Here is a 115,343-nt window from a genome sequence, read left to right as displayed (position 1 = left end):
AAGGCGTGGAACCAGCTGGCCTCCAGCAGCAGGTTGGCGAGTGGCAGGGCGCCGTAATGCACGTGGCCGCTGTCGTGCTCGTCGAGCGCGAAGCTGGCCAGCGACGACCAGCTGATAAAGCCCTTGGCCCGCGCAAAGGGCGCATGGAAAGGGCGCAGCGCGTCCACCGCTTCATCCAGCAGCAGTGGCTGTTGCGCGCGAAACGCCTTGAGTGCCCCGCCGCCGTCCTGCGCGCAGTTGCCGCGCGCAATGCGCAGCAGGAAGATGATGTTCCACGCCGAGCCGCCCCCCACGCCAAAGCGGTCGCAGATCCATTCCGACAAGCCCAGCCAGCGCACGGCCTGGCGCTGCACCTGGCCCGCGGGCCAGGCGCGCCGGGGATCGATCAGTGCGTGGTTCCAGAACAGCCACAGGCAAAGCCCGAGGTTGGCCGCCACGTGCTGCGCGGCATCCACCGAGTCCGCCTCATAGGCTGCCTGCAGGGCGCCGGAGAAGCCTGCCACGGCCGCTTCGGCCGCTTGCCGCGCCGCCTCTGGCTGCGTTGCCATGTCGCGGATCGCCACCGTCTTGTGGATCAGCGCACCGAGGTTGAGGGTCTCGAAACGCACGCGCGGGTTGTAGCGCACCACGGGCTGCAGCGCGGGATCGGCGGCAAGGCCTTCCAGTTCCGCCTGCGCCGCCTCCATCTGGTTGCCCGCATAGCGCTCCCAGGCCCGCACCACGCGCGCCATCGCGGCGAAGGTGGGCACCGCCGTGTCCACGGTGCCGGTGCCCACGATGCGGTCAAAGCGCTGGAGCGCCGCGCGGCTGCGCGCAAGGTCGTCGCCGCGCCGCCAGGCCAGGCTCTCCTTGAGCAGCGCGAAGGCGTGCTGGAAATCGTCGGTGGCGCAGCGCTGTGCGGCGCGCAGGGCTTCCGCTACCCCGTTGCTGGCACCGCCACCCGCAACGCCGGCAACGCCCACACCGTCCTGCATGCCGCGCATGGCTTGCGTGAGATGGCTCCAGTAGCTGATATCGCGCATCACGTAGTCAACCGCGGGGTGGGCCGCGTCCGCTTGGGCGGCGGCGTGCTTCGCGCCGGCAGTGCCCAGCCCCACGAAGCGCGCCAATGCCACATCGCCAGCGCTGCGGCCATTCACGGTGAAGCGCACGCGCTTGCTGTCCGCCGGCTCGATCCAGAACGGCCCGCGGCTGCGGCGCGCCGGGTTGAGGCCCGCGATGCCCTGGCCCCGGTCGGGTCCCCAGCCCACCGGCACACCCCAGCGTGCGAAGTCGGCAAAGGCGCGCGAGACCATCATGCGGATATTGGCGGCATCGGGGAAGCGGGTTTGCAGATGCACCGCCGGCAGGCTGGCCCCGCGGTTGCGCGCGGCCGCGCAGACGGCGGCCAGCAGCCACAGGCTCTGGTAGCGCGCGGGCTCGCCGTTGACGAGATAGGGGGCGGATAGCTCGATGGCAAGGGCGGGCTGGTGCATGTGGGACGGTTGTGTGTGGGGCGTTGAAACGGGATTTTGCGCCGGCACTTTTTAGCGTGGCGTGTGGGAATTGTGCCATCCGCGCATGTGCTGAGGGTCATAAGTTACGCAGGTTACAGCCGGCGGGCTTGGCGTCATGCCGCCGCGCTCCTATGCTCCGTTTCGTGCGCCGGCCTGGCCGGCCAAATCGATCGCGCTCATAATCACGGAGATCATCTTGAAGCCAATCGCCATCTTTGCCGCGCTCTGCGCGGCGCTGTCCCTATCAACCGCCCGTGCGGAGCTGACGTGCACGGTCCTGGTGGATGCCAGTAGCGGCAAGCTGCTTAAGCAAGAGGGCACCTGCGACCAGCGCGTGACCGCGGCATCGACATTCAAGGTCCCGCTCAGCCTGATGGGCTTCGACGCAGGGCTGCTGGCCGATGAGCACGCGCCAGCCATGCCGTATCGCGAGGCGTATCGTGAGAGCAACCCGTCCAAGCGCGTCACCACGGACCCGCAGCGCTGGATGAAGACCTCGGTCGTGTGGTACTCGCAGCAGTTGACGCAACAGCTTGGCCAGGCGCGCTTCGGGCGGTACATCAGTGCGTTCCAGTATGGCAACGGCGATATCTCTGGCGACCCCGGCAAGCACAACGGGCTGACGCGCTCATGGCTTAGCTCGTCGCTGAAGATCTCGCCGCTGGAACAGGTTGCCTTTTTGCAAAAGGTGGTCAATCGCAAATTGCCCGTGACCGCGCATGCCTATGACATGACAAGCCGGATCATGGCGCTCGGCGAGTTGCCGAACGGATGGGCCGTTTACGGCAAGACGGGCACCGGCGCCCCGCGCCAGGCCGATGGCGCCGAGGACTGGAGCCACGGCTATGGATGGTTTGTCGGCTGGGCGGTGAAGGACGGCCGGAACGTCGTCTTTGCGCGCCTGATCCAGGATGAGAAGAAGGAGCCTGTCAGCGCAGGATTGCGCGCGCGCGATGCGTTCATGCAGGCGTTGCCGGGACTGTTGGGATCGCTCTGATGCAACCGCTCAATCACAGGAAAGGACCGATGACACATTGTCCCGCTCGCCGCACGCTGCTGCTCGCCGCCGCGACGGCCCCCTTCGCCGCAGCCTGCACTTCGTGGGCCGGCAGGACCGAAGGGAGCGTCGCGGCGCAAGACCGCCTGGCCGCGCTCGAATCCGCAGCCGGCGGGCGCCTTGGCATCGCCGCGCTGAACACCGCCAATGGCGCGCGGCTGAGTCACCGCGCCAGCGAACGCTTTGCGCTGTGCAGCACATTCAAGGTGATCGCCGCATCCGCCGTCCTGCAGCGCAGCGCAACGCAGGCCGGGCTGCTGCAACGGCGCATTGCCTACAAGAAGGACGAACTGGTCGCGTATTCCCCGATCACGGAGAAGCACCTCGGCGACGGCCTGACGGTCGCCGAGCTGTGCGCGGCCGCCCTTCAGTACAGCGACAACACGGCCGCCAACCTGCTGATGAAGCTGCTCGGCGGCCCTGCCGCCGTGACTGCGTTTGCCCGTGCGATCGGCGACGACCAGTTCCGGCTCGACCGCTGGGAGACCGAGCTCAACACCGCGCTGCCTGGCGACCCGCGCGATACGTCGACCCCGGCGGCCATGGCTGCTAGCCTGCAACGGCTCACGCTGGGCGATGCGCTGGGCGGGGCGCAGCGCGAACAACTGGTGGCATGGATGCGCGGCAATACCACCGGCGCCATGCGGATCCGCGCCGGCGTGCCGGCGGACTGGCAGGTGGCCGACAAGACGGGCTCCGGCGACTACGGCACGGCCAACGACATCGGAGTGGCATGGCCGCCCGGAAAGCCGCCCATTGTGCTGGCCATCTATTTCACGCAACCCGGCAAGGACGCCGCCTATCGCAACGACGTGCTGGCCTCGGCCGCGCGGATCGTGGCCGAGGCGCTAATCTAGGGCTGGCTCGCGGCCGCGAAGGTCAGGCCGAATTTGCCGAGGTACTTGGCCAGCCGGTCGCTGTCGTTGCTGCTGCTCTTGCCCAGCCGCGATACGGCAAACAGCGTGCGCCCGGCCTCGGCCTGGCTCTTGCTCCGGCGGCACACGCCTAGCACGTAGTCGAGCTGCACCAGGTCGAACGGGTCCGTGGCGGCCAGCACGGCGGGATCCAGGATGGCCTGCGCCAGCGCCTGGCCCTGCGCCTCCCCCTGCTGGGCGCCGTCCTGCCACGAGTCGATCAGCCGCGCGATTTCCGCGTCCACTACGCTGGCGTCGATGCGGCCGCTGTCGGCTAGCGTCATCATGCGCGTCACCGACGCGGCAAGGTCGCGGAAGTTGCCGCGCCAGCAGGCCTGCGGCGATACCGCAAAATCCAGCCAGGCCTGGCGCGCTTCCTTGTTGAAGCGCACCTGGCTGCCGAGCTCGCGCGCCTGGCGCACGAGCTCGTAGTCCAGGTTGGGCTCCACGTCCTCCGGGCGCTCGGCCAGTCCCGGCAGCCGGTAGGTCCACAAGTTGATGCGGGCAAACAGGTCCTCGCGAAAACGTCCGGCGCGCACCTCGGCGCGCAGGTCCCGGTTGGTGCCGGCGATCAGCTGGAAATCGCTCTGCACTTCCTTGTCGCCGCCCACCGGAAAGAAGCGCTTCTCCTCGATGGCTTTGAGCAGCATCGCCTGCTCGTCCAGCCCCAGCTCGCCGATCTCATCCAGGAACAGCAAGCCCTGATGGGCCGAGCGCAGCCAGCCCGTGCGCTCGCCCTGCGCGCCGGTGAAGGCCCCCTTGACGTGGCCAAACAGCGCCGACATGGCGCCGTCGCCGCGAATGGTGGCGCAGTTCACTTCCACAAAGCCGCCGCTGAGCTGGTGGCGGCCTTTCTTCAGCTCGAACACGCGCCGCGCCAGGAACGACTTGCCGGCGCCGGTCGGCCCGGTCAGCAGCACCGGCGCGCGCGAGCGCAGCACCACGCGCTCGATCTCGTCGATCATCTGGTTGAAGGCGGCGTTGCGGGTGGCAATGCCGGACTTGAGCAACGACACCGCATCCTGCTGCTCGCGCGAGAAGCGCGCGGCCAGCTGGTCGTAGCGGGACAGGTCGAGATCGATGGTGGCGTAGTGGCCCGGCTGGCCGCTGGCCTGCCGCAAGGGCGGCGAGGTCTGCAGCAGGCAGGCCGGCAGGTAGCGCGCCTCGGTCAGCAGGAACAGGCAGATCTGCGCCACGTGGGTGCCGGTGGTGATGTGCACCCAGTACTGCTCGCGCTCCGTATCGAAGCGGTAGCCGCGCGTGAACTCATGCAGCGAAGCATAGACCTCGCTGAAATCCCAGGGATCCTCCAGCGCCAGCAGGTTCAGCCTGACCTCCGTCTGCGGCGAGACCTTGGCGATGTCGGCCGCGACCTGCTCGGCCAGCGCCCGGTGGCGGCCGGTATAGAGCAGCTCGAAGCGATCCAGCAGCAGGTCTTCGTGCTGGCACAGCGCCACGCCGGGCCGCCATTTTTCCCAGCGCGCGGAGCCTTTGCCCCGGTCGAGTTGTGTGCCGATGAAGCCGATGACGACCTTTTTCATGTTCTCTGTATTTATATATATCTATATAAATATATAGATATTGGGTGTGGCAAACAAGCGGGAGATGGGGGTATTTTATGAAGGAATCCAATAAAAATCGTTATGAATCATTGGGTTATGTATTTTATGCTGCTTACCGGCAGCCCCTGGCACGCCGATTGCGAAATAGAGACCATCGAAGACGACGCAACCTTGTCTCCAGGGGAGAATGCAAATGGCAAATACCAATCTGTTCCAAAGCCTGCGTGGCCGCTTCCTGCCGCCGGCGGACGCGATCAACGAGGCGGGCGGCACTGCCTATGCCCTGGGACGCGAACATTGCCTGGCGCAGTACGCGGCAACGGGCTGCCTGAACGGCACCTTCTACGCCAGCGCCGAAGCGCAGCTCGACACCGTGATGGCGCTGTGCGAGGACGTGGATCCGGCCTTTATCGCCAAGACCGCCGTGTATTGCCGCGAGCGCGGCTATATGAAGGACATGCCGGCCCAGCTGTTGGCCACATTGACCGTGCGGGGCCCGCAGTACCTGCCGGCGGTGTTCGGCCGCGTGATCGACAACGGCAAGATGCTGCGCACCTTTGTGCAGATCCTGCGCAGCGGCGCGGCTGGGCGCAAGTCGCTGGGCACGCGGCCGAAGAAGCTGGTGCAGCAATGGCTCAACACGGCCGATGAGCGTGCGCTGCTGTCGGCATCGGTGGGCACCAGCCCGTCGCTGGCCGATGTGGTGAAGATGGTGCACCCGAAGCCGGCGCAAGCCTGGCGTGCCGCCTTCTTTGCCCGGCTGATCGGCAAGCCGTACGAGGTGTCGGCGCTGCCACCGGTGACGCAGGCCCTGGAGGCCTACAAGCTGGCGCGGGCCGAAGGGCGGCAGGCGCCGGTGCCGGCAGCGCCGTTCCAGATGCTGGCATCGCTGGACCTGGATGCCCAACCAGTCGTGGATGGATGCACGTCATGGCGAAACGGCCACGTTGCGGGAGTGGGAGCGTTTCAGGCAGCGCAATCCCAAGGCGCGGCTGGTGTGCCTGGATATGCAGCCCTACGCGTCCAGCCAGGCGCCGGAGCGCGACGACATCCTGAACATCGGGGGCTTCTCCGACTGGGTGTTCCAGATCGTCGCCGCCTTCGCCGCCGGGCAGTTGCAGGCTGGCCACTGGGTAGGCGAGATCTCGGCCACGGCGTTGTGAGGTTCTGAAATTTTGAAGTTGTGAAGTTCGGCGGTGACTGGCGAATGCCGGGCAGACTACATCCAAGGCTTGTCTGTCCTATCCCTTGTCGCTGGCTACCGCCCCCGAGCCTGCATACCCCAGCCGCCGTGCGTGGCGCCTGCGGTATGCGGACTCGCCACGAATGCTGGCCAGGATTACATCTGGTGATTGCCGGTTCAATTCCGGCCGCTGCGGCATACGCAGCGTAAATCCTGCCGATCCTTGTCGTGGCGATGCCGCATTGCCCTACGATTAGAGCGCCGGTTCCACAACCACTGGTCGCTCACCCTATTTGGTATCTTGCTGGCCAACCCCAGCGCAGTCCCGCCGCAAGGCAAAGAGAGATGAAGACATGAGCAAGGAGAATTACGACGTATTCCAGTCCGGCACCGGCCGCCCGGTCAAGATGTGGACCCACGGTGTGCCCGTCGATGACGGCGCGCGCGCGCAGCTCGCCAACACCGCGCAGATGCCGTTTATCTTCAAGCATCTGGCCGTGATGCCGGACGTACACCTGGGCAAGGGTTCCACCATCGGCTCGGTGATCCCCACACGCGGCGCCATCATCCCGGCGGCGGTGGGCGTGGATATCGGCTGCGGCATGATCGCCGTCAAGACCACGCTGACCGCCAGCGACCTGCCCGACAGCCTCGGCCCGCTGCGCAGCGCCATCGAGAAGGCGGTGCCGCACGGCCGCTCCAACAATCGCAGCGGGCGCGACAAGGGCGCCTGGGGCGACGTGCCGGATGCGGTGGACGCGAGCTGGGCCGCGCTGGCAGGTGACTTCGAGCGCATCACGCAGAAGTACCCGAAGCTGGCGCGCACCAACAACCGCAACCACCTGGGCACGCTGGGCACAGGCAACCACTTTATCGAGGTCTGCCTGGATGAGAGCCAGTCAGTCTGGTTCATGCTGCACTCGGGCTCGCGCGGGGTGGGCAATGCGATCGGCAACACCTTTATCGAGCTGGCGCAAGCGGACATGCGCCGGCACTTCATCAACCTGCCCGACCGCGACCTGGCCTACCTGGTGGAAGGCAGCGAGCACTATGAAGATTACGTGTTCGCGGTGGAGTGGGCGCAGCAGTATGCGCGCCGCAACCGCGAGACGATGATGGCCAACGTGCTGGACGCCGCGCGCGCCGTGATCGGCAAGCCCTTTGCCACGGAGATGGAGGCGGTGAACTGCCACCACAACTATGTGCAGAAGGAGCGCCACTTCGGCGAAGACGTGCTGGTGACCCGCAAGGGCGCAGTCAGCGCCAAGGCCGGTGAGCTTGGCATCATTCCGGGCTCGATGGGCGCGCGCTCCTACATCGTGCGCGGCAAGGGCAATGCGGAATCGTTTTGCTCCTGCAGCCACGGTGCGGGCCGCACGATGAGCCGCTCCGAAGCCAAGCGCCAGTTCTCGGTGGAAGACCAGCGACTGGCCACGCAAGGCGTCGAGTGCCGCAAGGATGCCGAAGTCATTGACGAGATCCCGATGGCATACAAGGACATCGACGCGGTGATGGCGGCGCAGTCCGACCTGGTCGAGATCGTCCACACGCTCAAGCAGGTGGTGTGCGTGAAGGGCTGAGGGCAGCAACCGCCGGCGGGGACGAACCTGTCCCTGGCGGCGCTGGCATGACAACAAGAACAGAAGAGTTTTCCGTGATGATTGAAATCGACGGCTCCTGCGGCGAGGGCGGGGGCCAGATACTGCGCACCGCGCTGTCGCTTGCCATGGTGACCGGCACGCCGGTGCATATCGCCAACGTGCGCGCTCGGCGCAGCAAGCCCGGGCTGATGCGCCAGCACCTGACCGCCGTGGTGGCGGCGCAGGCGATCAGCGGCGCGCGCACCGAAGGCGCGGCGATCGGCTCGACGGCGCTGACGTTCGAGCCGGGGCCCGTGCGCGCCGGCAACTACGACTTTGCCATCGGCTCCGCCGGCAGTTGCACGCTGGTGCTGCAGACCCTGCTGCCGGCGCTGTGGTCCGCCTCGGGGGACGACGGCTTCACGCTCACCCTGTCCGGTGGCACCCACAACCCCATGGCGCCCTCAGCCACCTTCCTGCGCGATGCCTGGCTGCCGCTGATGGCCCGCATGGGCGCGCCCGCCGGGCTCGCGCTGCGCCGCCACGGCTTCTTTCCCGCCGGCGGCGGCGAACTGACAGTGAGCGGACGCTCCGGCGCAGCCTGGCGCCCGCTGGCGCTGGACGCGCGCGGCGCATCCGGCAAGCCCGATGCACGCGTGCTGATCGCCGGCGTTCCGTTCCACGTAGCTCGCCGCGAGCTCGACCTCGTCGGCGAGCAGATGGGATGGGGCGCCAGCCAGTTGCACGTGGGTGGCTTGCGCCACGACGAAGGCCCCGGCAACGCCGTGCTGCTGACGCTGCCGCACGAGCACGTGACCGAGGTCTTCTGCGAGTTCGGCGAGAAGGGCCGCCCAGCGCAAAGCGTGGCCGCCGCCGCCTGCCGCCAGGCCAGCGCCTACCTGGCCGGCAAGGGTGCGGTCGGCCCGCACCTGGCTGACCAACTCCTGCTGCCAATGGCCCTGGCGGGCGGCGGCAGCTTCACCGTGAACGAAGTGACCAATCACGTGCGCAGCAATGCCGAGGTGATTGCCAAGTTCCTGCCGGTGGATATCGGGTTTGAAGCGGTGGCGGGGTGTACGCGGGTGGTGGTTGCGTGAGGGGGCGGGGCTGAAGGGCCGAGGGACTGAGGGCAACGCCCCATTCGCCCGTGGCGTCCCGCGGCCGTGTGCGCTCAGCGCGGCGCCGTGCCCCGCATCTGCCCGGGTGGCAAAAGGTTCCACTCGAGAATGGCGATGAATCCACCAGTGCAGGAGACGACGAAGCGCTCGCCATCGACATGGTCCACCACGCCCGGCGGCAGGTTGTGCGGTTCGCGCCAGGCATGGGCGTCGATGACGTGGACCACATTGCCGTTGATGCGCGCCAGGCATTCATGGCGCCCGAAGGCGCGCAGCATCGCGTTAATGCGCTCGGGCATCAGCGAAAAGTCGAGCGTACGGTCGGCGTCGGACCAGAAGGGGATGTAGGAGCCCGCACCCTGCGGCACGGCGTTTTTCCACAGGGCATCGAGATTGAAGGCCACTTCGTGGGCCAGGCGCGATGTGGCGCGCTGTACCTTCAGATCGAGGCTTTCATGCGTTTCGTCGGGGGCAATGTCGAACTGGCGCTGGGCCAGGATGTCGCCCTGATCGAAGTCCTTGCTGATCTTGTGGCAGCTCACGCCCCAGGTGGCGAGACCGTCCAGGATGGCCCGTGGCAGTGGATAGGGGCCGCGGCCCATCGGCAATGGCGAGGGGTGGAAATTGATGGCCATCGGGATCCGCGAGGCCCAGTCTCCGATGCGCCACGCGTAGCTTGCCACCACCAGCAAGTCACACCCGAGGTCGCGCAGGCCGTCGAGTGACCGGTCATTCATGGGTGAGAGCTGGATGTCGATCTTGCGGGCTTCCGCGCGGCCCAGGATGGCGTCGGTGCGATGCATGCGCCCGTCGACGCGGGCGGTGAACAGCTTCACCGGCTCCCATCCGTGCTGGACGAAGGCATCGAAGACGCCAATATAACGGTCGGACGCGGTGATGGCGAAGCGCTTTGGCGCAGCGGGTACCGCCACGGGTCGCACTGCGGCGGGGCCGAAGCCGGCGCTTGCACCGGTGTCGAGGGAGGGAGAGGGGGTGCTCAACGATCGATTCCTGAATCGTCGGGCGGCCCTGCTTGTAGCAAATGGATGCCGCTTCAGCAGGAAGCGAAGCGAAAGGACCCTGGCTGGAACCGCGGCCGCCGACACATCACTGTACGGCACCGCTGCGCAACGCTGCCAGAATCAATTTGAAACGGATTCTTAAAGCTCGGGGCGGGTCCGCCGAGACTTGGCCCTCACCGCCCAAACTGCCCCAACACCGTCGCCACCGTACTCAACCCGCCCTCGATCAGCCGCGCCATGAAGGTGCTCATCTGCGGCATGATCAGCATCATCATCAGGATGCCGCCGCCCAGCGTGACCGGGAAGCCGACCGCGAAGATCGACAGTTGCGGCGATGCGCGGTTCAGGATGCCCATGGCGAGGTTGAGCGTGAGCAGCGCGGCGATCAGTGGCAGCGCCAGCAGCAGTCCCGAGGAGAACACGGTGGCGCCGGAGGCGGCCACCGCTGCCCAGCCGGCGCCGGTGAGGGGCTGCGCCGCGATGGGCAGGCTTGCGAAGCTATCGGCGATGGTGGCCAGCAGCATCAGGTGGCCGTCCACGGCCAGGAACATCAGCATGGCGACCACATTGAGAAAGCGCGCCAGCACCATGGTCTGGCCGCCGGCGGAGCGGTCGTAGAAGGAGGCGAACGAAAGGCCCATCTGCAGGCCGATGGTTTCGCCGGCGAATTGCACGGCGGAGAACACCAGCCGCATGCTGAATCCCATCGCTAGCCCGATGCCTACCTCGTTGAGGATGATCAGGAAGCCTTCCAGCGAGTACACCGGCACCAGCGGCAGGTGGCCGATGGTGGGCGAGATGATCACCGCCATCAGGGCCGCCAGGCCAACCTTGGCGCGTCTCGGGATGGCCGACTCGCCAAACAGCGGGGCGGTGCCGATCAGGGCCAGCAGGCGGAACAAGGGCCAGAGGAAGGCGGCGATCCAGGCGTAGAGCTGGGCGGAGGTGACGGAGAGCACGGCGGCTTGTTGCGGCGGATACGGCTGTTGCGGCTATTGCGGCTATCGCGGCGTCAGAGGTTGCCCAGCGCAGCCAGGTGCGACGCCAGGCTTGTCCGACGCATCGGACGCATCGGACTCAATGCACCAGGGCGGGAATGCCCTGGAACACTTCGCGCATGTAGTCGACAAAGGTGTTGATCATCCACGGGCCGGCCAGCACCATGGTGGCGAACAGAGCCAGCAGCTTGGGGATGAAGGAAAGCGTCATTTCATTGATCTGCGTGGCGGCCTGGAACAGGCTCACCACCAGGCCGGCCACCAGCGCCACCAGCAGCAGCGGCGCGGACAGCATCAGGGTCATTTTCATCGCCTGGGTGGCGATGCTCATTACGGTTTCCGGCGTCATGGCGAAGGCCTTGGGTGGGGCTGGCGCCCCGTGATCAGTTCAGGAAGCTCTGCGCCAGCGAGCCCAGCAGCAATTGCCAACCGTCCACCAGCACGAACAGCATCAGCTTGAATGGCAGCGCGATGGTGGCCGGCGGCACCATCATCATGCCCATCGCCATCAGCACGCTGGCTACCACCAGGTCGATGATCAGGAAGGGGATAAAGACGGTAAAGCCGATCTGGAACGCGGTCTTGAGCTCGCTGGTGACAAAGGCGGGCACCAGGATGTGCATCTGCACGTCTTCGGGGCCCTGCATCTCGGGCACCTTGGCCATCTGGGCAAACAGCGCCAGGTCCTTCTCGCGGGTCTGCTTGAGCATGAAGGTCTTGAGCGGCGCGGCGGCCTTGGCGGCGGCGTCTTCCAGGCTGAGCTTGTTCTCGGACAGCGGCTTGTAGGCGTCGGTGTAGATGCGGTCGAACACCGGCGACATGACAAAGAAGGTCAGGAACAGCGACAGTCCCACCAGCACCTGGTTGGGCGGGGAACTGGCCGTGCCCAGCGCATTGCGCAGCAGCCCCAGCACGATGATGATGCGGGTGAAGCCCGTCATCATCAGCATGGCCGCGGGCAGGAACGACAGCGAGGTGAGCAGGACCAGCGTCTGCACCGACAGCGACCAGGTCTGGCTGCCGCCCGGGCCGGCTTTGCTGGTCAGGCCGGGCAATGCCTGCGCGTGGGCCATGGCAGGCAACAGCACCAGCGCAAGGCAGGCGCTCACCAGCAATGCCGCGAGCGCAAGCCGGGAGGGTTGGCTGGCGCATTCGCGCACGGACCGGAGATGGCGTTGCAGGTGGTGTTGCAAAGTGCGCCGGGAGGCGTCAGGCAGGAAATTCATGACTTCAGGTTGTCTTGCATGGCGCGCAGCAGCTTTTGTCCAAAGCTGCCGGCCGACCCCGGGGTTACCGTGCTGCCGGAGGGGTGGTCCGGCTTGTGCGCGGCTTGCGCGGGCAAAGTGTGGAGCGTGCGGATCTCGCCGGCGCTCACGCCCAGCACCAGGCAGGTGTCGCCCACTTCCACCATCACCAGGCGCTGGCGGGGCCCGAGCATGGTGCTGCCTACTACCTTCATCTGGCCGCCCTGGCCGTGCCGGACCAGGCCGGCGCGGCGCGCCAGCCAGGCCAGCAGCAGGATCAGGGCGATGACGGCAAACAGGCCGAGGCCGGCTTGCGCCAGCCCCGTTGCGCTGCTGACCGGGACATGGCTGCCGGCCCCGGCGTGGCTGGCGATCGTGCCGGTACCGGTCGGGCTGGCCGCCGCGGCACTGGCTTGCGCGTACGCGCTCGCCGCATGCGCCAGGCCCACGCCGGCGGCAAGCGCAGCGTTGGCGGTCCGGCGCAGGCCGGCTTTCATCGGTTGAGCTTCCGGATGCGTTCGGACGGCGTGATGATGTCGGTCAGGCGGATGCCGAACTTATCGTTCACCACGACGACTTCGCCCTGGGCGATCAGGTAGCCGTTGACCAGCACATCCATCGGCTCGCCGGCCAGGCCGTCGAGCTCCACCACCGAGCCCTGGGCCAGCTGCAGCAGCGTCTTGATCGGCACCTTGGTGCGACCAAGCTCTACCGTGAGCTGGACCGGGATATCGAGAATCATCTCGATATCGTTGTGAAAGCCGCTCGGCGTTTCTTTCTCCAGCGGCTGGAAGACCTTGGAGGCGGCGGGTGTGGCTGTGGCTGGCGTGGCGGCGACAGCCTGGGCAGGCGCGGCGGCAGCGGCGATATCCTCGGCGCTGGTCTGCTCCGCCAGGGCGCTGGCCCAGTCGTCCATCGGGTCGGCCGGCTTGTCGTCTTTGCCGTCAGTCATGGTCGGTTTCCTTGTTGGAATCGATTTCTTGGTGATTGATCATCCGTTCTACCCGCAACGCATACTGGCCGTTCATGGTGCCAAAGCCGGCCTGCAGCACGGGTACGCCATCGACCTTGCCGAAGACCTGCTCGGGCAGCTCGATGGGGAGTACGTCGCCGACGCGCAGCGCCAGCACTTCGGCTACGGTGCTTTCCACGTGGGCAAATTCGGCCACCAGATCTACCTCCGCCGAGCGAATCTGCTGCGACAGCTGGGAGATCCAGCGCTTGTCTACTTCAACCTCGTCCTGCAGCGGGTTCATCAGCAGGTCGCGCACCGGCTCGATCATCGAGTACGGGAAGCAGACGTGCAGCTGGCCACCCACCGCGCCAAGCTCGATATGGAAGGCGGTGGTCACCACCACCTCGCTGAGCATGGCGATGTTGGCAAACTTGGTGTGCATTTCTGAGCGGACATATTCCAGCTCGATCGGATGCACGGCATTCCAGGCCTGGCCGTAGCTGTTGAGCGCAAGGTCCAGCAGGCGCCGGATGATGCGCTGCTCGGTCTGGGTAAAGTCGCGGCCTTCCACGCGGGTGTGGAAGCGCCCGTCGCCACCGAACAGGTTATCGACCACCAGGAACACCAGGTTGGGGTCGAACACGAACAGCGACGTGCCGCGCAGCGGCTTCATGTGCACCAGGTTCAGGTTGGTCGGCACCGGCAGGTTGCGCACGAAGTCGCCGTACTTCTCGATCCTCACCGAGCCAACCGAGATGTCGGCGCCGCGGCGGATGAAGTTGAACAGCTGGGTCCGGAGCTGGCGGGCAAAGCGCTCGTTGATGATTTCGAGCGTGTGCAGCCGGCCGCGCACGATACGCTCTTGCGTGGCCAGGTTGTACGGGCGCACGCCATCCTCGGAGACCGGCGCGGCGACCTCGGGCGTATCGGTCTCGCCTGACACGCCTTTCAGTAATTCGTCTACCTCGTCCTGCGAGAGAAACTTGTCGTAGGCCATCTAGTGTCCTGCCCCTTGAGTGCCGTGATGAATGAAAGCGACCATGTACCGATCAGCCCGCGCGCTGGCGTTGGCGCGCGCGCTGTGAGACAGGCAAGGAAAACAAGGTGGCATTCATATCGGAGTTGCTGGTGGGGCAGGGCAAAGCGCTTACTGCACCACGAAGGAAGTAAATAGGACGTCCAGGATCTGCTGCTTGGGCAGGTTGGGCGCGAACGGCTGGCTGATGACACTCTGGATTTCCTGGGCCAGCTTGCGCTTGCCTTCCACCGTCGCCAGATCGGGCGGTTGCTTGGCCGACAGCAGCAGCAAGATGCGGCTGCGGACTTCCGGCAGGTACTCAGTGATGCGCGCCTGGTCCTTCGCGTCCGCCACCTTGAGCGACAAACCGGTATGCAGGAAGCGGTCACCGTCATCGCTCTTCAGATTGACGGTAAATGCCTCCAAAGGCACAAAAATCGGCGGCGGTACAACCGGAGCGGCAGGCGCGGCCGGTTGGCGGTTACTCAGGATGTTGCCCAGAAAAAAGCCCCCGGCACCCAGCGCCGCGACGAGCACGACGCCGAGCACCAGCAGCAGTCGCCCGCGCTTGCTCGTGTTGCCGTCAGCCTGGGAAGAAGTGAGCGTATTCGCCATGAGATGCCTGTATCGGAATGCCTTGCCATTCTTGAGGGAATGACCGGCAAGCAAAGGGCCGAAAAAAAGGGTGAAACCCGCTCAGCTTGGCCCTTTGAGCCGAACAGGTCTTGTCATCCGAGCTACGCGGATGGTCTTACAGGGGTTAACGAATGACGGACACGGAACTTGAGTGGATGTTTGACTAAAAGCCGCGCTGGGTACCGGATAGCGGGTGACGGACCAAGAAAAGGCGACAATTTGCCGGGTTTGCGAGAGGGGGGCAGGCAGGCGCGGGTGGCCGCCAAGGGCATGGCGTTGGCGCTGGCGATGGCGCCGCCGTTTGTCACGCCGCGTTGCTAAGTCGTTGATTGGTTTGTGGATTTAATCCGCCGGTGGGACGGCGTGGAGAACGGCGTGCCGTTGGGGGCTGGCGCCACGGGGCGCCTGGCGGGCCGTGCGAGCCCGCTGCGGACCGCGAATTCCGCATACCCGGGCCAACCCATTCGCGCGTGGCGCTATCTGTCCGATGTGGCACGGAAATGTGATTTTAAAGACATATTTTTGGGGCGGGTCATACGTTGTGCGCCTCGCCATCCAGGGCCTCGTCCCGAAAACGCCGCTTCCCGCTGTTTCGTGAAGAAAAAACACGAAAATGCGAAGCGTCAGCCCGCCGGGAGGGCGCGAGCCGGCGTTGCCGCGGCTCAGCCGAGGTCGCCGCCGCCTACGGGCAGGACGGTGCCGGTGATGTAAGAGGCCTCGTCGGACGCCAAAAACAGAATCGCGCGCACCTGTTCGTCGATGGTGCCGTAGCGGTGCATCAGGCTGGATGCCATGGTCTGGTCGACGATGCCCTGGTACCACGCGGCTTCCTGCGGGGTCTGCTCCTCCGTGTTGCGGGGCACTTTGCGCGGCGGCGCTTCGGTGCCCCCGGTGGCGACCGCATTGACGCGGATGCCGTCCTGCGCGTGCTCGAAGGCGAGGCTGGCGGTCAGGGCGTTGACGCCGCCCTTGGCGGCTGCGTACGGCACGCGGTAGATGCTGCGCGTGGCGATGGACGAGACGTTGACGATCACGCCCTGCTTGCGCTCGATCATGCCGGGCAGCACGGCGCGGCAACACCACAGGGTGGGAAACAGGGAGCGGCGGATCTCGGCTTCGACCTGCGCCTCCTCGTATTCCTGGTACGGCTTGGCCCAGATGGTGCCGCCCACGTTATTGACGAGGACGTCGATGCGGCCATGGGCCTCCAGCGCCGCGTTGGTCATCAGGCGGGCGCCGGCATAGGTTTCCAGGTCGGCCTCCACCGCGAGTGCCCGGCCGCCGTTGGCGAGGATTTGCGCGGCGACCTCGTGCACCAGTGCCGAGCGGTCGACCAGCACCAGGGTGGCGCCCTCGGCCGCGGCGGCGAGCGCCACACCGCGTCCAATCCCCTGCGCCGCGCCGGTTACCACGGCGATTTTTCCGCTAAAGCGCGCGTTGTTGTTCATGGCGTGTCTTTGATCCGTGGAAGGTGGGTCAGGCAGCGTTGCTGGCCGAGAATTTTTCGTAGTGGAAGCTGGCCGGCGTCACCCCGGCGTCCTGCAGCCAGGCGCGCACCGCATCCACCATGGCAACGGGGCCGCACAGGTAGATGTCGACATCGCCGCCGTTGAGCCAGTCCCGCTCCACGTGCTGCGTGACATAGCCCTTGCGGGTTTCGCCGCTGACCGGATCGAGCACGCAGGTGCGGTACTCGAATCCGGCGAGCTTGTCCTTTGCGCCGTCGAGTTGTGCCAATGCCACCAGGTCGATCTCATGCGTCACGCCGTACACCATGCGGATCGGATGCGGGCTGCCGTTCGCGGCCAGCACGTCCAGCATGGACAGGAAGGGCGCGATGCCGGTGCCGCCCGCCAGGAACAGCACAGGGCGGGCCACTTCGCGCAGGTAGAAGCTGCCATAGGGGCCGGCGAAGGAAATGGGCTGGCCGGGCAGCGCCTCATTGCTCAGGAACGCGCTCATGCGGCCGTTGGGCACGTTGCGCACCACGAACGAGGTGCGGGCGGCGCCGGGGGCGGAGGAAAAGGAGTACGAGCGGGTCAAGCCGGTACCCGGGATTTCCACGTTCACATACTGCCCCGCCAGGAAGGTGGGCGCAGCGGACTCGCCGAGGTCGATCGAGAACCCGATGGTGGAGTCCGACAGCTTGTCCACCGCCGCCAGCCTGCCCTGGTAGCGGGCCACGCCGGTCTTGCAGGCGGCGGACGAGGCCGGCACCTTGATGACGCAATCGGAGCGCGGGCGGGTCTGGCAGGCCAGCACGTAGCCCTTGGCGGCCTCCTCGGGCGTCAGCGCGTCGTCGATATAGCTCGACGCCGGCAGGTCGTACTCGCCGGACTCGCACAAGCCGCGGCAGGTGCCGCAGGCGCCGTCTCGGCAGTCCAGCGGGATATTGATCTGCTGGCGGTAGGCAGCGTCGGACAGGGTTTCGTTGGCGGCGCAGGTGATGAAGCGGGTAACGCCGTCTTCAAACTGCAGTGCGATGTTGTATTCCATGGCGTGGTTCCTCCGGCGCGTCCGCTCAGATGTGATAGATGTCGATGACCTGGTTGATGTAGTCGTTCTTCAGCACGACGTACTTGTCCAGGATCTGCGCTTGCTCGCCGGCGAAGTCGATGACGTAGCGCGACATGCCGAAGTAGCTGTAGTTGGTCTTGTAGCGGTGGCTCAGCGTGTGCCAGTTGAAACGCACCGTGCAGACGCTGCCTTCCTGGCGCTCCAGTTCGACGTTGCTGATGTTGTGGCTGGTGCGCGTGTCCGGCATGGTGGCGCTGGAGCGCTCGGTCTTGATGCGGAACACGCGGTCTTCCAGGCCTTGACGGTTCGGGTAGTAGATCAGCGAGATCTCGCGCTGCGGATCGGTCACCAGGGTGTCGTCATCGTCCCAGGACGGCATCCAGAACGCGGCATCCGGGTGATAGCAGGCCAGCCATTCATCCCATTGTTCGTCGTCAAGCAGGCGGCTTTCCCGGTAAAGGAAGGCCTGGATCCCGGCAAGGCTGATGGGTGCGGTCGTCGGGGTCGTCGGGTTCATTGGGGTCATTGGGGCCGTGCTCATGCTTCGCTCCCGGTGCTGCCGATCTTGCTGGCTTCGGCTCCCGTGGCCTTCTTCATCACGTCCAGCCAGTAGCGGTGCTGCACCGTGTACAGGCCTTCATCCTCGGTCTTGACGCCGCTCATCAGCGGCTTGAGGCCAATCTTGCGCGCGGCCTCGTCGGCGCCTTCCACCCAGTGCGTGGCGCCGCGGCACATGTCGTTCCATGCCACCGCGCTGCCGGCATAGCCTTGCTGGCAGGCGCGGAATTCCTCCAGGTCGTCGGGCGTGGCCATGCCGCTGACGTTGAAGAAGTCCTCGTACTGGCGGATGCGGCGTGCGCGCGCGTCATCGGCTTCGCCCTTGGGCGCGATGCAGTAGATGGTGACTTCGGTCTTGCCCACCGACAGCGGGCGCAGCACGCGGATCTGCGAGCCGAACTGGTCCATCAGGTAGACGTTGGGGTACAGGCACAGGTTGCGCGAGTTCTGGATCATCCAGTCCGCCGTCTCGGCGCCGCAGCGCTCGGCGAATTCCTCGCGCCGGTTGAAGTTCGGCCGGTCTTCCGGGTTGGCCCAGCGCGTCCACAACAGCATGTGGCCGTGATCAAATGCGTAGAAGCCACCGCCTTGCCGGCCCCAGTTGCCCGCATCCATGGCCCGGATCTTGTCCTCGCGGGCGTTTTCCTGCTTGCGGTGGTTGGTGGTGGCGGCGTAGTTCCAGTGCACGGCGGAGACGTGGTAGCCATCGGCGCCGTTCTCGGTTTGCAGCTTCCAGTTGCCCTCGAAGGTATAGGTGGACGCGCCACGCAGCACTTCCAGGCCGTCGGCGGACTGGTCCACGATCATGTCGATGATCTTGGCGGCCTCGCCCAGGAAATCGTTGAGCGGCGCCACATCCGGGTTCAGGCTGCCGAACAGGAAGCCGCGATAGTTCTCGAAGCGCGCCACCTTCTTCAGGTCGTGCGAGGCTTCCTTGTTGAAGCAATCGGGGTAGCCGGCGCCTTCCGGATCCTTGACCTTGAGCAGCTTGCCGCTGTTGTTGAAGGTCCAGCCATGGAACGGGCAGGTGTAGGTCGCCTTGTTGCCGCGCTTGTGGCGGCACAGCATGGCGCCGCGATGGGTGCAGGCGTTGATCAGCGCGTTGAGTTCGCCCTGGCGGTTGCGTGCGATCACGATCGGCTGGCGGCCGATGTAGGTGGTGTAGTAATCGTTGTTGCCGGGGATCTGGCTTTCGTGCGCCAGGTAGATCCAGTTGCCCTCGAAGATGTGCTTCATCTCGAGTTCGAACAGGGCCTCGTCGGTGAAGGCGCTGCGATGCAGGCGGTGGTCGCCGGTCTCGCGGTTTTCCACCAGGTAGTCGTCCAGGCGCGCGAGGGCCGGGCTATGGTCCGGGTAAATGGGGATCATGAGGTGTCTCCTGCATCCGTGGCGGATGCGCCGGGCCGTGAGGGATCCTCAGGGCGGCCCTGATGTTGCTGCGTCGTGGCTGATGCTATGGGAGGCGCCTGGGATGCCTCAGGCGCCGGGGCTTACGCGGCGGCGCGCGCGCGCTCCACTTCCGGTGCCGGCGCTGCCGCGCAATCGGCGTACAGGCGGAAATCGAAATCGATGGAGGCAAACGGCTTGTCCAGGCCGTGCTCGGCCAGTGCCCGCGCAGACTCGACGTGCCTGATCGCCGGCACCAGGCCCTCGCGGCTGGCAAAGGCAAAGTCGTCCCACAGGTATTCGTCGCCGTCGATGTTGATCTGGGTGGTCAGCTTGCGATGGCCGGGCGCGGACACGAAGAAGTGAATGTGCGCGGGGCGCCGGCCATGGCGGCCCAGCAGGTCCAGCAGGCGCTGCGTGGTGCCTTGCGGCGGGCAGCCATAGCCCATCGGCACGATGCTGCGGAACTGGTAGCGGCCCTCGCTATCGGTCGTGATGGTACGGCGCAGGTTGAAGTCGGACTGCGTCTTGTCGAAGAACGAGTAGTTGCCGAGCAGGTTGGCATGCCAGACCTCCACCGCGGCGCCGGGCAGCGGCTTGCCGTTGGTGTCGAACACCGTGCCCTGCATGAACAGGACTTCGCCCTGGCCGTCTTCGCTGCCGTCGTCCAGCCGTGCGAAGCCTTCGCTCGCGGGCGCGCCGGCCACGTACAGCGGGCCTTCGATGGTGCGCGGCGTGCCGCCGGCAAGACCGGCCTTTGCCTCGGCTTCATCCGCGCGGATGTCCAGGAAGCGCTCCAGGCCCAGGCCGGCGGCCAGCAGGCCAAGTTCGGGTCCGGCCTCGGCGAAGTACTCGATGCCCTTCCAGACTTCGCTGGCGCTCAGGTCCAGGTCTTCGATTGCCTTGAAGAGGTCGGTGGTCAGGCGGACCACTACGCTTTGCACACGCGCATCGGCCTTGCCGCTGGCGGTGTCGAGGATGAACGCTTTCACCAGCGCTTCGATTTCCGGGTGCGTCATTTGTCTGCTCCTTGTCTCTGGTTTTCTATGTGGGGTCCGTCTTCACAGTGGCATTCCGCCGGGCAGTGTGATTCGAACTAAAATGCCATAAAGGTATAAAAAGTCGTTGTCACAGCCTGATGCGAAGGATAGGAGTGCCAAAATCGGCGGTCCAACACTGTTTTAGTATTGGCTGAATACTCAAAAGGTATAGTCGTGGACTTGCGTCACTTACGTTACTTTGTTGCCGTCGCGGAGGAACTCAACTTCACCCGCGCGGCCGAACGGCTGCATATCGCCCAGCCGCCGCTGAGCCGGCAGATCCAGCAACTGGAAGAGGGCCTGGGGGTGCAGCTATTCGAGCGCAACGCGCGCCCGCTCAAGCTGACCGAGGCCGGGCGCTTTTTCTACGCGCACGCCCAGCAGTTGCTGGCGCAAGCCGCGGAACTGGAGTCGATGACACGGCGGGTGGGGCAGATCGAGCGGAAGATGTCGCTCGGCTTTGTCGGCTCGACCCTGTACGGCATGCTGCCCAAGATCATCCGGCGCTTTCGCGCCGAGCACCCGCAGATCGAGCTGAGCCTGGTTGAGATGACCACCATGGACCAGATCGCGGCGCTCAAGCAGGGCACCATCGACGTGGGGTTCGGCCGCATCCGGCACGAGGACCCGAACGTGCGCCGGGTCGTGCTGCGCGAGGAGCGGATGATCGTGGCGTTGCCGGTCGGGCACCCGCTCTCGCTGGCCAAGCCCGTGCTGGCCCTGCACGACCTGCTGGGCGAGACCCTGATCATCTTTCCCAAGGCGCCCCGCCCAAGCTATGCCGACCAGGTGCTGGCAGCGTTTCACGACCGGGCCTTGCAGCCCGGGCGCATCCATGAAGCGCGCGAGCTGCAGATCGCGCTGGGGCTGGTGGCGGCCGGGGAGGGGGTCTCGATCGTCCCGAGCAGCGTGCACGGCCTCAAGCGGGACGACATCAGCTACCGGGAGCTCGACGATCCCAACCTGGTTTCGCCCATCATCATGAGCATGCGCAGGCTCGACGAGACCGAGGAGATCAGCGCCATGCTGGACATGATCTACCGGCTGTATGAAGAGGAGAAGCTGGTTTTCCTGCCGCCGAGCTAGGAATGATGGCGGGTGCCCTGATGGCGCTGGGGGAACTCTTGTATGCGGCCTGGCCTTGATTTGATTGGGTTTCTCGTTTTTAACTCTTATATAAGATATAAGACGTTTGACCCACGGGGGCACTTTATTTTACAATCGCGGCACAACTGGTCTTTACAACCCTATCACCCCGCAGGTTCCCATGCTTGAAAACTATCGCGCCCATGTAGCCGAACGCGCCGCGCTTGGCATCCCCCCTCTGCCGCTGACCGCCAAGCAGACTGCGGAGTTGATCGAATTGCTGAAGTCCCCGCCGGCTGGCGAGGAACAAGTCCTGGTTGACCTGATCACGCATCGCGTGCCGGCGGGCGTGGACGACGCCGCCAAGGTCAAGGCCTCGTACCTGGCAGCCGTGGCGCTGGGCAAGGAAGCCTGCACGCTGATCTCGCGTGCCAAGGCTGCCGAGCTGCTGGGCACCATGCTGGGCGGCTACAACATCGCCCCGCTGATCGAGCTGCTGGACGACGCCGAGATCGGTCCCGTTGCGGCCGAAGCGCTCAAGAAGACGCTGCTGATGTTCGACGCCTTCCATGACGTCAAGGAAAAGGCCGACAAGGGCAACGCCATCGCCAAGTCCGTGCTGCAAAGCTGGGCTGACGCCGAGTGGTTCACCAGCCGTCCGGAAGTGCCGCAAAGCCTGACTGTGACCGTGTTCAAGGTCACCGGCGAAACCAACACCGACGACCTCTCGCCGGCGCCGGACGCCACCACCCGCCCCGACATCCCGCTGCACGCGCTGGCCATGCTGAAGAACGCGCGCCCGGGCATCACCCCGGAAGAAGACGGCAAGCGCGGCCCGGTCAAGTTCATCGAATCGCTCAAGGAAAAGGGCAACCTGGTTGCCTACGTGGGCGATGTGGTCGGTACCGGTTCCTCGCGCAAGTCCGCCACCAACTCGGTGCTGTGGTTCACGGGCGAAGACATCCCCTTCGTGCCGAACAAGCGTTTCGGCGGCGTGTGCCTGGGCAGCAAGATTGCCCCGATCTTCTACAACACCATGGAAGACGCCGGCGCACTGCCGATCGAACTGGACGTATCGCAGATGGAAATGGGCGACGTGGTCGAGCTGCGTCCCTATGATGGCAAGGCCCTGAAGAACGGCCAGGTCATCGCCGAGTTCACCGTCAAGTCCGACGTGCTGTTCGACGAAGTGCGCGCCGGCGGCCGTATTCCCCTGATCGTTGGCCGTGGCCTGACCGCCAAGGCTCGCGAGGCGCTCGGCCTGGCTCCGTCCACGCTGTTCCGCCTGCCGCACAACCCGGCTGACACTGGCCGCGGTTTCTCGCTGGCCCAGAAGATGGTTGGCCGCGCCTGCGGCCTGCCGGAAGGCAAGGGCATCCGCCCGGGCACGTACTGCGAACCGAAGATGACCTCGGTGGGCTCGCAAGACACCACCGGCCCGATGACCCGCGACGAGCTGAAGGACCTGGCTTGCCTGGGCTTCTCGGCCGACCTGGTGATGCAGTCGTTCTGCCACACCGCCGCTTATCCGAAGCCGGTCGACGTCAAGACCCATCACACGCTGCCGCAGTTCATCAGCACCCGTGGCGGCATCTCGCTGCGCCCGGGCGATGGCGTGATCCACTCGTGGCTGAACCGCATGCTGCTGCCCGACACCGTTGGCACCGGCGGCGACTCGCACACCCGTTTCCCGATCGGCATCAGCTTCCCGGCAGGTTCGGGCCTGGTGGCGTTCGCCGCTGCCACCGGCGTGATGCCGCTGGACATGCCGGAATCCGTGCTGGTGCGCTTCAAGGGCAAGATGCAGCCCGGCGTCACCCTGCGTGACCTGGTCAACGCCATTCCGCTGTACGCCATCAAGTCGGGCCTGCTGACCGTGGCCAAGCAAGGCAAGAAGAACATCTTCTCGGGCCGCGTCCTGGAAATCGAAGGCCTGCCCGACCTGAAGGTCGAGCAAGCGTTCGAGCTGTCCGACGCTTCCGCCGAGCGTTCGGCCGCCGGTTGCTCGGTGCGCCTGAACAAGGAACCGATCATCGAATACATCAACAGCAACATCACGCTGCTGAAGTGGATGATCGCCGAAGGCTACCAAGACCCGCGCAGCCTGTCGCGCCGTATCCAGGCCATGGAAGCCTGGCTGGCCGACCCCAAGCTGCTGGAGCCGGATGCGGACGCCGAGTACGCCGCCGTGATCGAGATCGACCTGGCCGACGTGCATGAGCCCATCGTGGCCTGCCCGAACGACCCGGACGACGTCAAGACCCTGTCGGAAGTGGCTGGCGCCAAGATCGACGAAGTCTTCATCGGTTCGTGCATGACCAACATCGGCCACTTCCGCGCAGCCTCCAAGCTGCTGGAAGGCAAGCGCGACATCCCCGTCAAGCTGTGGGTTGCCCCGCCGACCAAGATGGACGCCAAGCAACTGACCGAAGAAGGCCACTACGGCGTGTTCGGCACGGCCGGCGCCCGCACCGAAATGCCGGGCTGCTCGCTGTGCATGGGTAACCAGGCACAAGTGCGCGAAGGCGCCACGGTGATGTCGACCAGCACCCGTAACTTCCCGAACCGTCTGGGCAAGAACACCAACGTGTACCTGGGTTCGGCCGAACTGGCCGCGATCTGCTCGCGCCTTGGCCGCATCCCGACCAAGGAAGAGTACATGTCGGACATGGGCGTGCTGGCCACCAACGGCGACGAGATCTACAAGTACCTGAACTTCGACAAGATCGAAGACTTCAAGGGCGTGGCGGATACGGTGACGGTGTAAGCGGTAGAGTTTTTACAGCCATATATTTGAAAGGCCCCATGCGGGGCCTTTCTTTTATGGTTTATTGGCACTACGCATTCCAAAGTGCCAATACCCGAGCAGTATTCAGGGAATAGCGGGGCCGTGGATGCCGCTAGCTCGGTTGCAGATACGGTGGCGGATACAGCCGCCGATGTAGCGAGCGCTGCGGTTGATACTTCCTTGAGTAACCTGGGCCATTTGTATCCAACATGAACCATGCCAATCTGGAACACCAGCTTTCCTTCCTCCGTGAGATTGACCAACTGAAGAGCGTCGTACGGATGTCGCCGCTTATCAATCAGTCGCGTCGAGAGAATAGCGCCGAACATTCCTGGCATCTCGCCATGTATGCCCTCGTCTTGGCGGAGCATGCGGCAGCGCCTATTGACGTGGTGCGAGTTGTGAAGATGCTTCTCATCCACGACATCGTGGAGATTGATGCAGGCGATGTTCCCTTTCACGACCCGTCGGCGCGCGCCGGCCAGGCTGAACTGGAACAACAGGCGGCTGAGCGGATCTTTTCGTTGTTGCCGGACGTACAGGCAGCGGAGTTTCGCAGTCTCTGGTCCGAATTTGAGGCGGCGGAAAGCGACGACGCAAGGTTTGCGAAAGCACTGGACCGCTTTCAGCCGTTGGTCCACAACGCCGCAACAGGAGGCGGCAGCTGGGTGGAGTGTCAGGTCAGTGAAGAACAGGCCCTTGCACGTTATCGACCACCTATCGAGCGCGGTGCACCAGCACTCTGGGAGGAGTCGGCCAGGCTCATCCAAGAATTTTTCCACAAGGCAAAGACTGAATGAGAGGGCGTTGAGGGATGACGCTCACGCGAGTCGCTTCGGTCACTTACAAAACAGTGCGAAAGGTGCGGGCCGAACTGACGTTAACAACCACAGGAACGCACAGTTCCTTGTCAACTTGGGGCAGGTTTCGCATCCTGCGAAGCCTGCCTGTCTTTTGCGAGCTGATTCTGTTCACCGGCGCAACGTAACCGTCCAAGTTTCAAACGGCTGAGTGTCGCTGGAAGGATGTCCAGCGAGGTGTTTTCCTCTTGACTGCTCTCCGAGATGAAACCGAAAGAAAGGCCAACACCTTCACCGCGCCCGCCCCACCACGAAACCATTGACGGGTGATATGTCGTGGTGCTTCGCGCCGGTAACGGCAGATGGCTGAATGGGCAAGGATTCCGCTATCGTGGGCCGTACTACGCATCCCGGAAATTGGCAGCGTCGTGGCCCTTCAAACCGGAACCGGCAGATGCCAGCAGAACTGCGGCCGTACGACGAAACCAGCGCCCTGCGCATCCGCAGGGGGATGTCGTATGGCCCTTGGGTCCAACAACCAACGCCGATCAAAAAAACAGCGACCACCCCCGCAGGACGATGTCGTACGGCCCTTGGCTCCAAAAACCATCGCCGCTCAAATAATCAGCGACAATCACTCACTTAGTTTTCCCCCTTCGCATCATGGCCCGCCTAAATCTCGAATTCCCCGAAGACCAATTCTGCTACTCCACCCACCTGACGGTGCGCGTGACCGATATCAACTCCGCCAACCACCTCGGCAACGACTCGATGATCTCGATGATTTCCGAGGCGCGCGCGCGCTTTCTGTTCGACCTGCGCACGGCAGACGAGCCGGATGCGCAGACCGACCAGGTGGGCATCATCGTGACCGACCTGGCCACCACCTACCGCACCGAGGCCCATGCCCGCGACCAGTTGCTGTTCGAGGTGGGGGTGATGGACTTCAACCGCTATGGCGGCGATATCACCTTCCGCATCACGCGCCCGGCAGATCAGGCGCTGGTGGCCATGGCCAAGTCCGGCTTTGTCTTTTTCAGCTACGAGCGCAAGCAGGTCGTGCCGATGCCGGAGGCGTTCGCGCGCAAGTTCCCCAAGGTCAACTGGGTGGACCGCGGGATGGCCAAGGCCGGCTGAGGTCGGCCCCGGCTCAAAGGCTACAGCCCGTAGTAAGGCCGGTTCGACTGGATGCGCGTGCTTTCGGTGGGCGGGAAACGTTCCTCGGCCAGCAGCTTTTGCAAGGCGGCCTTGCCTTGCGCCAGCGCGCCGATGTAATACGCGCTGACCGTGAGTTCGTCGAGCGCGCGCCAGGCATAGACCGACGCATCGACAAACAGGGTATCGGCCGGGCACGGCATGGCCGCGGCTTGCTGGGCGTAGAGATGCGCCTGCGCAAACTCGCCGCGCAGCCGGTGGTAGCGGGCCAGTTCGCACAGCGGCTCGGCACGCGCGGGGCGCGCCTGGTAGGCGGCAAGGTAGGCGTCTCGCACGGCGCCGGGGGCGTAGGCTGGGTTTGCCGCATGCGCGGCGTCGGCGGCAAGGCGTTCTGTCAGCACGGCGATCTGGTACAGCGCGAACCAGCGCTCTTCCTCCCAGCCGCCCATGGCCACGCGCGCCTGGTATTGCTTCAGGCTGGCTTCCAGCTTGCCGGCGTCGCGGTAGCTCTGCGCCAGGTAGAAGCAGTAGCGCGCGTTGGCCGGTTCCTTGCGCAGGGCGCGCTCCAGCACTTCGATGTCGCGCAGGTAGGTGTGCGGATCGCGGGCGCGGGCGCCATCGCGCGAGACCACGATGGCGGGGCCGGGCAGGTGCTGCCAGGCATGCGCCGGGTCCTGCGTCAGGTATTCGTGCAGCACGCCTTCCCAGCGCCAGGGCTGGCCCGCCTTGACCAGGGCGTTGCGCTGGTATTGCCAGCCGCCCAGCTCGCACTGGAAGCGGTAGCCGTCGTCGGCTAGCCGGGGCCAGCGGAATCCTTCTGGCATGCGCAGGGTTTCATCGGCATCGATGAACAGCACGTAGTCTTCGGTACCGGCCGAGCCCTCCATGCCAGCGCGCGCCAGCGCCAGGGCCTCGTTGCGGTTGTGCGCGAAATCGATCCAGGGCCGCTCATGGAGCGCGCCGGGCAGGTCCCCCATGATCTTGCGCACCAGCGCCTGGGTGCCGTCGGTGGAACCGGTGTCGACGATCGTCCAGCGGTCGATCCATGGCTTGACGGACGCGAGGCAGCGGGCGATCACCGGGGCCTCGTTCTTCACGATCATGTTCAGGCAGATGCGCGTCAATTCAGGTTTCCTGTGATCCTTGGGGGTGGGGCGGGGCCACGGGTGGGATGGTCGGTCCGGCGCCGCGGCGAGCCCAAGAATAACGGAAAACATGGCAGCGCAACACTGCGCGGCCGGGCGCATGGCGGAGCACGGCGAGGATGCCGAAACGCCAGGATATGTACAAGTCAACCACATGGGGTAAGGTGTAAGCACTGCCATCCGGGCCAACATCCCGGCCAACATCCGGGCCACGCCATCGCCATGGGTTTCTTCGATTCGCTTTTCCTGCGCAAGCCGCCGCCGGATCGTTTCGCGGCGCTGTTTATTGCCGCCGCCCGGCGCCAGGGCTTTGAGGGGCGCCTCGATTTCAACGCGGACGAGTTCCGGCTGGAGCACGGGCGCAACGCTTTTTTCAACCTCCACAACGCTTACCGGGCGTACTGCGAGGCGCCTGGCGCGCAGCGCGACAAGGCGCTGCATGGCTTCGTGGCCACCTTGTGCTCCAGCGGGCAGGCCACGCCGGCCCTGCTGTCCGAGGCCCGGCCCATGCTCCGCCCGCTGATCCGGAGCCGCTCGCTGATCGACGAGATCCGCCTGCACCACTTGCGCACGGAAGGCGATCCTTCGACCTTTGAGGTCGCCTACCTGCCCTTCGGCGAGGATTGCGTGATCCTGCTGGCGGTGGACTATCCGGAAACCACGTCGACGCTGCTCAATGGCCCCTGCGCCTCCTGGCAGGTGACGCTTGGCCAGGCGCTGCAGATCGCGGGCGACAACCTGCGCGACCACACCAGCGAAGCCTTCGTCCCGGTCGCGCAGGGCGTCTACCAGGGTGCCTGGAGCGACGGCTACGAGGCCAGCCGCGCGCTGCTTCCGGATGTGCTGGAGCGGGTACCGGTACGCGGCCGCCCGGTGTTCATGATGCCAACCCGCGAGGTGCTGCTGGTCACGGGCGACCAGGATGATGCCGGGCAGCTGCGCATGGTGGAGCTCAGCCTGCAGGCGTCCCGCCAGGGCCGCACGATCTCGCCGGCCATGTTCCGCTACCAGCCCGGGGGCGTGGCGCACGCTGTGCCCACGGGGACCGAGGTGTCGCATTTCGTTCCGGCCGGCGTGGAGGCTGCACGGCACCTTGCCCATCTGGTGCGGCTGTACCGCAAGGAGGAATACGACACGCAAAAGGCCGCCCTGGACCGCCTGAACGAGCGCGACGGCGCCGATGTCTTCCTGGCCAATTACCTGCTTTATGGGCGGCAGGACGATCCGCTTACCTCGTTCTCGATTACCACCTGGACGTGCGGCGTGGACACTTCGCTGCCACGCGCGGATCGCATCGCCCTGGTACGGCCCGACGCGGCCGATGGCACGGGGCAGACGCGCGTGGTGGGCTGGCAGCAGGCGCTGGCCATGCTGGGCGACCTGATGGAGCCGGAGCCGCAGTATCCTGCCAGGTATCGCGTCAAGGCGTTTCCCGACGATAGCCGGCTGGCGTTGCTCGATGAGATCGGCTGACGCTCGCCTGCCAATGCACCCGGCACGCCGTTAGCGCGTCTTGCGCAAAGTCAGGTTGATCCGCTCGCGGCCCACCAGCGCGTGATCGCCGTCGGCCAGCGGCGCAATGCCGTGGAACGCCAGCCTGGCCGGGCCACCCCATACCACCACATCGCCATGCGCCAGCCGCAAGCGCAGCGGGCGCTCGGCGCGGGCAAGGCCGCCGAACAGGAACACGGCCGGCAGGCCAAGCGACACCGAGACGATGGGCGCGCGCAGGTCGAGCTCATCGCGGTCCTGGTGCAGGGAGAGCCGGGTGCCTGGGGCATAGCGGTTGAGCAGGCACGCATCCGGCCGGAAGTCGGCAAAGCCGGCCGTGGCGGCCGCATCGCGCGCCAGCGCCAGGAAGGCATCCGGCATGCTTGGCCAGGGCTGGCCGCTGAGGGGATCGGCCGCTTCGTAGCGGTAGCCGGTGACATCCGAAACCCAGCCAAACTGGCCGCAGTTGGTCATGGCCACCGACATGCGCAGGCCGCCCGGCGTGACAAGGTGCCGCCACGGCGCTTGCGTGGCAATGGCGCGCACGTTATCCAGCAGGGTGAGTTCATGCTCCCGTGCGAAGCCGCGCAGCACGACTGCGCCGGGCACGATGGGCTCGGTGCGGGGGGCATCCTGGGGGAGGGAATCGAACAGATCGAAGGTCATGGCGTCTTGGCGGGCGGGGCGCGCCAGCCTTGATGGCTGCGGCCCCGCTCTAAAACGACATGGTAAGCGCGAATGCGCTGGGCTGCGTGGCATGCCCGGGCGTGTGCGCCCGAGCCGCCATCCCGCCCGGGCGGTCAGGCGAAGGTGTCGACTTCGCCGCGTGCGAGGGTGCGTGCCACCGGGGCCACGGGGCCGGCATTGACCGTGGCGGCCGGGATACCGGCCAACGTGCCGAAGCCGTTCTGCGCGTTGCCCGGCTGGCGTTGCTGCTGTTGGCCGTTGCCGGCCTGGCCGGCAAAGCCGTCGGCGCCCACCGAGGTCTGGCCCAGCTGGATCCCGTTGTCGGCCAGCGCGGTGCGCAGTTGCGGCAGCGCGGCTTCGACCGCGGCGCGCACGGCGGCGTGCGGCGAGACGAACTGGGCCTGGGCCTGGTCGTTGACGACGTTGAGCACGACCTTGAGCGGGCCGAGGTCGGGCGGATTGAGCTGCAGCTCGGCGGTGTGGTTGCCTTGGGTCGACAGGCGCACCATCTGCTGGCCCAGCGCTTGCGGCCACTGGCCGTCACCCACGGGCGGCGCGATCGGCAGCGAGGTGGTCGGCGACAGGCCGCCGGAGGTCGGCGCCTGGCTCGCGGCCAGGCTGCCGGCCGCCATCAGCGGCGTGACGGCGGCGGGCGTGGCTTCGGTGCTGGCCGGCTCGGCGGCGCGCATGGCTGCCGCCAGTTGCATCGGGTTGGCCGGCGTGGCGGCGGTGGCTGCCGCGGCTGCTGCGGGCGCGTTGCTCTTGCCGGCATCGCCAAGCTGCAGCGGGGCCTTGTACGGCTGGCCGAGCGAGGCGTCCTGCTGCCCGGAGGAGGCCTGGCCATTGCCGCCTTGCTGGCCGGCCATGGCGGCCTTGAGGCTGGCGGCCAGGTCCGGGGCGGCCTTGGTGGCGTCGGTGCCGGGCGTTGCGGCGGGCTTGTCCGTGGTTGCCGCCTGGGTGCTGGCCGCGGCTTGCGGCACGGCCTGAAGCGCGGCGCGCTGGGACGCGATGGTGGCCAGCGTATCGGCGGCGGCCGAGGTCGTCGGTGCGGCCGCGTCGGGTGTAGCGGCCGCGGCGGTGGCGAGCGCCGGGTTCTTCATGTCCTTCAAGCCGGCTTGCGCGCCCAGGGCGGCAGTGCCCGGCAGTCCGGCCGAGCCTGGCAGCGCGCCGTTGGCAGCCAGCGCGGCAGGCTGCGCTGGCTGGGCCGGTTGCGGCGCGAGCAGGGCGGCCAGCGCGGCGGCGGCGGACTGTGCGGCGGGATCCGCGGCTTGGTCCTCGGACGTTTCGTCGTCCTTATCCTGGCGGCGTGACGGCTTGGTGGCTACCGTGCTGGGCTGCGTGCCTTGCTTGGCGGTGTTGGCGGTCTGGCCGCTGGCGTCGTCGCGTGTGGACGCGCTATCGGTGTTGTTGTTGCCGGCGTTGCTGCTATTGCTGCTATTGCTGCTGGTGCGGTCGTCGTTGCGGGCGCGCGCCAGCGCATCGCCGAACCCTTGCTGCTGCTGCGCGTCGGCACTGCTGGTGTTGCTGCTGCTGCGCGAAGGGGCGGCCGTGGCGGCATTGCTGACAATCTGGCTGATATCGATCATGTTCGGGCTCGGTCTGTCTGGGCGGCTTAGCGGTGGCGGCCTGCAACTTGCAGGCGGGCGGCGCGGGCTGCGTATTCGTCGGTGTCGCGTTGCTCGCGGCGCGTGCTGGCAATCTGCTCGCGCGTATCCGCGCGGGTAATGAGCGTGTCGAAGGAACTCTGGCGGCGCTTTTGCTGCTGCCAGTTGGCGCGGCCAGCGAGCAACTGGGCTTCGGCCCGGGCCAGTGCTTCAGTCTGCTGGCGGATGGCGGTATCGAGCGAGGCCAGGAACTGCGCAAAGTCCTGCCAGCGGGTGGACGTCATGCCGTCCTGCGCGATGGCTTGCATGCGCTCGCGGTATTCCTGCCGGTACTGCGTGAGTGCGGCCAGTTGCTGCTCCGCCTGGTTGCGCAGGCCTTGCAGCCGGCCCAGCTCGCGCGCGGCGGCATCCGTATCGTTCTGGGCCAGGTCGGCCAAGGTATTCAATGCAGATGGCTTAGCCATGTTCACTCCGTTGGAAGAGACTATGCAACTGGCCGATCGAGGCGTCGTAGCCGGCGCGCTCATGGATGTCTTGCTGCAGGAAGGCCTCCATCTGCGGATGCAGGTGGATGGCCAGATCCAGCTCCGGATCGTTGCCCGGCACGTACGCGCCCACGCTGATCAGGTCGCGGTTGCGCTGGTAGCGCGACATCAATTGCTTGAAGCGCCGCACCGAGGCGAACTGCGGCGGCTCGATCAGCGCCGTCATGGCCCGGCTGATCGAGGCCTCCACGTCGATGGCGGGATAGTGGCCGGATTCCGCCAGGCTGCGCGACAGCACGATGTGGCCGTCCAGGATGGCGCGCGCTGAATCCGCGATCGGATCCTGCTGGTCGTCGCCTTCGGTCAGCACGGTGTAGAAGGCCGTGATCGAGCCGCCGCCTTCGGCGCCGTTGCCGGTACGCTCCACCAGCGTGGGGAGCTTGGCGAACACCGAGGGCGGATAGCCCTTGGTGGCGGGCGGCTCGCCGATGGCCAGGGCGATCTCGCGCTGGGCCATGGCGTAACGCGTGAGCGAGTCCATGATCAGCAGCACGTGCCGGCCCTGGTCGCGGAAGTACTCGGCCAGGCGCGTGGCATAGGAGGCGCCCTGCATGCGCAGCAGCGGCGAGGTGTCGGCAGGTGCCGCCACCACCACGGAGCGCGCGCGCCCTTCCGGACCCAGGATGTTCTCGATGAAGTCCTTCACTTCGCGGCCGCGCTCGCCGATCAGGCCGACCACGATCACTTCCGCGCTGGTGTAGCGCGCCATCATGCCCAGCAACACGCTCTTGCCCACACCGGAGCCGGCGAACAGTCCCATGCGCTGGCCGCGGCCCACGGTGAGCATGCCGTTGATGGCACGCACGCCCACGTCGAGCACAGTCTCGATGGGCGCGCGCGACAGCGGGTTGATCTGCGTGCCGCCGAGCGTGACTTCCGTGGCAGCGCTGATGGGGCCCAGGCCGTCCAGCGGACGCCCGGCGGCATCGAGCACGCGCCCGAGCAGGCCTTCGCCCACCGGCAGGCGCTTCGAGCCCGGCTCACGCGGGGTGGTGTCGCCGCTGGGCAGCGGCGTGGGCTCGAGCGGATAGACGCGCGCGCCGGGCACCAGGCCCACCACGTCGGATTGCGGCATCAGGTAGAGCCGGTCGGCGCCGAAGCCAACGACTTCTGCCTCGGCCAGGCGCGGCCCGGTGTTCTTGCCGTGCAACTGGCCACCCGGCAGCTCGATCAGGCAATCGCTGCCGACCGGCAGGCGCAGGCCCACGGCTTCCAGCACCAGGCCGGCGGCGCGGGTCAGGCGGCCGCAGCTGCGCTTGCTGTCGATCTCGGCAATGCCGGCCGAGGCCGCGGTGAGCGCATCGCGCCAGCGCTGGCCATGCAGGCCGGCGGTGAAATCCGTATTCACCGAGGTATTAGCCGAGGTATTGGCCGAGGTATCAGGCATGCGGCGGCTCCCACGGGTCGTCACGGCCGAGCGCCTTGACCACGCGGCTCCAGCGCGTGGACAGCGTGGCATCGAGCTCGCCGCTGGCGGCACTCGCCACGCAGCCGCCGCGCGCGATGGCCGGGTCGGCGCGCACGCTCCAGCCGGCGGCCTGGAGCTCGCCCGTCAGGTGGGTTTCCACCAGCGTGACATCTTCGGGATTGAGCAGCAGGCAGGGCGAGCCGGACAGCGCCGGCTCGGCCGCGAGCAGTTCGCGCACCGCCGGAAGCAGCACGGCGGGATCGGCCTGCACGGCTTGCACAACGAGCTGGCGCGCCACATCCAGCGCCAGTGAAATCAGGGTCTGGGCCACTTCTTCGTCAACGCGGCCAAGCGCGTGGCTGAAGGTGGCGGCCAGTTGCTGCAGGTGGGCGGCTTCGGTGCGTGCACCTTCCAGGCCGCGCGCATAGCCTTCGCGGTGGCCGTCGCCGTAGCCCTGGGTCTGGCCCTGGGTATAGCCCTGGGCGTAGCCTTCCTTGCGCGCGCCTTCCCGCATGGCGTCGAGCGCGGCAAAGTCGATGGGGGGCGGCGCTGGCTCCAGCGGCATGAACTCTGCCGGAGCGGGCGCGGCCTTGCGCGGATCCAGCGAGACCATCTGCCAGCGCTGCCAGCCGTTCTTCTGCGGGGCGCGGCCCGCCGGCGCGGCAAAGCTCTCGAAGCCGGCCTGCCGCGGCGCGCCGCGGTTGCCCGCTGCGCGGCCATCGCCGGCATCGCTGGCATGATCGCCGCGAAGGTCGCTGCGGCCATCGACAAATTCGCTGTCCGAGGCAAGGCCCCGGAACTGGCGCAGGGCACGTTCAGACGTAGGCATCGTCGCCACCACCGATTACAACTTCGCCGGCTTCGGCCAGGCGTCGTACCACCTGGAGGATGTTCTTCTGCTCGGCCTCGACTTGCGAGACCCGTACCGGGCCCAGCGCTTCGAGGTCTTCGCGCAGCATTTCGCCGGCGCGGGTCGACATGTTGCGGATGAACTTGTCGCGCAACTCCACCGGCGCGCCCTTGAGCGCGACGATGAGCGATTCGGTGGCCACTTCCTTGAGCACGCGCTGGATGCCGCGATCGTCGACTTCCATCAGGTTCTCGAACAGGAACATCTCGTCGATGATCTTCTGCGCGAGGTCGCCGTCGTGCAGGCGCACGCCTTCGATCACCGCTTCTTCGTGGGCCGTGCTCATCAGGTTGATGATCTCCGCCGCCGTACGCACACCGCCCATGCGGCTGCGCTTGAGGCTCTGGCCCGCCAGCAGCTTGGTCAGCACGTCGGTCAGTTCCTGCAGGGCGCCAGGCTGCACGCCGCCGAAGGTGGCGATCCGCAAGATCACGTCCTGGCGCAGGCGATCGGTGAACATGCCGATGATCTCGGACGACTTCTGCCGGTCCAGGTGGATCAGGATGGTGGCAATGATCTGCGGGTGTTCGTCGCGGATCAGTTCTGCCACCGAAGTGGAATCCATCCAGTTCAGCGAGTCGATGCCGGCGCCCGGGTCGCGGGACTCGAGGATGTCCTCGATCACCGATACCGCGCGCTCCTCGCCCAGCGCCTTGTTCAGCACGCTGCGGATGAAGGCGCTCGAATCCACATTCAGCGCGAGATACTGCTCGGTCTCCTGGCGGAACTCGGCCAGCACGGCAGACATCTGCTCGCGCGTCACCGAGTTGAGCGTGGCCATGGCCGAGCCCAGGCTCTGCACTTCGCGGGGGCCAAGGTGCTTGAATACTTCAGCTGCGGCGTCTTCACCGAGCGACATCATCAGGATGGCGCTCTTCTGCAATCCTTCATCGGTCATCGCTAGCCATCCAGTTTTTGATCACACTAGCAACCAGGCGCGGGTCGCGCTGCGCGGCGTCACGCACCAGGGCGAGATCGCTTTCATATTTAGCGGCAAGCCGCAGGACTTCCGGATTTGCCGGCTCTTCAGGCGGCAACAGAATAGCTTCGTTGTCGGCCGACTTTTCCTGTGGCGGCGGCAGGGGCGGCGCGGTGTACTTGCGCAGCACCGGACGCGCTACCTTGAACCACACGAACAGCGCCAGCAGTGCCAGCAGCAAGTAGCCGGCGGCGGTCTTGGCCAGGGCGATCATCTCCGGCTGCTTCCACAGCGGCAGTTCCGGCTTGATGTCGTTGTCCACGTTGAACGGGCTGTTGACCACGTTGAGCGAGTCGCCCCGGTCGGCCGAGAAGCCCATGGCTTCCTTGGTCAGGTTCTCGATCTGGGCGAGCTGCGCGGCAGGCAGGGCTTCAGACACCATCTTGCCGTTGGCGCCCGCCTTTTGACGGTAGTTGACCACCACGGCCACCGACAGGCGCTTCACGCCGCCCGGTGCCTGCTGCACATGGCGCACGGTACGGTCGAGCTCGTAGTTGGTGGTGGAGTCGTGGCGGTTGCTGCTCGGGCCGGTCTGGGCCGTGGCGGTGGCGCCGCCCTGGGCCTGGCCCGCGGCCTGGCCTTGCTGGCCGGGCTGCTGCCCCGGCTGGTTCGGCTGGCCCGGGCGCGGCGGCTGGGCCGTGGCGATCGGGGCCGTGGCCGGCGCCGGCGGCTGGTTGGACAGCGCGCCAGGCACGCCACCGACCGGCGCCGCGCCTTGCTGGCTCGACTCGCTCGATTGCTGGCTGCGAATGGCGGCGCGGGTCGGGTCCTGGTTCGGCTTGAAGGACTCGTCCGTGTGCTCGACGATGGAGAAGTCCACGTCGGCGGTCACCTGCGCTTTCACGTTGTCCTGGCCGAGGATCGGCGCCAGGATGGCCTCCACGCGCTGCGCGTAGTTGCGCTCCAGCGCCTGCACGTACTTGATCTGGCCGGCGTCGAGCATGCGCTCGTTGGTGCCGCTGCCGGACAGCAGGTTGCCGTGCTGGTCGACGATGGAGATGGCCTTGGGCGTGAGCTCCGGCACGCTGGACGAAACCAGGTGGCCGATCGCGGCGACCTGGCCGTCATCGATGGCGCGGCCCGGGTAGAGTTGCAGCACGATCGAGGCGGTCGGCTTCTGGCGTTCTCGCACGAACAGCGTCGGCTTGGGAATGGCCAGGTGCACGCGCGCCGACTGCACCGCCCCAATCGATTCGATCGAGCGGGCCAGCTCGCCTTCCAGGCCGCGCTGGTAGTTGACCTGTTCGGCAAACTGGCTGATGCCGAACTTCTGCGTGTCCATCAGTTCCATGCCCGTGGTGCCGCTCTTGGGCAAGCCCTGCGAAGCCAGGCGCAGCCGCGTTTCATGGACTTTCTCTGAGGGCACCATCACCGCACCGCCGCCTTCGGCGAACTTGTACGGCACGTTCATCTGCTGCAGGGAGGCGATGACGGCACCGCCGTCGCGCTCGGACAGATTGCTGTAGAGCACCTTGTAGTCCGGCGCACGCGACCAAAGCACACCCACCGCGATGGCCGCGGCGAGGGCCGCGCCGCCCAGTATCAGGGGCAGGCGCGGATTGGTCTTGAGTCGCTCGAACAGCTCGGACTTGTTCGACAGGGCTGCCACGGCGTTCATGCGCGCGCCCCCGTCACGGCCGGGCCGGCATGGGTCAGGATCGGCTGGGCCGGATGGCGGGCGCCGCTCTGGCTGCCCTGTCCACCCCGGCTGGCCTGGCTAACCCTGGCTTCGGCATGGCTAAGATCACGCTGCTGACAAAACACGCGTACTCCCCGCGATAGTTGATGAGATTCGGGTCCGGACCGGGCGCGCAAAGGTAAGCGGCATCCCAGATTCGGCACGGTATCGATGATCATCCAAGGCGGGTGCCGACAATCCGGCGAATAGGCCTCGTTTTCCACCCGAATTCCCGCAATGGCCCAGGTGACGCCGCGAGTACGCTTCGGGGGCTGGCACAGGCGGCGCGCGCGGATGCGGCATTTGTGGCATAGGCGGCGCATTGCGCCAGGTTTGCCGGCAGCGGCCAGGGCGAGTGCCCGGCGCAACCTTATTGACTCATTTTCGAACCGGTTTCCCCCGGGGCGGGCTTCGGCTGGCCAGGGCGGGGCGGGTTCCAAGCGGATCGCCATGACTACCATCTCTTCTATCGACGGCATGTTGCAGCAACTGCGCGGGCTGGCCCAGAGCGCCACCGGGCAGGAAAGCCAGGCTTCCGCCGTTTCCTCCGGCGGTTTTGCCGGCGAGCTCCAGCGTTCGCTGGCGCGCATCAGCAACGTGCAGGAAAAGGCTTACGGGCAAGCTGAGGCGTTTGAGCTTGGCAAGCCGGGTGTGTCGCTCAATGATGTGATGATCGATATGCAGAAGGCCAATGTTTCGTTTCAGACCGGGGTGCAGGTTCGGAACCGGTTGACGGCGGCTTATCAGGAAATGATGAATATGACGGTTTAGGTGGATGGGTTTTGCTTGTGGCTGCTTGGGGGTGCTTGGGGGTAAGGGCAGCTGCAGTTTCACCTCCCCTGCGGGGTGGCGACCTACTTTCTTGTCTTGCCAAGAAAGTAGGCAAAGAAGGCGCCCCATACGGCCTGGGTGAACCTTGACGGCTCGCTTCGCATCGCGCTTGGGTGATTCCCGCCCCTTCGGGCGGGAATCACGGCTACACCAGTTGGTTGATCTTGCCGTCGGTTGGCTCCTCTCTCCCACCTTGTGGGAGAGGGGCCGAGGGAGAGGGCGGGCGCTTGCCATGCCGCGGTGCCTTCGTTATCGCTTGCGCTTCTTACGGCACGGGGCGGCAGCCCCGGGAACTTACAGCCGGAAATACTCTTGCGCCGCTGGTTCGCGCACCGGCTTGCACACCAGATCCCCAGCATTTCCCGCGTACACCAGGCAATCCCCCGGCGTATCGCGATTGATCACGCTAACGCCCTGCGCAATCACCGATCCATTGCCCACATGGCTGCGGCCGATGATGGCGGTATTGGGATACATCACCACACCGTCGCCGATCACCGGGGCGGCGCCGTGGTTCTTGCCTACCGTGGAGTTCTGGTACAGCACGAGGTAATTGCCGTAGGTGGCCTTTGCCAGCACGATGCCGACCGAGTGCCCGATCAGGAAGACTTCGGGCATGATCACCTCGTAGAAGAGGTCCATCGCGTTGAGCGCCTTGTTCAGGCAGAACAGCTTGGTACACGCGCGCAGGTCGCCGCCATCGCGCCAGATCGAGTTGGACAGATAGTAGAGAAAAGTAGCGTACTGGCTGGAGTGCAGGTAATCGAATTCACCTGGTCGCCACATCCGGACCGCGTCGACACAACGGCCGGTCCTGGCGAGTGCCTCGTCCAGATAGCGTTCGAGCGCGGTCCGGTGATCCGCGCCATCCGGAAAAAAGCTGGCCAGCTGTGCTTGCACATAGCTGGCCAGTCCGGCCCGGTCGGTGCCGATGAGCTTCATGCCTGCTTGCGGTAGTTCATGTAGACCAGGGCGGCTTGCGGATCCTGCAGGGCAGGGTCCTCGTACCAGCGCACCATGTCTTGCGATCTCTCCACATTCAGGGGGACTCGCTTTTCCTCGACGAAACCGACCTTGCGATAGAACTCCAGCGCGCTATTGTCGGATCGCACCCTGACCGCGAGGTGGCGCAGACCGAGCTGGTGCTCGGCCCAGTCCAGCATCGTGCGCAGGGCTTCCTTCATCAGCCCGCGCGGGGAGGCGCCACCGCTGACGATGGCATCCGCTTCACCGTAGCTGGTATCCCAGTCGATGAAGTCGATGCCGACATGGCCAAGTGGCGTCCCGTCAAGGCTCTCCACCATGAACAGCAGCTTCGAGGGGTTGGCGTGCACGTAGTCCACCAGCCACTGCTCGGTGCGTTTGGCATGCGCGGCGAACTCGGTCAGGAAGGACTTCACGTGGCGATTGCGCCATTCGCTGAGCAATTCCAGGTCGGTCTGCGCGATGCAGCCGGGCCGGGTCGGAATGGGCCGCAAGACGGCCACGACCGGCCGGCCGACCGGGATGACCACGCCCACCTGGCTCGTCGCGGCGCTGGCCTTGATGCTGGCGATCAGCTCTTTGCCGGAGATGCGCGTGTCCATATCAGCCCACCACTTTGTCAAAATAGCTACGCACCTTGGCGGCCACTTCGCGCACGATCGCCAGATCCATCTTGGAGTACAGCGGCAGCGACAGGATTTCCTTGCCGACACTGTTGGTGACCGACAGGTCGCCCGCCTTGCAGTCCTTCCACAGGGTGAACCAGTGACCCGGCTGCCAGTGGATGCCGGTGTCAACGCCGTTCTCCTTGAGGTACGCGCGCAGATCGTCACGATGGCCTTCGGGGACGCGGATGTAGTACAGGAACGGGTTCACATCTTCGAACTTCGACTTCGGCGTGCGCACCATGGGCACGTCGGCCAGCAAGCGGCTGTACTCGACGCAGGCATCGCGGCGCGTCTTCGCGATGGTGCCGATCTTGCGCAATTGCGCCAGGCCGACGGCGGCATGCATATTGATCATGTGATAGCGATAACCGACGCGTTCCACATCGAAGGTCCAGGCACGCTGGTTCTTGTACATCACGGCCGCCGGCTGTTGCATGCCGAGCAGGCGCAGCTCATGCACCAGTTTCAGGTCTTCGGGCGTGCTGACCACGATGGTGCCGCCGTCCAGGCAGGTCACGGTCTTCACCGGATCATGGCTGAACACGCAGATGTCAGAGAAGCTGCCGACCGGCTTGCCCTTGTACTTGGAGCCGAAGGAGTGCGCCGCATCGTGAATGACGCGCAGCTTGTGGCGCTTGGCGAACGCGGCCACTTCGTCGTGGTCGCACAGCAGGCAGTCGTAGTCCATCACGATGATGGCCTTGGTGCGCTCGGTGACCAGCTCTTCGGCGCGCTTGAGGTCGATGCACAGCGTGTCGTCTTCGCAGTCGCAGAACACGATTTCGGCACCCACCTGCGTAATGACCTGGAAGTCCGCCGAGCAGTTGAACGACGAAACGATGACCTCGTCGCCCGGGCCCACGCCGGCCACCAGCAGTGCCACGTGCAGGCCGGCTGTGCCGGTGCTGACGGCGGCCACGTACTTGTCCTCGGCGCCGATCAGCTTCTTGACTTCTTCCTCGAATGCGGACACGTAGCTGCCCATGCCGAGCCAGCCGAGCTCAAGGGCTTCGCGGCTCGCCTGGATTTCTTCTTCTTCGATCAGCGGTTTGAACATCGGGATCATGTCGGGTCTCCTGCGTTGGGTTGGTGTTGCCACAGTGGATGTTGTTGGTCGCGTGGAGAGAGGATGGGATTCTCCAGCGGCCAGGAAATATCGAAAGCGGGGTCGTTCCAGCGTACGCCCGCCGCGTGGGCGGCAGAGTAGGGGGCGGACATCTGGTAGAACATCTCGGTGTCGTCGCAAAGGGTCTGGAAGCCATGCGCCACGCCTTGGGGCACGTAGAGCATGGCGGCGTTGTCGCTGCTGAGCTCAAACGCCTGCCACTGCCCAAAGCCCGGCGTGCCCTCGCGAAGGTCCAGCAGCACGTCATGCACCTTGCCCCGGCTCACGCGGATCAGCTTGGCTTCCGCGTACGGTGCCGTCTGGTAGTGCATGCCACGCAGCGTTCCGCGCTGGCGGCTATAGGACACGTTGCACTGAACCAGGCGCGCATCCAGGCCCTGCTCGCGAAACGCCTGCTCGCACCAGGTGCGGGCAAAATGGCCGCGGTCATCGCGCAGTTGCTCGGGCTCGACCAGGAACACGCCAGGCATACGGGCGGCAACGAATTTCATAGACTGCGCACCTCCGGGATCGGCACCAGGAACTTGCCGCCCCATTCGCGGATATGCGCCATCTGGCCCATGATCTCCTCGCGCAGGTTCCAGGGCAGGATCAGCACGTAGTCGGGACGATCCGCGTCGATGGCCTCCGGCGCCAGCACCGGAATGCGCGAGCCTGGCAACAGCGTGCCTTGCTTGTGGGGATTCCGGTCCACGGTGTAGTCGATGAAATCGGTGCCGATGCCGCAATAGTTGAGCAAGGTGTTGCCTTTGGCCGGTGCACCATAGCCAACCACGCGCTTGCCGGCGCGCCGCGCGGTGACGAGAAAATCAAGCAGGCTGCGCTTGGTGGCGCGCACCGCTTCCGCAAAGGCCGTGTAAGGCGCGAGCGTGGTCAGGCCGGCGGCCTGCTCCGCCGCCAGGCATTGCGCGACCTGCGCGGTGACCGCGTGCGCTGCGGCCTGGTGACAGACAAAGAGGCGCAGGCTGCCACCATGGGTGGGCAAAGTCTGCACGTCGAACACGCGCAAGCCCGCGCGTGCAAACACCGGCAGCAACGCGCTTAGCGACAGGTAGGAGAAATGTTCGTGGTACAGCGTGTCGAACTGCGTTTCGGCCATCAGGCGCAACAGGTGCGGGAACTCGAGGGTGATCACCCCTTCAGGCTTGAGCACGCGAGGCATGCCGCCGACAAAGTCGTTGAGGTCAGGCACATGCGCCAGCACGTTGTTGCCAAGCAGGAGATCGACCTGCCAGCCCTCGTCGCACAGCGACTGTGCGGTATCGCGGCCAAAGAACACTTCGCGGCTGGCGACACCGCGTTCGCGCGCGGCCGCGGCGGTGTTGCCCGTGGGCTCGATGCCCAGGCAATCGATGCCGGCCTGCACAAAGTACTGCAGCAGGTAGCCGTCGTTGCTGGCGATCTCCATCACGCGGCTCTCCCCGCCCAGCGCGAAGCGCTTCGTCATATCCTCGACGTAGCGGCGGGCGTGCTCCAGCCAGGAGGCAGAGAACGATGAGAAGTAGGCGTAATCGTCGTGAAAGTGGGCCTCTGCCCCCGTCACGTCGCTGAGCTGCACCAGCCAGCAGTGGTCGCAGACTAGCGCATGCAGCGGATAGAACATCTCGCCCTTGCCAGCGTCTTCTCGCTTGATGAAGGCGTTGGAGACCGGGGACAGTCCCAGGTCGACGAAGGTGTGCACCAGCGGCGCGCCGCAGGCGCGGCAGTTACCGTGGTTGGGTGCGGCGTCTGTCATGAGCAGAATCGATCCAGTTGTTGTTCGGAGAGGCTACGCGCCAGGTGTGGGTCGCGCTGGACCGCGCTATACCACTCGGCGGTAGCGGCCAGTGCCTCGTCAAGCGTCCAGCGCGGACGCCACGACAGCACTTGCCGGGCCTTGGCCGAATCGAGATACAGGTAGCGGGCTTCATGCGGCGCTTGCTCTCGGGCGGCCTCGTCGACCTCCCATTGCAAGCCTGGCCAGTGAGCCTGCAGACGCGTGAGGACCTCGGCCACAGGGAGGTTATCGGTAGCGGCGGGGCCGAAGTTGAAGGCGTCCGCCAGTGCTTGTTCGCCTGCCCACAGGCGTTCGCCCAGCAGCAGGTATCCACGCAGGGACTCCAGCACGTGCTGCCAGGGACGCGTGGCTTCCGGGCTGCGGATGCGCAGCGGCTGCGCCGTCGCGGCGGCGCGCGCGGCATCCGCGATCAGGCGATCCATCGACCAGTCACCGCCACCGATCACGTTGCCGGCACGCGCGGTCGCCACCAGTACGCCGCTCCCGGCCAGGAAGGCTTGCCGGTAGCTCGCCGCGACGAGCTCCGCGCCAGCCTTGCTGGCACTGTAGGGATCGTGGCCGCCGAGCGGGTCTGTCTCGCGGTAGCCCCACAGCCATTCTCGGTTTTCATAACTCTTGTCGGTGGTGACCACCACCACGGCGCGCACCGATGGGCAGGCCCTCACGGCCTCCAGCAGGTGCACCGTGCCCATCACGTTGGTGGCCCACGTCTGCACCGGCTGATCGTAGCTGGCGCGCACCAGCGGCTGCGCGGCGAGGTGAAAGACGATCTCGGGCTGTGCCGCGTGCAGCGCGGCGGTCAAGGCAGCCTGGTCGCGGATATCGCCATGGTGGTGCGCGTGCATGCCCGCCTCGACATCGGCCAGGGCGAACAGTGCCGGGCTGGTGGCGCAGGGCAGTGCATAGCCGCTCACGCGCGCGCCCAGCCGGTGCAACCACATCGCCATCCAGGCGCCTTTGAAGCCGGTATGGCCCGTCAGGAAGACAGAGCGCCCGGCATAGCAGGACAGTGCATGCATTACCAGCATTTCCAGGGAGCGGAGCCGGACTGCCACATTTCTTCCAGCTGGGTCTTTTCGCGCAGCGTGTCCATGGGCTGCCAGAATCCGTCGTGCTCGTAGGCCAGGAGATGTCCAAGGCGGGCCAGTTCCTTCATCGGCTCTTGTTCCCAGGGGGTATGGTCGTCGGCGATCAGGTCCAGCACCTCGCGCTCGAGCACGAAGAAGCCCCCGTTGATCCAGCCGCCATCGCCGCGCGGCTTCTCGGAAAAACCGGTGACCATGCCCTCGTTGGTCCGCTCGAGCGCGCCATAGCGCCCGGGAGGTTGCACTGCGGCGACGGTTGCCCAGCGTCCGTGGTTGCGGTGGAAGGCGATCTCCGCACTCAGGTCGATGCTGGAGACGCCATCGCCGTAGGTGAAGCAGAACGACTCGCCAGGCGTGAGGTAGTCGCGCACCCTGCGCAGCCGGCCGCCGGTTTGCGCATCTTCGCCGGTGTCGACCAGCGTGACCCGCCATGGCTCTGCCTTGCGGCAATGCACGTCCATGCGGTTCTCCGACATATCGAAGGTGACGTCCGACATGTGCAGGAAGTAGTTGGCGAAGTACTCCTTGATGACGTAGCCCTTGTAGCCCAGGCAGATGATGAAATCATTGATGCCGTGCGCCGCGTACATCTTCATGATGTGCCACAGGATCGGCTTGCCGCCGATCTCGATCATTGGCTTGGGGCGCAGGTGCGACTCTTCGGAAATGCGGGTACCAAGCCCGCCCGCCAGGATGACGGCTTTCATGCGGCTTCCTCCAATACCTGGATGCCCAGGATTTCATAGGTCGTGGGTTTGCCCTGGCGCTCGATAAAGGCGAGATCCAGGCCGAACTGCTGCTGCAGGATGTCAGCCAGGGGGCTTTTATCGTGGCCGCCTTCGTCCATGCGTACGCTCAGCAGCCGATAGAGCGGCACGTGGTACGGGCGCAGGTTGATGCTCTCCATCAGCAGTTCGAGGGCGCGGTCGTGGTTGCCCAAGTGCTGCTGCATCTCGCCTAGCGCGAACGCGACCAGCCAGTGCTTGCTCCACTTTGCCGACATGTTCTCCAGCAGGCTGCTCAGCTCGATATGCCGCCCTTCCTCCAGCAGCAGGCCGATGGTCAGCACGAGCTCTTCCATGGAATGCCATGCGCCGGCGCAGAAGACGCCATCCTGGGTGCGTGCCTCGAGATGGCTCACGTCGCGGTGCTGGCCAACCAGCGCTACCGCCTGGCTTTCGAACCAGCGCGCGAAGCCGGCGGCGTCGAAGATGGCGCTTTTCTCGAAGCGGTGCCGCATGCTCAGGCGCAGGGCATTGAGCTGGTCTAGGTTGCTGGCCAGGCTGGCCGCCACCGTGACATAGGCTTCTTCGGTTTCGCAGATCAGCTCGTACAGCCCCATGGCGTGCAAGAACGGCGCCGAAACGCGGGTGTGGAACGGGGCGCAGGCCAGCGTGACCACGGGCACGCCCATCCAGAGCGCGTCGCAGGTGGTATTGCCGCCAGTAACGGGGGAGGTATCGAGCACGATGTCGATATCGTGGTAGGTCAGGTATTGGTTCTTGCCTTCCCTCGGTATGCAGGTCACCCGCTGCGTATCGATTCCGGCCTGCTGCATGCGCTCCAGAAGCGGAATCCTTACCTCGTCCCGGTCGAGTTCCGCGGCTTCCACAAGCAGCCGGCTATCCGCGCAGCTTGCCAGGGTGGCGCTCCAGAGCCGCAGCGTGCGGTCCGCGATCTTGCCGAGGTTGTTGCAGGAGCCAAAGGTGATGAAGCCGTTGCGGTTGGCGGGTGTCTCGCGTACCTGGTATTCGGGCTGGTAGGCCTTTAGCGGACTATTGATCATCGGGTAGTAGACCGCGAAGATGCCCGGCGCGCGCAACAGGTTCTCCGTGTAGTGCGATTCGGCTCCCGCCGGGTCGCCGATCCAGTCCGTGATGCGATGGTGGATGGCTGGCATCCCGGTGCTGCCGGGATAGCCCAGCCAGGTGAGCTGGACAGGGGCCAGGCCGTAGACCATGTAGTGCAAGGGCGAGGTGCCTGTGTAGCCGCCAAGATCGATCAGCAGGTCGAGGTTTTCCTCGCGCACCGTCCGCACGACTTCGTTCTCCGCCATGTTGGCCACGTCGACGAAGCGATCGCAATACATGGCGATCTTCTGCGTGACGGTATCCCGATAGGAGTGCAGGCTGAGCGCTACCACTTCGAATCGCGCCCGGTCCAGATTGGCGATGAAGGGGATCAGGATGTACGAGCACGCGTGGCGGAACAAGTCATTCGAAAGAATGCCAATGCGAATGCGCTCGGACGCCGGTTTCGCTTGCACGTTCAGCAGAGGCTGGCGCTGGCTGGCAAGCTGCTGCGCGAAGCTGCTCGCTTCTTTCAGCAGATCGGCGGCGCCGGTTTTCTCGCCGAATAGCAACAGGAACAGCAGGTTGGAGCGGATGCTCTTGTTGCCCGGGTCAAGGGCCGCGGCCTTCCTGAGTACCGAGATCGCGTCTTCCGCGAATCCCGTGTTTTTCAGGTCGTTGGCGTAATTTGCCAGGATGGCGGGATTGTTGGGGGCGATCTCGAGCGCTTTGAGAGACGCGTGCTTGGCATCCGCGTGCAGGGCCAGCTTCTGCAGGACGATGACATAGTTGGCCCAGGCTGCCAGGTTGCCCGGGTGCGCGGCGACGCAGTCCCGCAGCATGGCGCGGGCCGATTCGTGCTTGCCCATCGCGCTCAGGATGCGGGCGACCGTGACGATCATGTCGGGCTGGTTCGGGTGCGCCTTCAACCCGTCCTGCGCGATGCGGTCAGCCTGCTCGATCTGCTGCAGGCCGAGCGTGCCTACGGCGCGCCAGTAATATGCCTGGTAGAGGCTGGGGGCCAGCTTGCCGGCCTTCTCCGCATGTTCGATGGTTTCATGGTACCGGCCGGCGAAGTAGCTGGTCTCGGCCTTCTTGATGTACCGATCCGCTTTGGAGTTGGCTGCGTTGTTTTTCATTCTGGATGGGCTAGTTTGTCAGGCGAGGCGGCGCGCGGCCAGGGCTTGCAAGGCAGCCATCAGGCGTGGGCCGGTTCGAGGTTTTGCGCTCGCGCAATGTCGATGCCAAGCACTTCGAGGATCGTGGGCGCTCCTTGCTGCTCCAGGAACGACAGGCTTATGCCGAATTGCTGTTGCAGGAATTCACCCAGCATGCCCTTGTCGTACTGATATGCATCCATGCGGGTGCTGAGTAAGCGATAGAGCGGCAGGTGATAGGCACGCAGGCCGATGCTCCCCATCAGGTATTCGACGCAGGCGTCGGGCTGTCCGCTGTGATGCGCGATCTCGGCCAGTACATAGGCCGTGATCCAGTGCCTGGGCCATTTCGCGGAGAAGTTCTCCATCAGGCTGCGCAGTTCCACGTAGCGCTGGGCTTCCAGCAGGCCCGCGATCGCCACCACGATCTCCGCCATGGTGTGCCAGGCATCGGCGAAGTAGACGCCATCGCGTGAGCCGGCAGTCTGGCTATCGATTGGCCTGTGCGGCTGGACCAGGGTGGTCAACTGATCTTCCAGCCAGCGCGCGAATCCTGCGCTGTCGGCCAGGGGGCTCTGCTCGAAGCGGTGCCTGGTCGATAGCCGCAAGGCATTGAGCTCTTCGAGGTGGGTCGCCAGGTGCACCGCGACCTCGACATACTCGCGCTCGTCCGCGCACACCAGGCCATCGAGCCCGATGGCATGCAAGACACCCGCGGAGATCCGCGAATGGTAGGCGGCGCCGGCCCGCGATACCACCGGCACACCCATCCACACGGCGTCGCACGTGGTGGTGCCGCCGGTCAGCGGCCACGTGTCGAGGACGATGTCGATGTTGTTGTAGGTCAGGTACTGGTTTTGCACCATCCGCGGAACGCGGATGACCCTGGCCGCGTCAATGCCGACCCGGGCCAGGCGTGCCAGCAGTGGTCCACTCACGGTGTCGTTGTCGATGTCACGCGCTTCGATCAGCAGCCGGCTGCCGGGGCAGCGCGCCATTACGGCGCCCCACAGGGCAAGGGTCTGGTCGGTCACCTTGCCCAGGTTGTTGCAGGAGCCAAAGGTGATCACGCCAGTCCCGTTGCGCAGCGCGGGTGTGTCCTGGACCCGGTATTTGGCTCCGTAGGTCTCGAGCGGGCTATGGACCAGCGGGGCATAGGTGCAAAAGGCGGGCGCCCTGAGCAAGGCTTCGCTGTAGTGCGGCTCGAATCCTTCTGGATCGCAGGTCCAGTCGGTGATGCGATAGTCAATAGCGCTCAACCCTGTGCTGCCGGGGTAGCCCAGCCACGTCATCTGTACCGGCGCCAGGCCGTGGACCATATAGGGAAGCGGGGAAGTTCCGGTATGCCCGCCGAGGTCGATCAGCACGTCGATCTGCTGGCCGCGCACGATGTCGACGATATCGGCGGTGGACTTGCCGGCCAACTCGATGAACTGGTTGGCGTGCAGCCGGATCTTGTCGGTGACGTGGTCGCTCTGCGGGTTGAGCGAGAACGCCACCACTTCTACGCGGGTGCGGTCCAGGTTGGCAAGCAGCGGCAGGATGAAGTAGGCACAGGCGTGCCGCAGCAGGTCATTGGATAGCAGGCCCAGGCGGATCGGGCCGCCGTCCTGGCGCAGGGCGTGCTTGCGCAGCGGGAAGCGCTGCCCGGCCAGCAGCAACTGCTCGTAGGCCCTGGCTTCGCGCAGCAGGTCGGCTGCCGTGGTTTCCTGCGCGAACAACATGGCGAACAGCAGGTTGGCGCGGATGGCGAGATTCTTCGGGGCCAGTCTTACCGCTTTCCAGAGTGCCTCCATGGCCTCGCCCATCTCCCCGATTTCCTTCAGGGCGAGGGCGTAGTTGCAGGCGGCGATGGGTTCGTTCGGATCGATGGCCAGCGCCTTGAGCGCGGCTTCCTTGGCCGCCGCGGGTTCGCGCAACTCCAGCAGCAGGGCGGCGTAGTGCACCCACGCGCTCAGCGAGCCGGGAGCGGCGCCGACGCAGCGCTGCAGCAGTTGCCTGGCTTGCTCGTGCTCGCCGTTGCGCAGCAGGACGAAACCGCCAAGAGACATCAGCTCGATGTCGTCGGGGAAATGCTGCAGCCCGTCGCGCAGGATCTCGCCGGCCTTCTTCGTATCCTGCAGGGCCAGCCAGGCTGCCATCTGCCAGTAAGAGGCGTCGGCCCGCTTGCCGAGGATCTGCTCCGCCTTTTCGGCTTCTCTGAGTACAGCGCGGTACTGGCCGGCCTGGTAGGCTGCGCGAGCCTTCTCGATCTGGCGGGGAGACTTGCTAGCGTTGGTAGGTTTCATCGGTTGGGCCCGTCTTGGCGGGCTGGTACAGGCAATGCGCTTATTGGCGACGCCGCCGCGTACCGGGAAAGGCGGTGTCGCGGCGGCATCGCCAGGCTGTTCCGGCCCCTGAAAGTTATCAGGACGACAGGCACGGGGAGGCCGGAATACAAGCCAAAAAAGAGGCTAATTCCGGAGGCGGGGCAGCAGTGGGGTGAATGCGGCGCTTTCGGGGGGGGAGGGCGGCCGCCGCCGGGGACTCAGCGAGGGCTGAACGTATTCGACGCCGGCGCGGAACCGGCTTGTGCCTCGCCCTTTTCGAGCTGATACAGCCAGGCCAGCAATTCGGCCACGGCCACGTACAACTGCTCCGGGATGCGCGAGTCCAGGTCGACCTGCATGAGCAAGGTCACCAGCGCGGGGGAATTGTGGACATAGACGCCGCCGTCGCGGGCGCGGGCGATGATGGTGTCGGCCACGTCGCCATAGCCCTTGGCGACCACGCGGGGGCTTTGGTCGCGCGTTTCGTCGTAGCTCAGCGCCACCGCCGTGCCGCGCGCGTTGTCGTCGGGCTGTCTCACCGCTTGGTGCTCCCGGCCGGTTGGAAGATGCCATCCACCGCCAACGCGGTGAGATCGAGGCCGGTCGCGGCGAGGCGATCCTGGAGCTGCGCGCGCGCGCCGGCCAGGAGGTTGACTGAGGCGGGCGCCGCCAGGCGTGCTTCGACACTGTTGCCGGTGAGCCTGATTCTGGCCTCCACGGTGCCGAGGTTGGGGAACTCGAGGACCAGCCGGGTTGACCAGGCGCCACCGGCAATGGCTTGCGGCTCGCCCTGCCCGCGCGCGGGGGTGTCATCTTGCTCGCGCGTGATCTGCCATTGCATCGGCGTGCCCGGCCACGCTTCGCCCATCCAGCGCAATTGCTGGGTCGCCAGGGTGTCGAGTTGCTGGCGTACCAGCGTGGTGGCATCCGGGTGCACGGCGGGGCCGGTGGCGCTGGTGGCTTGCAACGGGTCGGCGGCCGGCTTGCTTGCGCCGAAGATGTCGTCCGCCGAGAGATGCACCGTGCGCGGCGCTGGCGTGGCTGAAGCTGCCTGGTAGGCCTGGGTTGCCTGCTGGGCGAGATGTGCGGAGGGCGTGGACGGATTCGCGGCAGGCGCCGCCGCCGTGGAGGCGGCGCTGGGGGCGGGCGCCGAATAAGTGGCCGCAGCCTTCGACGCTTGTGCCGGCGTGTCGGCACCGGGATCTTCCCCGGGAAGGGGAAGGCTGCCCGACTCCGCCGCGGCGGCGACAGCGGTGGCTGCCTTGGCAGCCACCTGTGCGGCAGCCTGTGCCGGGGCGGGCGCCGGCGCGCCCGCAGCCGGCTGATACGTCAACTGCAATACCGGTTGCGTGGCATCTGTGGTGGCCGGCGCAGCGGGCGGGCGCCCCAGCAAGGCCTGTGGCTCGCGCATCAGGCTATCGAGCGGGCGCGTGCCGTTCAGCCATTGGCCGAGATGCGACTCATAGAACAGGCCGCTCTGCCCAACCTGGCGGGCCAGAGCGCTTGCCAGAGAACTGGCCTGGCCGCTGCCCGGCGGTGTGGCCACGATGGGCGCCGCGCTGCGCAGCGGCGCGGCGTCGGTGCCGTCCAGGATGTCGAGGATGACGCGTGCCGCCGTGCTGAACGACTCGCGCGCCGAAGTTGTTGCCGCGCCTTCGGGCGCGGGCGGCATGCCGGTACCGACCGTTCCTGCCCGGCCTTGTTGCACGGTGTTGCCGCCCTCGGCAGTCCCCACCGTGTCGGTGACGGTGCCAACCGGCTGCAAGGCTGCCAGCTTGGCTACGGTTAGGGCGGACTTGAGCGCCTGCGGATCCGTGCGCAGGGCAAGCGATGCATCTGCCGGAAGGTTGATGCCGATCATTTGCCGAATCAGGCCGGCGAGCCGTAGGCGTGATGCAGTTCCTGGCGGCGGCGCGAGTTACTCAGCAGGTACCCCAGCTCCTGCATCTTCGGCGTGACCAGGTTGCGGATGGCGGCATCCTGCGACAGGATGGTTTCCAGCATCCGGTAGCGGTAGCGCCGTTCTTCGGCGCTCAGCAATGCCACGTCGTCGATGCTCTTCAACGTGCTGACCTGGGTGACGTACCCGTTCTGCAGCGCGCACAGCGTATCCCAATTGCCCGCGCGCGCGGCTTCGCACATCAGGCTGGACAGGCGTAGCAGCTCTTCATAGCAAGTGATGATCTTCTTCTTTTGCGGCAGCATGTCAGGTCCCTATCGAGACAGCTTCCCTCGGCATGAATGCCTGTGGCGCAGACTCCGGCACGGCGTCCGGATCGATCTGGCTCCAGGCCGAGGCAATGTCGGCCAGCAGCTTGTCGACCTCGTTGAAGCGGCTCTCGTCGTTATGCAGGTTGGCCAGCATCAGCTGCCGGGTCATGTAGTCGTAGAGCGCATCGAGGTTGCCGGCGAGCTCCGCGCTGGCGCCATGATCCAGCGATGCGCGCAGCCCGCTTTCGATGATGTTGATGGCGTTGGAGACGGCCTTGCCTTTTTCGGCGATCTTGCCTGCTTCCATGTGGAACTTGGCGCGGGCGATCGCCGCCCGCGCACCATCGAACAGCATGACGATGAGGCGGTGCGGCGAGGCACTCATGGCCCCGGTCTCGTGGCCGACGTTGGTGTAGGCGTTGGCGGCGGTGCGTGCGTACATGGCGGCGCTCCCTGAGTTTGTTATGACGTGTGCGAGAAACCTGGTGGGTTCAGCCCGAAGTGCTGCTCGAACTGCTGAACTGCTGCGTCAGGTAAGTCTTGGTCGAGTTCAGCTTTGCCATCAGCGTGTCCAGGTTCTGGAACTCGGTCTGGTACTGCGCCACCGCGGCATCGATCTGGGCCGACACATCGGTGTACTGGGTCGCGAGCGACTTGAGCGTGGCGTTGACACCGTTGGTGGCGGTAGTCAGTGCGCCCGTGGGGGAGACAAAGCCCGCCGCCGCGCTCGACAGCTGGTTGCCGTAGCCTGACTTGCCGTCGGTGCCGCTGAACAACTGCGCGACGCCCGTGCGGTTGGTGGTGAGCGCGGTATTGAGCTTGCTCGAATCCAGCGACATGCTGCCGTCGGCGTTGAAGCTGATGCCGATCTGCGTCAGGTTGGTCAGGCCGGTGGTGCCAGCGGCCGTCTGCGGGGTATTGATCACGTTGCGCAGCTGGTTCTCGATCACGCGCAGCGTGGAGTCGCCCAGCAGCGCGCCGGCGGTCTTGGTGCTCGGGTCGTAGGCGGAGAGCTGGGCCGCCGTGGACTGCAGGGTGTTGTACGCGGTGACGAAGCTCTGCACACCGGTAGCCATGGCGCTGGTGTTGCTGGCCACGTTCACCGTGCTGGTGCCGGTGGTGGCCAGGTTAAGTGTCACGCCCTGGGCCGCGCCCTGGACCGAATTGCTAGCGCTGGTGATTGCCAGGCCGTTGATGCTGAGCTTGGCGTCCTGTGCCGCGATGTTCTGCGTCATCGCCGTCGTGCCGCCCGGGTTGTATGTCAGCAGGTTGCTGATGGTGGTGGGGTCGCCGCTGCCGTTGCTGCTGACCGAAACACTCATGCTCGAAGCAGCGCCGGTGGTGTTCGAGGTCAGCACCAGGTGATAGGGCGTGCTGCTGCCGTCGTTGACGATGCTGGCGGTAACGCCGGCATTGGCGGCGTTGATGGCGTCGCGGATGCCGCTCAGCGTATTGTTGGTGCCATTGATATTGATCGACGCCGCCGGGGTGCTGCCGGGTGTGAAGGTCGTGCCGGTGGTGGTGCCGAACTGGATCTGGATTGTCGCGCTGCCCAGCAGCATGCCGGTGCTGTCGGTGATGCCGTTCGCTACCAGCGTCTGCGACTGGGCCAGCTGCGAGACGTTGACCGCATAGCTGCCCGCCACCGCGGTATTGTCGGCCGAGGTGCTCAGCACGCTGGTGTTGCTCGACGTGGTGGTGGTGCTGTTGTACAGGCTGGCCGTGCCCAGGGCGGTGGCGGCCGACTGGAACGAAGCCAGCGCCCCTTGCAATACGCCATAAGCCGAAAGCTGGGTGTTGACCGCGCTTTGCTGATTGGTGATCGGGGTCAACTTGAGCTGTTCCGCCGATTTCAGATTGGTCAGCAAAGTGCTCAGATCCAGCCCGGAACCGACACCAAGCGACGAAATCGCTGAACCGCTCGTCGAACTCGTTGCACTCGTTGAACTCATGATGCGTACCTGTGGTTGATATGTACGGGGAGGGGCGCCCGATCAGGCGGTTTGGTGAATCAGCAGGCCCTGCAACTTATCAATGGCGCGGACAATGCGCAGGACTTCTTTTGTGGGGAACTGGCGAATCGTCTCGCCGGAGGCCTTGTCCACGACACTCGTGACCATTCTGTGCGTGGCTTTGTCGATGCTGACGCGGACCTCGAGCGGGGTGGCCTCCAGGGCCTCGTTGAGGCTCTTCAGCGCACTGTTCAGCCCGGCGCTGCCGGCCGCATGGGCGCCGTCGGCCGGCTTCGATTCCGCTGCCCCCGAACCCGGATCCGCCGGGCTTCTCGTCGCTCCGGTAGTACCAACGGACGATGCCGGCCCGACGGTGAGTGTGGCCGGCATTGGCAGTGGCGGTTCGGTCGAACTGATCATGATCTGTTCTCGCAGCGTTGGGTCTGTGCACAAAAGGCTTCGGTGGAAACGCTTTCAGAGCGGAGACCGCTCTGAAAACATTCCCGGCAGGACGGGCCCGGGTAGAACCCGTCCTGCTAGGAGGCAGCCGCCTGTTGCGAGAATTAACGCAGCAGCGACAGCACGCCTTGGTTCGACTGGTTGGCCTGGGCCAGCACAGACGTACCTGCTTGTTGCAGGATCTGGGCGCGCGACATGTTCGACACTTCGGTCGCGTAGTCAGCGTCCTGAATGCGCGAGCGCGAAGCCGACAGGTTCGTCACCGCCGAGCCCAGGTTGGTGATGGCCGAGTTGAAGCGGTTCTGAACGGCACCCAGGGAGCTGCGCAGCTTGTCGACCGTGGCCAGCGCCTTGTCGATCAGGGCCAGCGGGTTGGTGCTGCCCGAGCCGGTGAACTGGGCCGTTGCGGTGGTGGTGCCGGCGGTGCTCAGCTCGATTTGGGTGGCGTCCGTGACCGACGTGGTGGTCGAGCCGCCGTTGGCCTCTGCACCAGCCTGCGTACCAGCGGACAGCGCGTAGTTGTTGCCGCCTTGGGTGATGAAAGCGACTGCAGCGCCGCTGGTGTCGGCACCGACCTTGACCAGCTGGCCAGCCACCGTGTTGCCGGTGTTGCCGTTGGCGGCATCGCCGATCTTCACTTGCACCTTGTTCAGGGTGACGTTGCCGGTGGCGGCGTCGACCGAGGCAGCGTAGTTGTCGTTGCCGTACTTGACCACGTAGTTGCTGGTGGCGTTGCCGGCGGAGTTCAGCACGTTGTTCAGGGTCAGGGAGCTGGTGCTGACGGTCGAGCCGACGACGGCGGACAGGGCGTTGGCAGCCGAGGTCAGGTTGACCGAAACCGGTGCGGAGCCGGTGGCGGCTGCAACCGTGGTGACGGCGGCGCTGGTGCTCAGTGCGTTCTTGGCCACCGTGAAGCCGGTCATGCCCAGGGTCTTCGAGCTGATTTCTTGCAGGCCGATCGAGATGGTCTGGCCGTCTTGGGCGCCGACTTGCACGCTCAGCGGGGTGGCGGTGGACGACAGGACCTTGACGCCGTTGAAATCGGTTTGTTGCGAAGTGCGGTCGATTTCAGCCAGACGTTGCGTGATTTCGTCCTGGATCGATTGCAGGTCGCTTGCCGAGTTGCTGCCCGTTGCGGCTTGGACGGACAGGGTACGGATAGCTTGCAGGTTGTTGTTGACTTCGTTCAGCGCGCCTTCAGTGGTTTGCGCCAGCGAGATGCCGTCGTTGGAGTTGCGCTGTGCTTGCGTCAGGCCGTTGATGTTGGCGGTGAAGCGGTTGGCGATCGCCTGGCCGGCGGCGTCGTCCTTGGCGCTGTTGATACGCAGGCCCGACGACAGACGCTGGATCGCGCTGTTCAGCGACGATTGCGATGCGTTCAGGTTGTTCTGCGTCATCAGAGACAACGTGTTGGTATTGATGGTCATCGACATGGTACGACTCCTATTCTTTACAGTAGATTGTGCAATCCGGCTGCTGCCGCAACGTTGGCTGCCAGGCAATGCTGGGCGAGAAGTGCCACCGTTGTTTGGGTTATCGGTTGGTGCCGGAAAAGATTTAGAGTGATCTTTGCGATGGTTTGAAACTGAGTGACGGATTTGGCGCGAAACAAGCCCGGCCGGGCTAGCTGCGTGACCCCGGCAACGCCTAGCGGCGCTTGCGGGTACGCGGGGTATATAAGCTGACAAATTCCGGCGAGGTCTCCGCCCCGGGCACGCAGGCCGTGGCCTCGGGGGCGTGAGCCGGCGTGATCACGGCGATGGAGTGCTTGTAGACGATCTGCGGAAGCGGGTCCTGCGCAGACTCTGCCAGCAACACCATATAGTTGTCTGTCGCGATGATCACGCCGTGCAGCCGAACGCCGTTCGATAAATGCACGACGACAGGATTGCGACTTGCGCTGTGGGTGGAGAGCTGCAGGTGCTGCAGTTTCCGGCTCGGGCGATCGATCCTGGTTACCTTCTTGTTCACAACTTCTCCGGAAGAGCCCGCTCGGGTTCTGGCGGCTGGCGACGGTCCAATAACTGGGCCTGGGCAAATGGGGTGTGACAGCACGGCTGGGTGCCGGTTGTGGCACGGCCTGGGCTGGGCGAGGGATGAAACATCCGCTCTCGGTGCTGGCGCGGGACGGCGAGGCGGCATGGGCCGGGACCGGCCCTGGTTTGTGTCCAGGCGGTGGATCCGATGCTGCCCCGCAAGCTGTGGCGGGCGACGCCGCCAGAAGAGAAGGGAAATACTTCAGGGGCGAGGGTAACAAAATTTTTTGCAAATCTTGACGGTTGGGGGGCGCGTCTCGCGTAGAGGTTTTCCTCTAATAAAGCTATTGCAACACACTGCAAACCTATGAATTGATTGGCGCTGGTGTGGCAAGTCCCAACGCCACCCGCGCCCGCATTCCCTGTCTGGCATGGGTTTGCGGGCTGCAAGGTGGCCCTGGCCTGCTACTGCGATGCGTCCCATGCCGGGTATCCGCCACTTGAGTGGCATTTTCGGCACTTTTTCTATCAGAGATATCCCTGATAGAAATTGGATTTACACCTCATGTAAGCAGGTTTATATTCGCGTCAGGGCCTTTCGGCTCTAAAGCAGTCCTGGAAAGCCTACGAGCACCCCGCGCGTGGGCTTCTTTTTTTGTGCGCCCACTTTGTTTGTTGTGCGCCTTCGGCGACAAGCGCCGGTGGCAGCACTTCGAAGTGCATGGGTGACATTAGACGACAGGTTGCCGCTGGGCAATCGCTCGAATTGCCGGGCTTTTCCCCTCTATATTTCCTTTCAAATCCCCATTTTTGCGCTTCTTTTCGGAAGTCGCCGTTTAGCCCTCAAGCTTGCTCCTGTCCCTGCCGTTAAGCCCGCGATGCGGCGTCGCTCCGGAAATCTGTCCGGGGCGAGGATGAAGCGCGCGCGATAAGAGTAAAAGGAGCCGGGAAGATGCGTTGGTTGCGAAACTTTGGCATTGGGGTGCGCCTGACGGTAGCGTTTTCGCTCGTGGCGCTGCTGCTGATTGCCGTGGCCGTGCTGGGCATGATGTCCCTGCGCACCATGAACGAATCGATGCGCCTGACGGTGGAAGGGCGCCTGTTCAAGGTGCTGGAGATCGAGCGTGTCAAGCAAGATGCGCTGCGCACCGGCATCCTGGTGCGCGATGCCACGCTGAATGAGGATCCGGTTGCCGTGCGGCGCAACGCCGAGCGTATCGGCGCGCTGCGCCAGGACATGCGCGGCACGCTGGATGAACTGGGGAAATGGCTTTCCAGGTCCGCCAAGCCTGAGATCCAGGAAACCTATCGTGCCCTGGTCGAGGCACGCAATGCTTACGACACCCAGCTCGACACGGTGCTGCGCCAGTTGCAGGGCGGCGAGTTCGACAGCGCGCGCAGCGCGCTGGTCGCGACCCTGCCGGCAGCCCAGGCGCCTTACTTCGACAAGCTGAGCGAATTGTCCGACGGGGGGCGCAAGGTGGCCGCCGCCGCCGTGCAAGAGGCCAACGCCAGCTATGAGATGGCGCGCAACCTGCTGCTGGGCCTGGCTGCCGCCGCGGTCGCGCTGGCTGCCGTCCTCGGCATCGGCATCACGCGCTCGATCACGCGCCCGGCGCGGCAAGCGCTGGACGCGGCACAAGCGCTTGCTCATGGCAACCTGACTTATGTCATCCAGGCCAGTAGCGATGACGAGATGGGCCGCATGCTGGGCGCGCTGGAACGCGCTTTCGGGCAGTTGGCGACACTGGTGCACGGCATCCAGGGCGCGACGCGCTCGATCGATGGCGCGACCCGGGAAATCGCCAAGGGCAATACCGACCTGTCCCAGCGCACGGAAGAGCAGGCGGCATCCCTGGAGCAGACCGCGGCATCCATGGAGCAGCTCACCTCTACGGTCAAGCAGAACGCCGCCAATGCACGCCATGCCAACGAACTGGCGGTCAGCGCTTCCGGCGTGGCGACGGCGGGCGGGCACGCTGTGCGCGGCGTGGTCGAGACCATGCAGCATATTTCGCAATCGTCGGCCAAGGTCGCCGAAATCGTCGGTGTGATCGAAGGGATTGCCTTCCAGACCAATATCCTGGCGCTCAACGCGGCCGTGGAAGCTGCCCGCGCCGGTGAGCAAGGACGTGGCTTTGGCGTGGTGGCCGCGGAGGTGCGCAGCCTGGCCCAGCGGTCGTCGTCGGCGGCCAAGGAGATCGGCCAGTTGATCAATGGCTCGGTGGGGCAGGTGGCCCATGGCGCCAAGCAGGTCGAGGACGCCGGCCGCACCATGGACGATATCGTCGGGGCGGTGAAGCGCGTGACCGACATCATGGGCGAGATCGCGGCGGCCAGCGAGGAGCAGTCCTGCGGCATCGAGCAGGTCAACCGCGCCATCAATCAGATGGAAAGCGTGACGCAGCAGAACGCCGCGCTGGTGGAGCAAGCCGCCGCCGCCGCCGAGAGCCTGCAGCAGCAGGCCGCCGGGCTGGTCGACGATGTGTCCAGGTTCCAGGTGACACCGGCGCAAACGCAAGTTGCGCGGGCGCCGGCACCGGCTGCGCGGGCAGTCGCTGCAGCGCGCGTGGCGCCGGCAGCCGCCGGGCGGCGCCCGGCGGCGCACACGGCCGCTGGTGGCAAGAGCCACCCACCGGCCCGCCCGGGGGCGGCTCGCCCGACCCCGGCCAAGCCCGTGGCTCCAGCCGCTCGTGCCGCCCAGGCGGTGCAGGTGGTTCAAGCAGCGCCGGCGGCACCGGCAGCACGAGTAGCACCAGCAACCGCCACCAAGCCGGCGGCCCGGCCAGCCGCCGTGGCACCACGTGCTGGCGCGGCCCGCACCCCCCGCGAGCCCGTGTTGCCCAGCAAGACCCGCGCACCGGTGGTGCGCCAGGGCCGCGAACCGGTGCTGTCTTCCAAGACGCTGCCCGCCGCCCGCCAGGCCAAGCCCGCTGCCGTGGCCGCGCCGGCGCCGCGCCGTGCCGCGCGCACCCCGGCTGCCGGCAGCGCGGCCGTGGCTGCCGGAGACTGGGAATCGTTCTGAGTCCAGCAGCGTCGCCTTGAATGTCGCCTTGGCGGCGTTCAGGTCGGGAGCCCGGCAAAGCGCCGGGGCGGCTGCAAGGCGCAAGGCTTAGGCCTACAATAGCGCCCTTGTATACAAAAACAGACAGGAGCGATGCCGCCCGTTCGCGGTGGCACCGCACTCCATGTCCCTCGCCGCAAGCGTTCTCTCTCCCCCGCGCCCATGACCGCCGTCTCCATGCCGCCCTTCCTGGCGGTTTCAGTTCCGCCTTCATCCGCCCAGCTACCCGCGACCGCGATCGCCTCGGCCACTTCCGCGTCCTCCGAGGCCGCGGACGGTGGCGGCAATCCTGGCAACACGGCATCCGTCCCCTCGCCGGTTCCGCCGGTGCCGGTGATGCAGATCATTTTCGGGCTGATGCTGGCCATCCTGCTGGGGGCGCTGGAGCAATCGATCGTGGCCGTGGTGTTGCCGGAGATCGCGCTGCAGCTTAACGGCTTCGAGGAGATGGCCTGGGTGGTCTCGGCCTATCTGGTGGCCTCCACGGTGGTGACGCCGATCTACGGCAAGCTCTCGGATCTGCTCGGGCGGCGCTCGGTCCTGTCGTTTGCCATCGTGTTGTTCTTCCTGGCTTCGATCGCGTGCGCGCTGGCGCAGACCATGCCGCAACTGATCATCGCGCGCATCCTGCAAGGGCTGGGCGGCGGTGGCCTGATCTCGGTGTCGCAGGCCACCATTGCCGATGTGGTGCCGCTGCGCGACCGCGGCCGCTACCAGGGTTATGTGAGCGGCGTCTGGGCCGTGGCCAGCATGGCGGGCCCGGTGATCGGCGGCTACCTGGCGCATTACCTGTCGTGGCGCTGGATTTTCTGGATCAACCTGCCGCTGGCGCTGCTCGCGCTGCTGGTGGTTCGCCGTGCGCTCAAGCACCTGCCAGCGGGCGGGCGCCGCCATCGCATCGACTACGTCGGCGCGCTGCTGTTCGGTGGCGGCCTGACCGGCGTGCTGGTGTTCCTGACCCGGCTCGGGCAGGGGCAGTCTGCCGCAACGCCGCAGACGCTCGGCCTGCTGGTGGCCGGGATGGTCGCCATGGTGCTGTTCGTGTGGCAAGAGCGCCGGGTGGCGGACCCGATGATCCCTCTGGACATGCTGCGCGTGCCGACGGTCACGATCTGCTGCATCACGCTGTTCCTGTGTTTTTTCCAGCTGATCGCCATGTCCGTGCTGCTGCCGCTGCGCTTCCAGGTAGTGGGCGGCGTCCAGGCCGACAGCGCCGCGCTGCGGCTGGTGCCGCTGACGCTGTCCATCCCGTTTGGCGCCTTTATCTCGGGCCGGCTGATGACGCGGAGCGGGCGCTACAAGCCGCTGCAGCTGGCGGGCTCGCTGGTTGCGCCGCTGGCGATCGTCGCGCTGGCGTTCGTTGATCCGCATGCGGTCCTGCTGACCGCGCTGGTGATGGTGATGCTCGGCCTGGCCATCGGGCTCCAGCTGCCAAGCGGCTTGGTCGCTACCCAGAACGCGGTGCCTGCCCACCAGGTGGGCGTGGCCACGGCGCTGACCGCCTTCTCGCGCATGCTTGGCGGCGCGGTTGGCGTGGCGGTGCTGACCACCGTGCTGATCGCACTGTTGCGCCATGGCGGCATGGGTATAGCAGACCTGGCCGGTGGCGAGGACATCCTGATGAGCATGTTCCATCGCGCCATGGTGGGGGGCGATGCGGGCAACTCGGCCGATGCCGGCGCGGTGCGCGCGGCGGCCGAGGTGGCATTCCGCACCTTGTTCCTGCTCAGCGCCGCCGTGTCGCTGGTCGCGCCCTTCCTGGTGGCGCGCTTGCCGGAGGCCACCTTGCGCGGCAGCACCGGCACCAGCGTGGCAGCCAGCATGGATTGACGGCGCACGCAGACCGGGTGCGGCCGGGTGAGGCCGCGCTGCCCGGCCAGGTCAGGGGCTCTGCGCCTCTGGCGCGCTGCTTTTCCCCAGGAAGCCGAACTCCACCGGCGTCTTGGCGTAGAACACCTGGACGTCTTCCAGGGCAAGGCGGTCGAACAGCCGCTGCACTTCCTCCTCCGTGGCAATCACGGTGATCTCCTCCGGCCGGTCGGCCAGCTCCAGGAAGTGCCAGGTGTGAAAGCGGCGGTCATGGCCGATGCCTTCGGCCGCCACCATATGCGTGGCGCCGCGGATCCGCAGCTCGCGCAGGATCTGCAGTAGCCAGTGGGATAGCTGCTTGCCGTGGTGGCGGCGGTTTTCGATGGTGAACAGCGTGAGTTGGAAGCCTTGCACGGCAGCCCCCCTTTTGCCCCCTTGCGGCGGTATTCGCGTGCCGCGGACGTGGCATGGACGGCGTGCGCCTGGCGGGGTGCCGTCTTTAGTTTAGGCGCGAAACCTGCTTCCCCAAAAAACAAGGGATTACCCTAGCCCCGTTCCGGGAAAGGGCAGGCTATATTTCCATTTGTTTCAATAGAGATCCATGGTTTTATATATAAAACAAAAACCAAGGGGTCACTTTTATTACGCCAACCCTTAGCAGGCCCCAGTGCGACATCCGAAGTCCGAAACCAACCGCAGGCGCGCACTGCGCTGGCCCGCCGCAGCTTGCCTCGCGATCGCCAGCCTGTGGATTGGCGCTGCACCAGCGGCGCGCGCCGCGCAACCCGCCTCTGCCTGCAGCGCACTGCGCATTGTCGTGCCGTTCCCGGCGGCTGGCCCGGCCGACCTGCTCGCGCGCACGCTCGCGCAGGGTTTGCACCAGCGCCGCGGCATGACCGTGGTGGTGGACAACAAGCCCGGGGCCAATGGCAATATCGGCATCGATGCGGTGCGCCGAGCGTCCGGCGATGGCTGCACCTTGCTGGTGGCGCCGGCCGGCAACCTGACCATCAACCCCACGCTGTTCCCGGCACTGTCATATCAGGTCGAGCGCGACTTCCTTCCCGTTTCGCTACTGGCAAGCTCACCCAATGTGCTGGCGGTGCACCCCTCCGTGCGCGCCAGCTCCGTGCAGGAGCTGGTGGCGCTGGCCCAGCGCGCCAGGCCGCCGCTTGGCTATGCCAGCCCAGGCGTGGGCAGCGGTCTGCACCTGGCCGGCGAGCTGTTCCGCCAGCAGACCGGCATCGCGCTGCTGCACGTGCCCTACAAGGGCACCACGCAGGCGCTCAACGATGTGGTGGGCGGGCAGGTGCCGATCCTGTTCGGCACGCTGCCCACGCTGGCGCCCTTCATCCGCTCCGGCGCGTTGCGCGCGCTGGCCGTGACCCAGGCCACGCGCTCGCCCGCGGCGCCAGCGATTCCGTCGCTGGCCGAGCAGGGCGTGCGTGGCATCGAGGTCAGCTCGTGGTACGCGCTGCTGGTGCCGCGCGCCACGCCGGCGCCGGTGGTGGCGGCGCTTTATGCCGACGTGCGCGAAGTCTTCGGCGGCAAGGCGGTGCGTGAGGAACTCGCGCGCCAGGGCATGGAGCCGGTTGCCAGCACGCCCGATGTGCTTGCCGCGCGTATCCGTCGGGAGAGCGCGAGCTGGGCCGAGCTGATCCGCGCGCGCGGCATCAAGGCTGAATAAGGCAACAGCGCAATAACGCAATAACGCAAGCCGGTGATGGCAGCCGGTTTGTGTCGCCTCGCATGCGTTGCGCTTCATTCCCGCGCATCTTCCCCCGCGGCGCCTTCGGCATCCAGCCCCTTCATGTTTTCCAGCAGCTTGAGCAGGTAGTGCAGCGTGTGGGTGATGTCGCCGGTTGAAAAATCGGTCAGCGCCCGCTCGTAGTAATCCCGGATCTTGGGCTGCGCCAGGCGCAGCCATACATGACGCCCGGTCTGCGTCATGGTGACCAGCCGCGAGCGCCGGTCGCGCCCGTCGGGCGCCATGCTCAGGTGGCCGTCGCGCTCCATGCGGCTGATCAGTCCCGACAGGTTCTGCCGGCTCACCATCAGGTATCGCGCCAGGTCGCCCACGCTCATGCCATCGGCCGCCTGTGGCCGCGACAGCGCGCCCAGCACGGCCCACTGCTGCGTCGTCAGGCCTTCGGCCTCAACCGCCCTTGACCCCGTTTTATGCAACATATTTGCGCATTGGTACAGGCGAAAGAACAACCTGTTTGCCATTTCCATGCGCGCGGCCGGGGCAAGATCATCATCAAAATCGGGGTTAACCATCATAAATTCCTGAATAGCCGTACTTGCATTGGTCCAGCTGTCCGCCTAGTATACGTCAATATATTTACATATTTAAACGCTGACGCGCGACCTATCAGCCGCACGATAGCACCCTGGACCACGAAGGAGAACACTGTGCAAAGACTCGAAGGCAAGACGGTCATCGTGACCGGTGGTGGCGGTGGCATCGGCGGGGCAACCTGCCGGCGCTTTGCGCGGGAGGGCGCCGCCGTGGCCGTGCTCGACCTGAACCTGGCGGCAGCGCAGCAGGTCGCCGCCCGCATCCGCGAAGACGGCGGCCGCGCCGAAGCATTCCAGTGCGACATCACGGACCGCGCCAGCGTCGACGCCGCCGTGGCGGCCACCACCAGCCAGCTTGGCCCCATCGACGTGCTGGTCAACAACGCCGGCTGGGACGTGTTCAAGCCCTTTACCAAGACCGAGCCGGCGCAATGGGACCGCCTGATCGCCATCAACCTCACCGGCGCGCTGCACATGCACCATGCGGTGCTGCCCGGCATGGTGGAGCGCAAGCGCGGGCGCATCGTCAATATCGCCTCTGACGCCGCACGGGTGGGTTCTTCCGGCGAGGCCGTCTACGCCGCGTGCAAGGGCGGCCTGGTGTCGTTTTCCAAGACCATCGCGCGCGAGCACGCCCGCCACGGCATCACCGTCAACGTGGTGTGCCCCGGCCCGACCGATACCGCGCTGTTCGAGGATTACAAGCAAGGCGCCGGCAACCCGGAAAAGCTGACCGAGGCCTTCACCCGTTCGATCCCGCTGGGCCGCATCGGCCAGCCGGAGGACCTGCCCGGCGCCATCGTGTTCTTTGCCAGCGACGACGCGGCCTTCGTCACCGGACAGGTGCTGAGCGTGTCGGGCGGGCTGACCATGAACGGCTGAATCCGGCTGCAGCGGCTGCAGCGGCTTTCAAGACAACGAAGACAACGACCATGAACTACGAAGACATTCTCTACGACGTGCGCAACGGCGCGGCCTGGATCACCATCAACCGCCCGGAGAAGATGAACGCCTTCCGCGGGCGCACCTGCGACGAACTGATCCACGCCATCAACCGCGCCGGCTATGACCGGGAGATCGGCGCCATCGTGCTCGCCGGCGCCGGCGAAAAAGCCTTCTGCACCGGCGGCGACCAGTCCGCGCATGAAGGGCAGTACGACGGCCGCGGCACGATCGGCCTGCCGATGGAAGAGCTGCACAACGCCATCCGCGACGTGCCCAAGCCCGTCATCGCCCGCGTGCAGGGCTACGCCATTGGCGGCGGCAATGTCATCTGCACGATCTGCGACTTCACCATCGCCTCCGAGAAGGCCGTGTTCGGGCAGGTCGGCCCCAAGGTCGGCTCGGTCGATCCCGGCTATGGCACGGCTTTCCTGGCCCGCGTGGTGGGCGAGAAAAAGGCGCGCGAGATCTGGTATATGTGCCGCCGCTATCCGGCTGCCGAAGCCCTCGCCATGGGCCTGGTCAACGCTGTCGTCCCCCATGAACAGCTCGACGCCGAAGTGCAGAAGTGGTGCGATGAGATCATGGAGAAGAGTCCCACCGCGCTGGCCATCGCCAAGCGCTCGTTCAACATGGACACGGCCCACCAGAGCGGCATCGCCGGCATGGGCATGTACGCGCTCAAGCTCTATTACGACACCGAGGAATCGCGCGAAGGCGTCACCGCCTTCCAGGAAAAGCGCAAGCCCGATTTCCGCAAGTACGCCAAGTAAGCCGACATAGCCGCCATAGCCGCCGTTGCGCTCACAAGCAACGCGGCCGCAAGGTGCACCGCATCGGCGCGCCATGCGGCAAGACCTCCTGGAGACGCCATGAACCCCTATCTCGATGAAGACCTGGCCGTGCTCGGCGACCATGCCCGCCGTTTTGCCACCGAACGTATCGCGCCCGGCTTCCTGGAGCGCGACCGCACCCGCGAGCTTGACCGCGCGCTGATGCGCGAAATGGGCCAGATGGGCTTTATCGCCCCCGAGCTGCCCGAGCAATACGGCGGCCAGGGCCTGGGCTGCCTGGCGGCCGGCGTAATCCACGAAGAAGTGGCGCGCGCGGACCTGAGCCTTTCGTACATCAACCTGCTGGCTTCGCTGAACGGGCAGATCCTGGCGCATCATGCCGCCCCGGAGATCGCGCGGCCGTGGCTGCAGCGCCTGACGCAAGGCGAAGCCCTGTTCGCCATCGCGCTGACCGAGCCGCGCGGCGGCTCGGACGCGGCCAACCTGCGCCTGCGCATGGAGCGCGACGGCGACCACTACGTGCTCAACGGCGAGAAGACCTCCATCTCCGCCGCCGACCAGGCCGACGCCGCGGTAGTGTTCGCGCGCAGCGGCTCCGTCGAGGCGGGCGCGCGCGGCGTGTCTGCGCTGCTGGTGCCGATGGACCTGCCCGGCATCACCACCAACCGCTTCGACTGCCACGGCCAGCGCGCCATCGGGCGCGGCTCGATCTTCTTCGAGAACGTGCGCGTGCCCGTCAGCCACCTGCTTGGCAAGGAAGGCGAGGGCTTTGTGCAGGTGATGCAGGGCTTTGATTTCTCCCGCGCGCTGATCGGCCTGCAGGTACTGGCGGTGGCCAGCGCGAGCCTGGAAGAAACCTGGGAATACGTGGCCGAGCGCCAGGCCTTCGGCAAGCCGCTGGCCGCTTTCCAGGGCGTGTCCCATCCGTTGGCGGATTTCGAGACGCAGGTCGCCGCCGCGCGCCTGCTGTGCCTGCAGACGCTCTGGCTGAAAGACCACAACCTGCCGCACACGGCCGAAGCCGCGATGTGCAAATGGTGGGCGCCCAAGCTGGCCTACGACGTGGTGCACCAGTGCCTGCTGTCGTTTGGCCACGGCGGCTACGACCGCGGCCCCATGGAGCAGCGCCTGCGTGATGTGCTCGGCTTCCAGATCGGCGACGGCACGGCCCAGATCATGAAGACCATCATCGCCCGTACCCGCGCGGGCCGGGAAGCGGTGCCAGCCTGATCTTGCCAGCGAGCAAGCCTGACCAAAACGACAACAACGAGGAGACACGCCATGGAATTCGACGCCATCCTGCTGCCCCCGCGCCGCGCGTCCAGCGTCGCGCAAGGCTTCTGGCCAGAGCGCACCATCAACGATGCGCTGGACGACTGCTTGGCCACCTGCCCCGACAAGGTGGCGCTGAGCGCATTGCAGGTGGAAAGCGGCGAGACCACGCAACTGACGTACCGGGAACTGGCCGGGCAGGCCGGGCGCATCGCGGCGGGCCTCGCCAGGCTGGGCGTTGGCGCCAACGATGTCGTGTCCTGCCAGTTGCCCAACTGGTGGCAGTTCACCGCGCTCTACCTAGCCTGCGCGCGCCTTGGCGCGGTGCTCAATCCGCTCATGCCGATCCTGCGCGAGCGCGAGTTGTCGTTCATGCTCCGGCACGCGTGCAGCAAGGTCGTGGTGATTCCAAAGCGCTTTCGCGGGTTTGACTACGAAGCCATGTTCGATGGCCTGCGCCAGGCGCTGCCTGACCTGCGGCACGTGGCCGTGATCGGCGGCGCCGGGCCTGATTCGTTCGAGACCTTGCTGGCCGGCGCCGGCGCGCCGGATCCGGCGGCTGGCCATCGCCCCGGCCCGGACGACATCACCCAGCTCATCTACACCTCCGGCACCACCGGCGAGCCGAAGGGCGTGCTGCATTCGTCCAACACGCTCATGGCCAATATCGTCACGTACGCCGAACGCCTGCGCCTGGGTGCGGGCGACGTGATCCTGATGGCCTCGCCCATGGCGCATCAGACCGGCTTCATGTACGGCCTGATGATGCCGGTCATGCTGGGCGCGAGCGTAGTGCTGCAGGACATCTGGGAGCCGCGCAAGGCCGTGGCGCTGATCCGGCAGGAAGGCGTTACCTTCACCATGGCCTCCACGCCGTTCCTCACCGACCTGGCCCGCACGGTCACCGAGACTGGCGACGCCGTGCCCACGCTGCGCGCCTTCCTGTGCGCGGGCGCCCCTATCCCCGGCGCGCTGGTGGAGCTGGCGCGCGCCGCGCTGGGCGCCAAGGTGATCTCCGCCTGGGGCATGTCGGAAATGGGCGCGGTGACCACCACGCGGCTCGAGGATGACGATGAGCGCGCCTCCAGCACCGACGGATGTCCGTTGCCCGGCGTGGAAGTGCGCGTGGTCGACGTAGCGGGCGCGCCGCTGCCGGTGGGCGCCAGCGGCCGCCTGCTGGTGCGCTCCTGCTCCAATTTCGGCGGCTACCTGCGCCGTGCGCACCTGAACGACACCGACGCGCACGGCTGGTTCGATACCGGCGACCTGGCCCGCATCGACGCGCGCGGCTACATCCGCATCGACGGCCGCAGCAAGGACGTCATCATCCGCGGCGGCGAGAACATCCCCGTGGTCGAGATCGAAACCCTGCTGTACCGCCATCCGGCCATCGCGCAGGTGGCCATCGTCGCCTATCCCGACGAGCGCCTCGGCGAGCGCGCCTGCGCCTTCGTCGTGACCCACGGCGGCCAGCCATTCGACATGGCGGCGATGGTGGACTTCCTCAAGGCGCAGAAGATGGCCGTGCAATACATCCCCGAGCGGCTGGTCGTGCAGGGCACGCTGCCCTTGACGCCAGCGGGCAAGATCCAGAAATTCAGGCTGCGCGAGCAACTTCGCAAGAGCGGGCAAGGGGAGGGAGCATCCAGTGACCGCGCATGAAGCCACGCCTGCGAGCGACGAGAACCTGGTCCTGCTGGAGATGGTCGGCCGCGTCGCCGTGATCCGCCTCAATCGTCCCCGGCAGATGAACGCGCTCAACGATGCGCTGATGGATGCGCTCGGCCTGGCGCTGCTGACGTGTGAGCAAGACGACGGCGTCGGCGCCATCGTGATCACGGGCAACGACAAGGCCTTCGCCGCCGGCGCGGACATCGCGGCCATGCGCGGCTGGGACTATATGGACGTGTTCAAGTCCAACTACATCACGCGCAACTGGGAGACGCTGCGCAATGTGCGCAAGCCAGTGATCGCCGCGGTCGCGGGCTACGCGCTTGGCGGCGGCTGCGAGCTGGCCATGGCCTGCGACATTCTCATCGCGGCGGACAACGCGGTGTTCGGCCTGCCGGAACTGAAGCTTGCGGTCATCCCCGGCGCGGGCGGCACGCAGCGCCTGCCGCGCGCCATCTCCAAGGCGAAAGCCATGGACATGTGCATGACGGCGCGCAACATGGATGCGGCTGAAGCGGAGCGCAGCGGGCTGGTATCGCGGGTAGTGGCCGCCGGGCGATTGATGGATGAAGCGATGGCGGTGGCGCAGACGATTGCCGGCTTTTCGCTGCCGTCGATGATGGCGCTCAAGGAGGCGATCAACCGCGCCTGCGAGTCATCGCTGTCCGAGGGCATGCTGTTCGAGCGGCGGCAGTTGCATGCGCTGTTTGCCACGCAGGATCTGAAGGAGGGGATGAATGCGTTTTTGGAGAGAAGGGCACCGGTGTTCCGGCACCGCTAGACGGCATGTGGGCATCGATGCCGGAGCCTTCTATCTGCCAAAGCTGAAAAAAGGGGGGGCATGTCCATTCCGCAATGGCTCCAATTTCCGGGAAAAGAAGTTTGAATGCCAAGTCAACGGACGCTTAATACGAACCGTTTAATGGAGAGCTGGTCGGTCAGGCTAGCTCAATGTTCGCGTGTCCACGGCTGCCCGGACGGTGGCCTTCCAAGGAAATGTCATGAAGAAGATTGTCGCTACCGCTTTCGCGCTGTGCCTTGGCGCAGCATCCATCGCCGCTCAGGCGCAAGGCACCGGCAAGGTTGATCCCTACACCCAGGGCGCCAAGGCTGGCAAAGCGGACCCGTACACCGATGGCGCCAAGGCAGGCAAGGCTGACCCCTATACCGACGGGGCCAAGGCCGGCGACAAGTTTGACCCCTATACCCAGGGCGCCAACAAGAGCTCGCGTGCCAACCTGACGGATTCGAAGGCGAAGAAGTCGCATAAGAAGCAAACCAAGAAGGCCGTGCCGGCGACGACTGCCGGGGCCTGAGCCGTTTTGCCGCGCGGTGGTTGATGCCGTGCTCCTGGAAAACCCGCCAACCGGCGGGTTTTTTCTTCGATGAACCGGGTTGGCTCGCCGCCGGCGCCGCGGGCCATGACGCAGCCCAGGGAAATGCGGCGCCGCTGTCCGTGCTGTCTGATTTGCCTGGTTTGCCTGCCCGGTCCCCGAGCGGAATTCAGGGTGCTTCGCCGACCGGCATGATTGCCGTCGTATCGATGCGCTGGACCTTGCCCTGCTCTCGTACTTCCGTGCGGAGCACGAAGCGCTCGCTTGGGCAATACCAATCCGTGATCTGCATGACCGAAGGCGTCGTCATGATCAGCGTATCGACTAGCTGCGTTGGCCCAAGCGAGGAGTGCTTTTCGTAAGTGATGGGTATGCAATCCTTGCGGCCCAGCGCGGTATCAATCATGCGGCGCCGTCCAACGTGGCGCGAGCTGATGGTGATCGTGGCGTGCGCGGCGCGCAGCTCGCCCACCTCCTCATCCGTTCCGCGCGCATAGATCTTGAGTGTCAAGCTGGAGTTGACCGTCTCGCCGCCAAGTATCGCGCCCTCGCGCAGATCTGCTCCCGCATAGTTGACCACGCCTTCGCCGACGCTTGTCGATGTGCCATAGAGCCGGGCATAGCGTGCTCTCGCGTTGATTTCCGAGTGGATTTCGACGCGAACCGCCGATGGCGCAGCGAGCGGCGAGATGCTGACCAGGTCGCGCTGATCCGCAATGACCGGCGGCCCCATCAGCGCTGCCAGCGCGCTCTTCGAGTGAATATTGATGATCGCCTGGCATTGCGCCGGCGTGCTTTCCAGCAGCTCCTGGACCGTCATCATTGACATCGGCATGGCGCCGTCTGCCTCCATCCGTACCTTCGCATTCGGACGAGACCAGAGCGTTTCCCAGCAGTTTGCCTTGCCCGCCGATGGTGGCGCCGCGGCCGGCAGCGGTCTTTCGGGCAATGGGGATGATTCCGATGATTCGGACGGAATTGGCGCGTCGCTCGCGGCCCACGCCACCTGGGCGGCAGGCAGTACGGCGGCGATGCCAATCGCAGCAAGCTCGCGCTTAACGCACACTTTCTTCCCCGGGGGCAAATTTCCATTTTACTGCCTGGGTGCGCAACCCAGGGGAGCCGGCCGTGCGCCGGGCCTGCCCAATGCTGCACGACGAAGAGGCTATCGCGGAGTGAATATGCCCCGCTCATCACATCGCTTTCCCTTGGCCGGCGAGTTCTTCAATGGTCACTGGTTTTGGCTATCAATATTTAAGTATCAATCCAAATAATAAATCAACCGGACGGTCGGTTTATAAATATACTGCGGCATCGGTCCACAGGAAAACGCCATGTACACCCAATCACTGGATATCCCAGGCAACGCCCAGCCGCTCGAAACGGTGCAAGCCGACGTCTCGCCGGAACAGGCGCATTTCGACGCGGTCATGGACGCTGACGGCAAGATCGAGGCGCAGGACTGGATGCCAGACGCCTACCGCAAGACCTTGATCCGGCAGATCTCGCAGCACGCGCACTCCGAGATCATCGGCATGCAGCCCGAGGGCAACTGGATCAGCCGGGCGCCGAGCCTCAAGCGCAAGGCCATCCTGCTCGCCAAGGTGCAGGACGAGGGCGGCCATGGCCTGTACCTGTATAGCGCGGCCGAAACGATGGGTGTGTCGCGCGACCAGTTGGTCGATGCCTTGCACGCCGGCAAGGCCAAGTATTCGAGCATCTTCAATTACCCCACGCCCACCTGGGCGGACGTGGGCGTGATCGGCTGGCTGGTGGACGGCGCGGCGATCATGAACCAGATCCCGCTGTGCCGCTGCACCTACGGCCCATACGCGCGCGCCATGATCCGCATCTGCAAGGAGGAGTCCTTCCATCAGCGCCAGGGGTTCGATGCGCTGCTGTCGATGATGAAGGGCACGCAGGCCCAGAAGGACATGGTGCAGGAGTCGGTGAACCGCTGGTGGTGGCCGGTGCTGATGATGTTTGGTCCCAGCGACAAGGACTCCATCCATAGCGGCCAGTCGTTCAAGTGGGGCATCAAGCGCATCTCCAACGACGACCTGCGCCAGAAGTTTGTCGACGCAACGGTCGAGCAAGCCAAGATCCTTGGCGTGACGCTGCCCGATCCGGACCTGAAGTGGAACGAGGCACGCGGCGCGCACGACTACGGCGCAATCGACTGGGAAGAATTCTGGCGCGTGGTCAATGGCGACGGGCCTTGCAACAAGGAGCGCCTCGCCACCCGGGTGAAGGCGCACAACGATGGCGCCTGGGTGCGTGAAGCCGCGCTGGCGCATGCCCAGAAGCAGGCCGATAGACAGGCCGCCCGCGACCGCAAACAAGCTGCTTGAACAGGAGACAAAGATGAACAAGGAATGGCCAATCTGGGAAGTGTTCGTGCGCAGCAAGCAGGGCCTTGACCACAAGCATTGCGGCAGCCTGCACGCGCCCGACGCCAGCGGCGCGCTGCGCATGGCCCGCGACGTCTACACGCGCCGTCAGGAAGGCGTGAGCATCTGGGTGGTGCCCTCGGCCATGATCACGGCGTCGGACCCGGCGGACAAGGAGTCGTTCTTCGAGCCGGCCGGCGACAAGATTTATCGCCACCCGACGTTCTTCGTGCTCCCCCCCGAAGTCGACCACATGTAAGGCGGGACCCAGAACATGACCACGCTCCAACATTTGTCGTACGTGCTGCGCCTCGCCGATAACGCGCTTATCCTGGGCCAGCGCAACAGCGAGTGGTGCAGCCAGGGCCCGGCGCTCGAGGAAGACATTGCGCTGGCGAACATCAGCCTGGACCTGATCGGCCAGGCACGCCTGCTGTACTCGCACGCGGCTACCCTTGACGAAGCACTGAACGGCACACGGAAAACCGAAGACAGCTACGCCTACTTCCGCGCCGAGCGCGAGTTCGCCAACTACACCTTGGTGGAGTTGCCCCACTTCGGGCCGCTCGCCGGCACGGCACGCGCCGAGCGCGACTATGCGGTCACGATCACGCGCAACTTCCTGTATTCCGCGCTGATGTGCCACCTTTGGACGGCTTTGCAATCGTCCGCCGACACGCATCTGGCCGCCATCGCTGCCAAGTCGCTGAAGGAAACCCGCTATCACCTGACCCACGCCGCCGACTGGCTGATCCGCTTTGGCGACGGCACCGAGGAGTCGCACCGGCGCGCGCAGGCGGCGCTGGATTACCTGATGCCATACACCCGTGAGTTCTTCGCGACCGATGCGGTGGAAACCGCGGTGGCAGCGGCCGGCATCGGGCCCCAGATGGCGGACCTTCAGCCCGCCTGGGAGGCAGACGTCGCCGCCACGGTGGCCCAGGCCACGCTTACGTTGCCGTCCGAGGCGAAACACATCACCACCGGCAAGCACGGCGAGCACTCGGAGCACATGGGCTACCTGCTTTCCGAAATGCAGAGCCTTGCGCGCCAGCATCCCGGCGCCACCTGGTAGATCAAGATGAACGTTGCAGACACGCTGATGGAGTCCGACGCCACGCTGGAGCGCGCCTGGACCGTGCTCGAAGCCGTACCCGACCCGGAAATCCCGGTGGTGTCGATTCGCGAACTGGGCATCCTGCGGGACGTGCGCCGCGGCGCCGACGGCGTGCTCGAGGCCGTGATCACGCCAACCTATTCGGGCTGTCCCGCCATGTCGCAGATTGCCGAGGACATCGAGCAGGCCTTGAACGCCGCCGGGATCCGCCCCCATCGCGTTGTCACCGTGCTCGCCCCGGCCTGGACCACCGACTGGATGACCAGCGAAGCGCGCGACAAGCTGCGGCAATACGGCATCGCGCCCCCGATGGGCAACTGCGGCAGTGGCCATGCGCCGCAAGAGAAGACCATCCGCTTCGTGCCGCGCACGGCAACACACGACCGGCCAGCATGCCCGCAATGCGGCTCCGTGCACACCGAACGCCTGGCGCAGTTCGGCTCGACGGCCTGCAAGGCACTGTACCGCTGCCTCGATTGCCGCGAGCCGTTCGACTATTTCAAACCGTACTGACAACCGTACCGACCTGGACCGACAACATGGCGACACCGCAATTTCATCCGCTGCGTATCCGCGAGGTACGGCCCGAGACCGCCGATGCGGTGACTGTCTCGTTCGAGGTGCCGGAGGCCCTGCGCGACGCGTACCGTTTCACGCAAGGGCAATTCGTCACGCTCAAGGCGCATCTTGACGGCGAGGAAACCCGCCGCTCCTATTCGATCTGCGTGGGCGTCACCGACTATGACCGCGATGGCGAGCTGCGCATCGGCATCAAGCGGGTACGCGGCGGCAGGTTCTCCAATTTTGCCTTCGATACGCTGCAGCCCGGCCACGAGATCGAGGTGATGACGCCCGACGGCCGCTTCTTCACCCACCTGAACGCCGATCTGTCGCGGTCCTATGTGGCGTTCGCGGGCGGCTCGGGCATCACGCCAGTGCTCGCGATCATCAAGACCACGCTGGAGACGGAGCCGACCAGCCGCTTCACGCTGGTGTATGGCAACCGCAGCGTCGACGCGATCATGTTTGCCGAGGAGCTCGAAGACCTCAAGAACCGCTTCATGAGCCGGTTCTCGCTGTATCACGTGCTGTCCGATGATCTGCAGGAGGTCGAGCTGTTCAACGGCGTGCTGGATCAGGCGAAATGCGAGGCCTTCCTGGCCACGCTTGTACCCGCCGCCGAGATCGACGAAGCCTTCATCTGTGGCCCCGGCCCGATGATGGACGCCGCCGAGGCCGCGCTCAAGGCCGCCGGCGTGGCGCCCGCGAAGGTGCACGTGGAGCGCTTTGGCACGCCGCTGCCGCAAGCGGGCGTGCCGCCGATCGAGATCACCGACGACACGCCGGCCGCGGATCTGGAGCTGATCATCGACGGCAAGAAGCGCAAGCTGCGGCTGCCGTACGTGGGCGTCAGCGTGCTGGACGTCGGCCTGAAAGCGGGCCTTGCATTGCCCTATGCCTGCAAGGGCGGCGTGTGCTGCACGTGCCGGGCCAAGGTCCTGGAAGGCGAAGTCAAGATGGAAAAGAACTACACACTGGAACAGCACGAGATCGACGACGGCTTCGTGCTCACCTGCCAATGCCATCCGGTCTCCGACCGGGTTGTCGTCAGCTACGACGAACGGTAAGCAAACGGTAAATCGACGCACAGCAAGTGCAGTACCGCAATCCTTTAAAGAAATACGGCCCCCGCAATGAATCACGCACTGTTTGACAAACACGAGAAGACACTTGCCCAAGCCCTGGACGCCATCCGGACCCGAGGCTACTGGAGCCCCTTCAATGAGATGCCCAGCCCGCGCACCTACGGCGAGACCGCCGCTGCCGACGGCGAGGCGGCATTCAAGGCGCAACTCGGACGGCCCTTCGTGCTCGAGCAAGCCGGCAGCACGGGCACAGTCGGCGCGGAACATTCGCCATTCGGCTTCGCGCTGAACATCGGCTATCCCAACGCCGAGCCCGATGCGCTGATCGCGGCGGCGCAAGCGGCGCAGCTCCAATTCCGCAAGGCCGGCCCGAAGGCCTGGGTCGGCGTGAGCCTGGAGATCCTGGCGCGGTTGAACCAGGCGAGCTTCGAGATCGCGCACAGCGTCATGCACACCACCGGGCAGGCGTTCATGATGGCATTCCAGGCCGGCGGCCCGCATGCGCAGGACCGCGCGCTAGAGGCGATCACTTATGCGTGGGATGCCATGCGCGACATTCCGCAGACGGCGTACTGGGAAAAGCCGCAAGGCAAGAATCCGCCGCTCGCCATGGAAAAGCGCTTCACCATCGTCCCGCGCGGGATCGGGCTGGTGATCGGCTGCTGCACGTTTCCCACCTGGAACAGCTATCCCGGCCTGTTCGCGGACCTGGCCACCGGCAATGCCGTCATCGTCAAGCCGCATCCCGCCGCGATCCTGCCGCTGGCCATTACCGTGCGTATCGCGCGGCAGGTGCTGGAGGAGGCCGGCTTCGATCCGAACATCGTGTCCTTGCTGGCCACCGCACCCAATGACGGCGCGCTGGTGCAGTCGCTGGCCACGCGCGATGAGATCCGGCTGATCGACTTCACCGGCAGCACCGCCAACGGCGACTGGCTGGAGACACATGCGCTGCAGGCGCAGGTGTACACCGAGAAGGCGGGCGTCAATCAGATCGTGATCGACTCGGCGGACGAACTGAAGGCGGTGTCGCGCAATATCGCGTTCTCGCTCGCGCTGTACTCGGGCCAGATGTGCACCGCGCCGCAGAATATCTACGTGCCGCGCGATGGCATCAAGACGGCGCAAGGCACGGTCCCGTTCGAGGAAGTGGCCCAGTCCATCGCCGATGCCGTGCAAAGGCTGACCAGCGATCCGGCCAAGGCCGTGGAGCTCATCGGTGCGATCCAGAACAAGGGCGTGCTCGACCGGATCGAGCAGGTGACCAAGCTGGGTGCGCCGCTCCTTGCCAGCCAGCGCCTGGTGCATCCGGCCTACCCGGAGGCGAGCGTCAGCACGCCGGTCCTGCTGAAGCTCGACGCCCGGCGCGACGAAGATACGTTTACGCAGGAATGGTTCGGCCCGATTGCGTTTGTGATTGCCACCGATTCCACCCGGCATTCGCTGGACCTTGCCGCGCGCATTGCTCGCACGCGCGGCGCGCTGACGCTGTCGGTCTACAGCGCGGACGAACAGGTGCTCGATGCCGCTGACGAGGCTGCGGTGTCCGGCGGCGTCGCGCTGTCGGTCAACCTGACGGGCGGCGTCTTCGTGAACCAGTCGGCTGCGTTCTCGGACTTCCACGCCACCGGCGCAAATCCCGCAGCCAACGCGAGCCTTGCCGACACGGCCTTTGTCGCTAACCGCTTCCGCGTCGTGCAAAGCCGGCGGCATGTGCCGCAGCGCACCTGAACGACTGCGTATCGAGCACTACCGATCAGTAAGCAGGCACGTTGCCAACCTGGGCGGCACGACGGCTAAGACCGTTGACGCGCATGACCAGGTTGGCAGGCTGCCGCGTGGCGCCCCCGTTTCCGCCACCGTCCGTTCCTATTCTGCCGCGTCATTCTCAGGAGACAACCGTGGTCCAGCCAATTCCTCAACCGGGCGAACTCGAAGCCATCGAACTAGCCAGCCGCGACGAACTCCAGGCGCTGCAACTGGCGCGCCTCAAATGGTCGCTGCGGCATGCCTATGACAATGTGGCGCACTACCGCCGCGCCTTCGACGCCGCCGGGGTGCATCCGGACGACCTGCGCCAGCTATCCGACCTGGCGAAATTCCCCACCACGACCAAGAAGGACCTGCGCGACAACTATCCGTTCGGGCTGTTTGCCGTGCCAAGGGACGAGGTGGTGCGCGTGCACGCATCGAGCGGCACCACCGGCAAGCCGACCGTGGTGGGCTATACCGCGAAGGACATCGACACATGGGCCAACGTGACGGCGCGCTCGATCCGTGCGGCGGGCGGCCGGCGCGGCGACACGCTGCACAACGCGTTTGGCTACGGCCTGTTCACCGGCGGCCTCGGCATTCACTACGGCGCCGAGCGGCTCGGCTGCATGGTCGTGCCCATGTCCGGCGGACAGACCGAGAAACAGGTACAGCTCATTCGCGATTTCGAGCCGTCGATCATTCTCGTCACGCCGTCCTACATGCTCAACCTGATCGACGAGATGGCACGCCAGGGCATGAACCCGGCGGAGTCATCGCTAAAGATCGGCATCTTCGGCGCCGAGCCGTGGACCCAGGGCATGCGCAGCGAGATCGAGACCCGGGCGGGCATCCAGGCCGTCGACATCTACGGCCTCTCGGAGATCATGGGCCCGGGCGTGGCGTCCGAGTGCATTGAAAGCAAGGACGGTCCGGTGGTCTGGGAGGACCATTTCTATCCCGAGATCATCGATCCGGTGACCGGCGAAGTGCTGCCCGACGGCAGCCAGGGCGAACTGGTCTTCACCTCGCTATCCAAGGAAGCCATGCCGATGATCCGCTACCGCACGCGCGACCTGACCGCGCTGCTGGCGCCGACATCGCGCTCGATGCGCAGGCTGGCGAAGATCACGGGGCGCTCCGACGACATGCTGATCATTCGCGGCGTCAATGTGTTTCCGAGCCAGGTCGAGGAGCTGATTCTCGGCATTGCCCGCCTTAGCGGCAACTACCAGCTGTGCATCACGCGCGACGGGCATATGGATTCGCTGTCCGTGTCGGTGGAGGCGCGCGCGGAGATCTGCGCCTCGCTGGCCGAAAGCGAGCGCGCGCAGCTGGCACGTGAGCTGCAGCACCGGGTCAAGACGATGATCGGCGTTTCCACGGCCGTGCGCGTCCTGAATGCCGGCGAGATCAAGACCACCGCCACGGGCAAGGCGCAGCGCGTGCTCGACTTGCGGCATCCCAGCGCTTGAGGCGGCAACTGCGGGAGGCGTGAGAAGCGAGCGAGAAGCAAGCCAATCGCAGCCGATTCACGCTGAGTGAAAAAAACTATTCAAAAACGCAAAAGGCTGTTGTACAATCCGGCCTCCGTTTCGATTGAGACGGAACTTGTTCCCCGATAGCTCAGTTGGTAGAGCGCCGGACTGTTAATCCGTAGGTCCCTGGTTCGAGCCCAGGTCGGGGAGCCAAAAAGCGGGAGTAGCTCAGTTGGTAGAGCGCAACCTTGCCAAGGTTGAGGTCGCGAGTTCGAGCCTCGTCTCCCGCTCCAGACATGATGTCCACGGACTTCCATCGAAGTCCGCTGGCCTTTGAAAAAAGGGGCTTCTGCCCCTTTTTTTCATTCCATCTGCCGTAACGGCACTATTCTCCCAGGGCCGAGGCGATGGCTTTCGTCCATACGCAATGGCAAAGGCGCCAGGGTCCATATTCCCGAGGGCTCGTTCTCACTTGATCGTCGTATTGAGACTCGTATGTCCTGGCTGAAGCTGAACAAGCTTCGGGTTCTTCGTCACTCGCATCAATTTCGTTTCGCCGAGGCGCTTGCAGTATATTTTTCGATACATCCCCAACTCGGAGAGTAAGGATTGAGGTACGGGAATGTCGTAAGATTGCCGGGTCTTGCTGGTTTCGGATCTGAGGTGAATAGTGCGTTGTTCGACGTCTATATCACGCCACTCCAGGTTGAGAATCTGTCTTCTCCGCATGCCCGTGAAATAGAGCGTCCTGATGAACGCTCTCCAGAATCAGATAGGTCGCATGCAAGGCTGCCACGGATGCTCTGGATTGTCTAGCAGCTGAAATAACAGGCTCAGCTTTTCCCTCTGAATTACCTTCGGCAGTTCATGATGCACAGGTGCCTTCTTGGCGGCGCGGAACGGGCTTGAGACAACTATCCCGGTTTCCACGCCGTATTGGAAGATCGCAGAGAGATGCCGGTGTAGCGTATTGTAAGTCGAAGCCGAAGTGCTCTTGATAGCCTTGTTTCTGTAGTCAATAAGGTTATCAACACTTAATTCCTTCGCGTCAATGTCGCTTACTCATCGGATAAGGTGAGTAGTCTTCTCCCTGTACGATTTCACTGTGTCTGGTGCCAGAATCTTGTTGCGAAGATACTCTTTCAAGACCGTCATATAGACCAGGCGCGTCCGAGGTAGCAGCGCCGCTTGCTCCGCAACCCGCTCGTACCCTTCGATCCACCGTGTGTTTTCCTTGATGCCGCCACGCTGTCGGCTAGCGTCCCGAGGCTCCCGGGCCCACATCCATGCATCGATCACGCCCAGCCGCTCCCGATCCGGCGTGACGGCATACGTCGGATGCAGATACACTCCCCTCTGCGCTTCGAAGCTCAGCGGTCCTAGTCCCTCCACTTCCTGGTCGTTGACGTCCAATTCGGTTATGTCAGCGATGCACAACACCACCGGGAATTGGCCGGCCCTGGCAGCGGTGCGCTCGCCAATGTGGCTGCATCACATCCGTCCAGTCGATCTCCTCATTACCGAGGAATCGATACGTCGCCATGGTCTCCGACCATCCATCGCAAGCGCCCGGAATTCTCGCCGTCGGATTGGCTGCAAACCGCTTGAGCAGTTCCTTCGCCCGCCGGTCCCGCCTGGGATCGCCCGGATTCAGCCCTTCAAATTCTTCGTCCACCCACGCCCCCGACTCGTTGCCCATTCGCGCTGCCGGGTAGCCAGACGCGGTTACCCGCGCCCGGCCCCCTAAGAACCGTGCATGCTTCTTTCGACGCACACGGCTCAAGCCTCTACGAAGGCACCTTTCGGTACCCGGTCTCACAACTGTAGTTCTGGCGTACTACCGAGTTCTACGGCAATCGAGATGGTGCAGTTCGAGATTGCTCGCTGAGTCCGATCCGCCTTCGGTTCTTTTCACAATGTGGCGGACATCCCAAGGAGTGCCCTTTGTGATAGGTTCCTGACAGGTAGGACACAGGCGATCTTGCCTGAGCCAGACGCGGTAGAGCTTCGCACGGCCTCTTGACGAGTTCAGCGTTTTCTTGCCCCACCGGGACTCGAAGTACTGTTCCCATTTGGGGTCGTGCGGATTCGCGTTGGCTTTGATCTTGACATGCCGCTGTATTGGCGTGTCCGACTCTTGCAGCAGGGTAAGCTCCCGTTCCGTTCCATCCTCTTGTTTTTCTGTGGCGGTAAATGCCCAGTTCCGGGTGCCTCGGGTCTTGAAGTATTTCTCTTTGACCCATCTGGCTCCTTTATTGGGGTGTCTTCTCACCGCCCATCGCCATAGCATTGACCAGACATTGGCATCAACCCGAGCGAAGGTTTCCTTGGCGACTACATGGCTGTGGTAATTCGCCCATCCACGCAATACCGGATTGAGCAGCCTTATCAGGTTTGCCTGTTTAGCCGTCTTGTTGGCCCTGATGACTTCACGGATTTTGTCAAGATGAGCCTTGACGTTCGCTTTCGACGGCTTGACCAACAGCTTGCCGTTGTACTTGCGAAGGTTCCATCCGAGGAAGTCGAACCCATCCGTGATATGCGTTATTTTGGTTTTTTCCGGCGATAGGACAAGCCCACGCTCCGCCAGGAATTCGACCACGGCAGGCATGACTTCGCTCTCCAGCCATTCTTTCGAGAAGCCAGTGATGATGAAGTCGTCCGCGTAACGCACCATGTTCATTTTTAAGCCTGCCCGCCTTGCCTGCGGAAACTTCTCCGCTAGCCTTGCTTCGAGACCGTCCAACGTCATGTTGGCTAAGACAGGGCTGATAATTCCCCCTTGCGGGGCACCTGCCTCAGTTGGGAAGAGTTCGTTTTGATACACGAATCCCGCCTTGAGCCACTTCTTTAGGACCGCCTTATCCGTAGGGACATGGGCGAGCATCCAGTCGTGACTGATTTTGTCGAAACAGCCTTGAATGTCGGCCTCTAGCACCCATTGTGCATTTGCCTTTTTCGCGAGCGAGACGAAACACTGTCCCCCGGCATCCGCGGTTGAGCGCTCCGGCCTGAACCCATAGGAGTTCAGATCGGCGGTGGTTTCCGCGATCGGTTCCAATGCCAGCAAATGTAGCGCTTGCATGGCGCGGCACTTCATCACGGGTATGCCCAGCGGCCTCGTCTTGCCGTTTTTCTTCGGAATTAACACCCTCCGAAGCGGAAGGGGCGAGTAGCCCCGCCTCTTCAACGACGCCATCGCGTTGGTCTTTGCCTCCGGTGTTTTCCACGTTACCTTGTCCACACCGGGGGTATTCCTGCCTTGATTTTCAGTCACCCGCTTGACGGCTAATGCCTTGCCGCTGAACGAGTGGGTCAGTAGCCATTGCAAGGCTTTCGCCTTGTTATGGCGACCTTCCTGTGTCGCCTTCACTATACGCGTTTGCAGCCCTCTTACATGCCGTTGGACCTCGGCCCAATTGATGCCGTCCCACGTCATGCCAGAAGGCGCCACGCGCCTGTGTTGCAGCACTCATTTGCTTTCCTCCCGTTAAGATGGTTCTGGAAACTCTCTGGTGAGGAGAGACCATGAGGAAGTCTGCCCGCTTTCGCGTGAGGTGATGTTGCAACCTCTATCCGTCCCATTACAGGTCGGCGTTCGCTTTTTCCTCGTTCCTGTGCCCGCACCGCCATGGGCAGACTTTGCAGCCTGCTGTCCCCGAAGGGAGCGATACGGGGTTTCCACGTTCCGCTTGCAAAAGTACGTCGGGTTAGGTGCCTGCTATTGACCGGGAGGCATATGGGTCACGAGAGCGCATTTTCGAAACCCTGTTCCCACCTCCATTACCGTTTTGGTTCAAGCGTAGAAGCCACTTCCGCTTGTTTCTCGTCACGATCTTTATCGCAGATTCAAATGTTTTCACCCTACCGACTATCTGGCACTTCACCGGCGCGTGGCTGCCAGAAGGGTATGCCTCTCGCGATTGATACCCCGCACCTTACGATGCTTCGTTACGTTGTCAGAGCCGCTCTTTATTCAGGCTCCTAGATTCAACCGGTGACACGGTTGGTTCCCTCCGTTGCCGCGGGAACAACTTCTGCAAGCGACCTCGTGTCGCAACGAAAAGTCGAGAGTAAACGCGAGTCCGCGCATGTTTACAACCCCCTACGTCCCATGTTGTCGAAGTGGGGCCATCACTTCTGTATAACGAGATGGAGTAAGGGGGGCGGCGGTCTTGCGCTGGCACGGCGCTAGAGCGCCGGTGAGTTCGTAGCCGGTATCGCTTTGTTTTCGCTGCATTGAGACATGCTGCAAACCCATTCTGACCAAACGGAACGTGGCCTTCACTAAATCGGAGGACCTAGGCGATCTTACCAAGACGATTGTCAAGGAACTGCAGCTTGTACCCGAGGGAATTACTGACGAAACCAAGGGAGCGGAGAACATCCGGCTTATTTTACGCAATCTCACCCAACTGACAAACAACCTGGCGCAGCTGCGTGGACTCTATGGAACCGGGCATGGTCGTGACGGCCAGTATCGGGGACTACAGCCACGACATGCGCGATTGGCTGTGGCTTCGGCTGTTGCATTCATCGACTTCATCACTGACACATACCAGCACAGAGAGGCAATGAAGTCGAAAAGTTAGGTTCGTCGCCGATTTCCGGGGTAGGCGGCCGATCTCGAGGAGGGGATAGTCGTACTCTTGGCGCGAAATCTGGTGGTGGTCGCCCGGAAGGCCGCTTGCAGCACGAATCATGGCCGCCCGCACAGTTCTCGCACGACCTCCGCTACAAGATGCGCGTGACCATCGACCGTCCCGGCCTGCCGGACGCGCGCGGAGGCGCACCGCGACCACGCGCGGACCGCGGTGGTTCTCCGCGACGATGGGCATGCGATGCCTGACGTGTTTGTGCGGCGCCTTGAGAAAGCAACAACCACGCAAAGTTACAGCGAACCGCAGCTTTTCCCGAAAGGAGGGGAGTCTCAGTACGTACCCATATAGTCACGCTTGCCAATTTCCACACCGTTATGGCGCAGGATCGCGTACGTGGTGGTGACATGGAAGTAGAACTGGGGCAGCCCGTAACTCAGCAGGTACGACTGGCCAGTGAATTTCTTCTCCTTCGGCGTGCCCGGGCGCGTAACGATTTGGCGCTCCTCGTTGCCATCGATCTGTGCCGACGTGAAGCCTTCGATGAAAGCCAGAGTTTTGCTGATAAGCACTTGCAACTCCGCGAAAGTCTGTTCGGTGTCCTCGTACTTGGGAACTTCCACACCGGCAAGACGTGCAGACACGCCCCTGGCGAAATCGGCGGCAATCTGCACCTGGCGGATCAAGGGCAACATATCAGGAAACAGGCGGGCCTGCAGTATTGCGCTTGGATCGATGTTCTTCGCAACAACATGCTCTTCCGTCTTGGCCAGAATAGCGCTAACGCTGTTCAGCATTTGCTTGAAGAGCGGAACAGAGGTGGCGTAGAGGGAAATGGCCATGGAGCTTCCTTTAGTTGAATGTGACTCAATTATAGACAGGAACCGACGGGCCCTACTTGTGTCGACTCGCCACACCTCCTGATTGCCGAGAGGAAGAACGCTCGGCAAGGGTGGTTTATTCCTGCCTTCGCTGCGGTCCCGCCGAAGCGGGCTACGCCGCAATCGGTGGCGTCGCCGAACCTTCGCCTACTCGCTGGTTCCCATCGCGTTCGTCTATCACCTGGCGCGTTACTACACGCTGCTGCTCTCGCAGGGCAGCCAGATGGTGAAGTTGGTATCGGATCCGCTCGGCGTGGGATGGAATCTGTTCGGGACCGCGCGGATGGATTTCCCGCCCATCATCCTCGGTGCCAGCGCGATCTGGCATACGCAGGTCGGACTAATTCTCGCGGGCCATATCGCCAGCGTATTCCTGGCCCATATCGAGGCGCTGCGATTGTTCCGCGATACGCGTCGGGCGCTGCTGAGCCAGTTGCCGATGCTCGCGCTGATGGTTGTGCTGACCGCGGGCGGACTCTGGGTCCTGTCGATGCCGATCGGCGGAGGCTGAGCCCCAGGGGTCTTCCAATCTTGTCTTCAAGGGAGTCGATTCATGAATGCACAATCCGGGCAGGCCAGGCAAATCTCTGCGGTCGCCATTGCCACCGTCGTAGCCGTCGCGAGCGTGGCGCTGATCGTGGGCGGGTATTGGATGGCGCGTATTGCCGCTCAGCCGGATTCCGGCGCCGCGCAGGCTCGGCAGGGGTCCGTGTCCTGACGGTCAGGATTGGCGCCCCTGGCGGCGAACCGGGTGAGGTTCCCGTCTTCAAGCTGACGCAGGGAGATGACGTGACGATACGGGCCACGTCGGCGCAGGGCGGGGTGCTGATGATCCACGGCTATACGCCGACCGGCATACCGGTGGCGCAGGCACAGCCGGCAACCCTGGTATTCGCCGCCGTGCATGCGGGACGCTATGCGTTGCACCTGCACGGCGACGACGGCAGCCATCGCGAAGTGGCCGCGCTCGAGATTCTTCCCTGACCGGCAGCTTCGCGGGCGGCCTAGGTGACTGGTTGTACTGGCCAGTTCCTTATCGGTGGGGGCATGCGACGGCGACGCGTCCTCCGCTGGCTCCACCGTCCCGCGGAAAGACCGCAAAGGTGCGGCACCGAGTCATTGCGGTGGCGGGCGTGGGGCGGGTCAGCATGGATGCGGTGACGCGTGGCGTGCTGCCGTTAATGCTCGCCGAGTCCGTGGTCATGTTCATCATGGCGCTGTTCCCGAAGCTCGTGACCGTGCCGGCACACTGGTTCTACTGAGGTTCCACTGATGCGACCGCGCCGGCGAGGTGACCGGCGCCGAAGTGCCGGTGTCGGTACCAGCCCTGGGCTAGTCCTAGTCCTGATGCTCGGTCGCCAGTGTCCACTTGGCCTTGCCGCTCAGCTTGGCCAGGTTCAGCGCCTTGTCGGCGGCGGTGAGGGCGGTCATCACGTCGGCGCCGTGCTCGGGAATCATGGCAACGCCGACGCTGACACCGACGCGTACCGAGACATCGCCACTCGACGGGAACGGCGCGGGGACTTCGTCGAGCAGGCGGTCGGCGAACACGGCCACGCCGTTCTCGTCGGGTGCGCGGACGATGACCACGAACTCGTCGCCGCCGATCCGGAACACCATGTCGTCCGGCCCCTTCAGCGCATTGAGCCGCTTGCCCAGCGTCACCAGCAACCGGTCTCCGGCGTCATGTCCGTGCAGGTCGTTGACCGGCTTGAAACCGTCGAGATCCATATAGAGTACCGCGGTCTTCCCGTCGGCAGCCTGGTTTTCCTTCGACAGGAGTGCCGACGCGTGGGCGAGTCCGACGCGGTTGGGCAAGCCGGTCAGCGCATCGTGGCGCGCCATGCGATCGCTTTCGCGTTCGGCTTTCATCGTGGTGACCAGCAGCCGGTTCAGGTGGAATGCGGCGATGCTCATCGCGACCAGGTAGAACGGGATCTGCACCAGCGTCAGCCGCATCACGGTCTCGTCGGTGAGCAAGGCCGCCAGGCAGCAGGGTCCGAGCGACAACAGGATCATGATGGCGACCAGCCGGGGGGGGCGCCGAAGTTGCGGAAGCAGATGCCGCCCACCATCGCGGCGGCGGACAGGCAGGAGAGGGTGGCCGCCACCCAGTCTCAGCTCAGGATGCTGATGAAGACGCCATAGCCGACGCTGGCGCCCCATAGCACCGCAAGCAGGACATAGACATCGGTATAGGTTGACCGCCCCGACTTTGCCTGACCTGAATGGCCCGACGGATGGGCCAATTACAGGGCCGGGAAGCGACATGCGTCGCCTCGCGCGGCCTGTTCCCGCCTGGCCGACAGGCTTACTTGCCTGACTGCGCCGTCAGCTTGCCGAAGTCGGCGTCAAGCCGAGCCAGCGACGTGTCAATGTGGGTACGCCGTGCCTTCAGCCACGCATCCTGCGCGGCGAGCCGCTGCCTGGCCTCCGCCAGCATGCGGGTCATTTCCGCGGGCTGCGGGCCGCCGCTGGTGGCCCGGTTCTTGGTGATGGACAGCGGATTCAATGCCGCGCGGAACTCGGCCTCGGTCATCGGCAGCTCACCCGAGGCATAGCCCTTGTCCTGTCCGGCCGCGCGATATATCTCCTGCGCCTTGGCGTAGGGGAAGTCGCTCGGCTTGATGTCGTTCGCCTTCGCGTAATCCACGATCTCCGACGCGAAATGGTGACCGGCGCGGAACGGCAGCTTGTACTTGCGCATCAGCAGATCGGCCAGTTCCTGCGAGGCGGTCCAGTCGCTGTTCAGCTCTTCGAGCGCGCGGTCGGGATTGAGCACCAGGGCGCCCAGGATACGGTCCCAGTCTTTCAGCACCGTGATGCCGCTGCCGACCATTTCGCTGTTGGGCTTCACTTCCTTGGCGTCGGGCATGCCCGGCGGAATATTGTGGGCCTCGATCACCGGACCCATCGCCAGCGTGATGGCCATCGACGCGTTATGACGCGCGTTGTTCAGCAATCCGGGATTGCGCTTCTGTGGCATCGCGCTCGACACGTAGGTGTTGCCGCCCCCTTCGGACAGCAGGATCCACGGGCGCGACTGCGCATACTGCGTCATTACGTCTTCGATGAAGCTGCCCGCCTGTAGCGCGATGGTCGACACGATCGCGCCCACTTCGACCGGGGCTTCGGCCGACGAGATCTGTGCCGCGTCATAGGCGTTGTCGACCAGGGCCTCGAAGCCCAGGTAGTCGGCCATGCGCTTGCGGTCGAGCGGCCAACTCGTGCCGTTGAGCACCGTCGTTCCCATCGGCGAGCGGTCCACGCGAACATAGGCCTCGCGGATGCGCTGCGCATCGCGGTCGAGCGCGGCCGCGAACCCGAGCAGGTAGTGGCCGTAGCTGTTCGCCTGCGCCGCCACGCCGTTCGTGTAGTTCGGCACCATCGTCGCGGCATGCTTGTCGGCGAGCCCGACCAGCGTCTTCGACGTCCGGTTGAGCTGGTCGGCCAGATTGAGCAGGTTGTCGCGCATGATCGCCGCGCGGTAGGTCGCGTGCATGTCCTGGCTCGAGCGGCCGGCGTGCAGCAGCGTGACTTCGACGCCGGCTGCCTGGATCAACTGCGGCTCGAACGTGATGACGGTGGACGGACGCTTGGCGCCTGGCTGGTTGCCGTCCTGGATCACCTTGGCGACGCCAGCTGCCACGCGCGGCGCCACCGATTTGTCCAGCAGTCCTTCGTCGGTGTTGATGACGGCCGTGGCCTTGTTCATTTCACCCAGCCAGAAAAACTCATCGCGTTTCGCGGCGGTCTGGGCGCTGGCGCCTGCCGTGTAGAGGGCGGCGAGCAGGGCAATGGTGCGGATGCGGGTGATGAGGCGTGGAGTGCGGGCGGGAACGCGCTTCTTGTAGTCGCTCATGTCGGTATGTATCCAATGGGTTTGGTGCCTGTGCTCGCGCTTCGCTGCAACGGATCACGAGTCGCGATTCTACGTGGTGCGAAGACCTCTTGTCGAAGCCGGCGGGCGGCCAGTTGGCAATCCGGCAACATGGATTCTGGCCCCCGTGTCCCGCTGCAAAAGGACGATTACCCCGAGATGTAGGCCACGCCCATAGGCACCATACATTGAACGATCGTTCAGTCTTTTGTGTTGTTCATGCCTCACGAACACAAAGTAAAATTGAACGACACATCGTTCAATGCTAGACTGTGTTCAGATTGGATGAACAAGATAAAATACTGAACACATGGGCATGCCTGACGGAGTAGCGCGCGACATGATCAATGCGGCTTTAGCTGCACTTCGCAGGTCGGCCGGTGTGGAAAGCCAAGTTCAGCTCGCAAACACGGACGATGCAACCGCCACCGATGGCCGTATCGCGCTAAGGCGGCACAACGTCTGCCATCGCTATGAAGTCGAATGGAAGAGTTCGATCAGAAGCGCGACGGCACTAACCCTCGCACGCGCGAAATCGGCCGGCCGCGGTCCCTGGCTTCTTGTTACGCAGTACCTCACTCCGTATCTTGCAAATCAGTGCCGGGAAATCGGGTTGCAGTTCATCGACACAGCTGGCAATGCACACATTGATGCGGACGGCCTTTATATATTTGTCAGCGGCCAGCGTCCAGATGAAGCATCGACCCCGGTGAGGATGCATGGGGGAGGTAATCCTACGGCGCAACGGATGATCTTCGCGCTGCTTTGCCGGCCTTCGCTATTGCGGGCCTCCTATCGAGAGATTGCCCAAGCTAGCGGCATCGCACTCGGCTCGGTGGGTACCGTGTTCAATGAGTTGGCAGAGCGCGGCTGGTTGCTGGAGGCGGCTGCGGCGGCACGTCGGCGCCTGACGGCACCCGATCGGTTGCTCGACGAATGGGTCACCAACTATCCGACCATTCTCCGGCCGCGACTTCACGCTCGGCGTTTCGCAGCACCGGATCCCGATTGGTGGCGGGACATGTCGCTCGCGGAATTGAGAAATGTCTACTGGGGCGGGGAAGTCGCAGCCGAGAAGATGACGGCCTATCTCAAACCCGAGACCCAGACGCTTTATGTAGTACCAGGACACATGTCACAAAGCCTGAAGGAACTCGTGCAAACGCATCGACTCCGTCCGCAGACAAACGGCCCCATTGAGATCCTCGACGCGTTTTGGGAGCGTCAAAGTAGCAACACAAAGCAGCCAGAGCTAGCCCCGGCCGTATTGGTCTATGCGGATCTCATGGCAAGCCTCAGTTCCCGGAACCTGGAAGCTGCAGCGAAAGTCCGCAAAGAAGAAATCCAGCATGTACTTGATCAATTCTGACAGGCCGCTCGACCCGACTACTGTGGCGATTCTCCGCACGGTAGATGGTGTCACCAAAGCACGAGGCCTGACATACTTCGTGGTGGGAGCCACGGCAAGAGATATCCTCCTGACCCATGTTCATGGTCTTAGAGCCACTCGGGCGACCAAGGATGTTGATTTTGCACTTGCAGTCGAGAGTTGGACACACTTCGATGAGATCCGGGACGAGCTAAGTCGGATCGCAGGTTTTCGGGTATCGGATGACATCCAACACCGTCTTTACTATCAGGTCGCCGATCAGCCGCCCTATCCGCTAGACCTCGTGCCATTCGGCGGGGTCGCAACGCCTGAACACCTCGTTGGTTGGCCTCCCGACATGAAGATGCTCATGAACGTGGCGGGCTATCCAGAGGTTGCGGAGGCGGCGGAACAGGTCGAAGTGGCGGAAGGGCTTGTTGTCAATGTGGCCTCGCTTTCTGGACTCGCCTTGCTCAAACTTTTCGCATGGCAAGATAGATGGGAGGAAAGCACAAAAGACGCGGATGACTTGCTGACCCTGATGCGGGCCTATACCGACGCAGGCAACTTTGACCGCATCTTCGAGCTAGCTGATGACGTGCTTACGGAATTAGGCTACGACACTGACGACGCGGGGGCATTACTTCTCGGGAAAGACATTGCGACACTGGCCCGCCCTGACACCTATGCCCAGTGCATCAGGATCCTAGAGACCCCCGAGCTGCTCGATCGACTGTCCATCCACATGGCACGGACAAGGGCCAACGTGGACGAAGCAATGGAGTTGGCGACACGTACCCTCAAGTTGTTTAGGAGAGGGCTCAACTCTCCCGACAAGATGCCCGGGTAGGAATGAGATCGTCTTTGGCTTGCTCGTGCGTGGCGTAGCGCTGGCCATGCACCCGCTCGTTTTTCAGACTGTTGAAGAAGCTCTCGCTCGGGGCATTGTCCCAACAGTTCCCTTTGCGACTCATCGAGCAGACCATGCCGTAATCCACCAGCTTGGCCTGGAAGGCCTGGCTAGCATACTGGGCTGCCTCGGTCCGAGTGGTGAATCAATCCCGATGCGGGCTTGCGGCGGAACCAAGCCATCGCCAGCGCATCTGTCACGATATCTGCCGTCATCCGGGGCCGAATCGACCAGCCAACCACTTCGCGGTTGAACAGGTCAAGCACGATGGCCAGATACAGCCAGCCTTCGTCGGTCCAGATGTAGGTCATGTCCGCCGTCCAAACCTGATTTGGCGCTGCGGGCGTGAAGTTGCGCTCCAGTCGGTTCGGCGCGATCGGCAGCGAGTGCCTGGAATTCGTCGTTGCCCGCCAGCGTCGCTTGTCGCTTGTCGCTTGTGCCGGGCACGAATGCCGTTCTCGCGCATCAGCCGCTCGACCCGTTCCTTGGAGGCTGGGAAGCCTCGCGCACGGATTTCCCGGAGCATGCGTGGCGATCCATATGCGCCTTTGAGCTGGGCATGGGTCGCGCGGATCAACGCCATCATTTGCGTATCGGTCAGGCGCTTGCGCGACGGTGTGCCGCCGCGCTTCCAGGCCCGATAGCCGTTCACACTAACCGTCAGGACATTACAGAGAATCGCCAGCGGATATGTGGCTCGTTCCTGCTCGATCCAGGCGTACTTCACAGAAGGTCCCTCGCGAAGTACGCCGCTGCCTTTTTTGCGATTTCAAGCTCCATCGCCAGGCGCTTGTTCTCCGCGCGCAGGCGCGACAGCTCCATTTGTTCAGGAGTCACAGGCTTGGCACCGGCCCCATTGAGCTTGCCCGCCTCGGCGGCCTTGCGCCAGTTGCGCAGTGTCTGATCAGACACGCCCAATTCCGCAGCCAGCTCTCCTGTCGTCTTCCCGGCACGCAGTTGCCTGACCGCCTGTTCCTTGAACTCCGCAGTGAATTCCTGTTTCGGTATCTTTCGCATTTCGCTTCCTTCCAACTAGTTGAGTTATACCTCACCTCTTGGAAGGCGAAATTTCGGGGGAAGCTCAGTTTTGTGCCACGCACAAGGCGGAAGTCGGGGAACTGCCGTCGCCGCCTCTCGGGCGGCGCGGCGGAGGGTGGCAGTCAGGCGAGGCGGAGGGGCAGGGCGGACGCATCCGGATGCCGCCGGCCGCGGCGAGTAAAGCCGCCCGAAACCCCACTTTCGGAAAACGAAATTGGCACCCGCAGTGAAATCGCCGATGCTTGGAGCCCGCCAAGAAGAGCTGCCGATCCGGCGCGCCGGTCCCGGTCCGCATAGAACAAAGAAGGAGACACCACATCATGATGCAAACGCGCACCGTCGGCGACCTGAAGGTCACCCGTATCCTCGAATACGCGGGTCCCACGCACGATCCGGCTTTCCTGTTCCCCGACATCGACCGCTCGGTCCTGGATGCGCATGCTGGCCTGATGGCGCCGCACCATTGGATCCCTCACATGAACAAGCTGATCGTGACGATCCAGTTCTGGGTGGTGCATGCGGGGACCCATATCATCGTCGTCGATACCGGCGTGGGCAACTTCAAGCCGCGCGCGGGCATCGCGCGCATGAACATGCTCAATACCCTGGTGCGCGAATGGATGACCGCGGCCGGGGCGCCGCCGGAGAAGGTCACCCACGTGGTCATGACGCACCTACATGCCGACCACGTCGGCTGGAACACCACTTGGCAGGACAACCGCTGGGTGCCCACCTTCCCCAACGCGCGCTACTACCTCCCCAAGGACGACTTCGTCTTCTGCGAGCAGGGCCGCAACAAGGAGCCGGGCGTGGTGGATGTGTTCGGCGAATCGTTCTTCGACAGCGTGATGCCGGTGGTCGACGCGGGGCTGGCCGAGATGATCGAGCCGGGGCGTGAGATTGCCGATTGCCTGCAGGTAGAGGCCGCGGCCGGCCATAGCCCGGGGCAGGTCGCGTTCCGGGTCCGTTCGCGCGGCGAGGAAGCAATTTTCTGCGGCGACATCCTGCACAGCCCGCTGCAGATCGTACGCCCGGACGTGAACTCCGGCTATTGTATCCGCCCCGACCTTGCCCGCAGCACGCGCCTGACCTTCCTCAACCAAGCCGCAGACAGCGGCGCGCTGGTGCTGCCGGTGCATTTCGGCGAGCCGTACTGCGGCTACGTGCGGCGCCAGGGCCAGGGCTTCCGCTTCGAGCCGGCGGGCTGGTAGCGCAAGGCGCCCGGGCCGCGCCCGCGTCAGGTTTCTCCCGCATCGGGGTTATCATTCCCCGCTACACGATTGAGCCGCGAGACCTGCTGCATGGCTGTTCCCTTCGACATCACCGACTTCCGCCTTTTCGTCAACGTGGCGGAAACACGCAGCCTGACCCGCGGCGCCGAGCGTTCGTTTCTTTCGGTGCCGGCGGTTAGCAACCGCATCAAGAACCTCGAGGACACGCTCGGCGTACGGCTGCTGGAGCGCTCGCCGCAGGGCGTGGCGCTGACGGCGGCCGGCGAGGTCTACCTGCACCACGCGCGCGTAGTGCTGGCCGAGTTGGAGCGGCTCACCGGCAACCTGCAGCCCTTCACCGCAGGCCTTAGCGGGCAGGTCAAGCTGGTGGCCAACACCACCGCCATCACCGAATACCTGCCGCCGGTCATCGGGGTGTACCTCGCCACCCATCCGGATGTGCGCATCGACGTGCGCGAGCGCCTGAGTGATGACGTGGTGCGCGTGGTCCGCGAGGGCGGCGCCGATCTCGGCATCATCTCCGGCAATGTGCCCACCGCAGGCCTGCAGGCAGTGCCCTTCGTCAAGAGCGCGCTGATCCTGGTCGCGCCGCTCGGCCATCCGCTGCTCGCGGAGCCGGCCGTGTGGTTCGAGCAGTCGCTCGAGCATGCCTTCGTCGCCTTGCTCGAGGGCAGCACTTACCAGATGTTCCTGACGCGCGCCGCGGGCGCGCTGCACAAGCCCATGACGATCCGCGTGCAAGTAGCCAGCTACGACGCCACCTGCCGCATGGTGGCCGCCGGCGCCGGCATTGCCATCATGCCCAAAGCCGCCTTCGCGCGCCTCAAGGGCGAGCAGCGCATCGGCTGCAGCGACCTGCGCGATGACTGGGCCCTGCGCACCTTCCAGGTCTGCGCGCGGGACCTGGAAGGCTTGTCCAGCTTTGCGCGCGAGTTCGCGAACCGCCTGATCGGCCACTACGCGCCCGCCGGCGACGCGGGCTAGCCGCGGGGGACGGCGGGCCACCTGTCACTCTTCCCGCCCACCCAGAGCGCCTTCTCTTCGCCTTCCTTTCACCGTTCGCCTTCGCACTCGGCACAGCGCGCGAGGCGCTTCCCCGTTCGTCGCGCATGGTATGAGCGACGTTCCCGCCAGACCTTTACGGCATTCCTAGCCCAGTCTTTAACGCAGTGCTAAGGGTGCTTGCAAATCGCGAAATTGTTTGGCCGGCAGGTGCATGGCAATCTTGCCGTACCCGATAACAACGACGCGAGACATGATCGACAAGCTCTACGCAACAGCGCGCGAGGCGGTGGCCGACGTGGCCGACGGCGCCACCATCGCCATCGGCGGATTCGGCGGCGCCGGCATGCCTGACGAACTGATCGATGCCCTGGTCGAACAGGGTGCCAAGGATCTCACCGTGGTGAGCAATAACGCCGGCAACGGCGACACCGGCCTCGCCGCGCTGCTCAAGGCGCGCCGCGTACGCAGGCTGATGTGCTCCTTTCCGCGCCAGCGCGATGCCTATGTCTTCGAGGCACTGTACCGCGCCCGGGAGATCGAGCTCGAAGTGATTCCCCAGGGCACGCTGGCGGAGCGCCTGCGCGCGGCCGGCTGCGGCATCGGCGGCTTCTATACGCCGACCGGCCACGGCACGCTGCTGGCGGCAGGCAAGGAAGCGCGCCGCATCGGCGTGCGCGACTACGTGCTCGAGTATCCCATCCACGTCGACGTGGCCCTGATCAACGCCGCAGCAGCCGACCGCTGGGGCAACCTCGTCTACAACAAGACCGCGCGCAACTTCGCACCCGTGATGGCGATGGCCGCCACCACCACCATCGCCGCGGTGACGCGCGTGTGCGAACTGGGTGAACTGGACCCCGAGGCCGTCGTCACGCCCGGCATCTTCGTCAAACGCCTGGTGCTGCGCGGCGGTGTCTGCCCGCCGCCGATGTGCGGGCTGGAAGGCGCGGCGGCAAACCTACAGACAGGCGAAAACGCACAGGCAAGGTGAGGCAAATGGACCAAGTGGCAAGAAACCTGCTGGCCGCGCGCGTCGCGCGCGACATCCCCAACGGCGCTTACGTCAACCTCGGCATCGGCCTGCCCACGCTGGTGGCCAACCATCTGCCGCGCCACCGCGAAGTCATCCTGCACAGCGAAAACGGCGTGCTGGGGCAATGGTCGGCCGCCGAACCCGGCCAGGAAGACTGGGAGCTGATCAACGCCGGCAAGGAAGCGATCCGGCTGGAGCGCGGCGCGGCCTTTTTTCATCACGCCGACGCCTTCGGCATGATGCGCGGCGGCCATCTCGACATCTGCGTGCTTGGCGCCTTCCAGGTCTCGGAACGCGGCGACCTCGCCAACTGGCACACCGGCGCGCCCGACGCCATCCCCGCTGTCGGCGGCGCCATGGACCTGGCCATCGGCGCCAAGCAGGTGTTCGTGATGATGGACCACCTGACCAAGGACGGCGCGAGCAAGCTGCGCCGCCAGTGCAGCTACCCGCTCACCGGGATGGCATGCGTGGGCCGCGTGTACACCGAACTCGGCACCTTCGCCATCGGCCCGCGAGGGGTGTCGGTCATCGAGATCGTCGGCGACATGTCGCCGCAGGCGCTGCAGTCGGTCACCGGCGTGGCGCTCGACTTCACGACGATGGTCATGGCCGAGTACGCCTGAGCACCGGGCGGGAGCCGCGCGCGGCAGCGGGACCAAGACAAGACAGAAGAGCCAGAACAGACAGGAGACAAAAATGACAGGTTGGTACAAGGCTGGGAATGCCCAGCAGAAGAAGACGTTCTGGGCCTGCTATTCCGGCTGGGCGCTGGATTCCTTCGACATGCAGATGTTCAGCTTCCTGCTGCCCGCGCTAACCGCGGCGTGGGGCCTGAGCAAGGCCGAAGTGGGCGTCCTGGGCACCGTGGCTCTGGTCGTCACTGCCATCGGCGGCTGGGGCGCCGGCATCCTCAGCGACCGCTACGGCCGCGCGCGCATCCTGGTGTTCGCCATCGTCTGGTTCACGTTCTTCGGCGTGCTTGCCGGCTTCGCGCAGTCGTACAACCAACTGCTGGTCGCGCGCACGCTGCAAGGGCTGGGCTTCGGCGGCGAATGGGCCGTCGGCGCCGCGCTGATGGCCGAGGTAATCGACCCCAAGCACCGCGGCAAGGCCATGGGCTTCGTGCAATCCGGCTTCGCCCTGGGCTGGGCGCTGGCGGTGGTGGTGGCCACGGCGCTGCTGGCCTGGCTGCCGCATGACCTGGCCTGGCGCGTGGCTTTCTGGAGCGGCGTGATCCCGGCCTCGATCGTGCTCTTCATCCGCCGCCACATCAAGGACTCGGCCATGTTCGAGCGCGCCAGGCAGAGCCGCACGGCGCGCGCTTCGCTGGCCTCGGTGTTCAGCCGCCAGTACGCGCGCTCGCTGATCCTCTCCAGCGTACTGGTGATCGGCCTGCAGGCCGGCTGCTACGCCATCCTGATCTGGCTGCCCTCGCTGCTCGCCCAGCGCCAGGTAGCCGCGTCCTCGATGATCGTCACCGTATTCATCATGTCCTTCGGCTCGTTCTGCGGCTTCGCCGTGGCCGCAGACCTGGCCGACCGCATCGGCCGGCGCCCCACGCTGATAGGCCTGGCCGTGTGCGCGTGGATCGTCACCACCAGCTATATGTTGCTGCCGTTAAATCCGGTGCTGGCTGCTGTGCTCGGCTTCCTGGTCGGCTTCTCCGCGATCGGTATGTTCGCCGCGCTGGGGCCTTTCCTGAGCGAGATGTTCCCCACCCAGGTGCGCACCACCTGCATGGGTTTCGCCTACAACGTCGGCAAGTCTGTGGGCGCGGGCTCCGTCGTCGGTGTCGGCGTGCTATCCACCCACATCGGCCTAGCAAACGCCATAGGCGCCTTCTGCCTGGTGGCCTATGCCATCGCCGTGTTCGGCATCCTGCTGTTGCCCGAGACACGAGGCATCGCCATCGAGCACATCGGCGCAGCGGAAGGTGCCAATACCGAGACCCGCGCCGCGACAGCGCTCGCCGAGCCCACGCGGGCGCATACTTGATGCGCGGCGCCGGCAGGCGCGCACCACACAGAACTGATTCATACCAAGAGGAGACACGATGATCCGCATGCTGTACCTGCTGGTGAAGCCAGAAGGCATGTCCGATGCCACTTTCCGCGCCGAATGCCGGCGGCACTACGACATGTCGCACGACGTGCCGGGCCTTCACAAATACGAGGTCCGACTCGTTGCCGAGCAGCCCACCGACACCCACGTGCCATTCTTTAACATCGGCCACGTCGATGCCATCGGCGAATGCTGGTTCGAGAACGAAGCGGCCTACGCCACCTATATGGCTTCCGACACCCGCAAGATTTGGTTCGAGCACGGCAAGACCTTCATCGGCCGGCTCAAGCCGTTCCGCACCGAGACGGTCGGCGACGGCGCGGGCTGAGCTGGACCGGCCCCAGCTGTCCACTACCGGGCGGGCCCACCCTACAACCACCCTTCAAGGAGACACCATGCTTTACCACGTACAGATGGACGTGAAAATCCCCGACTCCCTGCCGGCCGAGCGGGCCGACGCCATCAAGACCGCGGAGAAGGCGCGGGCCATCGAGATCCAGAAATCCGGGAAGTGGCCTCACCTGTGGCGCGTCGTGGGCCGCTACGCCAACGTCAGCATCTTCGACGTGGAGAGTAACGATGAACTGCACGCGCTGCTGTCGTCGCTGCCGCTGTTTCCTTATATGACCATCCAGGTCACGCCGCTGGCGCAGCATCCGTCGGCGATCTGACGGTGGTCTAATGGCGGCGGGGCAGGCGCTGGCCATGCCGCCTCCGACCGCCCAACCGCTCGGTACGCGAGTCGCCGAAACCCGGCGACTTGACCGCGCAGCTCTTCAGCGCGCCGAGCAGGTTGTTGACCACGAGAGCTCGCAGCAAACCTAAGCAGTCCGCAGTTCACGCTCCGTGTGTGACGCTAATGGGCCTTCCTGCGGGCGAGCCCTGGTTCCAATTGACTCCGGAATCACGGTCGGCACATATGTGGCCGGCATGTGGCTGGGCCTGGACCTCCCCGCAAGCGCATCTCGCACGCGCCCAGCCTGGGCAAATATCTTCCGCAAGGGCGCCTACCGCAGTCGGGCTACAAGGTGAACATCAGAGGCGCGTCATGCCGAGCGGCAAGCATCGTCCAGGAACGCGCCGAAGCCAGCGAGCGGAAAGGCTGTGGCCAAGAGGGGCCAATCGCGAAGAAGAGGCGGGTGCGCCGACGGTCCCCCTCAACCCACATGACGACAACGATGACAACGGAAATTGAGCGGGTGGACGCGATCCGCTGGATCCGGGCGCAGATGCTCGATTACGGGCTGACGATGGAGGAGTTGGACGCGAGAGGGTGCTTTGCGCCGCCGCCGAGCCCGCGCTCGGTCGGCTACCGCAATGCCGAGGGGCCGTGCTGGGACGGGCTAGATGCCGGACTGCCCGCGGCGCACGGTCAACGCCGGGCAGATGGCGGAGCATTTCCGCGTCCGATCATGCGAAAAACCGGCGCAAAAGGGACTCATGCAAATAGATTATTTCAATGAAAGGACCCGTCGGCGGTTGGCTATTTCTCGGTAAGCCCTTTGGCGTGCAGCCAGGCCCGCCAGGCCTGATCCTCAATTTCATACGAGCCACGGGATTCCTTCCACACGATCTCCCTTTCGCGCAGTGCATCTATGGCGTTCTGCACCGTGCCGGCGCTGACCGAAACATCGCTGGCCACCAGTGCTTTGTAAGCCGTCATTGCGTTCTCGCCAAACGGCGAAAGCTGCCCAGTTTTGGCACTCATCACCCGCACTACGGCTTGCTGCAAAGGCGTTAGGGATTCGTAGTCGCTTTCGACGTCCTGCCAAACCCAATCCTGGACTAGATGTGCATCATTCCGAAGCTGCTCACTGAGGTTCTGGGAGTTCTGCGCGAGCGCTATCTCGCCGATCAGGCTGCGGAGCAATTCGGCACGATGCCCGAGCATTTCGAAGGCCTCGTAGACAGCGGCTGGGTCCAACTGATTGTCGGCGGCGAGCGCAAGGTTTACGCTCGCCGTGTATTCGTCAGTGAACTCACGATCCAGCAGGGGGAAGGGCGTCACGCGTGAGCCGTAGAATGGCATCCTCGCGTTCATCACAAGGTGAGCGAGTTTGTCGCGGCTGGAGCCCGTGAACGCGAGCATCAGATTCGGAGCCGCCCCGGACAGGTTCATAGCATCGCGAGCGGCCTTCAGGCCAAACATGGCCTCCAGCCCCGGCGCGGTGGTGAGAGCGTGCTGCGCTTCATCCACGATCAGCAGGACCGGCTTCCTGCCTGTCTCGTGCAGCGCCTCGAGCACCTGCGTCAGCGTGACCCCCGATGGTAGTCCTGTGACAGACAGGTCCAAGCCGAGCGTCCCCAAGACGGTAACCTTTGTCAGCCCGATCGCTTTTGCCGCCTTCGTAACCACGCCGTCGTAATCGGCAATGCGATGCTTGATCGCGTCGGCGATCAGCTCGGCGGGGTCATGGGCTTTGTTCGACCAAAGGTCGACGTAGACGGTTGTCCAGCCACGGTGTTCGGCGGCGGGGATGAGGTCCTCCCGCAGGAACGTAGACTTGCCCACGCGCCGTTGCGCGGCAAGAAATAGGACCCAGCGCGCGCCCAACAGGCCCTCACCGGACAGGGCAGAGCAAAAGCTCGCCGCTAGCGCCGGGCGGTGGAATGTGTACCTTGCAGAGGCGGCGGAGGCTCTACTAAGTGCTCTATGATGCATTTATAGTCATTTATTTTCGCACGATAAATTATCGTTTACAAATAAATAACGATAAATGCTGAAAAAGACACTCGCAGAACTGCGTTCGACGCAAGGGCCTAAGCGAAACGTTGTGATATCTGAACGGCCGGGCCGCTGTTCGAGGGGAGGGGCGGCAAATTCGTTTGAACGACTGCGGAATTGTGCGGCAAGTTGTTGCCCTGTTGTGCTTGGCGCCGCGCACGCGGCATCGACTCATTGCAATCGACTCTACTGCCAGCCGCTGAAAACCTCGCGAAATGGGTACTAGATAGCTATCAGATACTCTAACTGCCCCTCACGATCTCTACTTTTGATAAGAAAGATTATCAAGAATAGATAAAAGTGATGCACGACGTACAACAAGATGTCGCTTGCCGCCCGCACGCCAACCCGCCAGCGCGCCCTGGCCTAGATGTGAAGCATCAAGACGTTATCTCTCGACGCAGGACGTCTGGTCATGGGCGCAAGGCCGCCGATGCCGCTATGTGGGCGATGCCAGTTGTAGTGATGCTGCCAATGGGTTAGCACTTGGACACGCTCCTGGGCATTCTGATAGGTCCAGGCATACGCCCAGACGTGGATCTGGTCAACTCCATGTTAGATGCTGCCATCGAGAGGGTCGCGCCCCGGCGGTGACCAGCCTATTGTGCGCTCAGACCGTGGTGCGCTTGACCCCGGCCGCGGAGGCGAAGCGTATGCGCGCGAGCCTCACGATTCCCCCAGTATTCGCCGATACGGCTTATGTCTCGTCGCACTGAGTTTGGTGTGGTTCGATTTGATTCGAGATCAGTCATTGGTCATCCACTAGCGTCTGGGCGATTGAGACGGCCACTCACCGAGGACCAGATTGAAGAACCCAAATTGTCGCCGCACCAGTGGCCCACTTTTTGTAGATAGTCAGATGGCTACGATTGAATCGTCGGCCATTCCGCGGGAATGCTTCAGACCCCCCGGATTGGCAATGAACCAAAAAAAGCCCTCCGCGCGGAAGGGCCCAGTGCTGCTCAATGCTTCGGGAGAACCCCAAGCTTCGGCGGTGTGTCGATTCAGTCCAGCGAGATCTTGGCGTGGTCGATCACCTCACCCCAGCGCTTCCCTTCCTTTTCTATAACCTGAGTCATGTCTGTACTGGAGCCGGGGTACGGTCGGGCGCCTTGCTCCGCCAGCTGGGAAATGAAGCGCTTGTCTTTGGTCACGATCAGCAGAGTATCCTGAAGCTTCTTCACTACCTCAGGCTTGGTACCGGCAGGTGCCATCAGGCCGTACCACGATTCGACAACCGCGTCCTTTACTCCTGCTTCGGCGAAGGTAGGTACGTCGGGAATAGCAGGATCGCGCTTTTCGCTAGCGACAGCCAACAGACGGACCTTCCCTGCCTTCACAAAAGGAAGCACGTTCGGCAGATTCGCGAAGATCAGTTGTACTTGCCCGGAGAGCAAGTCGACACCTGCAGGACCAGCGCCCTTGTACGGTACGTGTACGAAGTTGGCTCCCGTTCTGGACATGAACAGTTCACCGATGAGGTGGTTGATGGAGCCCATCCCCGCCGAGGCCATATTCAGCTTGCCGGGACTTACTTTCGAATAGTTGATCAGCTCCGAGACGTTCTTCGCGGGAGTTTTTCTGGATACGGCTAGGACATTCGAGACTGTCGAGAACATTCCAATAGGAATGAGCTTCTTGGGATCGTATGAAAGCCTCTTGGTAAGGAGAGGCTGAACGGCTTGTCCCATGGAACCCAGCAACAGGGTATATCCATCGGGGGTGGCCTTGGCGACGAATCCCGCACCAATTGCACCACCAGCGCCGGCCTTGTTGTCGACAACGACTGGCTGAGCGAGCATTTCCCCCATATGCTCGGCTACCAGGCGCCCCATCATGTTCACCGTACCACCAGCCGCAAAGGGCACAACCAACATGATCGGCTTCGATGGATAGGTCTCCGCGCGAACACCCACGGAAAGTGCGGCGACCGACATGAGAACCACAACAGACTTCAACATAACCTGCGTCTCCTTAAGCATCTTGTCTAGGGCGGTACGCCTTAAGCAACTAGTTTGCCAACAGCCTCGATGAGCATCTGCTGCGAACGATTCAATTGGGTGCGCGCCATACTTACCCATTGTCGATCTGCAGCTCGCTCCTGCGCTGCAGCATCGAGCAATCGTGCGACCTGATGCGGCCCGACGCTTCCATCGGTAATCCGGGTCTCGACAAAGCGACGCGGATCGAGCGCTTCTTGTACGGCGGCGTCGCCCAGATTCAGCGCGATACCAGCCGTTTCGAGCGCAGCCTCGTCGAGACGAGCACTGGTCAACTGATCCGGGCGCAGTCCTTGCGCGACGCAGTTGCGCACTGCGCGGGCGACGATGTGGTGCACCTGGCGGAAGGACAGGCCTCGTTCACGCACGATTACGTCCGCGAGGTTACTTGCAGTGCACCAACTACCCTTGAGCGATTCGGCCATGCGGTCCTGGTGCACGATCAGCGTTTCGATTACCCCTGTGAACAAATCGAGCATGCTCTCGGTCGTTGACAACGCTTCATCGATGTGAGGGACGGTGCGCATTGCCTGGTCGCCTGTCCCCTCGGCCCGAAACGTGGCCAGCGCGGCGCCAAGCCACGTTACCGCAGGGCCGGCAGCCTTCCTGATGGTTTCCAGAGCTACTGGATTTTTCTTCTGCGGGAAGATGCTGCTCGTGCCACAGTAGCTGTCGTCGCATTCAACCAATCCGAATTCGGTGCTGGACCAAATATGCAGATCGGTAGCCAGATCGTTCAGGTCGGCCATGATGAAAGACAATGCACCAATAGCATCGGCCGCGTCAAAGGCTTCACGGCCAAGCTTTGAGTTTTCGACTTGACCATCGAATCCAAGCAGCTCCGTGGTTCGTGCGCGGTTGAGCGGCCATGACGTCCCGGAAAGACCAACCGTTCCCAATGGATTGCGGTTGACACGCCCGTAGGCTTGAGCAAGACGCTCAAAGCTGTCGTGCAGACGAGAGCTGAAGCTGAGGAGATAATGTCCGAAGACCCACGGCTGTGCCTGCTGCATATGCGTGTAGCCAGGCATGATCGTGTGAGCATGGCGGCGCGCTTGCGCAGCGACTGCACCTTGGAACTCGTTCAGCCGGTCCATCACATCCAGAATGCGGTTTCGCTTGTACAGGCGGCGTACGGTAGCACCTTGATCGATCCGGCTGCGGCCTGTGTGCATCTGGCCACCCACATCCTCTCCAATAGCGCTGAAGAGATACGACTCGATCTGCAACAGGAAGCTACCTTTGCGCGCATCAACTGGAAACGTCGAAGGTTCCATGTGCCTGATGGTTAGCAACTGTTCCAGGATAGCGCGTCCGGTGTCCGCCGAAAGAATGCCTTCTTCCACAAGCATGGTGGTATGGGCAAGATCAACGGCGACGAACTCGTGAAACTGCCTGCGTTCACGCTCGAGTCCCGGCAGTGCGTAGTGCTTCGTAAGCCGGGAGGCAGGGGGCGAGCTTAGCCGAGCTTCGGCAAGTAGTGTTTCGTGGGAAGTTGAGGATGTCATGGCATTAAGTGTGGCAATTGGCTCGAGCCTTGAGGCGGCGCTTCTCTACCCAGCTAAGAACGAATCGGAAGGGGCCTCACCAGGCACGCTCAAGAAGGTCGCGCAGTTCGAAGCATCTGACTGAACCTTCGCCGAAGACCAACGACGCTGGTCAGTCCTGCCAGTCCGATTCCATGACTAGATGATGAATTTTTGGTCAAGCAAGCACAACTACAGACGGGGTTGGACGCGCATAAGAGATTCTTTTGCTCGCACAAAGGTTTGGTGCGACCGCCGTCCAGTTCGTGGCGCGCAAGACCTAACCGTGCCTCGCTGTTGAGGACATGGGGTAATCCGGTGCGGCGTGCTGAGGACTAGGGCAAAGCCACGTTGGCTTTGAAGAGTGCCTTGACTACTTTGATGAAATCGTCAACAACCTTTGATCGCGGTTGATGGGAAGGCAGAACTATGGAAAAGTGAAACTCCACAGCTGGCGATAGAGGACGCCAAACCACGCCCGGTTCGCGCACCCTGCGAGCGGTGAAGGGATCGACTACAGTCAGGCCGAGGCCGCCTGCCACCAGACTGCACGCCACGTGACCGAGCGACGTGACCACCGAGCGTTTGCATGTCACTCCGGCGGCTTCGAGTTCCATCTCCAATCGCATACGTACCGGGCTATTGCGGCTCAACAAGATAAGCGGCTCATCTTGCAGGTCGGTGATCTTCAATGACTTCTTGCGGGCCAAAGCATGGCCGCGAGGGAGGACGCAGACGGCCGCGACGCTTGGTAACGGGGAAACATCGACTCCTGGGTACTCGTTGACGGCCATCTGCACAAATCCGACATCGATTTGGTGCGCGGCGGCAAGCTCCAGCACGCCTAGGGAGTTTCGAACGTCCAGCGAGATGGCCAGATCGGGGCGCGAGAGTGAAAACTCCCTGATTCCTTCGCTGAGCAAGCTCAAGCCCAACGTGTGCATTGATGCAACACGTAAGGTACCGATGCGCGCTGACTTGAGGTCCATCGCCACGCGCTCGATCTGCTCCATACCCTGATAGAACCGGTCCACCTCTCGGAACAGCCGCTGGGCTTCTGCTCCCGGAATGAGGCGATTGCCTTCCCGCCGAAACAGACGAATCTCCAGTCTTTTTTCGAGGTCCCTAATGAGTGCGCTCACCGCGGGCTGAGTGATCTTCAGCAGCTCGGCAGCAATAGTCATGCTGCCGGAAACCATGACACTACGGAAGGCTTCGAGTTGACGGGGGTTCAGTTGCATGGGTAGCTAGGGGAGAACTTTCGGGCAAGGGTAATCAACGTCGCACACTGCTGCAAGCGTCAGATCTCCTTATACGCGTCCAACCCCGGCTGGGGTTGTCCGGCTAGAGAGGCGAGAGTCAGAATCTTGCCGTCGGCGTCACAAAGTCAGCCAGCTGGTGGCGGCCTCCGGTGTCACGGTGTCACCGATCATTTCCGCCACGTTCGCCGAATTGAACTCGGTCCGCCTTGCCGTCCCGCAACCGCTCTAGGGAGGTCTCTGCTAGTGTGCGCGCCACCTTCAATGCCCAGGTTTCGCGCTCGTCTGTCCGGCAGAGGAACTGCAGGAAGGCTCCCAAGGCCGCCTCTTCCTCGGCCGGCGTGGGATTGCCGTCGTTGCTCGATGATGCGTTTATGCTATTGAAAAGTGGCGACGGCGAGCGGGCCAGCGGACAAAGCGTACCACTTCCGCGCGCAACTCCCGGTCTTCCGGCGCGCCTATGAAACCGCCGTGAGGCATGGCTTCGAAGATGTGCAACTCGCAGGGAACACCTGCGCGGCGCAGCGCGCGGTGCAGGCGTACAGCGTTTGACAGGAACAGGTCGCGCGTGCCGCTCTGGATAAAGGTCGGCAAAGAGCCCTTGGAGAAATCACCGAACAGCGGCGACAGATAGGGATGGGCTAGGTCGACGCCAGCGACATACAGCAGGTTGTTGGGCATCAGCGACCTGGGCAACAGGACGTCGATGAGCTGATTCAGCACAAAGCTGTCGCCCGACTCGGTCAGATCCACTTGTCGCACGCCTCTGCCGCGACTGCCGGCCATGCAGTAAACTCTGGCCTCAGCCTCCCCCAGGGCACCCGATACCGGATCCCCGAAGCCCATGCCAAGCTCCCCCGCCGCCCGCCTGGCGGCCAGTACCGCTGCCAGCCTGCGTTTCGACCTGACCACCATGCGCCTGTTCATCGCCACCGCGGAGCTGGGTGGCATCACGCGTGGCGCGGAGCAACTGTGCCTGGTGCCGGCCGCCGCGTCACGGCGCATTCGCGAGCTGGAGGCCCAACTCGGCCTTGCGCTGTTCGAGCGCCGCCCGCATGGCATGGCGCTGACCGATGCGGGCCGCGCCATGCTGGCGCATGCGCGCAGCTTGATCCATGCCGTTGGCCGGATGCAGGACGACGCCGCCGCGTTCCTGCACGGCGACCGAGGCGTGATTCGGATCGCCGCCTGTACATCGGCCGTGGTGCAGTTCCTGCCCGCCGACCTTGGCCGCTGCCATGCGGCGTGGCCGGACATCAAGGTGGACCTGCAGGAGCTCAACAGCGTGGGGGTGATCCAGGCGGTTAGGCGCGGGCTGGCGGACGTCGGCGTCTTCGAGAGCACGGTCGGGCCGATCGCGTTGCCCACGCTGCCCTATCGCGAGGACCGGCTGGTGCTGGTGGCGCACCACGCGCATGCGCTCGCTGGCCTGCGCAAGGTGACAATCGATGACCTGCTGGCCCATGAAGTGATCGGCCTGACCGAAGGCGCCTCCATCTCCATCACGCTCGGCCGGCTGGCAGTGGCGGCCGGCCGGCCCTTGCGCATGCGCGTTCGCGTGGGCAGTTTCGACAGCATGATCGCAATGATCGCCGGACAGATCGGTATCGGCATCATGCCAGCGTCGGTAGCCGCCATGTTCGCGCGCGGCAAGGGATTCCGGCACCTCGCCATCGACGAGACATGGGCATGCCGGCGCTTCGTGCTTTGCCACCAGCCGCAGATGGAGCTATCCTCCGCCGCCCGGGCCCTGATACCGCTGCTGGCGGGGCTGGATTCACCAAATGTGAACGCAGGTACGCCGAAAGGTTGATGGCCGGCGGTGCCTGGTGCCGGCATAGTACGGGGCAGGTATCTAAGCGCGCCCATGACGGCACGCGACAGCCAGGAGACTCCCCATGCAAACAACTCGCGCGCGGTTGCGCGCGCTCGCCGCAGTGTCCCTGCTCTGGCACTGCGCGCAAGCCTTCGCCGCCTACCCCGACAAGCCTATCCGCGTGAATGTCGGCGCCCCGCCGGGCGGCGGCACCGATGTGGTGGCGCGCCTGTTCGCGGACAAGATGGGCGGCTCCATGGGGCAACCCATGCTGGTCGACAACCGCCCCGGCGCGGCCAACACCATCGCCGCGGACCTCACCGCCAAGGCGCCGGCCGATGGCTACACGCTGCTGGCCGCGACCAATTCGCCGCAGGTAATCGCGCCCCAGCTGATGCGGCTGAACTTCGACCCGCTCAAGGACCTGACGCCAATCGGCCTGGCCCTGGTGGTCCCGCACGTGCTGCTGGTGGCGCCGCAGGTCAACGCCGACAGCGTGGCGTCCCTGGTCGCGCAGATCAAGGCGCAGCCCGGCAAGTTCAGCTACGCCAGCTCGGGCATTGGCAGCGTGCAGCACATGGCTGCTGAACTGTTCATGAAGGCTACCGGCACGCAGATGGTCCATGTACCGTACAAAGGCAGTTCGCAGGCCCATGTCGACCTGATGGCGGGCCAGGTGCAGATCATGCTGGATACATCGTCCTCGGCCATTCCGCATATCCGCTCGGGCAGGCTGCGCGCGCTGGCTGTGACCACGCCCAAGCGGGCGTCCGCGCTGCCGGATGTGCCAACGCTGCAGGAGCTCGGCATCAAGGCCGCGGACATGAGCACGTGGTACGCGTTCTACGCGCCACGCCAGACCCCCGCACCCACGCTGGAACGCCTGACCCGGGAATTCAATGCCGCCCTGCAACTGCCCGAGGTACAGGGCAAGCTGCGCGGCCTTGGCGGCGATCCCGGCACGCTCTCCCGCGAGCAGTTCATCCAGCTGCAGAGAGCGGACTATGACCGCTTCGGCAAGCTGATCCGAGACCAGAACATCAAGATGGATTAAGTGAATCAAGCCATGGCCACGCTGCCCCGTATTGCACTGTTTATTGGCGACCCCGCTGGCATCGGCCCCGAGATCGTCGCGCGCCTGCTGGCCGACCCGCAACTGCCCGCGCGGGCCAGCGTGGCGCTGATCGCCAGCCGCGCCGCGCTGGCGGCCGGCGCACACGCGGCCGGCGTTGCACTGCCGCAAGCGTCCAACTGGCTGGAGATCATCGACTGGCCCGGCACGGGCGCCACGTTTGCGCCCGGCCAGGCCGCTCGTGAGAATGGCGCCTTCATGCTGGAGGGCCTGAGCCTAGGCGCGCGCATGGTGAGCGACGGCCGCGCGGATGCGCTGTGCTTTGGCCCGCTCAACAAGGGTGCGATGCGCCTGGGTGGCATGCACGAAGAAGACGAGATGCGCTGGTTTGCCAAGTTGCTGGATTACGAGGGCCGCTGCGGCGAATTCAACGTTCTCGACAAACTCTGGACGGCACGGGTGACCTCCCACGTGCCGCTCAAGGATGTGTCGTCATTGCTGACGCCCGCCGGCATCGACGGCGCGATCCGTATGCTGACCGATGCCTTGAAGGCCGCTGGCAATCCCGCGCCGCGCATCGGCGTTTGCGGGCTGAACCCGCATAACGGCGACAACGGCAACTATGGCAGCGAGGAGGGCGACATCATCGCCCCCGGCATCGAGCAGGCGCGCACCGCCGGCTATCCCGCCGAAGGCCCCTATCCCGCCGACACCATCTTCGTGCGAGCCCGCAACGGCCACCTGGACGGCATCGTCACCATGTACCACGACCAGGGGCAGATCGCGACCAAGCTGTTGGGGTTCGAAGTAGGCGTCACCGTGGAGGGCGGTCTGCCCATCCCCGTGACCACGCCGGCTCATGGCACCGCCTACGACATCGTCGGCCTCGGCAATGCCAACGGCGCCGCCATGTCCAATGCCTTTGACCTGGCATGTCGGATGGGCGCGAGCCACCGGGCGGGCAGGCTGGCGTAGAAAAGTGGCAGCGCGGCGCGATGTGCTGCGCCGCATCGATACGCATGACACCTGGCTCAAACAGCCAATGCCCATTGGCGTCTTGGTCGACATAAAGAAGGCTCGCGGGCGCTCAGAGAGCAGAGACGCCAGAGCAGCCTTTCGTCGGTCATAGGTCAGGCCACAAATTTCTCTCCCACTGTTCACATGCAAGTCGAACACGCCGTAGACGACCAAGTCCGCCCCGGGGTGCCAGCGTCGGTGCCGCGCACGTCGGAGCACCCGATCGAAGTCGCTGCGGCCAATGTCGTCTAAGCACGAGACCTCGCCCTCGAGTATGTGCCTGGGACCGAGCCGGCAAACTGACAATGCCATCTGAAGTAGTCGGCCGTGCCGTTCGGAGAGGGCGGTGGCTGCGCTAGAATGACCCGCGACAGGACGACAATAACGAGGGTCGAGCGGTGACGTCGCGGACACACTACACCACATTGGGCCTTGCCAAAACTGCCTCTGCGGCAGAGATCAAGGCCGCCTATCGGCGAATGGCGATGCAGTGGCATCCGGATCGCAACCCGAAAAGCCAGTCCGAAGCCACCGCCCGCTTCAAAGAAATCAAGCACGCCTACGAAACACTGAGCAACGAACGGAAGCGTGAAGCCTATGACGACTCGCTGGACGAGACTAGATTCGGGTCTGGCGCGGGATCGTTTGGTTTCGGCGCCGGCGCAAGCCAGTCTTCGGGAAGGGCGAAGCCGGCCGGATTCGGTTCCTACTGGCATCGCTCCCCGCCGCCTGTACGCGGCGAGGATATTGAGTGCAAGGCATCGATCTCCGTCGAGACTGCGGTCAACGGGGGAACGATCGAGGTGAAGGTTCCATACGTTGGCCCGTGCGCTGCCTGCGGTGGTACGGGATGGGCGCGGGCCGCGTCGCGCTGTAAGGCGTGCGCTGGCGAAGGATGCTCTAAGTGCGACTATTCGGGTAGGACAAACGTCTGCGCTACATGCAAGGGGAGCGGTCACGCGAAAGCGGAACGGAAGATTGCGACGGCCGTTCGTGGTGGAATCGTCGATGGCATGATAATTCGCATCGTCGGTGGTGGCACACCCGGGGGAAATGGCGGGGCCGATGGTGACGCACTGTGCAGGATCAAGGTGCTGAAGGCTGGAAGCTACAAACTTCAGGGCCTCGACCTGATGGGGGAAGTAAAGGTGGATTTTGCAACCGCCGCGATTGGCGGGAAAGTGCATGTCGACGTGCTCGGGCAGTCCTATACCGTCGAGGTGCCGCCCATGACGCGCGCGGGGAAGATCCTCCGGCTGTTAGGGAAGGGCCTGCGACACGCTGTCAACCATGACACGGGCGATCTGCGCCTCAGGGTCGTGATCGACCTGCCGAAGGGGCGGCTCAGCGAGGCGCAAAAGCAGGTGCTCAAAAGCATGTTTGCGGACGGCATGAGTTTACACGACTGACCGCGCCGATGCCGCACCGGTGGCAGGGGCATCCGCGGCCCGCTCGCGGGTCTGCGGGTCTGCCAGTTTGAGCTCGAGCCCCGTGAACGGCAGCCCCCATGACGCCCACGCTACAGCGAACGCGCGGCCCAGGTGCCAGCGGCTAGTCGATGCGGGCGCCGCTCGCCTTTACGATCGGCCGCCACGCCTGGTACTCGGCCACCACGAACTTGCCGAACGATTCCGGCGTGTATTGCATTGGCTCCGCGCCCTGCAGCAGGAGTTTCTTGCGCATATCGGGGCTGTTGACAGCGTCGGTCACGGCCTTGTTCAGCCTGGCAATCACCTCCGGCGGCGTGCCCTTGGGAGCGAACAGGCCAAACCAGGCACCCGTCACCAGGTTCTTGACGCCAGCTTCCGCCATGGTCGGCGTGTCCGGCAGCGCCTCGGCGCGCTTGGCGCTGGTGACGGCCAGCGGCCGTAGTTGCCCGGCGCGGATATGGCTTATCACCGAGGGGATCGTCGCGAACATGAACTGCACGCGCCCGGCCAGCAGGTCGTTCAAGGCATCCGCGCCCTTATAGGGCACGTGCACGGCGTTCGCGCCGGTGCGTTCGTTGAGCAGCGCGCCCGACAAATGCGCGGCGGTTCCAACGCCGGTGGAGGCAAAGTTCAGCATGCCGGGATTCGCTTTTGCGTAGGCTACCAGATGGGCGACATCGTTGGCGGGCACGCCGGGATGCACCACCAGCACGTTCGGCACATCGGCGATTGGCGCCACCGGAGCCAGCGCAGTCTGCGGGTTGACCTTGAGATTGGGATAGAGCGTGGGATTGATGGCGATCGGGCCGACCGAGGTGGCAAGCAGCGTGTAGCCGTCCGGCGCGCTCTTGGCCACGAACTCTGTGCCGATATTGCCGCCCGCGCCGGGCCGGTTTTCCACGATCACCGTCTGCTTCAGGCTCTGGCTGAGCTGGTTGGCCACTTCGCGCGCGAGGATATCGGTGGTGCCGCCTGCCGAAAAGGAAACTACGACGCGAATGGGTTTGGTCGGATAGGGCTCGGCATTGGCGCCGGTGCTTGTAACGGCGCCGGCAAGCAATAGCAGCGCGGCGGCGGTTAGCCGCTTTGGCAGGATCATGTCTCACTCCACGGATTGAGGTGGTTTCAGGCCGCGCTGCTTTGGCGCGTGCCCACTATAGACATGGTACGAAGCTGGTCCCGCCCAGCGTTGATCAAATAGAAACGCTGCCTTCTTTCATCATGATGGCGCGGCTAGCGTGCGCGCTGGTAATGACGCTCCATTGTCGCGCACTGGGACAGGTAGTCCAGCAGCTTGGCAGTGCCGGCTGGCGGCGACTGCCGGTCGCGCACGCACACATAGAAATTGCGCTCGGCCCACGCATCAGTCAGCGTCAGCAGGCTGAGCCCCATCATCGACAGGTAATTCTTGGCGATGCCCTCCGGCACCACCGCGATGCCCAGCCCCTCGCGCACCATCCGGCAGCGCGCCTCGAAATTCGATACCTGCGTCTTCACCGTCAGCGGCCGCGAGATGGTGCTGCTCACCAATTGCAGGAAGGCCTCAAAGGTATAGCGCGGGAAATAGCCCAGGAAGTCGTAATCCAGCGCCTCTTCCAGTTGCAGCGAACCCTTGGCTTCCAGTGGATGCCCGCGTGGCACCACCAGTCCCACCCGGTCCGAGCGGTAGGGCAGGGAGAACACGCCGGGGCTGGGTGCTTCGGCGTGATAGATGCCGATGTCGGCATCGCCGTTAGAAACCATGCGCGGGATGTCGAAACTTAACGCTTCGATCAGGTCGATGCGGCTGTCGGGCGCGCTCTGCAGGAAGCCGCTGATATCGGTAGGCAGGAACTGCAGGATCGTGGACGGGTTTGCCGCCAGGCGAATCTTGGCGATGCCGTCCGTTGAATAGGTGGCCAGAGCCTCTTCGGCCAGCTTGATGCTGCGGACGATGGCCCTGGCGCGCTGGTAGAGCATGGCGCCGGCCGGCGTGGGCTCCACGCCGCGCCCGTGGCGCACCAGTAGCGCGGTACCGACCTGGCGCTCCAGTTCGGAGATGCGCTTGCTGGCCGCCGAGGTGACCAGGTTCTCGCGTTCGGCCGCGCGGGAAAGGCTTTTTTCCTCGACGGCGGCGATCAGGACTTCCAGGGAGCCGATATCCATGCGGGTGTCTTGCTGATGTGCGGATGGCGTGGCGCGTGAAAGCGCCGAGGCAGGAGTGCCATGCTATGCATCTTCGCTGCCAACGTCAAACGGGATTTTCCCGGCCGCGATAGGTGGATCGCTAAATGCGCCGGCAGCAGTGCTTGAAGCGCCCGCGCGTGCGCCACTTCGCCACCGTGCTCGGGAGCTTTCACCAAATTTCAAAGCTTGCCTGCCGGCGCTCCCTAACATGGGGTCAAGGCGGCAAGGCAATACCGATCAAGCCGCCATCAAGGCGTATGACGACAAGGAGCACTGCATGGTGATCGATGAACTAGCCGAATACGTCGGCGCGGAGGGACGGCGGGCGCCGTCGCCCGAGGTCCTCCACTATGGCAAGCGCGCCGTAATCGACTGGTTTGCCGCGCTGTTCCCGGGCACGCGCATGTCGCCCGGCACGAACCTGGTGCAGGCACACCGCGCCGAACTGGGCGTAGGTGACGCCACCGTGGTCGCGCACGGCACCACCGCGTTCCCAGCCACGGCGGCCTGGATCAATGGCAGCGCGTCGCATGCTGCCGAGTTCGACGATATCTTCCGCGACGCGGTCTACCATCCAGGCTGCCCAACGATCTCCGCCGCGCTGGCGCTGGCCGAATACCGTGACGTGAGCGGCGAGGCCTTCCTGCGGGCCGTGGTGGCGGGCTATGAGGTCTCCACCCGCATCGGCGCGGCGATCCAGCCCGCGCACTATCGCTATTTCCATACCACCGGCACCGTGGGCTGCTTCGGCAGCGCGGCAGCTGGCGCCTTGCTGCTGTCGCCGGGCAATGCGCGTGTCGCCGCCGATGCGCTGGCCACCTCCGCCACGTTCGCCTCGGGCCTGCAGCAGGCCTTCCGCTCGGATGCGATGACCAAGGCGCTGCACGCGGGACATGCCGCCATGGTGGGCGTGCAGGCGGCGCAGGCAGCCGCGGTGGGCGTCAACGGCGTGCACGACATCCTGGAAGGCGCTGCCGGCTTCGGCGCGGCGATGTGCGGCAGTCCCGACTGGTCGGATGTGGCCAAGGGCCTGGGCGCGAACTACAACATCCTTAGCATCACCCAGAAGAACCACGGATGCTGCGGCCACACCTTTGCGGCCATCGATGCGGCGATTGAACTGGTGCGCGAGCATGGCATCGACGCCGCCAGGATCGATGCAGTCACGGTGTGGACTTATCAGACTGCCATCGACGTCACTGGCAATGCCGTACCGGGCACCGCCTTCGAAGCCCGCTTCAGCCTGCCCTACGTCATCGCGCACGGCATCCTGCACGGCGCGGTCCGGCTCGACGCCTTCTCCGGCGAACGCCTGCGCGACCCGCAGATCCGGCAATTGATGAAGCGCGTCACCCTGCACGCGGATCCTGAGCTGACCGCGGCGTTCCCCCGCCAACGCGCGGCGCGGGTGGAAATCCTGCTGAAGGACGGCACCCGCCACACGCTGTTCGCGCCTTACCGCAAGGGCGACCCGGAGTCGCCACTGGACGACGCCACGCTGAACGACAAGTTCATGGAGCTGGCGGCGCCGGTGATCGGCAGCGACACGGCCGAGGAACTGCTCGCCGCGCTGTGGCAGCTCGAGACCGGCAGCGTTCGCGGGCTGCGGCTCGCGGGTCTTGGCGTGGCATGAGAGGGGAGGAAAGCGTGAACGATATGACTGTAACGACGGCGATGACCCGCAGCCTGGCAAAAGCGCTGTTCTCGCCGGACACGGTGGCGCTTGTCGGCGCATCCAGCGACATCACCAAGAATACCGCCAGGCCGATGCGCTTCATGCGCAAGCACGGTTACCAGGGCACCATCTACCCGATCAACGCCACCCGCACCGAAGTGCTGGGCGAGAAGGCCTACCCGAGCCTGGACGCGGTGCCGGGGGAGGTGGAGCATGCCTTCGTCATGGTGCCGGGCAAGCACGTCGAAGCCGCGCTGGAGCAATGCGCGGCCAAGGGGGTGCAGGTGGTGACGGTGTTCTCGGACGGCTTCGCGGAAGTGGGCGAGGCGGGCCTGGCCGCGCAGCAGGCGCTGGTCTGCAAGGCCAGGGCGCTGGGCGTGCGCCTGATCGGGCCGAACAGTATCGGAGTGGTCAATGTGGAATCCGGCGCGGTGCTGTCGGTCAATGCCGTGCTGGAGATGGACGAGTTGCACTCCGGCAGCATCAGCGTGATCTCGCAAAGTGGTTCGATGCTCGGCGCGCTGCTCTCGCGTGGCGTGGCGCGTGGGCTGGGTTTCGCTAAGCTGGTGTCGGTGGGCAACGAGAGCGATATTGGCGTCGGGGAGCTGGTCGATCTGCTGGTGGACGATGCCGCTACCAAGGTGATCCTGTTGTTCCTGGAAACGATCCGCGACGCCGCTGTACTCGGCGCGGCGCTGCGCCGCGCGCGGCAAGCCGGCAAACCGGTCATCGCGTACAAGCTTGGCCGCTCGGCGCAGGGAGAGGCGCTGGCGCAGTCGCACACCGGCGCGCTGGCCGGCAACGATGCCGCGGTGGACGCCTTCCTGCGCAAGTACGGCGTGATGCGCGTGGAAATGCTGGAGGCCTTGTTCGAAGCCGCGCCGCTGGCCCTGCGCTATGGCCGATGGGTGCCTGCCCTCCAGCGCAATCCCCGCGTGGCCGTGGTGACCACCACCGGTGGCGGCGCGGCCACCGTGGTGGACCGCCTGGGCCTGTCGCAGATCGACGCGGTGGCGCCGCCGGACGGCTTCGTGGAGCACATGGCGGCGCGCGGCGTGCGCATCCGCCAGACGCCCATCATTGACCTGACGCTGGCCGCGACCAGCGCGCAGTACAAGGATCTGGTCGAGCAACTGCTGCTGAGTGACTGGTGCGACGCCGTGCTTTGCGTGGCGGGCTCGTCCGCGCAGTTCCATCCCCAGCTCGCGGTGCGGCCCATGGTGGAGGCGGCCGGCGCGGGACACAAGCCGCTGATCGCTTTCCTCGCGCCGGAGGCGGGGGAGTCGCTGCGCGTGCTGCAGGCCGAAGGCATCCCGGCGTTCCGCACGCCGGAAGCCTGCGCGGACGCGCTGGCGCAGTTGTTCAAGGCGGCGCGGGCGCATCCCGAGGCCGACGAAGCCGTCGCGCCGCTCGGCTGGCCGGCCGGCTTACCGCTGTCGGGCAATCTCTCGGAATACGAGGCGGCCAGCGCGTTCGCGGCGCTGGGCGTGCCGATCGCCCCGCTCGCGCTGATGCCGGTGGGGGAGTACAAGCACAGAATTCCCTACCCGGTGGTGGCCAAGATCTGCTCGCGCGACATCCTGCACAAGACCGATGTGGGCGGCGTACGCGTCGGCGTGCGCGACACGGACGAACTGCAGCGCGCCACGGCGGCGATCCTTGCCGATGTCGGCCGCACCGCGCCGCAGGCCCGGCTCGACGGCATCCTCGTGCAGCGCATGGAGGACAAGCTGCTGGAACTGATGCTGGGCTACCGGGATGACCCGCTGGTGGGCCCGATCGTGATGCTGAGCGCGGGTGGGATCGCCGCCGAACTGCGGCCGGACGTCAGCCTGCGGCCGGCGCCGGTGACGCGGGACGACGCCATGGAGATGATCGACGAGGTACGCAGCACCGCGCTGATCCGTGGGTTTCGCGGGCTGCCGCGCGGCGATATCGCCGCCCTGGCCGATGCCATCGTGCGGTTTTCCCGGCTGGCCGCCTTCGAGGGCGTGAACGTGCTGGAGGCCGAGATCAATCCGCTGTTCGTGCGTGCCGACGGCGTGGTCGGGGTGGACTGCGTGGTCCGGCTGGCGGAAGAACAAAGAGCGGAACTGAATTGATTCGAATCGAGTAAGAAAACGGAGACAAACATGGATTTCAAACTTACCCCAGAGCAAGCTGAGTTCGAGCATGCCGTTACGCGCTTCGCCGAGAAGGAATTGCGCGCCGGCTCGGTCGCCCGCGCCCATACCGACGACTACCCCTGGGATGTCGCCCGCAAGATGAGCGAGCAAGGCCTGCTGGGCATCACCGTGGCCGAGGCTGACGGCGGCCAGGGCGGCAGCCTGATGGACGCCATCATCGCGATCCAGGCCGTGGCCTCGGTCTGCCCGCGCAGCGCCGATGTGATCCAGGCCGGCAACTTCGGCGCCATCCGGGTGCTGGCCGAGTATGGCTCGTCGGCGCAAAAGGACAAATGGCTACGCCGCCTGCTGGCCGGTGAAGCCTTGATCTCGGTCGGCATGACAGAGCCCGAGGCCGGCTCCGCCGTCACCGAGCTACGCACCACGGCCACGCCCGATGGCGACGACTACCTCATCAACGGCACCAAGGTCTTCACCACCCATGGCCCGCACGCCGACGTGATCCTGACCTACGTGCGCTTTGGCCCGGGCGTCAACGGCATCGGTTCCGTGCTGATCGATACCAGGATGCCGGGTGTGCGCATCGGCCAGCGCTCGCGCTTCATGTCGGGCGAGGAATGGGCGCAGATTTATTTCGAGGATGTCCGCATTCCGGCGTCCGATGTGCTGCTGGGCGAGGGCGGCTTCAAGAAGCAGATTGCCGGTTTCAATGTCGAGCGCATGGGCAATACAGCGCGCTCGCTGGCGCTGGGACGCTATGCCTACCAAGTAGCCCGCGACTGGGCTATGCAGCGCAAGCAATTTGGCAGGCTACTGTGCGAGTTTCAGGGCCTGCAATGGAAGTTCGCCGAGATGAAGATCAAGCTCGATGCCGGGCAACTGCTGCTGTACCGGGCCGCGGCCAACGCGGACAGCGGCTTTCCTTCCGCCGAGGAAACCGCGATTGCCAAGGCGTTCTGCAACCAGGCGGGCTTCGACGTTGCCAATGAGTCGCTACAGATCATGGGTGGCATGGGCTACAGCCAGGAGGCGCTGGTGGAGTACTGCCTGCGCCGCTGCCGGGGCTGGATGATCGCCGGCGGCTCCATCGAGGTCCTGAAGAACCGCATCGCCGAATCGGTATTTGAGCGGACCTTCGCGCAGCGCCCGGAAAGACAGCAGGCGGGTTGATAAGGAACGCATCCCAGGTGGGCGCACTAAGTTCTGCACAACGGAAAGCCGGACGCGCAGCTTGCCCGGGCCGGCAGCCTGCAAACGGGGCTGCCGAAGTCTACCGGCGAGCCATCGGAATCGAAGCCGATCCGGCGGTGCGCCGCTTCCTGCGGGCCGAACTCGGCGATCCGACACGACTCACCACGATCCAAGAGAATTCCCCATGTCCGACATCCAGGCCCAACCGGACGCGCAGCGGCCCTCGATCCTGGTGGTCAGCGCGCACGCCGCCGAATTTGTCTGGCGTGCCGGCGGCGCCATAGCGCTCTACGCCGAGCGCGGCAACAACCTCAAGATCGCTTGGGCCGCAGGGATGACGCGCGGGCGCCCCCCCTGGGGTATCACGATTCGTGATGCCCCCATGCGATCCGGGGGCTTAGCAGGACGCCGGCGGGCCGCTACAGTGCGGGCATCCCCACCGGAACCCTCATCGTGCTGTCCATTATTCAAATCCGGGAGCCGTCCCTGCCGGCTATCCCTAGCCTTGCCCGAGGCGCACGCCCATGATCGACGTCCTGGTCATCGGCGGCGGCAATGCCGCCCTGTGCGCGGCCCTGATGGCGCGCGAAGCAGGCGCCAGCGTGCTGCTGCTGGAAGCCGCCCCGTGCGAGTGGCGCGGCGGCAACTCGCAGCACACCCGCAATCTGCGCTGCATGCACGACGCGCCACAAGACGTGCTGGTCGATGCCTATCCCGAAGAGGAATACTGGCAAGACCTGCTCAAGGTCACCGGCGGCCTGACCGACGAGCGGCTGGCTCGCCTGGCCATTCGCGCCTCGTCGACCTGCCGCGACTGGATGCGCAGCCACGGCGTGCACTTCCAGCCGCCGCTGTCAGGCGCGCTGCATGTGGCG

The 115,343-nt window shown here is 64.7% G+C and carries 105 protein-coding genes, 2 tRNA genes and 4 pseudogenes (1 of these 111 running past the window's edge); 53 read left to right on the top strand and 58 right to left on the bottom strand.

The features are described 5' to 3' along the window. Positions 1-1,475 carry the 5' portion of a hypothetical protein gene (locus A9975_RS14560; protein ID WP_183033395.1) on the bottom strand. It extends 193 nt beyond the left edge of the window, so the window shows 1,475 of its 1,668 coding nt (coding positions 1-1,475); the start codon lies at positions 1,473-1,475; its stop codon lies off the left edge, out of view. 217 nt (positions 1,476-1,692) lie between these two features. On the opposite strand from A9975_RS14560, the gene blaOXA reads away from it, so the two are divergent. Together blaOXA and bla are read left to right on the top strand one after the other, a co-directional pair. After that, positions 1,693-2,493: a class D beta-lactamase gene (blaOXA, locus tag A9975_RS14555; protein ID WP_255503230.1), complete on the top strand. Its 801-nt coding sequence runs from the start codon at positions 1,693-1,695 to the stop codon at positions 2,491-2,493. A 29-nt stretch (positions 2,494-2,522) separates the two neighbouring features. Continuing rightward, the gene (gene bla, locus A9975_RS14550; RefSeq protein WP_183033393.1) at positions 2,523-3,410 is read left to right on the top strand and encodes a class A beta-lactamase; all 888 of its coding nucleotides are present in this window, start codon (positions 2,523-2,525) and stop codon (positions 3,408-3,410) included. Here the strand turns inward: bla and rtcR are convergent. Then, complete coding sequence (rtcR, locus tag A9975_RS14545; RefSeq protein ID WP_183033392.1) at positions 3,407-5,008, bottom strand: RNA repair transcriptional activator RtcR; 1,602 nt, start codon at positions 5,006-5,008, stop codon at positions 3,407-3,409. The two genes, bla and rtcR, sit on opposite strands and share 4 nt — an antisense overlap. 214 nt (positions 5,009-5,222) lie before the next feature. Here rtcR and A9975_RS14540 point away from each other — a divergent pair, with 214 nt between their 5' ends. The 3 genes from A9975_RS14540 (at position 5,223) to rtcA (ending at position 8,889) form a co-directional block, all read left to right on the top strand. Beyond that, the gene (locus tag A9975_RS14540; RefSeq protein ID WP_255503217.1) at positions 5,223-6,200 is read left to right on the top strand and encodes a hypothetical protein; all 978 of its coding nucleotides are present in this window, start codon (positions 5,223-5,225) and stop codon (positions 6,198-6,200) included. A gap of 365 nt (positions 6,201-6,565) precedes the next feature. Beyond that, positions 6,566-7,792, top strand: a complete 1,227-nt coding sequence (locus tag A9975_RS14535) for an RtcB family protein (protein ID WP_183033391.1) — start codon at positions 6,566-6,568, stop codon at positions 7,790-7,792. Between the two features lie 77 nt (positions 7,793-7,869). After that, positions 7,870-8,889, top strand: coding sequence for an RNA 3'-terminal phosphate cyclase (gene rtcA / locus A9975_RS14530; protein WP_183033439.1), 1,020 nt, complete (start codon positions 7,870-7,872; stop codon positions 8,887-8,889). 74 nt (positions 8,890-8,963) lie between these two features. On the opposite strand, the gene A9975_RS14525 is transcribed toward rtcA, so the two are convergent. From A9975_RS14525 to catA, 13 genes are all read right to left on the bottom strand, one after another. Next, positions 8,964-9,911 carry a methionyl-tRNA formyltransferase gene (locus A9975_RS14525; RefSeq protein ID WP_183033390.1) on the bottom strand — a complete coding sequence of 316 codons (948 nt, stop codon included), beginning with the start codon at positions 9,909-9,911 and terminating at the stop codon, positions 8,964-8,966. Positions 9,912-10,105: 194 nt separating this feature from the next. Beyond that, a complete protein-coding gene (fliR, locus tag A9975_RS14520) occupies positions 10,106-10,891 on the bottom strand; it encodes a flagellar biosynthetic protein FliR (protein WP_183033389.1) in 786 nt (261 codons plus the stop codon). Positions 10,892-11,009: 118 nt separating this feature from the next. Then, positions 11,010-11,279, bottom strand: coding sequence for a flagellar biosynthesis protein FliQ (gene fliQ, locus A9975_RS14515; protein ID WP_043353410.1), 270 nt, complete (start codon positions 11,277-11,279; stop codon positions 11,010-11,012). Between the two features lie 34 nt (positions 11,280-11,313). After that, positions 11,314-12,003 carry a flagellar type III secretion system pore protein FliP gene (gene fliP, locus A9975_RS14510; protein WP_173430752.1) on the bottom strand — a complete coding sequence of 230 codons (690 nt, stop codon included), beginning with the start codon at positions 12,001-12,003 and terminating at the stop codon, positions 11,314-11,316. Between the two features lie 149 nt (positions 12,004-12,152). Next, a complete protein-coding gene (fliO, locus tag A9975_RS14505) occupies positions 12,153-12,671 on the bottom strand; it encodes a flagellar biosynthetic protein FliO (RefSeq protein ID WP_183033388.1) in 519 nt (172 codons plus the stop codon). Continuing rightward, entirely contained in the window at positions 12,668-13,126 is a 459-nt protein-coding gene (gene fliN, locus A9975_RS14500) for a flagellar motor switch protein FliN (protein ID WP_150990476.1), read from the bottom strand. The genes fliO and fliN overlap by 4 nt, the downstream gene beginning before the upstream one ends. Beyond that, positions 13,119-14,126, bottom strand: a complete 1,008-nt coding sequence (fliM, locus tag A9975_RS14495; RefSeq protein ID WP_150990478.1) for a flagellar motor switch protein FliM — start codon at positions 14,124-14,126, stop codon at positions 13,119-13,121. The genes fliN and fliM overlap by 8 nt, the downstream gene beginning before the upstream one ends. 150 nt (positions 14,127-14,276) lie before the next feature. Next, positions 14,277-14,762, bottom strand: coding sequence for a flagellar basal body-associated protein FliL (gene fliL, locus A9975_RS14490; RefSeq protein WP_183033387.1), 486 nt, complete (start codon positions 14,760-14,762; stop codon positions 14,277-14,279). 683 nt (positions 14,763-15,445) lie between these two features. Then, positions 15,446-16,231 (bottom strand): 1,6-dihydroxycyclohexa-2,4-diene-1-carboxylate dehydrogenase, encoded by a 786-nt coding sequence (locus A9975_RS14485; RefSeq protein WP_183033386.1) that lies wholly within the window; start codon positions 16,229-16,231, stop codon positions 15,446-15,448. A gap of 28 nt (positions 16,232-16,259) precedes the next feature. Next, a complete protein-coding gene (gene benC / locus A9975_RS14480; protein WP_183033385.1) occupies positions 16,260-17,279 on the bottom strand; it encodes a benzoate 1,2-dioxygenase electron transfer component BenC in 1,020 nt (339 codons plus the stop codon). 25 nt (positions 17,280-17,304) lie between these two features. Next, positions 17,305-17,841 (bottom strand): benzoate 1,2-dioxygenase small subunit, encoded by a 537-nt coding sequence (benB, locus tag A9975_RS14475; RefSeq protein ID WP_370564639.1) that lies wholly within the window; start codon positions 17,839-17,841, stop codon positions 17,305-17,307. Next, the gene (gene benA, locus A9975_RS14470; protein ID WP_183033384.1) at positions 17,838-19,226 is read right to left on the bottom strand and encodes a benzoate 1,2-dioxygenase large subunit; all 1,389 of its coding nucleotides are present in this window, start codon (positions 19,224-19,226) and stop codon (positions 17,838-17,840) included. Before benA ends, benB begins: the two co-directional genes overlap by 4 nt. 122 nt (positions 19,227-19,348) lie before the next feature. Next, a complete protein-coding gene (gene catA, locus A9975_RS14465) occupies positions 19,349-20,263 on the bottom strand; it encodes a catechol 1,2-dioxygenase (protein WP_183033383.1) in 915 nt (304 codons plus the stop codon). Between the two features lie 195 nt (positions 20,264-20,458). Between catA and A9975_RS14460 the strand changes: the two genes are divergently transcribed. From A9975_RS14460 to A9975_RS14445, 4 genes are all read left to right on the top strand, one after another. Then, positions 20,459-21,370 (top strand): LysR family transcriptional regulator, encoded by a 912-nt coding sequence (locus A9975_RS14460; protein ID WP_183033382.1) that lies wholly within the window; start codon positions 20,459-20,461, stop codon positions 21,368-21,370. Between the two features lie 181 nt (positions 21,371-21,551). Then, the gene (gene acnB, locus A9975_RS14455; RefSeq protein WP_183033381.1) at positions 21,552-24,137 is read left to right on the top strand and encodes a bifunctional aconitate hydratase 2/2-methylisocitrate dehydratase; all 2,586 of its coding nucleotides are present in this window, start codon (positions 21,552-21,554) and stop codon (positions 24,135-24,137) included. A 230-nt stretch (positions 24,138-24,367) separates the two neighbouring features. Beyond that, positions 24,368-24,958: an HD family hydrolase gene (locus A9975_RS14450; RefSeq protein ID WP_183033380.1), complete on the top strand. Its 591-nt coding sequence runs from the start codon at positions 24,368-24,370 to the stop codon at positions 24,956-24,958. 663 nt (positions 24,959-25,621) lie between these two features. Then, the gene (locus A9975_RS14445) at positions 25,622-26,095 is read left to right on the top strand and encodes a thioesterase family protein (RefSeq protein ID WP_150990490.1); all 474 of its coding nucleotides are present in this window, start codon (positions 25,622-25,624) and stop codon (positions 26,093-26,095) included. Positions 26,096-26,115: 20 nt separating this feature from the next. On the opposite strand, the gene A9975_RS14440 is transcribed toward A9975_RS14445, so the two are convergent. Further along, on the bottom strand, positions 26,116-27,237 hold the full coding sequence (locus tag A9975_RS14440) for a glycosyltransferase (RefSeq protein WP_255503216.1): 1,122 nt from the start codon (positions 27,235-27,237) through the stop codon (positions 26,116-26,118). A gap of 243 nt (positions 27,238-27,480) precedes the next feature. Here A9975_RS14440 and A9975_RS14435 point away from each other — a divergent pair, with 243 nt between their 5' ends. Further along, complete coding sequence (locus A9975_RS14435) at positions 27,481-28,731, top strand: hypothetical protein (protein WP_255503215.1); 1,251 nt, start codon at positions 27,481-27,483, stop codon at positions 28,729-28,731. Between the two features lie 30 nt (positions 28,732-28,761). Here the strand turns inward: A9975_RS14435 and alkB are convergent, their stop codons facing one another. The 7 genes from alkB to fliF form a co-directional block, all read right to left on the bottom strand. Then, the gene (gene alkB, locus A9975_RS14430; RefSeq protein ID WP_183033379.1) at positions 28,762-29,415 is read right to left on the bottom strand and encodes a DNA oxidative demethylase AlkB; all 654 of its coding nucleotides are present in this window, start codon (positions 29,413-29,415) and stop codon (positions 28,762-28,764) included. Between the two features lie 134 nt (positions 29,416-29,549). After that, complete coding sequence (locus A9975_RS14425) at positions 29,550-31,022, bottom strand: flagellar hook-length control protein FliK (RefSeq protein WP_183033378.1); 1,473 nt, start codon at positions 31,020-31,022, stop codon at positions 29,550-29,552. Between the two features lie 26 nt (positions 31,023-31,048). Further along, on the bottom strand, positions 31,049-31,504 hold the full coding sequence (gene fliJ, locus A9975_RS14420) for a flagellar export protein FliJ (protein ID WP_174425237.1): 456 nt from the start codon (positions 31,502-31,504) through the stop codon (positions 31,049-31,051). Beyond that, a complete protein-coding gene (gene fliI / locus A9975_RS14415) occupies positions 31,497-32,972 on the bottom strand; it encodes a flagellar protein export ATPase FliI (protein WP_255503214.1) in 1,476 nt (491 codons plus the stop codon). The genes fliJ and fliI overlap by 8 nt, the downstream gene beginning before the upstream one ends. Beyond that, the gene (gene fliH / locus A9975_RS14410; protein ID WP_183033377.1) at positions 32,965-33,822 is read right to left on the bottom strand and encodes a flagellar assembly protein FliH; all 858 of its coding nucleotides are present in this window, start codon (positions 33,820-33,822) and stop codon (positions 32,965-32,967) included. Before fliH ends, fliI begins: the two co-directional genes overlap by 8 nt. Next, positions 33,809-34,801: a flagellar motor switch protein FliG gene (gene fliG, locus A9975_RS14405; protein ID WP_183033376.1), complete on the bottom strand. Its 993-nt coding sequence runs from the start codon at positions 34,799-34,801 to the stop codon at positions 33,809-33,811. The genes fliH and fliG overlap by 14 nt, the downstream gene beginning before the upstream one ends. Then, entirely contained in the window at positions 34,791-36,500 is a 1,710-nt protein-coding gene (fliF, locus tag A9975_RS14400) for a flagellar basal-body MS-ring/collar protein FliF (RefSeq protein ID WP_183033375.1), read from the bottom strand. Before fliF ends, fliG begins: the two co-directional genes overlap by 11 nt. A 510-nt stretch (positions 36,501-37,010) precedes the next feature. Between fliF and fliE the strand changes: the two genes are divergently transcribed. Then, on the top strand, positions 37,011-37,331 hold the full coding sequence (gene fliE, locus A9975_RS14395; protein ID WP_043353483.1) for a flagellar hook-basal body complex protein FliE: 321 nt from the start codon (positions 37,011-37,013) through the stop codon (positions 37,329-37,331). 354 nt (positions 37,332-37,685) lie between these two features. Here fliE and A9975_RS14390 read toward each other — a convergent pair whose 3' ends face one another. The 17 genes from A9975_RS14390 to A9975_RS14310 all read right to left on the bottom strand — a co-directional run bounded on the left by A9975_RS14390 (position 37,686) and on the right by A9975_RS14310 (position 54,880). After that, the gene (locus A9975_RS14390) at positions 37,686-38,333 is read right to left on the bottom strand and encodes a hypothetical protein (RefSeq protein WP_183033374.1); all 648 of its coding nucleotides are present in this window, start codon (positions 38,331-38,333) and stop codon (positions 37,686-37,688) included. Next, positions 38,330-38,977, bottom strand: a complete 648-nt coding sequence (locus tag A9975_RS14385; RefSeq protein WP_183033373.1) for a GNAT family N-acetyltransferase — start codon at positions 38,975-38,977, stop codon at positions 38,330-38,332. The genes A9975_RS14390 and A9975_RS14385 overlap by 4 nt, the downstream gene beginning before the upstream one ends. Position 38,978: 1 nt before the next feature. Next, entirely contained in the window at positions 38,979-40,109 is a 1,131-nt protein-coding gene (locus A9975_RS14380; protein ID WP_183033372.1) for a DegT/DnrJ/EryC1/StrS aminotransferase family protein, read from the bottom strand. Next, positions 40,106-40,660, bottom strand: coding sequence for a dTDP-4-dehydrorhamnose 3,5-epimerase (gene rfbC / locus A9975_RS14375; protein ID WP_183033371.1), 555 nt, complete (start codon positions 40,658-40,660; stop codon positions 40,106-40,108). Before rfbC ends, A9975_RS14380 begins: the two co-directional genes overlap by 4 nt. Beyond that, a complete protein-coding gene (locus tag A9975_RS14370) occupies positions 40,657-41,904 on the bottom strand; it encodes a class I SAM-dependent methyltransferase (protein WP_183033370.1) in 1,248 nt (415 codons plus the stop codon). Before A9975_RS14370 ends, rfbC begins: the two co-directional genes overlap by 4 nt. After that, complete coding sequence (gene rfbG, locus A9975_RS14365; RefSeq protein ID WP_183033369.1) at positions 41,901-42,965, bottom strand: CDP-glucose 4,6-dehydratase; 1,065 nt, start codon at positions 42,963-42,965, stop codon at positions 41,901-41,903. The genes A9975_RS14370 and rfbG overlap by 4 nt, the downstream gene beginning before the upstream one ends. After that, on the bottom strand, positions 42,965-43,738 hold the full coding sequence (rfbF, locus tag A9975_RS14360; protein WP_183033368.1) for a glucose-1-phosphate cytidylyltransferase: 774 nt from the start codon (positions 43,736-43,738) through the stop codon (positions 42,965-42,967). The genes rfbG and rfbF overlap by 1 nt, the downstream gene beginning before the upstream one ends. Beyond that, complete coding sequence (locus A9975_RS14355) at positions 43,735-45,960, bottom strand: hypothetical protein (RefSeq protein WP_255503213.1); 2,226 nt, start codon at positions 45,958-45,960, stop codon at positions 43,735-43,737. The genes rfbF and A9975_RS14355 overlap by 4 nt, the downstream gene beginning before the upstream one ends. A gap of 59 nt (positions 45,961-46,019) precedes the next feature. Continuing rightward, the gene (locus tag A9975_RS14350) at positions 46,020-48,266 is read right to left on the bottom strand and encodes a tetratricopeptide repeat protein (protein ID WP_183033367.1); all 2,247 of its coding nucleotides are present in this window, start codon (positions 48,264-48,266) and stop codon (positions 46,020-46,022) included. Between the two features lie 239 nt (positions 48,267-48,505). After that, positions 48,506-48,826, bottom strand: coding sequence for an EscU/YscU/HrcU family type III secretion system export apparatus switch protein (locus tag A9975_RS14345; RefSeq protein ID WP_183033366.1), 321 nt, complete (start codon positions 48,824-48,826; stop codon positions 48,506-48,508). Continuing rightward, a complete protein-coding gene (locus A9975_RS14340; protein WP_183033365.1) occupies positions 48,823-50,148 on the bottom strand; it encodes a flagellar hook-length control protein FliK in 1,326 nt (441 codons plus the stop codon). Before A9975_RS14340 ends, A9975_RS14345 begins: the two co-directional genes overlap by 4 nt. 8 nt (positions 50,149-50,156) lie before the next feature. Further along, on the bottom strand, positions 50,157-50,492 hold the full coding sequence (locus A9975_RS14335) for a flagellar protein FliT (RefSeq protein WP_183033364.1): 336 nt from the start codon (positions 50,490-50,492) through the stop codon (positions 50,157-50,159). Position 50,493: 1 nt separating this feature from the next. Continuing rightward, positions 50,494-50,940, bottom strand: a complete 447-nt coding sequence (gene fliS / locus A9975_RS14330; protein ID WP_183033363.1) for a flagellar export chaperone FliS — start codon at positions 50,938-50,940, stop codon at positions 50,494-50,496. 49 nt (positions 50,941-50,989) lie between these two features. After that, positions 50,990-52,450 (bottom strand): flagellar filament capping protein FliD, encoded by a 1,461-nt coding sequence (gene fliD, locus A9975_RS14325; protein WP_183033362.1) that lies wholly within the window; start codon positions 52,448-52,450, stop codon positions 50,990-50,992. Between the two features lie 42 nt (positions 52,451-52,492). Further along, the gene (locus tag A9975_RS14320) at positions 52,493-52,870 is read right to left on the bottom strand and encodes a flagellar protein FlaG (RefSeq protein WP_183033361.1); all 378 of its coding nucleotides are present in this window, start codon (positions 52,868-52,870) and stop codon (positions 52,493-52,495) included. Between the two features lie 143 nt (positions 52,871-53,013). Then, positions 53,014-54,342, bottom strand: a complete 1,329-nt coding sequence (locus tag A9975_RS14315; RefSeq protein ID WP_183033360.1) for a FliC/FljB family flagellin — start codon at positions 54,340-54,342, stop codon at positions 53,014-53,016. A 214-nt stretch (positions 54,343-54,556) separates the two neighbouring features. Continuing rightward, on the bottom strand, positions 54,557-54,880 hold the full coding sequence (locus A9975_RS14310; protein ID WP_183033359.1) for an RNA chaperone Hfq: 324 nt from the start codon (positions 54,878-54,880) through the stop codon (positions 54,557-54,559). Positions 54,881-55,837: 957 nt separating this feature from the next. On the opposite strand from A9975_RS14310, the gene A9975_RS14305 reads away from it, so the two are divergent. Further along, a complete protein-coding gene (locus tag A9975_RS14305) occupies positions 55,838-57,910 on the top strand; it encodes a methyl-accepting chemotaxis protein (protein WP_183033358.1) in 2,073 nt (690 codons plus the stop codon). 375 nt (positions 57,911-58,285) lie between these two features. After that, the gene (locus A9975_RS14300; protein WP_183033433.1) at positions 58,286-59,779 is read left to right on the top strand and encodes an MDR family MFS transporter; all 1,494 of its coding nucleotides are present in this window, start codon (positions 58,286-58,288) and stop codon (positions 59,777-59,779) included. A gap of 51 nt (positions 59,780-59,830) precedes the next feature. On the opposite strand, the gene A9975_RS14295 is transcribed toward A9975_RS14300, so the two are convergent. Next, positions 59,831-60,172: a DUF190 domain-containing protein gene (locus A9975_RS14295; RefSeq protein ID WP_183033357.1), complete on the bottom strand. Its 342-nt coding sequence runs from the start codon at positions 60,170-60,172 to the stop codon at positions 59,831-59,833. A 253-nt stretch (positions 60,173-60,425) separates the two neighbouring features. Here A9975_RS14295 and A9975_RS14290 point away from each other — a divergent pair, with 253 nt between their 5' ends. Continuing rightward, positions 60,426-61,445, top strand: a complete 1,020-nt coding sequence (locus A9975_RS14290) for a tripartite tricarboxylate transporter substrate binding protein (RefSeq protein WP_370564625.1) — start codon at positions 60,426-60,428, stop codon at positions 61,443-61,445. A 74-nt stretch (positions 61,446-61,519) separates the two neighbouring features. Here the strand turns inward: A9975_RS14290 and A9975_RS14285 are convergent, their stop codons facing one another. After that, complete coding sequence (locus A9975_RS14285; protein WP_183033431.1) at positions 61,520-62,038, bottom strand: MarR family winged helix-turn-helix transcriptional regulator; 519 nt, start codon at positions 62,036-62,038, stop codon at positions 61,520-61,522. A 135-nt stretch (positions 62,039-62,173) separates the two neighbouring features. Between A9975_RS14285 and badH the strand changes: the two genes are divergently transcribed. From badH to A9975_RS14255, 6 genes are all read left to right on the top strand, one after another. Next, positions 62,174-62,941 (top strand): 2-hydroxycyclohexanecarboxyl-CoA dehydrogenase, encoded by a 768-nt coding sequence (gene badH, locus A9975_RS14280; RefSeq protein WP_183033356.1) that lies wholly within the window; start codon positions 62,174-62,176, stop codon positions 62,939-62,941. Positions 62,942-62,991: 50 nt separating this feature from the next. Beyond that, entirely contained in the window at positions 62,992-63,774 is a 783-nt protein-coding gene (gene badI, locus A9975_RS14275; protein WP_043353513.1) for a 2-ketocyclohexanecarboxyl-CoA hydrolase, read from the top strand. Between the two features lie 99 nt (positions 63,775-63,873). Continuing rightward, positions 63,874-65,025 (top strand): cyclohexanecarboxyl-CoA dehydrogenase, encoded by a 1,152-nt coding sequence (aliB, locus tag A9975_RS14270; protein WP_183033355.1) that lies wholly within the window; start codon positions 63,874-63,876, stop codon positions 65,023-65,025. Positions 65,026-65,076: 51 nt separating this feature from the next. After that, positions 65,077-66,729 carry a cyclohexanecarboxylate-CoA ligase gene (gene aliA / locus A9975_RS14265; RefSeq protein WP_183033354.1) on the top strand — a complete coding sequence of 551 codons (1,653 nt, stop codon included), beginning with the start codon at positions 65,077-65,079 and terminating at the stop codon, positions 66,727-66,729. After that, complete coding sequence (locus tag A9975_RS14260) at positions 66,716-67,519, top strand: enoyl-CoA hydratase (protein WP_183033353.1); 804 nt, start codon at positions 66,716-66,718, stop codon at positions 67,517-67,519. The genes aliA and A9975_RS14260 overlap by 14 nt, the downstream gene beginning before the upstream one ends. Before the next feature lie 220 nt (positions 67,520-67,739). After that, a complete protein-coding gene (locus tag A9975_RS14255) occupies positions 67,740-68,054 on the top strand; it encodes an amino acid ABC transporter permease (protein WP_183033352.1) in 315 nt (104 codons plus the stop codon). A 187-nt stretch (positions 68,055-68,241) separates the two neighbouring features. Here the strand turns inward: A9975_RS14255 and A9975_RS14250 are convergent, their stop codons facing one another. Continuing rightward, positions 68,242-69,138 carry a hypothetical protein gene (locus tag A9975_RS14250; RefSeq protein ID WP_183033351.1) on the bottom strand — a complete coding sequence of 299 codons (897 nt, stop codon included), beginning with the start codon at positions 69,136-69,138 and terminating at the stop codon, positions 68,242-68,244. A gap of 268 nt (positions 69,139-69,406) precedes the next feature. On the opposite strand from A9975_RS14250, the gene paaA reads away from it, so the two are divergent. The 9 genes from paaA (at position 69,407) to A9975_RS14205 (ending at position 76,748) form a co-directional block, all read left to right on the top strand. Further along, a complete protein-coding gene (paaA, locus tag A9975_RS14245; protein WP_183033350.1) occupies positions 69,407-70,423 on the top strand; it encodes a 1,2-phenylacetyl-CoA epoxidase subunit PaaA in 1,017 nt (338 codons plus the stop codon). A 13-nt stretch (positions 70,424-70,436) separates the two neighbouring features. Then, complete coding sequence (gene paaB, locus A9975_RS14240; protein WP_006156041.1) at positions 70,437-70,721, top strand: 1,2-phenylacetyl-CoA epoxidase subunit PaaB; 285 nt, start codon at positions 70,437-70,439, stop codon at positions 70,719-70,721. A 15-nt stretch (positions 70,722-70,736) separates the two neighbouring features. Continuing rightward, complete coding sequence (gene paaC, locus A9975_RS14235; protein ID WP_183033349.1) at positions 70,737-71,537, top strand: 1,2-phenylacetyl-CoA epoxidase subunit PaaC; 801 nt, start codon at positions 70,737-70,739, stop codon at positions 71,535-71,537. A 6-nt stretch (positions 71,538-71,543) separates the two neighbouring features. After that, the gene (gene paaD / locus A9975_RS14230) at positions 71,544-72,092 is read left to right on the top strand and encodes a 1,2-phenylacetyl-CoA epoxidase subunit PaaD (RefSeq protein WP_183033348.1); all 549 of its coding nucleotides are present in this window, start codon (positions 71,544-71,546) and stop codon (positions 72,090-72,092) included. A gap of 26 nt (positions 72,093-72,118) precedes the next feature. After that, positions 72,119-73,207 (top strand): 1,2-phenylacetyl-CoA epoxidase subunit PaaE, encoded by a 1,089-nt coding sequence (gene paaE, locus A9975_RS14225; protein ID WP_183033347.1) that lies wholly within the window; start codon positions 72,119-72,121, stop codon positions 73,205-73,207. Between the two features lie 66 nt (positions 73,208-73,273). Continuing rightward, positions 73,274-74,956 carry a phenylacetic acid degradation protein PaaN gene (paaN, locus tag A9975_RS14220; RefSeq protein ID WP_183033346.1) on the top strand — a complete coding sequence of 561 codons (1,683 nt, stop codon included), beginning with the start codon at positions 73,274-73,276 and terminating at the stop codon, positions 74,954-74,956. Between the two features lie 170 nt (positions 74,957-75,126). After that, positions 75,127-76,452: a phenylacetate--CoA ligase PaaK gene (paaK, locus tag A9975_RS14215; protein WP_183033345.1), complete on the top strand. Its 1,326-nt coding sequence runs from the start codon at positions 75,127-75,129 to the stop codon at positions 76,450-76,452. 140 nt (positions 76,453-76,592) lie between these two features. After that, positions 76,593-76,668, top strand: a tRNA-Asn gene (locus tag A9975_RS14210). Positions 76,669-76,672: 4 nt separating this feature from the next. Continuing rightward, a tRNA-Gly gene (locus tag A9975_RS14205) sits at positions 76,673-76,748 on the top strand. 175 nt (positions 76,749-76,923) lie between these two features. Here the strand turns inward: A9975_RS14205 and A9975_RS38545 are convergent. From A9975_RS38545 to ltrA, 3 genes and pseudogenes are all read right to left on the bottom strand, one after another. Continuing rightward, complete coding sequence (locus tag A9975_RS38545; protein WP_370564659.1) at positions 76,924-77,208, bottom strand: tyrosine-type recombinase/integrase; 285 nt, start codon at positions 77,206-77,208, stop codon at positions 76,924-76,926. Between the two features lie 396 nt (positions 77,209-77,604). Continuing rightward, positions 77,605-78,154, bottom strand: a pseudogene (locus A9975_RS14195) (transposase); the annotation flags it as partial. 138 nt (positions 78,155-78,292) lie between these two features. Further along, on the bottom strand, positions 78,293-79,894 hold the full coding sequence (ltrA, locus tag A9975_RS14190) for a group II intron reverse transcriptase/maturase (RefSeq protein ID WP_183033430.1): 1,602 nt from the start codon (positions 79,892-79,894) through the stop codon (positions 78,293-78,295). Positions 79,895-80,732: 838 nt separating this feature from the next. Between ltrA and A9975_RS14185 the strand changes: the two genes are divergently transcribed. Then, positions 80,733-81,047 (top strand): abortive infection family protein, encoded by a 315-nt coding sequence (locus A9975_RS14185; protein ID WP_220810748.1) that lies wholly within the window; start codon positions 80,733-80,735, stop codon positions 81,045-81,047. 338 nt (positions 81,048-81,385) lie between these two features. Here the strand turns inward: A9975_RS14185 and A9975_RS14180 are convergent, their stop codons facing one another. Beyond that, positions 81,386-81,895: a DUF1993 family protein gene (locus tag A9975_RS14180; RefSeq protein ID WP_183033343.1), complete on the bottom strand. Its 510-nt coding sequence runs from the start codon at positions 81,893-81,895 to the stop codon at positions 81,386-81,388. A gap of 82 nt (positions 81,896-81,977) precedes the next feature. On the opposite strand from A9975_RS14180, the gene A9975_RS14175 reads away from it, so the two are divergent. From A9975_RS14175 to A9975_RS14160, 4 genes are all read left to right on the top strand, one after another. Further along, the gene (locus A9975_RS14175) at positions 81,978-82,445 is read left to right on the top strand and encodes a hypothetical protein (RefSeq protein ID WP_183033342.1); all 468 of its coding nucleotides are present in this window, start codon (positions 81,978-81,980) and stop codon (positions 82,443-82,445) included. Positions 82,446-82,487: 42 nt separating this feature from the next. Further along, positions 82,488-82,652, top strand: coding sequence for a hypothetical protein (locus tag A9975_RS14170; protein WP_183033341.1), 165 nt, complete (start codon positions 82,488-82,490; stop codon positions 82,650-82,652). 71 nt (positions 82,653-82,723) lie between these two features. After that, a complete protein-coding gene (locus A9975_RS14165) occupies positions 82,724-82,918 on the top strand; it encodes a hypothetical protein (RefSeq protein WP_183033340.1) in 195 nt (64 codons plus the stop codon). Between the two features lie 119 nt (positions 82,919-83,037). Further along, positions 83,038-83,196, top strand: a complete 159-nt coding sequence (locus A9975_RS14160) for a hypothetical protein (RefSeq protein WP_370564616.1) — start codon at positions 83,038-83,040, stop codon at positions 83,194-83,196. A 76-nt stretch (positions 83,197-83,272) separates the two neighbouring features. On the opposite strand, the gene A9975_RS14155 is transcribed toward A9975_RS14160, so the two are convergent. Together A9975_RS14155 and A9975_RS14150 are read right to left on the bottom strand one after the other, a co-directional pair. Continuing rightward, positions 83,273-83,953, bottom strand: a complete 681-nt coding sequence (locus tag A9975_RS14155) for a GGDEF domain-containing protein (protein ID WP_255503211.1) — start codon at positions 83,951-83,953, stop codon at positions 83,273-83,275. Between the two features lie 292 nt (positions 83,954-84,245). Next, on the bottom strand, positions 84,246-85,796 hold the full coding sequence (locus A9975_RS14150) for a lyase family protein (protein ID WP_183033339.1): 1,551 nt from the start codon (positions 85,794-85,796) through the stop codon (positions 84,246-84,248). A 334-nt stretch (positions 85,797-86,130) separates the two neighbouring features. On the opposite strand from A9975_RS14150, the gene A9975_RS14145 reads away from it, so the two are divergent. After that, positions 86,131-87,183, top strand: coding sequence for a type IV toxin-antitoxin system AbiEi family antitoxin (locus A9975_RS14145; RefSeq protein WP_183033338.1), 1,053 nt, complete (start codon positions 86,131-86,133; stop codon positions 87,181-87,183). Further along, entirely contained in the window at positions 87,164-88,033 is an 870-nt protein-coding gene (locus A9975_RS14140) for a nucleotidyl transferase AbiEii/AbiGii toxin family protein (protein WP_183033337.1), read from the top strand. The genes A9975_RS14145 and A9975_RS14140 overlap by 20 nt, the downstream gene beginning before the upstream one ends. A gap of 4 nt (positions 88,034-88,037) precedes the next feature. On the opposite strand, the pseudogene A9975_RS14135 reads toward A9975_RS14140, so the two are convergent. Continuing rightward, positions 88,038-89,110 (bottom strand): annotated as a pseudogene (locus A9975_RS14135) (IS3 family transposase); the annotation flags it as partial. 341 nt (positions 89,111-89,451) lie between these two features. Between A9975_RS14135 and A9975_RS14130 the strand changes: the two are divergent. The 8 genes from A9975_RS14130 (at position 89,452) to A9975_RS14095 (ending at position 95,928) form a co-directional block, all read left to right on the top strand. Next, positions 89,452-90,342, top strand: coding sequence for an MBL fold metallo-hydrolase (locus A9975_RS14130; protein WP_183033336.1), 891 nt, complete (start codon positions 89,452-89,454; stop codon positions 90,340-90,342). Positions 90,343-90,432: 90 nt separating this feature from the next. Further along, the gene (locus tag A9975_RS14125) at positions 90,433-91,347 is read left to right on the top strand and encodes a LysR family transcriptional regulator (RefSeq protein WP_183033335.1); all 915 of its coding nucleotides are present in this window, start codon (positions 90,433-90,435) and stop codon (positions 91,345-91,347) included. A 271-nt stretch (positions 91,348-91,618) separates the two neighbouring features. After that, positions 91,619-92,359 (top strand): 3-oxoacid CoA-transferase subunit A, encoded by a 741-nt coding sequence (locus A9975_RS14120; RefSeq protein ID WP_183033334.1) that lies wholly within the window; start codon positions 91,619-91,621, stop codon positions 92,357-92,359. Positions 92,360-92,364: 5 nt separating this feature from the next. Continuing rightward, positions 92,365-93,027, top strand: coding sequence for a 3-oxoacid CoA-transferase subunit B (locus A9975_RS14115; protein WP_183033333.1), 663 nt, complete (start codon positions 92,365-92,367; stop codon positions 93,025-93,027). Between the two features lie 73 nt (positions 93,028-93,100). Continuing rightward, complete coding sequence (locus tag A9975_RS14110; RefSeq protein ID WP_183033332.1) at positions 93,101-94,399, top strand: MFS transporter; 1,299 nt, start codon at positions 93,101-93,103, stop codon at positions 94,397-94,399. A 58-nt stretch (positions 94,400-94,457) separates the two neighbouring features. Next, positions 94,458-94,793 carry a 4-methylmuconolactone methylisomerase gene (locus tag A9975_RS14105; protein WP_183033331.1) on the top strand — a complete coding sequence of 112 codons (336 nt, stop codon included), beginning with the start codon at positions 94,458-94,460 and terminating at the stop codon, positions 94,791-94,793. A gap of 67 nt (positions 94,794-94,860) precedes the next feature. Beyond that, complete coding sequence (gene catC / locus A9975_RS14100; protein WP_183033330.1) at positions 94,861-95,136, top strand: muconolactone Delta-isomerase; 276 nt, start codon at positions 94,861-94,863, stop codon at positions 95,134-95,136. A 495-nt stretch (positions 95,137-95,631) separates the two neighbouring features. Next, the gene (locus A9975_RS14095) at positions 95,632-95,928 is read left to right on the top strand and encodes a hypothetical protein (RefSeq protein WP_370564610.1); all 297 of its coding nucleotides are present in this window, start codon (positions 95,632-95,634) and stop codon (positions 95,926-95,928) included. Between the two features lie 20 nt (positions 95,929-95,948). On the opposite strand, the gene A9975_RS14090 is transcribed toward A9975_RS14095, so the two are convergent. The 6 genes and pseudogenes from A9975_RS14090 to A9975_RS14065 form a co-directional block, all read right to left on the bottom strand. Further along, on the bottom strand, positions 95,949-96,977 hold the full coding sequence (locus tag A9975_RS14090) for a hypothetical protein (protein ID WP_183033329.1): 1,029 nt from the start codon (positions 96,975-96,977) through the stop codon (positions 95,949-95,951). Between the two features lie 579 nt (positions 96,978-97,556). Further along, positions 97,557-97,721 (bottom strand): annotated as a pseudogene (locus tag A9975_RS14085) (integrase core domain-containing protein); the annotation flags it as partial. A 473-nt stretch (positions 97,722-98,194) separates the two neighbouring features. Continuing rightward, positions 98,195-99,151, bottom strand: coding sequence for a tripartite tricarboxylate transporter substrate binding protein (locus A9975_RS14080; protein WP_183033327.1), 957 nt, complete (start codon positions 99,149-99,151; stop codon positions 98,195-98,197). Positions 99,152-99,192: 41 nt separating this feature from the next. Continuing rightward, a complete protein-coding gene (gene argH, locus A9975_RS14075) occupies positions 99,193-100,698 on the bottom strand; it encodes an argininosuccinate lyase (RefSeq protein WP_183033326.1) in 1,506 nt (501 codons plus the stop codon). 353 nt (positions 100,699-101,051) lie between these two features. Then, positions 101,052-101,957, bottom strand: coding sequence for a LysR substrate-binding domain-containing protein (locus tag A9975_RS14070; RefSeq protein WP_183033325.1), 906 nt, complete (start codon positions 101,955-101,957; stop codon positions 101,052-101,054). 390 nt (positions 101,958-102,347) lie between these two features. Continuing rightward, positions 102,348-102,728, bottom strand: a complete 381-nt coding sequence (locus A9975_RS14065) for an alpha/beta hydrolase (RefSeq protein WP_370564607.1) — start codon at positions 102,726-102,728, stop codon at positions 102,348-102,350. Between the two features lie 91 nt (positions 102,729-102,819). Between A9975_RS14065 and A9975_RS14060 the strand changes: the two genes are divergently transcribed. From A9975_RS14060 to A9975_RS14045, 4 genes are all read left to right on the top strand, one after another. After that, positions 102,820-103,788, top strand: coding sequence for a LysR family transcriptional regulator (locus tag A9975_RS14060; RefSeq protein WP_183033324.1), 969 nt, complete (start codon positions 102,820-102,822; stop codon positions 103,786-103,788). A gap of 85 nt (positions 103,789-103,873) precedes the next feature. Next, positions 103,874-104,845 (top strand): tripartite tricarboxylate transporter substrate binding protein, encoded by a 972-nt coding sequence (locus A9975_RS14055; protein ID WP_183033323.1) that lies wholly within the window; start codon positions 103,874-103,876, stop codon positions 104,843-104,845. Then, a complete protein-coding gene (locus A9975_RS14050; protein ID WP_370564604.1) occupies positions 104,846-105,838 on the top strand; it encodes a 4-hydroxythreonine-4-phosphate dehydrogenase PdxA in 993 nt (330 codons plus the stop codon). Positions 105,839-106,278: 440 nt separating this feature from the next. Continuing rightward, the gene (locus tag A9975_RS14045) at positions 106,279-107,289 is read left to right on the top strand and encodes a DnaJ C-terminal domain-containing protein (RefSeq protein ID WP_370564602.1); all 1,011 of its coding nucleotides are present in this window, start codon (positions 106,279-106,281) and stop codon (positions 107,287-107,289) included. Positions 107,290-107,431: 142 nt separating this feature from the next. Here A9975_RS14045 and A9975_RS14040 read toward each other — a convergent pair whose 3' ends face one another. Together A9975_RS14040 and A9975_RS14035 are read right to left on the bottom strand one after the other, a co-directional pair. Beyond that, on the bottom strand, positions 107,432-108,409 hold the full coding sequence (locus A9975_RS14040) for a tripartite tricarboxylate transporter substrate binding protein (protein WP_183033321.1): 978 nt from the start codon (positions 108,407-108,409) through the stop codon (positions 107,432-107,434). 134 nt (positions 108,410-108,543) lie between these two features. Further along, the gene (locus tag A9975_RS14035) at positions 108,544-109,455 is read right to left on the bottom strand and encodes a LysR family transcriptional regulator (RefSeq protein ID WP_183033320.1); all 912 of its coding nucleotides are present in this window, start codon (positions 109,453-109,455) and stop codon (positions 108,544-108,546) included. Between the two features lie 298 nt (positions 109,456-109,753). Here A9975_RS14035 and A9975_RS14030 point away from each other — a divergent pair, with 298 nt between their 5' ends. The 5 genes and pseudogenes from A9975_RS14030 to A9975_RS14010 all read left to right on the top strand — a co-directional run. Next, entirely contained in the window at positions 109,754-111,109 is a 1,356-nt protein-coding gene (locus A9975_RS14030) for an MmgE/PrpD family protein (RefSeq protein ID WP_183033427.1), read from the top strand. 23 nt (positions 111,110-111,132) lie between these two features. Further along, positions 111,133-113,253, top strand: a complete 2,121-nt coding sequence (locus A9975_RS14025) for an acetate--CoA ligase family protein (RefSeq protein ID WP_183033319.1) — start codon at positions 111,133-111,135, stop codon at positions 113,251-113,253. Positions 113,254-113,283: 30 nt separating this feature from the next. Beyond that, positions 113,284-114,447, top strand: coding sequence for an acyl-CoA dehydrogenase family protein (locus A9975_RS14020; protein WP_183033318.1), 1,164 nt, complete (start codon positions 113,284-113,286; stop codon positions 114,445-114,447). 205 nt (positions 114,448-114,652) lie between these two features. After that, positions 114,653-114,814 (top strand): annotated as a pseudogene (locus A9975_RS14015) (PIG-L domain-containing protein); the annotation flags it as partial. A 178-nt stretch (positions 114,815-114,992) separates the two neighbouring features. Then, positions 114,993-115,343: FAD-dependent oxidoreductase (locus A9975_RS14010; protein ID WP_183033317.1), on the top strand; the 351-nt coding region annotated here is incomplete at its 3' end.

Origin of the sequence: Cupriavidus sp. UME77 (assembly GCF_014170355.1) — a bacterium.
Classification (GTDB): domain Bacteria; phylum Pseudomonadota; class Gammaproteobacteria; order Burkholderiales; family Burkholderiaceae; genus Cupriavidus; species Cupriavidus basilensis.
This window is presented reverse-complemented; position numbering and strand designations above follow the sequence as displayed.

Coding starts and splice junctions, on each gene's coding strand:
- fliE (WP_043353483.1), top strand. CDS start 37,011: ATGACTACCATCTCTTCTATCGACGGCATGTTGCAGCAACTGCGCGGG.
- A9975_RS14315 (WP_183033360.1), bottom strand. CDS start 54,342: ATGTCGATGACCATCAATACCAACACGTTGTCTCTGATGACGCAGAAC.
- fliH (WP_183033377.1), bottom strand. CDS start 33,822: ATGCCTACGTCTGAACGTGCCCTGCGCCAGTTCCGGGGCCTTGCCTCG.
- paaD (WP_183033348.1), top strand. CDS start 71,544: ATGAACGTTGCAGACACGCTGATGGAGTCCGACGCCACGCTGGAGCGC.
- paaE (WP_183033347.1), top strand. CDS start 72,119: ATGGCGACACCGCAATTTCATCCGCTGCGTATCCGCGAGGTACGGCCC.
- fliQ (WP_043353410.1), bottom strand. CDS start 11,279: ATGACGCCGGAAACCGTAATGAGCATCGCCACCCAGGCGATGAAAATG.
- paaB (WP_006156041.1), top strand. CDS start 70,437: ATGAACAAGGAATGGCCAATCTGGGAAGTGTTCGTGCGCAGCAAGCAG.
- fliS (WP_183033363.1), bottom strand. CDS start 50,940: ATGTACGCACGCACCGCCGCCAACGCCTACACCAACGTCGGCCACGAG.
- fliD (WP_183033362.1), bottom strand. CDS start 52,450: ATGAGTTCAACGAGTGCAACGAGTTCGACGAGCGGTTCAGCGATTTCG.
- A9975_RS14115 (WP_183033333.1), top strand. CDS start 92,365: ATGGACCAAGTGGCAAGAAACCTGCTGGCCGCGCGCGTCGCGCGCGAC.
- rtcR (WP_183033392.1), bottom strand. CDS start 5,008: ATGAAAAAGGTCGTCATCGGCTTCATCGGCACACAACTCGACCGGGGC.
- rfbC (WP_183033371.1), bottom strand. CDS start 40,660: ATGAAATTCGTTGCCGCCCGTATGCCTGGCGTGTTCCTGGTCGAGCCC.
- A9975_RS14450 (WP_183033380.1), top strand. CDS start 24,368: ATGAACCATGCCAATCTGGAACACCAGCTTTCCTTCCTCCGTGAGATT.
- A9975_RS14020 (WP_183033318.1), top strand. CDS start 113,284: ATGGATTTCAAACTTACCCCAGAGCAAGCTGAGTTCGAGCATGCCGTT.
- fliJ (WP_174425237.1), bottom strand. CDS start 31,504: ATGGCTAAGCCATCTGCATTGAATACCTTGGCCGACCTGGCCCAGAAC.
- A9975_RS14125 (WP_183033335.1), top strand. CDS start 90,433: ATGGCTGTTCCCTTCGACATCACCGACTTCCGCCTTTTCGTCAACGTG.
- A9975_RS14180 (WP_183033343.1), bottom strand. CDS start 81,895: ATGGCCATTTCCCTCTACGCCACCTCTGTTCCGCTCTTCAAGCAAATG.
- acnB (WP_183033381.1), top strand. CDS start 21,552: ATGCTTGAAAACTATCGCGCCCATGTAGCCGAACGCGCCGCGCTTGGC.
- catC (WP_183033330.1), top strand. CDS start 94,861: ATGCTTTACCACGTACAGATGGACGTGAAAATCCCCGACTCCCTGCCG.
- A9975_RS14060 (WP_183033324.1), top strand. CDS start 102,820: ATGCCAAGCTCCCCCGCCGCCCGCCTGGCGGCCAGTACCGCTGCCAGC.
- fliP (WP_173430752.1), bottom strand. CDS start 12,003: ATGGCCCACGCGCAGGCATTGCCCGGCCTGACCAGCAAAGCCGGCCCG.
- aliB (WP_183033355.1), top strand. CDS start 63,874: ATGAACCCCTATCTCGATGAAGACCTGGCCGTGCTCGGCGACCATGCC.
- A9975_RS14485 (WP_183033386.1), bottom strand. CDS start 16,231: ATGAACAACAACGCGCGCTTTAGCGGAAAAATCGCCGTGGTAACCGGC.
- A9975_RS14435 (WP_255503215.1), top strand. CDS start 27,481: ATGGGTTTCTTCGATTCGCTTTTCCTGCGCAAGCCGCCGCCGGATCGT.
- A9975_RS14110 (WP_183033332.1), top strand. CDS start 93,101: ATGACAGGTTGGTACAAGGCTGGGAATGCCCAGCAGAAGAAGACGTTC.
- rtcA (WP_183033439.1), top strand. CDS start 7,870: ATGATTGAAATCGACGGCTCCTGCGGCGAGGGCGGGGGCCAGATACTG.
- A9975_RS14120 (WP_183033334.1), top strand. CDS start 91,619: ATGATCGACAAGCTCTACGCAACAGCGCGCGAGGCGGTGGCCGACGTG.
- A9975_RS14025 (WP_183033319.1), top strand. CDS start 111,133: ATGACTGTAACGACGGCGATGACCCGCAGCCTGGCAAAAGCGCTGTTC.
- fliN (WP_150990476.1), bottom strand. CDS start 13,126: ATGACTGACGGCAAAGACGACAAGCCGGCCGACCCGATGGACGACTGG.
- A9975_RS14285 (WP_183033431.1), bottom strand. CDS start 62,038: ATGGTTAACCCCGATTTTGATGATGATCTTGCCCCGGCCGCGCGCATG.
- A9975_RS14535 (WP_183033391.1), top strand. CDS start 6,566: ATGAGCAAGGAGAATTACGACGTATTCCAGTCCGGCACCGGCCGCCCG.
- A9975_RS14030 (WP_183033427.1), top strand. CDS start 109,754: ATGGTGATCGATGAACTAGCCGAATACGTCGGCGCGGAGGGACGGCGG.
- A9975_RS14355 (WP_255503213.1), bottom strand. CDS start 45,960: ATGAAAAACAACGCAGCCAACTCCAAAGCGGATCGGTACATCAAGAAG.
- A9975_RS14335 (WP_183033364.1), bottom strand. CDS start 50,492: ATGCTGCCGCAAAAGAAGAAGATCATCACTTGCTATGAAGAGCTGCTA.
- A9975_RS14350 (WP_183033367.1), bottom strand. CDS start 48,266: ATGAAACCTACCAACGCTAGCAAGTCTCCCCGCCAGATCGAGAAGGCT.
- ltrA (WP_183033430.1), bottom strand. CDS start 79,894: ATGACGTGGGACGGCATCAATTGGGCCGAGGTCCAACGGCATGTAAGA.
- A9975_RS14385 (WP_183033373.1), bottom strand. CDS start 38,977: ATGGACACGCGCATCTCCGGCAAAGAGCTGATCGCCAGCATCAAGGCC.
- benA (WP_183033384.1), bottom strand. CDS start 19,226: ATGATCCCCATTTACCCGGACCATAGCCCGGCCCTCGCGCGCCTGGAC.
- alkB (WP_183033379.1), bottom strand. CDS start 29,415: ATGACCTTCGATCTGTTCGATTCCCTCCCCCAGGATGCCCCCCGCACC.
- A9975_RS14540 (WP_255503217.1), top strand. CDS start 5,223: ATGGCAAATACCAATCTGTTCCAAAGCCTGCGTGGCCGCTTCCTGCCG.
- A9975_RS14445 (WP_150990490.1), top strand. CDS start 25,622: ATGGCCCGCCTAAATCTCGAATTCCCCGAAGACCAATTCTGCTACTCC.
- A9975_RS14150 (WP_183033339.1), bottom strand. CDS start 85,796: ATGAGCGACTACAAGAAGCGCGTTCCCGCCCGCACTCCACGCCTCATC.
- benB (WP_370564639.1), bottom strand. CDS start 17,841: ATGAGCACGGCCCCAATGACCCCAATGAACCCGACGACCCCGACGACC.
- catA (WP_183033383.1), bottom strand. CDS start 20,263: ATGACGCACCCGGAAATCGAAGCGCTGGTGAAAGCGTTCATCCTCGAC.
- paaN (WP_183033346.1), top strand. CDS start 73,274: ATGAATCACGCACTGTTTGACAAACACGAGAAGACACTTGCCCAAGCC.
- A9975_RS14080 (WP_183033327.1), bottom strand. CDS start 99,151: ATGTTGAAGTCTGTTGTGGTTCTCATGTCGGTCGCCGCACTTTCCGTG.
- A9975_RS14390 (WP_183033374.1), bottom strand. CDS start 38,333: ATGAAGCTCATCGGCACCGACCGGGCCGGACTGGCCAGCTATGTGCAA.
- A9975_RS14040 (WP_183033321.1), bottom strand. CDS start 108,409: ATGATCCTGCCAAAGCGGCTAACCGCCGCCGCGCTGCTATTGCTTGCC.
- A9975_RS14145 (WP_183033338.1), top strand. CDS start 86,131: ATGCCTGACGGAGTAGCGCGCGACATGATCAATGCGGCTTTAGCTGCA.
- A9975_RS14170 (WP_183033341.1), top strand. CDS start 82,488: ATGAATGCACAATCCGGGCAGGCCAGGCAAATCTCTGCGGTCGCCATT.
- badI (WP_043353513.1), top strand. CDS start 62,992: ATGAACTACGAAGACATTCTCTACGACGTGCGCAACGGCGCGGCCTGG.
- A9975_RS14340 (WP_183033365.1), bottom strand. CDS start 50,148: ATGATCGGCATCAACCTTCCGGCAGATGCATCGCTTGCCCTGCGCACG.
- fliF (WP_183033375.1), bottom strand. CDS start 36,500: ATGAACGCCGTGGCAGCCCTGTCGAACAAGTCCGAGCTGTTCGAGCGA.
- fliL (WP_183033387.1), bottom strand. CDS start 14,762: ATGGCGAATACGCTCACTTCTTCCCAGGCTGACGGCAACACGAGCAAG.
- A9975_RS14055 (WP_183033323.1), top strand. CDS start 103,874: ATGCAAACAACTCGCGCGCGGTTGCGCGCGCTCGCCGCAGTGTCCCTG.
- A9975_RS14380 (WP_183033372.1), bottom strand. CDS start 40,109: ATGATCCCGATGTTCAAACCGCTGATCGAAGAAGAAGAAATCCAGGCG.
- fliO (WP_183033388.1), bottom strand. CDS start 12,671: ATGAAAGCCGGCCTGCGCCGGACCGCCAACGCTGCGCTTGCCGCCGGC.
- fliI (WP_255503214.1), bottom strand. CDS start 32,972: ATGCCTGATACCTCGGCCAATACCTCGGCTAATACCTCGGTGAATACG.
- A9975_RS14095 (WP_370564610.1), top strand. CDS start 95,632: ATGACGACAACGATGACAACGGAAATTGAGCGGGTGGACGCGATCCGC.
- A9975_RS14035 (WP_183033320.1), bottom strand. CDS start 109,455: ATGGATATCGGCTCCCTGGAAGTCCTGATCGCCGCCGTCGAGGAAAAA.
- bla (WP_183033393.1), top strand. CDS start 2,523: ATGACACATTGTCCCGCTCGCCGCACGCTGCTGCTCGCCGCCGCGACG.
- A9975_RS14140 (WP_183033337.1), top strand. CDS start 87,164: ATGTACTTGATCAATTCTGACAGGCCGCTCGACCCGACTACTGTGGCG.
- paaC (WP_183033349.1), top strand. CDS start 70,737: ATGACCACGCTCCAACATTTGTCGTACGTGCTGCGCCTCGCCGATAAC.
- A9975_RS14370 (WP_183033370.1), bottom strand. CDS start 41,904: ATGACAGACGCCGCACCCAACCACGGTAACTGCCGCGCCTGCGGCGCG.
- A9975_RS14130 (WP_183033336.1), top strand. CDS start 89,452: ATGATGCAAACGCGCACCGTCGGCGACCTGAAGGTCACCCGTATCCTC.
- fliG (WP_183033376.1), bottom strand. CDS start 34,801: ATGACCGATGAAGGATTGCAGAAGAGCGCCATCCTGATGATGTCGCTC.
- paaA (WP_183033350.1), top strand. CDS start 69,407: ATGTACACCCAATCACTGGATATCCCAGGCAACGCCCAGCCGCTCGAA.
- A9975_RS14155 (WP_255503211.1), bottom strand. CDS start 83,953: ATGATCCTGTTGTCGCTCGGACCCTGCTGCCTGGCGGCCTTGCTCACC.
- benC (WP_183033385.1), bottom strand. CDS start 17,279: ATGGAATACAACATCGCACTGCAGTTTGAAGACGGCGTTACCCGCTTC.
- A9975_RS14320 (WP_183033361.1), bottom strand. CDS start 52,870: ATGATCAGTTCGACCGAACCGCCACTGCCAATGCCGGCCACACTCACC.
- A9975_RS14425 (WP_183033378.1), bottom strand. CDS start 31,022: ATGATCGATATCAGCCAGATTGTCAGCAATGCCGCCACGGCCGCCCCT.
- A9975_RS14070 (WP_183033325.1), bottom strand. CDS start 101,957: ATGCAACTGAACCCCCGTCAACTCGAAGCCTTCCGTAGTGTCATGGTT.
- rfbG (WP_183033369.1), bottom strand. CDS start 42,965: ATGCATGCACTGTCCTGCTATGCCGGGCGCTCTGTCTTCCTGACGGGC.
- A9975_RS14305 (WP_183033358.1), top strand. CDS start 55,838: ATGCGTTGGTTGCGAAACTTTGGCATTGGGGTGCGCCTGACGGTAGCG.
- A9975_RS14255 (WP_183033352.1), top strand. CDS start 67,740: ATGAAGAAGATTGTCGCTACCGCTTTCGCGCTGTGCCTTGGCGCAGCA.
- argH (WP_183033326.1), bottom strand. CDS start 100,698: ATGACATCCTCAACTTCCCACGAAACACTACTTGCCGAAGCTCGGCTA.
- fliM (WP_150990478.1), bottom strand. CDS start 14,126: ATGGCCTACGACAAGTTTCTCTCGCAGGACGAGGTAGACGAATTACTG.
- A9975_RS14300 (WP_183033433.1), top strand. CDS start 58,286: ATGCAGATCATTTTCGGGCTGATGCTGGCCATCCTGCTGGGGGCGCTG.
- A9975_RS14105 (WP_183033331.1), top strand. CDS start 94,458: ATGATCCGCATGCTGTACCTGCTGGTGAAGCCAGAAGGCATGTCCGAT.
- aliA (WP_183033354.1), top strand. CDS start 65,077: ATGGAATTCGACGCCATCCTGCTGCCCCCGCGCCGCGCGTCCAGCGTC.
- rfbF (WP_183033368.1), bottom strand. CDS start 43,738: ATGAAAGCCGTCATCCTGGCGGGCGGGCTTGGTACCCGCATTTCCGAA.